The sequence below is a fragment of the Veillonella sp. genome (genome assembly GCF_041333735.1).
Lineage (GTDB): Bacteria > Bacillota > Negativicutes > Veillonellales > Veillonellaceae > Veillonella.
Genome location: NZ_JBGKFB010000001.1, coordinates 288358 through 403700, shown reverse-complemented (window position 1 = coordinate 403700; position 115343 = coordinate 288358). Strand labels below are relative to the sequence as shown.

Here is a 115343-nt window from a genome sequence, read left to right as displayed (position 1 = left end):
CCCTATGTGTCGATAGGGGCATTAGTCCGAAAGAGGAGGTGATTTTGTATGAACAAATACGAAGTCATGTTTATTGTGAAACCAGCTGAAGAGGAAGCAACTAACGCTGTTATTGAAAAAGTAGAAGCTTTAATTGCTCGTGTAGGCGGCACAGTAGAAAAGGTAGATCGTTGGGGCAAGCGTCGTCTTGCTTACGCTGTGAAGAAATTCACTGACGGTTTCTATGTATTGATCAACTTTGAAGCAGCTCCTGCTGAAATCAAAGAAATCGATCGTGTATTGAAAATCAACGATGAAGTCCTAAGACATCTAATTGTTAAACACGAAGCATAATTAAAGCCTGGAGGAAAACATGAACTCTGTACAAATTCTAGGTAATTTAGCTCGTGATCCTGAAGTACGCTATACCAAAACTGGTCGTGCGGTAGCAACTTTCACAGTAGCTGCCACAAACACCTATATTGATTCCACAACAAATGAGACGAAAGAACAAACTGCTTTCATCAACTGCGTTGCTTGGGGTAAACTTGGTGAAGCGGCAGGCAATCTTCGTAAAGGCAGTCGTTGCTTTGTAGAAGGTCGTTTGCAAACTCGTTCTTACGAGACTCAGGACGGTCAAAAACGGTACGTTACTGAAGTAGTAGCGAACTTTGTGGGCCAATCCCTTGATATGAATACTAATTCTTTCGAAGGTGGGTCCAATTTTGATAGTTTCAGTACAGGCGGCGATGACGAAAACATCCCGTTCTAGTGTCAGGGACTCCTACTAATTCGAAAAGGAGGATTCGCAATGAGAAGAGATAGAGGCAGAAAGCCAAGAAGAAAAGTATGCGTTTTCTGTGCAGACCATATCGATCAAATCGACTATAAAGACGTTGCTAAACTTCGTCGTTTTACGACTGAACGCGGCAAAATCTTACCTCGTCGTATTTCCGGTACTTGCGCAAAACATCAACGCAAATTGACTACATCTATCAAACGTGCACGTGCAATTGCTTTATTGCCATTCACTGCTGAATAATTGATGAATCAAGGCGGTACAACCATTTGGTTGTGCCGCCTTTTTGCTTTTATGAATAGAGACTATGCTTTAAACGCATAGTCTCTTTTTATATTCCTTTGATTCTCAGGGATTATCATATTTACTGAGTGTAACAAATATTCAATATAATAGATATAGAAATATATGATGAAAATTTATAATTATGCCTTTAAAAACGGATTCTATATGATTAATCTATATAGCTGAATTAATTAAATTTATGCATGTAATCAGAAAAGTTTATAGCTTTTATACTATAATGTGAGTATATGCTTAGTACTGTAAAGTTCAGTGAAAGGTGGTAAGTACATGGGATTTTTGAAAAAGGATATATCCCGTCGCCAGTTTATTGGTGGTGCTTTAGCGTTAGCAGCTGCGTCAGCTGTACCGTCATTTATACGCGGTGCCTATAAGCCAACACAGTCTGATTCATTGCAAGTATGGACTTGTGGAGGTTTGTCGGAAGCATTCCTTGATTTAAACCAAGTCTATACGATGCATACAGGGCACAATATTCAGTACACTGGTGCCTTTGCAGGTGCTATTGGTAAATCGTTGCTTGCCGAAAAAAGCCGCACCGAAGTCTTTGGGGCTCGCGGCTTAGAGTTAGCAAAGAACATGCGCAAAAAGGGCGTAAGCATTGCTTTTGAACCATTATGTTTTACGGATTATGTCATCGTTACACCTAAGGGAAATCCAGCAGGAATTCGTGATTTGAAGGATATGGCAGAGCCCGGTGTACGCGTTATGTTGCCATTAGGTGCATCACCTCCTGGTAGTGCCTCTGTAAAGGGAATTATGAAACTGTCAGGATTAACTGATGGCATTATGAAGAATATGATAGCCGAAAATGCTTGTGTAATCTCCATGATGTGTGACCTTGTAGAAGGTAAAGCAGATGTATCTATCATTGAAAAGCGACTTACTACACATGATCGATTCAAGGATCGTATTGAGTACTTCTCCATTCCTGCACAATTTGTGCCGCCTGCACCACTTACTTTCACCATTAATACAATGAAATATGTACAAGATCGTGCATTGGCTGCGGACTATATTGAATTTACACGCTCCCAAGAAGGGCAACAAATCTTAGAAAATCACGGATTTACATCCGTTCATAGTGCGAGAGGTCTCGATTTGATAGAAAGGTTTGGTGTGAAAGATGTGTAGTCATTGTCCGTCATCTACATCCTGTAGGTCCCAAGGCAGTTCTGGTATATCTGGTAAACAAGCCCCTAAGAATTTAACGCTTTGGCGTCGTATCGTACAGTTTATTTTCCTCTTTATTATGGGGAAATGGGTATATTATGGCATATTCCGATGCCCTTATATTGTGCCATTTGTAAACTGTGAAAGCTGTTCCATGATTACCTGCTGGGGCCGTATTACGACATATTTCTATGCTTGGTGGATTATTCTGCCCATTATGGTCGTATTCTTTGGTCGAGCATTTTGTAGTTGGTTCTGCCCAAGTGGGTGGGTTAACCAAATGCTAGGAAAAATATCTATGGGACCATTAAGAAATCGTAAACATTACATGCGATTCCTTCAACTCGGCATGGTAGTCACTATAATTTTAGGGCTCGTAGTATACTTCAAATTTGGTAATCCCCGCATTATGATTCCAATTCGGACGAGCGATGAATATTTTAATGCTGTCATTTTATCTATGCAGTTCTCCGAATGGTATTGGGCGGCTCGCACTATAACGGTCGTCTCCATTATTGCTGGTTCCCTTATCATCGCCAATGCTTGGTGTCGCTTTGTATGTCCATTTGGTGGGGTAATGGAATTATTACGGAAAATTTCCATTTTTAAAGTATATAAAACTAGTGATTGTGACGATTGTGATGCGTGTCTACGTGTTTGTGAAATGGGTACACGACCAAATGAAATGAATTGCACCAACTGTGGTGACTGTTTGCATGTATGCCATAAAGATGCTATTAGATTTGGTCGGAAAGGTTAATTATGAAAGAAGTTCAAGGACAAAGTTTCCTACAAAATCATCCATGTTACAACAAGGATGCTGCCGCTAATTGGGGACGTTTACATTTGCCAGTTGCACCGAATTGTAATATTCAATGTAATTATTGTAATCGCAAGTACGATTGCGCTAACGAAAATAGACCGGGCGTGACGCAACATGTTTATACGCCACAAGAGGCAGCAGCCTTTGTGCATAAGGTATTTGATGCACGTAAGGATATTTCTGTTGTGGGCATTGCAGGACCTGGAGATCCTATGTGTGATGCGGATAAGACACTTGAAACATTCCGTCTTGTAAAAAAAGATTTCCCTCACGTCATGCTCTGTTTATCTAGTAATGGCTTGGCAGTGCCTGATTATGTCGATGAAATCGCTGATTTAGGGATTACTCATGTAACGATTACGGCTAATGCTATTGATCCAGAGATTGCTAAACATGTGTATTCCATGGTTCGCTATGATGGGAACATCTATAAGGGGATTGATGGGGCCCGTATCTTATTAGAACGTCAGGCTGAAAGTATTCGTAAATTAAAGGAAAAGAACATCATCGTTAAGATTAATACTGTAGTAGTACCTGATGTAAATATGGACCATGTACCAGCTATCGCTAAACAAGCGGAAGCATGGGGCGTAGATTTGATGAACTGTATTGCTATGATTCCAGTTCATGATACAGCCTTTGAAAACCATCGAGGACCGACTGCAGAAGAAATCGACAATATGCGTCAATTTATTGGTCACTATGTGCCACAGATGACGCACTGTAAGCGCTGTAGAGCTGATGCTATCGGTCGTTTGTGTGAAGCGTAGAAGCATAAAAGGCTATATACCAGAGTATATAGCCTTAACGGTGATAATTATTATTTAGTATTTTTCAGGATTGTATGTAGTGCAGATAATGCCATATCTACATCTTCAAGTGTATTGGCATAGCCAAAGGAGAAGCGCACGGTTCCTTCTGGATAGGTACCTAGCGTTTGGTGTGCTCGTGGGGCACAGTGTAGTCCGACGCGTGTCATGATGTGATACTTTGACTCTAGTTCATATGCAATACTGGCAGCATCCATATCATCAATTGTGATAGATACGACGGCTGTTCTATCTTGGATATCTTGTTTGCCGATGATGTTAACTCCAGTTATTGAATGTAAACCTTCGAGGAAGGCTTTTGTCAAAGCTAGCTCGTGGTTGTGAATGTTCTCCATGCCTTGTGACTCAATATAGGAGAGCCCTTCATTGAGTCCGATGATGCCAGGTAGATTTAACGTGCCTGCTTCAAAGGCGTCGGGCATGTTAGTAGGCATCGTTTCTAGATGCGAGAAGCTACCTGTACCACCAGCGATAAGAGGTGTTAAGGTTTGAGCCATTTCTTTGGTCAATATAATACCACCAATACCTTGGGGGCCTAATAATCCTTTATGACCTGTAAAGCAGAGTGCATCTATATGACATGCTTTTACATCAATAGGAATAACACCTGCTGTTTGGGCTGCGTCTACAATGAAATGTAGATTATGAGCCTTGCAGATGGTACCTATTGATTCAATAGGCTGTATGGTGCCACATACATTGGATGCGTGATTAATAATTATAGCCACTGTATTGGGGCGAATGAGAGCTTCTATACTTTCAAGTTGGATGGAGCCAGTTTTGTCACAAGGAATAATATCAAAGGTAATGCCCTTATCCAGTAGTTGGGTAAGAGGTCTCATAACTGCGTTGTGCTCCATAGAGCTAACGAGTACATGATCACCGTCTTTCAACAGGCCCTTGATGACCATATTTAAGCTCATTGTCACATTCTGCGTAAAGGTTACGTGAGATGGATCATGACCATTGAATAAGGTATTTAGTCGTTGTCTCGTTGTATAGATAATATCCTCTACATCGTAGGCGAGAGCATAGGATCCACGGTTGATGTTTATGCCACGGTTCGTTATATAGTCGGACATAGCGGTGGCGACTGTTGGTGCTTTTGGAAATGAAGTGCTTGCATTGTCTAAATAGATATAGTCCATAGATAATCTCCATAAATAACAATGTATATTTATGGCTATTATATCATGAGTAGCATGTGGTATAGGATAGGAGCATGTACTCATAGAATTTTTGTGTTTGTAGTTTGAAAGGAGTTTACTATGAGTGGGTCTCATGAAAAACGGAATTTAATTATTGCAGGCCTCATTATTGGTGCTATCGCGGGCTTCCTCGTATTAGCTGGAAATCCAGGTAATATGGGCTTCTGTATTGCTTGCTTTGTTCGCGATACTGTCGGTGGGCTAGGTTTACATCGTGCTGCTCCGGTACAGTACATTCGCCCAGAAATTATTGGTCTTATTTTAGGTGCTTATTTATTATCCATGATTCGTGGTGAACACCAAAGCAAAGGTGGTTCTTCTCCAATTATTCGATTTATTCTCGGCTTCTTTGTTATGATTGGTGCTTTGATGTTCCTCGGTTGTCCGATTCGTATGATTTTAAGACTTGGCGGCGGTGACTTAAATGCGTTGTTCGGTATTGCTGGTTTTGCAGGTGGTATCGGCTTTGGTACGATATTCTTGAAAAAAGGTTATTCTTTACAGCGTACCTATACATTGAGTAAATTAGAATCCGCTATGATGCCTGCTATCCAAGTTGGTTTGCTAGTTTTAGTAGTAGCGGCTCCAGCCTTTATCTTCTTTAGTCAAAAAGGTCCTGGCGCTATGCATGCACCTTGGTTGATTTCATTGGCGGCAGGCCTCGTGGTAGGTGGCTTATCTCAAGTTAGCCGACTTTGCACCGTTGGTGGATTCCGCGATTTATTCTTGTTCAAAAAATCCATCCTTATCTTTGGTTATTTAGCTGTTCTCATTGGTGTATTTGTTGTAAATGTTAGCTTTGGCAATTTCCATCTTGGCTTTGAAAACCAACCGATTGCACATACAGATGGATTGTGGAACTTCCTAGGTATGGCGCTTGCTGGTTTCTGTAGCGTATTGCTTGGCGGTTGTCCGTTGCGCCAATTGATTATGACTGGTGAAGGTAATTCCGATTCCGCTGTTACTGTACTTGGCCTTGCCGCTGGTGCAGCATTTGCTCATAATTTTGGCTTAGCCGCTTCTGGTGCAGGCCCTACATTAAATGGTGAAATTGCTGTAGGTGTTGGTTTTGTGGTAGCACTTATTATTGCTGTAGTTAATACAAAACGTGCCAATGCTTGAGTTAGAAATGAGTGACTATGAAATATATTGCTACGTTTTACTCTCACTTTGGAGCCATTCGTTTTAAACGAGAGGCTCCTGAAGGGGTAACAAATATAGAACTTCGTCCGGTGCCACGCGATTTGAGTTCTTCCTGTGGTACAAGTGCATCTTTTGATGCCGGTGAAAGCTTTACGTTTACAGATGATCCTACAGAGGAGATTGAGCAAATCGTTGCTGTCACTGATGAGGGGTATAGAACTATATTTGAAAGTCCCAATAAATAGACCTTAGAGCCTCTTAGCGTTGCTAATCTAAGTGGTTTTATAATCATTATGTAATGTAAAAGAGGAGCTATCCGTTGAATAGCTCCTCTTTTGTTATACAGCTCTATATTTTTTAGGTGATTCACCTTTTTCAGCGGCTTCTTTATCAGCGCGCCATTTGCGTTCGAAATATTTATGATACTCTACAGGAACGTCATCAGGTGTTAAGCTTTCATAAAAACTAGTAGTTCCATTTGCCTGAGCTTGTTCATAAAACCATGTTTTAAATTCTAGCATGGACAAGCGTGCTTGTAGGCTTTCGATTTCTACTAATACGCGATCTCGTTGATTTTTGATAATAGATAATCTTTCATTAATGCGACTATCACCTTCGACGCAGTAGTCGATAAAATGTTTGATTTCTTTAATAGGCATACCGGTATGCTTCATGCATTCAATCAATTCTAACCAATCCATATCTGTGTCATGGAATACACGGATACCACCAGCAGAACGTTCTACGAAGGGTAATAGACCTTCTTTATCATAGTAACGCAATGTAGAAGGTGCTACATTTAGTTTTTTGGCAATTTCGCCAACAGTATATGTCATAGGACCTCCTTATAGGTTCATATTAAATTGTAAATGATTTAGTTTCAGGAGTAATGTATTGGGCATATAATATATGTATATTTTAAAAGGTTAAATTTAAATTTTACGGTCTCACTTGACTTAAACCTAACTTTAAGTTCTATACTTATTACATACTGGACATACAGTATAGCACGGTTAGTAATACAATACAAATTCTAGAGGTTGTATTGTTATATGACACCTAATGAAAGGAACACATATGAACTTAATTGATATAAAATCTCCAGCCGATTTAAAAGGCTTATCTATTTCTGAATTAACAGACTTAACAGCACAAGCTCGTCAAGCTCTTATGACAAAGGTTTCTGAGCATGGTGGTCATTTTGGCCCTCCTATGGGCGTAGCGGAAATGATTATGGCCTTGCACTATGTATTTAATTCTCCTGTAGATAAGATTGTTTATGACGTGTCTCATCAGTCTTATGTACATAAAATGGTCACAGGTCGTGCATTGGCGTTCTTAGATCACGATCATTATGATGATGTAACAGGTTATACAGATCCTACTGAAAGTGAGCATGATTTCTTTAATATTGGTCATACATCCACATCTATCTCCTTAGCATCTGGCCTAGCTACTGCTCGGAATTTAAAGGGAGACTCTGAAAATATTATCGCTATCATTGGTGATGGTTCTTTATCTGGTGGGGAAGCCTTTGAGGGTCTAGATTATGCGGCCACATTAGATAGCAATATGATTATTATCGTCAACGATAATGACCAATCCATTGCAGAAAACCATGGTGGTTTGTATCGTGGCCTTCGTGAATTGCGCGAGTCTAATGGTGAAAGCTCTAACAATATCTTTAAGGCTCTTGGTTTGGATTATCGTTTTGTAGCCGATGGCAATGATTTGGAAACATTAATCAATGTGTTTAAGGATGTAAAAGATATTAACCATCCTATAGTTTTACATATTGTTACTCAAAAAGGTAAGGGTTATGCTATTGCAGAGCAAAATAAAGAGGCCTTCCACTGGACAAGGCCATTTGATTTAGAAACAGGTAAACTCAAAAAGGAACATCATGGTCCGACCTATGCTGGTACAATTGCGGACTATTTGATGGAACAAATTAAAGTAGATCCAACAGTGGTAGCTATTAATGCAGGGACACCAGGTGGCTTTGGCTTTAACTCTGAATGGCGTAACGAAGCTGGTAAACAATATATCGACGTAGGCATTGCGGAAGAACATGCTATTGCAATGAGTTCTGGTATTGCAAAAAATGGCGGTAAGCCAGTGTTCAGTGTAGATAGTACCTTCTTACAACGCGCTTATGACCAATTGGTGCAAGATCTTTGTGTAAATAATAACAGTGCGGTTATTATCAATCATATGGCATCTGTATATGGCATGAACGATGTTACGCATTTAGGATTCTTTGATATTCCTATGCTTACAAGCATTCCTAACTTAGTATACTTAGCACCTACTAATAATGAAGAATTGTTGGCTATGACGGAATATGCAGTGCATCAACACGAGCATCCTGTGGCTATTCGTGTTCCTGTAGGTGAATTTACATCTACTGGTGTAGCCGATACGACTGATTACAGCATTTTAAATAAATCTGAAGTGACTCGTCATGGTGAACGCATTGCCTTATTAGGCCTTGGTAATTTCTATCATCTAGCTAATCAAGTGGCTGATGAATTGGCTAAAGACGGTATTCATGCAACTGTAGTTAACCCTAAATTTGCTTCTGGTATTGATGAAGCATTACTGGAAAAATTGGAAGCAAATCATTCTGTAGTATTTACATTGGAAGATGGCGTAGTTGAAGGCGGTTGGGGACAACGTGTAGCTAGCTTCTATGGACCATCTGATGTACGCGTAAAGAACTATGGTATTGCTAAAGAATTCCACGATCGTTATGATGCAACGGAATTGTTACGAGAAAATGGCGTTTCTCTAGATCAGATTGTGGCGGATGCAAAACAAATTTTATCCATTTAGTTTGATAAAATATTAAATGAATAATTTTATTTACAAATGCAGTAGAAATATGGTTTTGCCCTGTTTCTACTGCATTACTTTTTGTTTTATATTTTATAAAAATATAAAATTTGTTAAAAGATTATAGATTTTTTTCGAATAGGACTATAAAAATTAGATGAAGTATTATATAATATTATCTACAGTATGTATTACAGTAGAACAAGTTTGTTGTTAATGTACAAAAATATCACAGTATTATATAAGTAAGTATTAATGAAAAGGGAGATTGTAAGACGTTGAAAAAAGTATTAACCTTAACATTAGCCGTGGCCATCGTCGCCGGTGGCTATATGTCTGAGGCTAATGGGGCGGGAGAACAGCCTTCTAAGCAGGCACCGTCTATATCTGAGATAAACATATATACGCCTAAAGAACTCAATGCACGTCAAAAAGACTTGGTTGATATTGGTCGCTATACGGCATCCGGTGATCAAGGTGCATTGAAAAGTACAATCGCCTCTGCTATTGAGCGAGGTACGTTGACACCGCAAGAGGTGAGTATTGCGATTCGTCAACTTTACTCTGCTGCTGGTTTAAAGCAAATGAATGCAGCATTAGCTACATTTGATCAATTACGTGAGGAGCGTCCTGAGTTTGGCGCTGATTACGAAAAAATGGTTCCAAAGCAAACAGGACTTAGTGCTTTATTGGGGAATGGCACTAATGGGGCTGCTTTGGCTAAGGCTAAAAATGAGGATACAAAAGAAGCGGTTCAATACAATACGTTCCGTATGAAGAAACCAAAACCGCAAAATCGTAATCGCTCTCGCCTTGGTAAATTGGACCGTGAATTGGTCGCTGCCGCAGCTTTAGGTACGCGTGTAGGTAAAAATAATCTATTCGCTGCATCTGAAAAGAGTTTATCTGAGCTTGGCCTCAGCAAATATCAAATTGAAAATCTTGAATCTTTGATTTTCTAAGAATATAAAGACCTACTTCTTTGGAAGTAGGTCTTTTTTATGTGTATGAGAAGGGAAATGTAATTGACGTTTAACTCCCCCTTTTCTATAATTAATAAGATAGGTATATGACCTGTAATAATAGATATAATTAATAGTTAATATAGATGTAAGGAGAAAGTATGCGCCTTCGTAGAAAACCGTGGATTGATGAAGCTATCCACGAATATGACTCTCATATTATTTTGTCCGGCCAGGAACAGTACAAGGGCAAATGGCGTGAGTTATTTGCACATCCTGAACGACCATTATATATGGAACTTGGTACAGGTAAGGGTCGTTTTATTGCCGGTATGTCTGAAGCGTATCCAGATGCTAACTTTGTAGGTTTTGAAGTTCAAATTGGCGTAATTTATTATGCAGCACAAAAAATCTTTGAAGCAGAGCGTGATAATGCTAAGGTATCCCTTTTTGATATCGCTGGCATTGAAGAGGTTGTAGCGCCTGGTGAAGTAGATCGTTTCTACATCAACTTCTGTGATCCATGGCCTAAGGCAAAACATGCTAAGCGTCGCCTCACATACCATACATTCCTCGATCGTTATGCCCGTCTTTTAAAAGATGGTGGCGAGGTTCACTTTAAAACTGATAACGAAGGTTTATTTATGTTCTCTCTTGAAGAATTCAAAGAATGTGGATGGGAACTTAAGAATGTAACCTATGACTTACATAGCACAGATCTTCCAAATGTAAAAACTGAGTATGAAGAGAAGTTCAGTGCTAAAGGGCAACCTATTTTCCGCTTAGAAGCAATTAAGCCAAAAGTACAAAAGGAGGCTTAAGATGGAAACACCGAATAAGGGGGATAGTCGGTGGGGCTCACTCTTTAAAAATGATTTACAAGGTATGCTTTTACCTATATTGCTCATCACAATTATAGGTAGTGTAAATATCTTCAGTGCCACCTATATAAGCTCTATTTACGAAAATACAGGGCTCTTAGGCTACTTTACAAAACATATGGGCTTCCTATTGTTTTCGATGGCAATAGGTGTAGTGTTATATCGGTATGATTATAGACAACTACAAAAGCCACATATGTTGCAACGCATCATGATTGTAACACTCATAGGTATGGTGTTAGTCCTAGTGGCTGGCTCTGTCATTAATGGTGCTCGCCGGTGGATTGTTATCGGTCCCGTATCGATACAGCCATCGGAATTTGCCAAGTTAGCGGCCATAATATGGACATCGGCTAAGTTGAGTACTATGAGAAAATGGGGAAAAGCGAGATATAATAATCCACTAACGAATTTACAAGGTTATGTGGGAGAACGGGTAGGTTATATGTTGCCAATGTTAGTTTGGCCTATAATCTTTGCAGTTCTAACCATCTTGCAACCAGATATGGGGACTACTGTACTAATTTTTGGGTTCTCTTTCATACTCATTTATTTAGCAGGCTTTGATGGACGATTCTTTGGTGGTGCCTTCGCCGTAGCTGGTGTGATAGGCTTCATTGCAGCTCGTATGTCGCCGTATCGTTGGGAACGGATTCAGTCTTGGTTCGATCCTTGGCCTCATGCGCAAGATATGGGCTATCAAACTGTGCAAGGCCTTTTGGCTGTAGGCTCTGGTGGCATTCTTGGGGAAGGTTTTATGCAAGGTACATCTAAGTACTTTTACTTGCCAGAGGCTCATACAGATTTTGCATTTGCCGTGTGGGCTCAAGAAATGGGCTTTGTCGGTGCTGTCTTTGTCGTTCTCTTGGTAGCGGCCTTTACATACTTTGGTTTCCGCATTGCTAATAAATCTCGTGATGAATTTGGTAGATGGTTAGCTATGGGCATAACCTTGCTCATCAGTGGGCAAGCATTGTTTAATATTGCCATGGTTTGCGGTATTATGCCGGTAACAGGTGTGCCTTTGCCATTTATTAGTTATGGTGGTTCTTCATTGTTAATGAACTTTATGGCCATAGGCTTGTTAGCTAGTGTTGGTCGTCGTAATGTAGAAGGTGTAAAACAAGTTGGTACGGCTGAGGATTTACCATCCTTGCGTGAAGAGACACAAAGCCGCTTCAAACCTAAGGCTACTCAAGAAACAGACAAGACTGAAATGCCTGGTCCGTTTAGACCTAGAGAGCCTAGAAGGCCAACGCGTAGACGTCCGAGACCTAAAAATTGATGTGTAATTCTTATGTTTCATAAGAGTAACATATATGTGTAAAATCCAATGCTATATCATACCGGGTATAGCGTTGGAACCTAGTGTTGTTATTGTGGTGAGAGGAAAAAATGAAGGATTATATTGATATTCAAGAGCGCCCGTCTTGGGGGCGTATGTTGCCACTTAGTTTCCAACATTTATTTGCTATGTTTGGCTCTACTGTATTAGTACCATATTTATTAAAAGTAGATCCTGCAACAGCTTTATTTATGAATGGTATTGGCACATTGTTATACCTATTCGTATGTAAAGGTAAAATCCCTGCATACCTCGGTTCTAGCTTTGCTTTCATTGCTCCTGTAGCTGGTGTATTATCTGCCGGCCTCGGTTATGAGGCAGCTAAAGGTGCCTTCGTTGTATTTGGCTTATCCTTTGTGATTTTATCTGTTCTAGTTCGCTATATTGGTACTCGTTGGATCGATAAGTTATTCCCACCGGCTGCCATGGGTGCTATCGTTGCTATTATTGGTTTAGAATTGGCGCCAGTAGCGATGAGTATGTCTGGCCTTATTGGTAATCAAGACTTGGGCATGAGCCACAGTCAAGCTGTATTTATTTCTATGTTTTCCTTAGTTGTTACCTTGCTTGGTACTGTTGTGTTCCGTGGCTTCTTAGCTGTAATCCCTGTTTTGATTGGCGTTGTTTCCGGCTATATCTTGTCTGCCTTCATGGGCGTTGTTGATTTCTCTGGTGTAGAGGCTGCTCCTTGGTTCTCTTTACCACAGTTCTATGGCATGCCTGTATTTGATATCAATGCCATCATCATGATTATGCCAGCACTCTTTGTAGTATTTGCAGAACATGTAGGTCACTTGGTTGTAACTAGTAACATCGTATCCAAAGACTTGATGAAAGAACCAGGCTTACAACGTTCTTTGCTCGGTGATGGTCTTGCGAACATCCTTTCTGGTTTCTTTGGTGCTACACCAAATACGACATACGGTGAAAACATCGGTGTACTCGCTATCACTCGTTGCTTCAGTGTGTGGGTTATCGGTGGTGCTGCAGTTCTTGCTATGATTATCTCCTTTGTAGGTAAAGTAGCTGCTCTTATCCATGCTATCCCAGTACCAGTTATGGGTGGTGTATCCATTCTCTTATTTGGTATCATTGCAGCATCCGGTTTGCGCATGCTTGTAGAACGCAAGGTAGATTATACAAATCCTGTTAATATGATCTTAACATCCGTTATCCTTGTTGTAGGTCTTAGCGGTGCAGAGCTTGCTGTAGGTCCTGTTGTATTGAAAGGCATGGGTCTTGCTACTGTAGTAGGCATGGCTATGAGTATTATCTTATTAATTCTTCAAAAAACAGGCGTTGGTAATGACCAATTGAAAAAAACAGAAGTATAATTTTGTTCAAGCCTAATGTTGAAATAGAATCTTAAGAAGATACCTAACAACGTAATTTTTAAAAATAATATACTCTATACATAACGACTGCTGAATCAGGTATAACCTGTGAAAGTAGTCGTTTTTGTTTTTCTTTATAATTTATTCTTTATATTGTATAATGAGTATATAAGTTGTATAAAATTAATTATAGAGAGGAGGGCCTATGGAGTTTTTAATTTGGATGGCTATAGGGATTGCCCTAATGGCTGTAGAACTCGTTGTTCCAGGCGGTATTTTGGGCCTCATCGGTTATTGTATATTCCTTTGGGGTGTGTATGTAGCCCTTGGAGAAGGTACGGTGGCGCTATATGCTGTACTAGGATTAACAGCCTTATTAATTGTCCTTATCATCGTGTTCTTTAATCACTTTGAAAAGACTTGGATAGGCAAATTGTTTACCTTAGGGCAACGATCTACGACAAAAGCTGGCTATGTATCTAATGATGTATTAGATGACTTAGTCGGTAAAGAAGGCGTAGCTCATACTACACTACGCCCTGCAGGTATTGCTAAAATTGATGGTAATTTGGTGGATGTTGTGACCGAAGGGGACTTCATCGATGCCGGTTCACCTATTGTGGTGCTTCGTGTTGTGGGCGGCCGCAATATTGTTAGAAAGCGTGATTAAGCTTTCACCACATCGTCGTATATAATGGAGGTTATTATGGATGTAGGTATTTTAATCTTGATTCCCATTCTACTGATTGGGATTATGGTGTTCTTGTATGTTGTGCCATTAGGCCTTTGGGTATCTGCTCTTGCAGCAGGCGTTAATGTTGGAATCTTTACACTCGTAGGCATGCGCTTGCGTCGTGTAAATCCATCCCAAATCGTAATGCCTTTGATTAAAGCTAATAAAGCAGGTCTTGATGTTAATGTAAATCAGCTTGAAGCGCATTACCTTGCAGGTGGTGACGTTGACCGCGTTGTAGATGCTTTGATCGCCGCTGAACGTGCATCTATTCCTTTGACATTCGAACGTTCTGCAGCTATCGACCTTGCAGGTCGTGATGTTTTGGAAGCGGTTCAAATGTCCGTTAATCCTAAGGTTATTGAAACACCAATTATCTCTGCAGTAGCAAAAAATGGTATCGAACTCAAGGTTCGTGCTCGTGTAACTGTACGTGCTAATATTGATCGCCTCGTTGGTGGTGCTGGTGAAGCTACGATTATCGCCCGTGTTGGTGAAGGTATCGTAACAACTGTAGGTTCCTCTGAAGAGCATACAGATGTATTGGAAAATCCAGACCACATCTCCCGTACTGTATTGGGTAAAGGCCTTGATGCGGGTACTGCATTTGAAATCTTGTCCATCGATATTGCGGACGTAGACGTAGGACGTAACATCGGTGCTCAATTGCAAACTGACCAAGCGGAAGCGGATAAGAAAATCGCGCAAGCTCGCGCCGAAGAACGCCGTGCTATGGCTGTTGCAACTGAACAAGAAATGCGTGCTAAAACACAAGACATGCAAGCTAAGGTTGTGGAAGCGCAAGCTGAAGTACCTAAAGCATTGGCAGAAGCTTTCAGAAATGGTAATCTTGGCGTTATGGATTACTACAATATGAATAATATTATTGCAGACACTAAAATGCGTGAAAACTTAGCAGATAGTGAATAGGAGTAGCTATGGACTCTATTTTGTCTTCTGTGCTATCCATCTTTTCGCATAACCCTATATTTGTTCTAGGTATCATCGCGTATATTGCTTTTTCTATTATAAAAAGCAAAAATACAGAAGAGTCTGATGACTATGATAACTATGAAAGTTCGAGTTCTGGCCAGACTTGGGAGGATATGGAGCGTGAATATGGTATCTCCATAGAGAAAAAGCCTGTAGAACCTTCGCCTGAGGACTTGTTGTATGATGATGATTTCTATCGAGAAATATTTAAAAATAGACCGATTGAAAATCAGCATCCTGAGGCTCCCTTAAGACCGAAGGGGGGAAGACTGTTTCAATATGATGATTCGGAGACATCTGAAAAACATGTTGAAGAGCATCAAAATAATGATAAAGCTCAAACAGTTTTAGCTTCCGAGCATCATTACGATGAAGCGTCTACAACGCAACAAGGTACTCATGTTTCATCTAAGAAAACTTCAAGTAAATCAACTGGCTTTAATACGAGTACAACTCGTTTAAGTAGAGAGTCTGTTACAGGTCCAACCTTAAGTGAGCGATTGGCCGAATTCAAGCGAGATAAGGCTTCTAAAGAAGGAAAGGTACTCCTTGATACGAATGTGGTAACGACTTCGCCAATCACTTCCACGAGTGCTCATACATCAAGTCATAAACGTATATCAAATCATGCTCTAAAAGAAGGCATGAAATGGTCTATCATCTTGAGTAAGCCTAAGGCTCTTGAACGCAGATATCGCTAAGTTGGGTTAGCCAATACGTTTATTAGCCATTAGAAAATATGGCTATCAAATATTGGTCATAACGTCTACTGGATTATTGATGATCCATGACCATCGTTATTTGCGGATAGATGTTGTATAGCAATTATAACGGCACATATCCTATGTGGTGCATATAATTACATATGGAAAGAGGTTCCTATTGGTCACCTATGTGACTATTAGGAACCTCTTTTTTATTGTCTTTTTTTGATGGAACTTTCACAATAATAGGGAAAGGAGTTCGTCTACAAGGAAAGGTGATAGTATGTATCGTAATGTGCGCGTTATACCTAAACAGTTGCTGGAACAATTATATGTAGAGAAACAGTGGAGTGTTCGTGAGGTGGCAGAGTATTTCCAGTGTAGTGTAGATACTATTATGCGGCGTATGAAGGCATATGATATTGAGCGAAGACCGTTGAAGAAGGATATAAATATGGTTCATGTACAAGCTCTATATGAGTCAGGTAAGTGGTCATTACATTCTTTAGCGAAGCGTTATGATGTATCGATTACGACGATGGCAAGTCGGTTGAAAGAATACGGATTGGCATGTCAGCGTTCGACTAAGAATGTAGCTATTGATCCGGTACGTATCTGTAGGGCCTATAAAAGTGGAAATACGTCAGACTCTATTGCACGTATGTATGGCATATCCCGATGGAAAGTACATCATGTGTTGCGTCATATGGGAATGTGCACAACGCTTAAAGCAAAAGCATCTCGAAAGGTGGACGAGATGACTTACTTGTATATTCATCATCATATGAGTACAGATGATATAGGTTTAGCTTACGGTATACGAGGGTGCATGGTGGCTATGTATTTACGGGAGCAAGGTATAGAAATTCGTTCAAATATATTAGAATTAGACGAAAATAGAATAAAAAACTTACGTGCTCAAGGGTATGGTGTTGCTAAAATTGCACAGATGATGGGGTGCTCTGCTTCTGCCGTACGAAAGCGGCTAGCTACGAAAAAATATATCTCTCCTTGATGTAGTGAGGTAGATACTATATACTTAAATTTATACAATGATGGGAGGAATATTATGCTTGAAATTATATCTGCTTTAATACCGTTTTTCTTACTTGGCATAGCGGCCGCTGGTTTGTCCCGTGTATCTGGGGTAGCCTTGTCGATGATTATCGTACCAACGCTATTGATTTGGGGCGCTAACGCGATTGATGTTATTGCCTTTATGCTGCTATTTGTGGTGTACAACAACTTTACAATGGAAACACAAGATGTTCGTTTAGACTATAAAGATCTTGTATTATTCCCTAAATGGCGTCTATGTATTCCATTTATTTTGAGTTTAGTTGCTGCGTTCTTTGCGCCAGCTGCAGGGATTGCCATCTTTATGGCCTGCTTTGTTCTAGAATTGTTAGCTACTGTATACAAACGCATTCCTGAAAATAAGCGACCTCGCTTGCATCGCGTTATTGTTACATCCATTTTAAGTGCTGTTGTAACTGCTGTAGGTGCTTATGCGGGCCCTAAAATTCCTAGTGAATACTATTTCATCTGTGCTGGTTTAGCCATCTTAATTATTACAGGCTTTGCTTGGTACGTAGGCAATCATCGAGATGCCTTTAGAGGTGCATGGGAAACAATTTGGGCTGACTTCAACTTGTTCTTGGGTATGTTTGGTGTAGAAGCCTCTTATTATCCAGCAGCGCTTACACGTTCCATTCCTAATCCAATGGACCGTATGTTACCAATGATTACAGTAGTAGGTGGATACGCTGGTCTTATGGTGGTATTTGGTGTTTACAATATCTTCTCCATACCATCTTTAATTACCGCTATTGGTGCTGCTATTGGCATTCGTCTCTTTGGTATGTATGAGTTTCCACGTCATGGCAGCTTCTCCTACTTAGCGATTGGCTTTGCTGTAGCTGCTGTTGTATGCTTGTATCTCGTATCTCCTACACCAGTAGGCTTTGATCATATTAATACATTAGTATCTCAACCAATCGGTCAATAAGGACTAGTAGTTTACTTATTTCTTTATCGTTTTATTAATATTTTTAGTGTTTTACCTAGTATCTAATAGAATTTAGTTTTGTGATATAGTTCATATATTATGCTGAAAGTTGAGTTCATACTAGATTGTGAAAGGGGTTGATGCTCTGTGGCAGAAACAATTGAAACGAGACCATTTCCACCGTTCTTACCAAAGAATACGACGGTAATGATGATGGGGACATTCCCACCAACTTCCGAAAAGCGATCTATGGAATTTCATTATCCTAACTTTCAAAATGACATGTGGCGCGTATATGGCTTAGTATTCTTTGATGATAAGGAACACTTTAGAAAAGGGGAGGAAAAAGCCTTTGATGCGGATAAGATTAAAGCGTTCTTATCTGAAGCGGGGATTGCTTCTTGTCCTACTGTATTAAAAGCTATACGCGAAAAGGGGAATGCATCAGATGCATTTCTCAAGGTGGTTGAACCTGTACCATTGGCAGAAGTGTTGGAACAAATTCCAGACTGTAAACATATTGGTACCACAGGTGGTAAGGCGACGGAAATTTTGTTGAGTCTTTTACCAGAAAAGGTTAAATTACCTAAAACAGGGGAGACAATTCCCTTTGTGTTTAACGGTCGCGAATTGACGTTAACACGATTGCCATCTACATCTCGTGCGTATCCGTTGAGCCTTGCTAAAAAGGCTGAAGCCTATAAAAACTTCTTTAAGGCTTGTGGATTACAGACAAAGTAATCTGTATAGATATGTAGAGCATATAGATATACCTGCTATATAGAAAAGTCATTAACTAAATAGTTATAAATAACACCTTTGATGTTATATCGTATCTTCGGGGATACAATATAAACGATCAAAGGTGTTTTATTATCAAAAATTAATGTGAATTATTAGAATAGAAATATCTATATTATAATTGATTATATGTATCTTATTATAAATAAAAGTAATGAGATATATAACATTTTAATTCTTGATTTTTAGAGTGAGAGGTTTATAATTAAGCGTTGTTGCAAATGGTTGACAATAGTTTAAGAAAATGGAGTTGATATTATGGATAAGGCTAAAGAGGCCTTATGGACAAGATCCTTTGTCCTTGATACTTTGATTAATTTCTTAGTATTTTTGATTTATTACTTATTAATCGTTATTATTGCGGTAGTAGCAAAGGATAATCTTCATGCTACAGCAAGTCAAGCTGGCTTGGCCGTTGGTATTTATATTATTGGTACCGTTGTTGCTCGGTTGTTAGCAGGACGGTTTATCAGCATCTTAGGCTGTCGTAAGATGCTATACCTAGGTTTGTTGATTTACTTAATTTCAACAGCCATGTATTTCTATACACCTAATTTATTGATGCTTGATAGTGTTCGTTTCTTAAATGGTTTTGCGTACGGTATTACATCGACTGCTACAAGTACGATCGTAGCGGCTATTATTCCAATGTCACGCCGTGGTGAAGGGATTAACTACTATGGCTTATCTACATCTCTTGCTGCTGCAGTAGGCCCATTCTTGGGGATTTTAATGCTACATAGCCTTGGTTATGACTTTATCATCGCATTCTGTGTTGCTCTTATCATCCTTTGTGGTATTGGTTCTGTTCTTATGAAGTTTGAGGAACCTAAGCTCGATATTGAATCTGAAGAACGTAAGGGCATTAGAATTTCCGATTATATTGAACCACGTATGAACTCTATTAGTCTTGTTTCTGTACTAGTAGGCTTTGCATACTCTGGTGTTATCGGTTTTATGGCAGCCTATACAAAAGATTTAAATCTTATCTTAGCAGGCACATTCTTCTTCGTTGTGTATGCTGTAGTTATTACTATAACAAGACCATTACTTGGTATTGTGTTTGATATGAAAGGGGAAAACTTTGTTCTTTACCCTTGCTTCATATCTTTAGCGCTTGGTATTTTCTTATTATCCATCGCTCACTCTACATGGTTAATACTCTTATCCGCTGTGTTTGTTGGCCTTGGTTATGGTACATTTATGTCAAACGGTCAAGCCGTAACTGTTAAAATTGTGCCGGTTCACCGTATTGGTGTTGCCACATCCACATACTTTATTGCCTTAGATATGGGGTTAGGTTTTGGTCCATACATCTTAGGTGCCATTAAAGAGGTAGTGGGTTATACAAGCATGTTCCATGTTACTGTTGTAGTAGCACTTCTTGCCTTCGTTGCGTACTATTTCTTATATGGTCGTTATGTAGGTACTGAAAAAGATCTTTCTTTGAAAGCTCGTGCTGAAGAAGAACAAATTAGAAATCGTAAACGCAATGGTAAACTTGCGTAGAATATAATCTACTAGTGCTGATGAATAGAGTTAATCTAGTTCATAGATTTTATAACTTCATAGATTTCTCTAACTAAATAAAAGGACTATACGAATGATTTCGTATAGTCCTTTTTTATGGTTAAGGTGTTTAGTATTCCATGTTCTAGAATGCTAGTTTTGTAGTTAAATACCGTTCAAATACCATCTAATAGTATAGATGCATGAGTAGTTATATCATAAGCTATTATTTTTCAATATTAACAATGTTTACGATCACTTCTACGGCTTTTTTCATGTCGTCAATACATGCAAATTCATGACGACCATGTAGGTTTTCTACGCCTGTAAAAATATTAGGAGTAGGGATGCCCATGAAGGAAATTTTAGAACCGTCTGTACCGCCACGGATAGGGTCACAAATAGGCGTGATGCCCGCTTTTTCCATAGCAGCTTTGGCTACGTTAACGCATTCCATATTGTCTTTAATGATATCGTACATGTTGTAATATTGATCCTTTACAGATACTTCACATACTTCGCGACCGTAGATTTCATTTAATGTTTGGCCGGCTTGTAAGAAGAATGCTTTTTTCGCTTCGAACAATTCTTTATCATGGTCGCGGATGATATAGTTCATTTTACCAGTATCTACTTGTGTTTCCATGCTCATAAGCATAAAGAAGCCTTGACGACCACATGTGTGTTCAGGAACAGCAGCACCTGGTAATAGAGAATCGAATTGCATTGCTAATTTAGCACAGTTGATCATAATGCCTTTGGCAGTGCCTGTATGAACAGATACACCTTTGAGGGTCACTGTACCGCCTGCAGCATTGAATGTTTCGTATTCAAGTTGACCGAGGCTTTCACCATCAATTGTATAGGCAAAATCAACAGGGAATTCTTTGACATCAAAGTGATCGGCGCCAGTGCCAATTTCTTCGTCTGGACCGAAAGCACACATGATTTTACCGTGCTTGATTTCTGGATGAGCTACGAGGTACGCAAGGGCTTCCATAATTTCACAGATACCAGCCTTGTCGTCGCCGCCGAGGAGAGTAAGACCATCTGTGACAACTAAGGATTTACCAATGTAATTTTTTAGATTAGGGAAATCTGCACGACGTGTGAAGATTTGATGTTCTTCGTTAAGGCAAATATCGCCGCCATCGTAGTTTTCAACGATGCGAGGCTTAATATTTTCTGCGTTGTAGTCTGCTGTATCCATGTGAGCAATGAAGCCTATAGCAGGTGCTTTTTCATCTGTATTAGCATTTAATGTGCCGATGACAAAACCATTTTCACGGTTATAAATAACTTCATCTAAACCGATTGCTTTTAAATCAGGTACGAGCACATTAGTAGCAAAGTCTACTTGAGTTTGAGTACTAGGAATTGTAGTACTTTCCTCATTAGACCGTGTATTTATGCTTGTATAGCGTACAAAACGTTCGACCATTGATTCCATAATGAGCCTCCTCGTAAGTAAACATACGTGTTATACATACTGGTATACATACTGTATATAATAAAGATTCTTAATATACTTTCATTGTAGAACAGGGGCGGTGAAAATGCAAAATAAATATTTATGGATTGTGTGATATTTTATTCGCATAATGCATAGAAAAGCATTGAACCATATATAGTGCCGTGTTAGTATAAAGGTGAATAGTTATACGTTTGTACATTTTCTGTGAGGAGGTTTTACCATGTCGGACGAAACTCGTTCTATTCCGCCCGTAGAACCCGTATTGGATCCTAAGAAGGATTACGTAGAGATTAACTCATATGTAGTATTCTGGGGCCTATTCTATGCGGCAATTTTCACACTGGCTGTAGGTTATTTATGTTTGAAAATTGGTCAAACAGTAGATGCCTTTGCTCCAGTATCTGTACTTGCAATGGGTACAGCAGTTATTTTGAAACGGCAAAATGCTTTTGCTGAAACGGTTCACATTCAGGCTATCGCTAGTTCTAGTACGAACACATTAGCTGGTGCGATGTTCTTCTTGCCAGCTCTATACATTTGGAATGTTACAGATGTATCCTTTGTACAGATGGCGATTCCTATTATCCTTGGTGGCGTACTTGGTGTTCTATTATGCGTTATGTTCCGTCGCTACTTCGTTGAGGAAATGCACTATGTGTATCCGTTCCCAAGCGGTCGTGCTGCTGCTGAAGTACTAATGAGTAATGAAGGTAGCAAAGCGAAACTCATGCTTGGTTCTGGTCTTATCGCTCTTGTATATGACTTTATTCTTAACAGCCTTGGCTGGTGGGAAGAGGTTATCCGTACTACTGCATTTAAATGGGGTTCTGCTCTAGCAGATTCTACTAAGTTAAATGCTGCTGTAGATACAGATGCTGCGTTGCTTGGTCTTGGTTACTTTACAGGCTTACGGTATGCGGCTATTATCGCAGCTGGTTCCTTCTTCTCTTGGTTCGTATGTATTCCAATCGTATACTATTTAGCTCCGGAACATATCATGCAAATCAATGGTCATGCTGTTCCACTTGCAGAAGCTCCAATTCGTAAAGTATTCTTAGACTATGTTCGTCATATTGGTATCGGTATGCTTGCCATGGCAGGTATCATCGGCTTGCTCAATATGTCCAAAGTCGTAGCTAGTGTTGTTAAAAATGCAGTGCTTGATATTTTCAGTTCCAAAACTGTAGATGTTAACTTGCTTCGTACACAACGCGACGTACCTACATCTTGGATTGGTGCTGGCATCTTGTTATGTACAGTTCTATTCGCAGCATACTTCCACTTTATGTATGCTGAAAGCTTCGGTCAAACAATCGTAGCATTCTTAATTGTTCTTATCATGTCCTTCCTATTATCTGTAGTAGGTATTAGTTCCATCGCTTATACAGGTACAGAACCAGTATCTGGTATGACAATCTTTATGATTATCATCTCCGCTGTATGCTTAACAGCAGCAGGCATGACTGGTAAAGTAGGTATGATTGCAGTCCTCATGATGGCATCCTTCATTGGTACAACCATCGGTATGGCTGGTAACTTCATGTCTGAACTTAAAGTAGCGCATATGACAGGTGCTACACCTAAGAAAATGGAACAATGGCAAATCGTTGGTACTATTCTTTGTGCTGTACTTTCTGTAGGCGTTATGATCCTCTTGAACGATGCATATGGCTTTGTAGGGGACCATGCATTAAATGCGCCACAAGCGAACGCTATGGCTGCTATCATCGAACCTATGATGACTGGCGGTAGTGCTCAATGGCCTCTATACATGGCAGGTGCATTATTTGCAATCATCTTGTGGATGGTAAAAGTTCCACCATTGGCGTTTGCCCTTGGTACATACTTGCCAATGGAAATCAACACACCATTACTTATCGGTGGTTTGATTGCATACTTCGTACAAAATAGTACAAAAGATAAAGAATTGGCAGATCTTCGCTTCTCTAAAGGTAGCACAATTGCATCTGGTCTCGTAGCTGGTGGTGCTATTGGTTCTCTATTCAGTGCTGTACTTCGTATTGCAGGTGTTGATGTATTCGCACAAGACTGGGTTGAAACACCGGAAGCAACATACCTCAGTATCGTAATGTACTTGTTACTCTGTGTATTCTTGTACAAAGTGGCTATGTACGTAAAAGCTAAAAAAGCTAAATAATATGAGTATGATAGTTCTTCAATGAAGTAAAAATGCTATCTATTCTATAAACTGCTAGGAATTCTCCACTCTGGAGATGACCGCCTTTACCGAGTTTAGATTGCTTGGTAAAGGCGGTCTTTTTATTATTAATTCTAGTTTTATTGCTATATCTATTAATAATTTCTTCGGTATAACTAAAAACTATATTAATATAATACCTATTGATATAGTCGGATTAATTGACCCTAACTATATCGAATGTTATGATTATACTAGAATACCTTTATAGGTATTATTTTTATTATGCTCATAATGTAAGTATAGATATGTTCATTCGTATATAGAAAGAAAACTTTACATAGAACTGTAAGGTTAGAGTAAGGTCAATTATGAAATTTAAGAAAATAGCAGCTCTTTTAGGGGCTTTTACACTTGCTAGTAGCTTGTTTATAGCTGGTTGTGGTAATACAGGTAGCACTCAAAAAGCATGGCGCGTTGGTACAGATGCGACCTATGCACCATTTGGTTTTAAAGATAAAGACAGTGGAAAATTAGCAGGTTTTGATGTAGATATTATCAATGCCATTGCACAGGAAGAGGGCATTGAAGCAGATGTTCAAAACTTGAACTTTGATGCACTTTTACCAGCACTACAAAGCAATACAATCGATATTGCTATTTCGGATATGACTATTTCCGAAGATCGTGCCAAGTCTGTAGACTTTAGTAAACCATACTATATTGCAGGTAATGGCCTCGTTGTAAATATCGATAATACTAATATCAATAGTTTTAAGGACTTAGAAGGAAAGCGCATTGGTGTATCTATCGGATCTACTGGTGCAGAAATTGCTAGTAAGATCCCTAATGCCGATGTGCGCCAATTTAATCTCATCGTCGATGCATTCTTAGAATTGCAAAATAGAGGTGTAGATGTAGTTATTAACGATACACCGGTCAATGAATATTATGTTAATAGTAAGGGGAAAGGTATCGCAAAGGTTACTGGAGAGGACTATGATGCGGCACCGCTTGGTATTGCTGTGAAGAAGGGCAATACTGAGCTTCTTAATAAAGTTAACGATGGTTTGGCTAAGATTAAAGCCAATGGCAAATATGCAGAGATTTATAAAAAATGGTTTGGTAAAGAGCCACCAGCAGAGGATTTAAAATAGTTTGTAGATAGAACCTAAACGTATTATTTGTTATAATACGTTTAGTAAACCTCAAAAGGTATGAGGTAGTATAGAATGGGTGATATGATGGCTAAACGACGTGCATTTTTAGATATAATTAAAGAGAAGGGCGCCCTCGTTTTGGATGGTGGCTTAGGATCAGAGTTAGAGCGTTATGGCTGTAATCTTCAGCATAAATTATGGTCTGCTAAGATTCTTATGGACCAACCAGATATCATCAAAAAAATACATATCTCCTACTTGGCGGCTGGGGCAGATATCATTCAAAGTTCTGGATATCAAGCAACAGTAGCGGGCTTTAAAGGATTAGGTTATGGTACGGAAGAGGCCATAGAGCTCGTTAAATTATCCGTTCGTTTAGCTGTACAAGCTCGCAATGAGTTTTTAGAGGCTAAGGCGACTGGAGCACTTACATTGCGGGGGATTACACTTGGTGAAGAGACTCCAGATGGGGTTAGATATTTTTCTGAAGGTGCATTGCCTAAACCATTAGTGGCGGCTTCTGTAGGACCATATGGTGCATTTTTGGCGGATGGATCTGAGTACCGTGGATATCCTGATGTGCAAACTGAATATCTCGAAGTATTCCATATTCCTCGGTTAGCATTATTCTGTGAAGAAAACCCGGATATATTATCCTTTGAAACTATCCCGTCTTATGACGAAGCCATTGCCATTGCTCGCGCCATGTCTGACCCATACACATCGAGAGGAATTCCAGGATGGATTGCCTTTTCTTGTAAAGATGGACATCATGTTTCTAGTGGTGAAACCATCATTAAATGCGCGGAGATGATCGACAAGGTTAGACCTATAACTGGTATTGGTGTCAACTGTACTAAGCCGGAATACGTAGAGTCCTTGATTAAGGATATTCGGACTGTTACGGATAAACCGATTGCTGTATATCCTAATCTTGGTGAAAGCTATGATAGTGAAACTAAGACCTGGTATGGCGACCCTGCATCATTTGTAGATTATGTTGATGTATGGCGTAATGCTGGGGCAGATATCATAGGTGGTTGTTGTAGAACAACACCTGAAATTATTAGAGATATAGCTAGAAAAATTCATAAATAGTAATATAAACTAATGATATAAACATAAAAGGCTATCGATGTTAAGTCGATAGCCTTTTTCTATTAGCTGATGTTTTATTGGTTTTATATAATAAAAAAGCAGTGCATAAGCACTGCTTTTACTATGGCGGAGAGACAGGGATTTGAACCCTGGGTACGGGATAACCGCACACATGATTTCCAATCATGCTCCTTCAGCCGCTCGGACACCTCTCCATGTATTCTGTTGTGTAACAGGTACTTGTATAGTATATGAAAAAGTTAGATTTATGTCAAGCAAAAAATCGTGAAAATCTTAGACTTTCATAAGACTTTTAAACTCTATTAATTTAGCTTGGTTTCTACTGTTAGTAGTAATAATTAAATTGTAAAAATGTTACGCAACATATTGTTAAAACGTAAGATATGTATCCTTTGAAGTATAAGAAAAAAGACCGCCTAAACAGGCGGTCTTTAGTTTGTATATTATAATACTTCTTTAATTTCAGCTGCATCGATGGATGCTTTGATATCGTCTGCCATTTTTTCGATTTTTGGAAGATCTTCTGGTTTTAAAGAGGATTTGATATCAAGTGGTTCGGATATGATTTCAATGTCTTTGAAGTCGTTTTCAAAGTGAGCAACCATTGTTTTCATTGCAGCAGATGCCCAAGAGTGGTTACCAATGATGGATACCTTATGGTTTTGGAAGTTAAGTGCTTTTAATTCATGAATGAAGTTTTCCATAGTAAGGTATAGGTTCAAATTGTATGTAGGTGCAATTGTTACCAAGTTAGTGTATTTCCAAGCATCAGCGATAATGTAGGAAGCGTTAGTTTTGGAAACATCATAGATTTTAATATCTGTTACGCCACGTTTAGACAATTGTTTTGCCAATTGTTGTGCAATAGCACGAGTGTTACCGTACATAGAACCGAAGGCAATAACAACACCTTTTTTACAAGCTGTGTAGCTGGACCAGTGCAAGTATTTGCGCAAGATATAATCGATAGTTTCAGGTGTACGCCAGATAGGACCATGTAGTGGAGCAATGCGTTTGATGTCAAGACCAGAAACTTTACGAATCGCATTTTGTACTTGAGGACCGTATTTACCAACTATATTTGTGTAGTAACGACGAGCTTCATCTTCGTAGGTAGCAACGTAATCAGTTTGGTCTGCAAAGATGTTACCGTTAACTGTACCGAATGTACCGAAAGCATCTGCAGAGAATAATGTACCAGTAGATTTTTCATATGTACAAGTTACTTCTGGCCAGTGAACCATAGGCATAGTGTAGGAAACAAGTGTATGTTTACCAAGGCAAATTTCGTCGCCTTCTTTTACAGTGTAGTATTGGTCAGGTTTTGGAGAATTGTAGAATTGCTCGAACATGCGGAATGTTGTAGCATTACCAACCATTTTACAGTTTGGATAGCGTTCCAATGTTTCCAATAATGTTTGGCAATGGTCTGGTTCCATATGATTTACGATGATGTAATCAAGGTCGCGACCATTTAATAGATGAGTCAAGTTATCAAAGTATTCTTCGCGAATTTCCGCATCTACAGAGTCAACAACACAAGTTTTTTCATCATCGATGAAATAGCTGTTATAGCTAACACCATTTGGAATAGGGAATAAGTTTTCAAAACGTTCTGTAGTCCAGTCATTACTACCAATCCAGTAGATATTATGGGTCATTTTCTGAGCACAATGCATAATAAAATCCTTTCTTAACTCACATTTGTTATGTATAGGTTTACACGAATTCTCATGTTCGTAAATATATCATCAACTTATAATACTAATATTTTCGAAAAAAATCAATATTGAAAAGCCTACCCAAAGGAGTAGGCTTTCACAGGAAAGAATAATCATTAATTATTTAAAGTATTTTACACCAGATGTAAAGATTGGCATTTCTAATAAGCCAGGAATATTTTTACTGATACCAGCACCACAACGTTCGGAGTGAGCCATCTTACCGAATACGCGACCATCTGGACTATAAATGCCTTCGATAGCAGCTACAGATTGATTTGGATTGAAGCGGCTATCCATGGAGGCAATGCCATCAAAGTCTACATATTGTGTAGCAATTTGACCAGTTTTGTTGAATTCCAATACTTGTTGAGGGGAAGCGATGAAGCGACCTTCGCCGTGAGAAATTGGCACGGTGTAGATTTCACCTGCTTTAGCATCACTCATCCAAGGAGATTTAGTAGAAATAACTTTAGTGTTAACCATACGAGACAAGTGACGACCGATTGTGTTGTACGTCAATGTAGGATGATCGGCGGTTAACGTTTCGATATGACCACCTGGCAACAAACCTAATTTGATAAGGGCTTGGAAACCATTACAAATACCAAGTATTAGACCATCTTGTTTGTACAAGAGGTTTTCTAAACCTTCTGCAAGGTATGGATTGCGGAAGAGGGTAGCCATAAATTTGCCAGAACCATCTGGTTCATCGCCAGCACTGAAGCCACCAGGGAACATAAGAATTTGAGATTCAGCTAATTTAGCTTTGATTACGTCGATAGATTCTTTTAATTGTTCTGGTGTTTGGTTACGAATGACTACAATATCTGTTTCGGCCCCAGCACGTTCGAAGGCACGAGCAGAGTCAAATTCGCAGTTTGTACCAGGGAATACAGGGATGAGCACTTTAGGTTTTGCCCCTAAGGCTGCACTGCGAGGTTTAGCATGTTGGTCGTGGATGTACGCTACCGCTTCACCAACACCATTTGGCGCATGCATAGGAAAGATATCGTTTAATGGAGCTTCATAAGCTGCTTGAATTTCTTTAAGAGATACAGATTGGTCGGCCCATTCAATAACAGGATTTGCTTGTGTTACACCTATTACTTTAAGACCTGGTAATTCTAAGAGATAGTTAACAGCTTTAATATCTACTTCTACGATAAATGCACCAAGAGCTGGTTGGAAGATAGCGCGTTCCGCATATTTATCGAATTTAACACCAATGTTGTTGCCAAGAGCCATTTTGGTAACTGCTTCAGGGATGCCACCTTGGTCAACAACATAAGCGGAGTAAACGCGACCTTTTTCAATTTGTTCTTGTAAAACTTCACAGTTTTCCTTGAATCGATCCCAATCTGGAGTGTCATCGTATGTACGAGGTACATCAAAGAATACTAGGCGATGATCTACACCTTTAAGGTCTTGGCTTACAATATTATCTACATGGGCTGTGCCAACTGCAAAGGATACGAGGGTAGGAGGTACTGTAAGGTCCATAAAGGTGCCGCTCATAGAATCTTTGCCACCAATAGCACCGATTTCAAGTTCTTTTTGAGCTTTATAGGCCCCGAGAAGGGCTGCTATAGGTTTGCCCCAAGATTCTTTAGAATTAAGGCGTTCAAAGTATTCTTGCAATGTTAAGTATGCATCTTCACGACGACCACCAAGAGCTACTAATTTAGCTACAGATAAAAGTACTGCATATTGTGCGCCATGGTATGGACTCCAAGCAGATAATTCTGGTACGAAGCCATGTGTCATGATGCTTGCAGTTGTAGTTTCACCGTTTAATACAGGTAATTTTGCGACCATGCCTTGGGTAGGCGTCTTTTGGAACTTGCCACCGAATGGCATGAGTACTGTATTAGCACCAACAGTACTATCGAAGCGTTCTGCTAAACCTTGTTGGGACGCAGTATTTAAATCGGATACTGCGGCAAGCCATTTTTCTTTGAAGTTATCTGCGCTTGAAGAACCGCGTAAGAAGTAAGAGCGATCTGCTGGCGCTGTTACAATAGCTTCTTGTTGTTGGCTAGCGCCATTTGTATTCAAGAAGTCGCGGCTGATATCTACGATTGTTTCGCCATTCCAGTTCATGATGAGGCGATTAGTATCAGTTACATCTGCCACAACTGTACATTCTAAATTCTCTTCGTCGCAATAGGATTTGAATGTCTCTACATCGGAAGCGGCGATGACGCAGGCCATACGTTCTTGAGATTCAGAAATCGCTAATTCTGTACCATCAAGGCCAGCGTATTTTTTAGGAACTAAATCAAGATTGATTGTTACACCATCTGTTAATTCACCGATAGCAACAGATACACCGCCTGCACCAAAGTCATTACAACGTTTAATAAGAGTTGTTACTTCACCGCGACGGAAGAGGCGTTGAATTTTACGTTCTGTAAGGGCATTGCCTTTTTGAACCTCTGCACCACATGTGGAAAGGGATTCTACGGTATGTTCTTTAGAGGAACCCGTAGCGCCACCACAGCCATCGCGGCCAGTTTTACCGCCCAGCAATACTATTACATCGCCTGCAACAGGTACTTCACGACGTACTTGGTTGCGAGGTGCAGCACCGATAACAGCACCGATTTCCATGCGTTTAGCCACATAGCCAGGATGGTAATATTCTTTTACTTCACCTGTAGCAAGGCCGATTTGGTTGCCGTAAGAGGAGTAGCCACGAGCAGCTTCTTGGGTAATTTTCTTTTGAGGCAATTTGCCTTCTAATGTATATTCAAGACTAGTATGAGGGTCGCCAGCGCCTGTAACGCGCATAGCTTGGTATACATAAGCACGACCGCTCAATGGATCGCGGATACAACCACCTAAGCACGTTGCAGCACCACCAAATGGTTCAATTTCAGTAGGGTGGTTATGCGTTTCGTTTTTGAATAATAACAACCATTCTTCAGTTTTGCCGTTTACATCAACAGGAACGATGATTGTACATGCATTGATTTCATCGGATTCATCAAGATTTGTTAAACCGCCTGCATGACGCAACTCTTTGACTGCCAATGTTGCCATGTCCATGAGGGAGCGAGCCTTTTTCTTCGTTGTATATAGCTCTGCGCGGCCTTCCATGTATTCTTCAAGAGCTTCTTTTACAGCACCTGTGAAACGGCTATCCTCAATGGTAATATCCGTTAATTCCGTCATAAATGTAGTGTGACGGCAGTGGTCGGACCAATAGGTATCGAAGAGGCGAATTTCTGTAATGGTAGGATTGCGGTGTTCTACCTCTGCATATTGTTGCTTGATTAATTTGAGGTCTGCCAATGTCATAGCAAGGCCATAGCTATCGATGAGGGTTTCTAAATCAGCATCGCTCATGTCTGTAAAGCCATCGATTGTTGCCACTGGTTTAGGATCTTCTAATTCAAGGGCTAATGTAGTTGGCAATTCAAGACTCGCTTCGCGGGAATCTACTGGGTTAATATAGTATGCTTTGATGGCCTCTTCTTGTTCTTTTGTGAAAGTGCCTTCGATGGCGAATACACGAGCACATCGAACGATGTGGCCAGATGTAAGGGTGAGCATGGAAATACATTGCTCAGCACTGTCAGCACGTTGATCGTATTGACCTGGCACATATTCAACAGCAAAAACGAAACCTTGTACAGTTGGGATTTCTTCTAATACTGTATCTACAGGAGGCTCGGAGAAGATAAGGTTTTTTGCAGCCTCTAAATCTTTTGAATCTACATGTTCGATATCATAACGCTCGTAGATGGTTACCCCTGTAGCAGGCATAGATAATTCCTGTTGTAAGGTTTGTAACATGCGTTGTGCTTCTTGGTTGAAAGATTCTCGTTTTGTTACGAATAATCGTTGTATAGCCATTATAGCCTCCTGTAATGTATATAATTCCCTGTGGGATATTGACAAATTAAGTATAGTCGGTCTAGACTTATAAGTAAAGATAATCTTACTTATGAAAAGATTAGAAATACTAATAAATATGAAAGCTTCATGAAGGTCATAAGACCTAACTTTCATGAAGATTTCTACATATTCATTATATATTGAGAGTCCATACTTATAATATAGTAAATGATATGTATATTTAAAAGTAAGACACTACTATTAGTATATAACAGAGGTGAATAAAATGGCAGTATCTGCAGATTTATATAGAACCTTTTTAGGGGTAGGCTTATATTTATCCTTTTCCCGTGCAGCCAAAGAGTTAGGCGTTTCTCAATCCGCCATCAGCCAAAGTATTAAGCAATTAGAAGGTGAACTGAATATGCCTCTTTTTGTGCGCACTACAAAATCTGTAGGGTTCACGCCAGAAGGCAAAGAATTATTTGATACAGTAGCTAAAGCCTTTTCCATTCTTGATAATGGGGTAACTCAATTGCAAGAACGGGTGAGCCAAGCTTATGAAAGTTTAAATCTTGCTGCTACAGATACATTATGTCGCCATTTCCTATTGCCTTATTTCCATAAATGGCAGCTTCAAGAAAGCGAAATTGGACTACATATCATTAATCGTCCATCCCCTGATTGCGTAGAATTAGTACTCAATAAAGAAGCGCAGTTGGCGGTGGTTAATGACTATGAAGGCTTACGCGATAATCCTCAACTAGAGGTAACTACATTGGCTACAATTCAAGATGTATTTGTTGGTGGTCCTGACTATAAAGGGGCAGGCTTCTTTGATCAAGGCCGTCTTCTTAATGAGCCTATTTTGCTCTTGCATAAAGGCTCTGCGAGCCGTACATTCTTTGATGAAGTAACTCATGGCGCATGCCGTAAACCACGCTTTGAATTAGGTAGCGTCGATGTGCTGCTTGATCTTGTAGAAATTAACATGGGGATTTCCATGTTGCCTAACCATGTAGTGCAACAAAAGATGCAAGAAGGTACAGTGGTACGTATAGATACAGATATTCCGGTGCCAACACGCGATATTGTACTTGTCCGTTCTCGTTTGGTACCTCAATCTGAAGGGGCTGCACGCTTCACTTCATTGCTTGTTAATCGTGAAAGCACACGTGATAAGGTTTTATAATAATGAGACACACTTTATGAGAATTTTCAGAAAGTGTGTCTTTTTATATTTTAGAGTACTGTTATCTGTGCTATATTATATTGTTATAAACCTACTGAATTTTATAATTTAGTGTGGAAAGTTTTTAAGTCTTAAAGAACGCTGTTTTCTAGCTGTATTGTTAAGTCTTTTACTTGATATAGGTTGACCCTAAGGGGTTATTTACGTTAAAATTTAAAGATAGTTATGCTGCGGAGGTAAGAGCACATGGAATTATTAAAACAACGCATTCGTGAAGAGGGGATTGTCCTCAATAATCGCGTGCTAAAAGTCGATGGTTTCTTGAATCATCAAATCGATCCACAATTGTTTAAAGCAATCGGTAAAGAAATCGCCGATCGTTACCGTGATGCAGGTGTACAACGTATTGTTACTATTGAAGCATCTGGCATTGCATTGGCATTGATGGCTGCTCTTGAACTTGATGTGCCATTAGTATTTGCGCGTAAGAAAAAATCCATTCTTATGGTAGATGATGTATATCATAGTGTTGTGTACTCTTATACAAAAGAGGAAAACTATGATATTACTATTTCTAAAAAATTCTTGCCAGCCGGTGAAAAAGTGTTGATTATCGATGACTTCTTGGCATCTGGTGAGGCTGCTATGGGCCTTGCTAAATTGGTAGAAGACGCTGGTGATGAAGTGGTTGGTATGGCGATCGCTATCGAAAAATCCTTCCAACCTGGTCGTGAACGCCTTGAAAATGCAGGGTATCGTGTTGAGTCTTTAGTTCGTATTAAAGAATTTAAAGACAATGGTTGTGTATTTATCGAAGACTAATAGTCTGATTATTTGTAGAGGGAATTATGAATCAAAAAGCAGAAAAATTTGACTTACTCGTTGCTGACCTAAATAAAGGTGGCAACTCTTGGTTTACAAAGGAAGAAATGACAGATGACCTTCATACAGTCGTTTACCACGGCCGTTTGGATGTTCATGAGCATAGCTTGCCTGTATTCATCGTTGTGGATGATTCTGCATTCTCCTATGCACGTATTGCTATCACAACAACATCTATTGATGAAAAAGTGATTCCTGCTGTGTTGAAAGAACTTAACACATTGAATCAAGATTATAAAGTATCTAAATACTATGTGAGCAATGAAGACAATAATATCTACATGGATGTATCAGTTCCTGGTTTGACAGAGCAATTTGATCCTACCGTAGTAGTCAATTTATTGCTTGAAGTCGTTCAACCACATTTAGATGCTGTACATAGAGGCATTCTTAAAGTAGCTGGTTTAGCTTAATAGAGGTTGTTATGAATCCTAAAGCATTATTATTTGATAAGTTTTTAAAAGACGAAGAAATCATATCCTTTGAACGTAAGGATTTTGAGGATGAAGACGGTACGGTTGTATACCGCTCTTATATTAAATCCCCGTTGTGGGATATGCCGCTATTTGTCATCCTTGATAACAGTATTTACAGTGTTATTCGTTTGGTGTTAGGACCTGAAAAGGTAACAGCACAAAATATGAATGCCTTGAATGCGTTGATCAACCGTGACAATGCGACATACAAAAACTATAAACTATATATTGATGAACAAGATTCCAGTCTATATTTAGACTGTGTATACATGTGTGGTGATGATGCATTTGAACCGGCATTAATGTATGCATTGATGTCTTCTATCGTAGACTATGTCCCTGAAGCTGTAGGCGAGTTGAAAGCTGCTTTTGAAAGTAGCACACACTAATTAATAACAAATATAGATTAAGGGCCGTAATGTTCGGAAATTAATTGGAAGAGGGTATCCTATCTCTAAAGGTGGGATGTCCTCTTTTTGTTTTTGGTAAAATATACATTAATACTTTGAAAGACCTGAGTTTAATAGTATATATAGTTTTGTAAAAATGAGTATATATTTTTAATCATACATTTTGAATAACGTCGATATAATTAAATTTAATTCTTTCTAAAAGTTCGGAATATAACGAATAATAAAAATAATTAATTAAAAAATATTCGAAAATAGTGTTGATTTTGTAAAAGTTAGGTGTTACAATTTGTGTACAAGAAGGAGGTAGCACCGTGAACTATGCAAATCAACAAACTCAAAGCAAGTCTACGGAGGCTATTTGTGCGCATTTGACCCAGTCTGTTTCGGCTGGGCTTTTTTATTAGGAGGATCTATGAAGGTCGGTATTATTATGGGCAGCAAGTCTGACCTAGACACAATGAAAAAGGCATCTGCCATACTTGATGAATTCAACATTCCTTATGAAATGGTAATCGCTTCAGCTCACCGTACACCTGAAGCTGTAAAAGAATTTGTTACAAGACTTGAAGATGAAGGGGCTATCGCATTTATCGCTGGTGCTGGTGCAGCAGCTCATCTACCTGGCGTAGTAGCTAGCTTTACTACATTACCTGTTATCGGTATTCCTCTTAATGCAACGGCCTTAAAAGGTATCGATTCCTTACTTGCTATTGTTCAAATGCCATCTGGTATGCCCGTAGCGACAATGGCTGTTGACGGCGCTAAAAACGGAGCACTCTTTGCCGTACAAATTGGGGCAGCTTTCAACAAAGAATTGAAAGAACAATATGTACAGTATCGTAAAGATATGGCCGAAAAAGTTCTAGCAGATAATGCAGAGCTACAAGGCGCTATTAAACTATAATCATATAATTTGTTACAGATTACATTGCTAGTAAAGTAAGAGTAATTCTTTTATTACATATCCATATATAGTTTGTATCATTCATTATGATAAAGGAGACACATCATGGCTAACATCGACTTGGAAAAATTAACATTATTGTACGAAGGTAAAGCAAAACAAGTATACCAAACAGATAACAAAGATGAGTATATCGTTCATTACAAAGATGATGCTACTGCATTCAACGGTGAAAAACATGATACTATCCTTGGCAAAGGCGTATTGAACAATAAAATTTCTTCCTTCTTCTTTGAATTGTTGAAAAAAGAAGGTGTACCTACTCACTTTGTTCGTCGCGAAGATGATCGCAATCAAACAGTACTTACTTTGGATATCGTTCCTTTAGAAGTTATTGTTCGCAACATTGCAGCTGGCTCCATGGCTAAACGCTTTGGTATTGAAGAAGGTACTCCTCTTAAACATCCAATCCTTGAATTCTGCTACAAAAATGATGAATTAGGCGATCCATTTGCCAACGAATCCCAAATCACAGCACTTGGCTGGGCTACGCAAGAACAACTTGATGTAATTTCTACAATCACTTTAAAAGTAAATGATATTTTGAAAAAATTCTTGGCTACAAAAAATGTAACCCTTGTTGACTTTAAATTAGAATTTGGTACTCACAATGGTGAAGTATTATTAGGCGACGAAATCTCTCCTGATACATGCCGTTTCTGGGATGCTACAACAGGTGAAAAGCTCGACAAAGACCGCTTCCGTCGAGATCTTGGCAATATTGAAGAAGCGTACAAGGAAATGTTATTCCGTCTTACTGGCGAACGCGCCTAAGGGGGCACAATGAACTACGATCCTGTTTTTGATAAATGGCATGAAGAGTGTGGTGTATTTGGTGTCTATGATAGAACCGTTGATGTAGCACGCTATGTATATTGGGGGCTCTTTGCACTCCAACACCGTGGCCAAGAAAGCGCGGGCATTGCCGTTACAGATGGTCATGATGTAGAACTAAAAAAAGGTATGGGCTTGTTGACTGAGGCCATTAAAGAACTACCATCCTTACCAAGCCATATGGGGACTGGTCATGTGCGGTACTCTACAACAGGTTCCAATAATCCGCGTAATATCCAACCATTGGTAATTCACTATCAAGGTGGTCAAATTGCGGTAGCTCATAATGGTAATTTAACGAATGCCTTATCCATTCGTAAACGTCTTGAAGCGGATGGTTCCATTTTCCAAACGACCATGGATTCCGAGGTTATCGTAAACCTCATTGCGCGTTCTAAAGCTGAGACACAAGAGGAACGCATTGCTGATGCGGCGCGTCAAATTGAAGGAGCTTTTTCTCTAGTTATTACCACAAATGACTCCTTAGTAGGTGTGCGTGATCCACAAGGTTTTAGACCGCTCTGCTTGGGTAAAACTGAAAATGGCTATGTTCTCTCTAGTGAAAGCTGTGCATTAGATGCCATAAAAGCCGAGTTTATTCGATACATCGATCCAGGCGAAATGGTAATCATCGATGATTCAGGCGTGCGTAGCACTATTTATGCAGAACCAGAAAAAATTGATAAAAAGCTTTGTGTTTTTGAATACATCTATTTTGCGCGTGGCGATAGTCATATTGATGGTCAATCGGTTTATCAATCCCGCCTCAATATGGGACGTGAGTTATATAACGAAACGAAATATGATGCAGATATTGTCATGTCTATTCCTGACTCGGGTACTACAGCAGCACTAGGCTATGCTCGTGCATCGGGTATACCATTTGCAGAAGGGTTAGTGAAAAATCGCTATAGCGGTCGTACCTTTATCAAGCCAAATCAAGAGGAACGGGAATTAGCTGTTCGCATGAAACTAAACCCACTTCCTCATGTGGTAAGTGGTAAACGGATTGTACTCATTGATGACTCTATTGTACGTGGTACTACGAGTGGCATCATTGTTAAGATGCTAAAAGAAGCGGGTGCCAAAGAGGTGTACATGTGCGTTAGCTCTCCATCCATTGAGTACTCCTGTCACTATGGCATTGATACATCAGTGCGTAAAGAACTCATTGCTGCCACACATACAGTAGATGAAATCAAAGACTATATTCATGCTGATAAATTGCATTATTTATCTCGTGAAGGCTTATGTCGCGCTGTTTCTGATATAGCGCCTAATGACTTATGTTTTGCTTGCTTTAATGGTGATTACAGTGTAGAGGTTCCTGCGGAACAAGAGGAAGGGGTCAAATATGTGCTCGAATAAAACTAGTTTAACCTATCGCGATGCAGGCGTTGATATCGATGCAGGTAATCGCGCTGTAGAATTGATGAAAGAATCCGTGAAACGCACCTATACACCAGGTGTTGTTGGTGATTTAGGTGGTTTTGGGGGCCTCTATTCCTTAGCTGGTCACTCCATGTCTGATCCTTTGCTCGTATCTGGTACAGATGGAGTGGGCACAAAATTGCGTCTCGCTATCATGATGGATAAACATGATACGATTGGCCAAGACTGCGTAGCTATGAGTGTTAACGATATTCTCGTACAAGGTGCTACACCTCTATTCTTCCTCGACTACATTGCAGTAGGTAAACTTGATCCTCTAAAAGTAGCAGATATCGTACGCGGTGTGGCAGAGGCTTGTGAAGAGTCTGGCTGTGCTTTACTGGGTGGCGAAACTGCTGAAATGGCAGGCTTTTATGATAATGATGACTACGATGTGGCTGGTTTTGCCGTTGGTATCGTTGATCGTCCTAAATTGATTACTGGTGAAAGTATCAAAGCTGGCGATGTCATTTTAGGTTTGCCATCTTCTGGTGTCCATTCCAACGGTTTTTCCTTGGTTCGTAAAATCGTATTCGACCATAAACAATTGTCTATCGATACAGACATCCCAGAGTTTGGTAAGACCTTAGGCGAAGAATTATTGACACCTACACGTTTATATCCAAAAGCTGTATTGCCGTTGATTGAACAAGAACTTGTAAAAGGTATGGTTCATATTACAGGCGGTGGTTTCTATGATAATATTCCTCGCGTATTGCCAAAGGGTGTGACTGCAGAGGTAGATGTCACTACATGGCCACGACTTCCTGTATTTACGAAACTACAAGAATGGGGCAATGTAGCATGGCCTGAAATGTACCGCACTTTCAACATGGGTATTGGTATGATCCTCATCGTTGACCAAAACGATGTTGAAAAGGTTAAAGAAAATCTTGGCAATCGTGGTGAAGCGGTTTATGAAATTGGCCGTATCGTAAGTGGTGATGGTCCTGTTGTCCTTAAAGGGGCTGAGTTCGATGCGTAATTCTAAAAAGCGATTAGCCCTCTTTGCTAGCGGCCGTGGTTCCAATGGGGAAGCACTGTATAAGGCCATGCAAGAAGGCTATATTAATGGTGAATTTGTTGTCATTATTACAGATCATGGTGATGCAGGAATTGTAGAACGTTCCAAATCTTGGAATGTTCCACTCATTGTCATCGACCGTAGTGATTATGATTCTAAAGCGAGTTTTGAACAGGCTCAATTAGATGCTTTAGAGCCATATAAGGTGGACGGTATCGTATTGGCAGGCTATATGCGTATAGTTGGGACTAAGCTCATTGAACGGTATGAGCATAAGATTTTAAATATCCATCCTGCATTATTGCCATCCTTCCCAGGTCTTCATGGTCATCAACAAGCCATTGACGGAGGCGTAAAAATTACGGGCTGTACGGTACACTTTGTTGATGCGGGAATGGATACGGGCCCAATCATTATGCAGGATACGGTGCCTGTATTACCCGATGATACAGAGGATACTTTGAGTGATAGATTATTACCTATCGAACATAAAACGTATAAAGAGGCGTTGCGACTATTTTGTGAGGATAAGCTCACTATAAAAGGTCGTGTTGTATATATTGAAGATTGATGTGTAAGCAAAGGAAGACGTTACATGATTAAAAATGCATTACTTAGTGTTTCTGATAAAACAGGTATTGTAGACTTTGCAAAGGGATTAGTTGAATTAGGTGTAACCATTTATTCCACAGGTGGTACCCTTAAGGCTATTACCGATGCGGGCATTACAGCAAAAGCTGTAGAATCTTTGACTGGTTTTCCTGAAATGATGGACGGCCGTGTAAAGACATTACATCCAAAGGTTCATGGTGGTATTTTGGCAATCCGCGATAATACGGAACATCAAAAAGCTATGGCCGATCATGGTATTGAACCAATTGACCTTGTGGTTGTCAATCTCTATCCATTCCGTGAAACCATTGCAAAACCCAATGTATCCTTAGAGGAAGCTATTGAAAATATCGATATCGGCGGTCCTACCATGGTGCGCTCTGCTGCAAAGAACCATGCGTATGTGGGCATTGTAGTAAACCCAAATCATTATGACGAAATCTTAACAATGCTTAAAGAACATGGGGAATTGACTAAGGAATATCGCTTTGGTCTAGCGAAAGAGGCCTTTGCTCATACTGCAGCTTATGACGTAGCTATTGCTAACTACATGAGCGGTATCTTAAATGAAGGTCCTACACCTCCAGAATATTTAAGTGCTTATGAAAAGCTAACAGACCTTCGCTATGGGGAAAATCCGCATCAAAAAGCGGCATTCTACAAAGAAATCGGTACAGCTCATGGTATGGGGGCCTTGAAACAACTCCATGGCAAAGAGCTTTCCTATAATAACATCGTAGATATGGAAGCAGCTTGGAATATGGTATGGGAGTTTACAGATCCTGCAGCATGTATCATTAAGCATACAAACCCATGTGGTGCTGCAACAGCAGCTACATTGCATGATGCTTATGTAAATGCTTACGAAGCAGACTCCGTATCTGCCTTTGGTGGTATCGTGGCTTTAAACCGTGAAGTCGATGCTGCTACTGCCGGAGAAATGAGCAAAATTTTCTTAGAAGTTATTATGGCACCCGCTTTCACAAAAGAAGCATTACACATCCTTGAAGCTAAGAAAAATATTCGCCTCATCGAGCTATCTAAACCTGAGTCTGGCCAAGTAACGGTGAAAAAGGTTTCTGGTGGATTATTGGTACAAACAGAGGATGATATTCTAGAAGACCGCGCTCACTATAAAGTCGTTACAAAGGTACAGCCAACAGAGGAACAATGGAAAGCCCTTGAATTTGCTTGGAAGCTTGTAAAACACGTAAAATCAAACGCCATTTTGATCTCTAACGAAAAGCGTACCCTCGGCGTTGGGGCTGGTCAAATGAACCGCGTTGGTTCTGCAAAAATTGCCCTTGAACAAGCTGGTGAAGCTGCAAAAGGGGCCGTATTAGCATCTGATGCATTCTTCCCATTCGGCGATACTGTAGAAACAGCGGCGAAACATGGCATTGCAGCTATTATTCAACCTGGCGGATCCATTCGCGATGAAGAATCCATCAAAGCTGCTGACGAAGCAGGTATTGCCATGGTATTTACAAGCATTCGCCACTTTAAACATTAATCGGTTGAGACATTTAGCTTATAGTTAAGCACAATTACTAATTATTTCTTCTACTATGAACTTGATGGCGTTTAGGCGCCGATGGAGGACTTATGAAAGTATGTGTAATCGGTAACGGCGGCCGCGAGCATGCATTGGCATGGCGATTGTCCATCAGCCCTAGCGTAACAAAGGTATATGCCATTCCTGGCAGTGCGGCCATGTCAGATTGTGCAGAGCTAGTCGGCATTGATTGGCAGCAAAGTGATCATTTAATTCGTTTTTTGAAAGATAATCACGTTGATTTAGTCGTTGTTGGTCCAGAGGCTCCCCTTGTAGCAGGACTAGCAGATGAACTTAATAAGGCGGGCATTCCTGTGTTTGGTCCATCTAAAGCGGCGGCTCAATTAGAAGGGTCTAAGGTATTTGCTAAAGACCTTATGAAAAAATATAACATACCGACTGCTGCGTATGGTGTATTCCACAAGGTAGACGAAGCAAAAGAATTTATCGCTCAAACAGGTGCTCCTATCGTGGTGAAAGCTGACGGCTTGGCAGCCGGTAAGGGCGTTGTAGTAGCAATGACCGTGGAAGAAGCGAATGCAGCTGTAGAAGACATGCTTAGCGGTAATCGCTTTGGTGAGGCCGGTAGCACCGTTGTTATTGAAGAATTCATGGAAGGTGAAGAGGCTAGCTTACTTGCCTTTGTAGACGGCAAGACTGTAGTGCCTATGATTGCTTCTCAAGATCATAAACGCATCTTTGACGGCGATAAAGGCCCTAATACAGGGGGCATGGGCACCTATGCACCGGCGCCAGTGCTCACTGATGCATTGCGGGATGAAGCGATGAAAACGATCTTAGAGCCCATGGTAGCTGCCATGGAGAAAGAGGGAATGCCTTATGTGGGCTGTCTTTATGCAGGTCTTATGATTACACCTCAGGGCCCTAAGGTTGTAGAATTTAATGCTCGCTTTGGCGATCCAGAAACACAAGTTGTATTGCCATTACTTGATAGTGATTTAGGTCAAATCATGATGGCTTGTGCCACAGGTACATTAACAGCTGATATGGTGAAATGGAAAGACTCCTCGGCGGCTTGTGTCATTCTTGCTTCTAAAGGATATCCTGAAACATCCTCCAAGGGTGATGTGATTCATGGTGATATTAAACAACATGATACAACCATCGTATTCCACTCTGGTACAAAACTTATGGGAGACGAATATGTCACAAATGGCGGCCGAGTTCTTGGTGTAGTAGGTCTTGGTAAAGACCTTAGAACAGCACTCGATAGAGCTTATGGCCGTATAGAACATATCGATTTTGAGGGCATGCAATATCGTACAGATATTGGGGCGAAAGCTTTCAAATAAACTAAAGGTCTTTTACATCATGTAACATGTATTTAAATAGTACAATAGCATTTCAAACATATAAAAACCTCTACATTTATGCATAGCGCATGTGGTGTAGAGGTTTTTATTTTCTACCTTTTAATAGTTACCTATGTTATAATAATGTAGATATAAAGAGGGCCCATCGACGTGTGATGGCGTTAGGCTCATCTCAACATTTTGAAACCTATTGATGGCGCCTAATATGTAGAAGTACATCTTCTACATATTAGGTGTTTTTACTATAGTCTATTTTTCGTATAGCGACATACAACTATGAAATATAACAAAGAACCGTTACAACTGAATAGTCCGGTATCATTTTGGATGAATTTCCCCAATGAAGAACGCGTGTTTTGGGTGGATCGCCAAAGTGACCGCATCGTTGTGGGCGCTAAACGTCTAGCGACGGTTAAAGATGATGACGATCGCCATAATTATGCTTATGTATTTTATGGGGATACTTTTTTTGATACTGTAAAAGACCCTAAATGGTCTAATATGGGTCATGAAATGATTGCTTTTACCCATTATTACATTGTAGAAAATGGAGAGTCCTTCTATCTACATGCTGGTGAAAGTGTACCCATTAAGAATTATGAGGTACCTCGAGTTCGTCATAACTTCAAGGAAACTAGCGATGATAAGGCGGATTGGAACCGTTTGATGAATGCTATTGCCAATGGTATTAACAGCGGTGAGATGACTAAGGTCGTCTCCTCTCGCGAGGTGGAATTCACTAGCGAAACACTATATAATGTGGCAAGTATCTTGGCTAATTTGGTAGATAATAATCCGAATTGCTTTATCTTTGGCTATGAAAAGGATGGGCGTACCTTTGTAGGGGCATCGCCAGAAATTTTAGTCCGCCATCGTGGCAGTGAAATATTAAGCTATGCCTTAGCGGGCACTGCTCCAAAGGATGGTCCTAATGCGTGGACTAAGGAACAATTACTAACTAATAAGAAAAATCTTGTAGAACATAATATCGTTCGCAATCGCATCGTGAATACGATGAGACAAATTACTCCAGATATTACGGTGGGGGAAACCGGCATTATGGAGTTGTCGCACCTCTATCATTTGCGTACCATAATTACCGCAAAGGATAGTACAAAATCTCTTGTGGAATGGGCCAAATTATTACACCCTACACCAGCCCTTGGTGGTGAACCTCGAGAAAAGGCGCTAGCCTTATTACAAAAGTATGAATCCCATGAGCGTGGTATGTACGCAGCACCTTTTGGCTTTATGAAAGATATGGGGGATGGCATCGTTGTAGTTGCTATTAGATCTGCTCTTATCATGGATAATGTATTATATGCCTATGCAGGATGTGGCGTTGTAGCCGATTCTAATGCGGATGAAGAATATGCTGAAACTAATAATAAAATGCGCACCATCTTGGATGCTTTATAATTGTTTCCGTACCTCTAGGGGTGTTTGAAAGGGAATGTAATGAATGAATATATTGCTGCCTTGGTAGACGAGTTCTACCAACTTGGCGTCCGTCATGCGGTGTTTAGCCCTGGCTCTCGTTCTACGACGATGGCCATGCTGTTCAAGGAGCATGAAGGATTTGAAACCTATATGAATATAGATGAGCGTTCTGCTAGTTTTATGGCTCTAGGCATTGCAAAGGCTCATAAGGAACCAACTGTACTCGTATGTACCTCAGGTTCTGCTGTGGCCCATTATTTGCCAGCTGTTTTGGAAGCTCAATATACTGGGGTTCCACTCATTGTACTGTCTGCCGATAGACCTCATACACTATTGCATGTAGGGGCTCCTCAGACTGTAGATCAGCACAAAATCTTTGGTACTGCGGTCAATTATTTTGAAGAATTAGCTGTGCCTCAAGAATCTCATTACTATACATATCCTCGCCAAGTGGCTCGTAAGGCCTATATGAAAGCGATGGATACTAAAAAGGGACCTGCCCATATCAATGTGCCTCTCTTTGAACCATTGGTGCCAGAATTGAGTCGTAACCATTTTGAGGCTGGTCGCAGTTCCTTTAAAGTGGTTAAGCCAAACTATGGTAGTGTATTTGACTGTCGCCATGAAAATGATTTGACTCATATTAATAATGCAGTTGATATTGCTCATGGAAATGATGGTACATACGAGATTAATGATTTACTTGAAAGCTATGAGCGTATCCTTATCCTAGCCGGCCCACAGATCGATATAGATGAAGCTAATACGATTCGTTCCTTCGGGGAGGCTTTACAAGCTCCTATTTTGGCGGATCCTCTATCGAATGTACGAGGATGCGGTGCATCTGATGTTGTAATTTCTACCTATGATGCACTATTGGCAGGGCAAGCTCTTTGGCATGAGTTAAAACCAGATTGTGTAATTCAGTTTGGTCAAATCGTTGTGTCAAAACGAGTACAACAGATGATTGCTAGCTGGACTGATGTGGAATACATCGAGGTTAACCCTACAATGGACTCTATGAATCCTACAGGTAAAACTACGATGCATGTGCAAGCTAGCATTGATGTATTTACCCATTTATATGGCAAAAACAATAGCTCTGATACGTACTTAAACATATGGCAACGGTTAGAACAAGAGGGCAAGAAGCAACTAAGTTCAGCTATCAATGAGCCTCATTGCTTTGAAGGTCGGACCATACGCGAACTACAGCAATATATCCCTGAAAATGGACAAATTTTTGTTGCCAATAGCATGACCATTCGAGACTTTGATTACTTCTGGTTTAGTGGGGGATCTAGAGCGGTTCTTTACGGTAATCGAGGTGTCAATGGTATTGATGGCACTATTTCAACGGCTTTAGGACTGGCAACAAATGGTAAACCTACATATCTAGTAACAGGGGATTTATCCTTGTTCCACGATTTGAATGGCTTGGCGGTAGCGAAAACCCATAATTTAAACTTAACTATTATTTTGCATAATAATGATGGCGGCGGTATTTTTGAATACTTACCTCAAAAGGGGACAAAGCATTTTGACTACTTGTTCTCTACATCACAAGGTTTAGATTACAGTGGGGCTGCAAAACTCTATGGTTGTGGCTATACTAAAATCTCCAGCCCCGATGAGTTGAGTTCTGTATTGGCTAATGTTAGTCAAGAAATAGGCGTTCATATCATTGAAATTCCTACAAATAGGGAATATAGCAGAGAATTGCATAAGAAATATACGAAGGTTTCAGTTGATATGGAGGCATTACTATGAGTCAGTATTTTTGCAGTATTGTAGATAATGCTTTATGCAATCCAGCTCAGCGCATGTACTTTGACTTAGGGGAATACCGCTACGGTTTGACTGTAGTTGGCGATGGGGAACCTATCGTGTGTCTCCACGGTTTCTCCGAATCGAGCTACACTTGGGACGCTATTAATCTGCCTGGATATCGATTGGTCCGTATCGATTTGATAGGTCATGGTGATTCTGATATTCCTGAAGAGGATGAGGCCTATACAATCCCTAAAATGATAGAGGACTTACATACCGTTATCTATCATATGGTAGGTGATAGATATTATCTTATGGGCTACTCCATGGGGGCCCGTATTGCGCTTTCCTATGCTTTGGAATATGAAAGTGAAATCAAAGGGCTTATCCTTGAAAGTGGCTCTGTAGGGATTGCTTCGGAGGCTGAACGAGCAGAACGACGCAAGGCCGATGAAGAATTAGCTCACCAAATCGAACATAACGATGGTTCTTGGTTTGCTTCCCGTTGGGCGGAGGCTCCTATTTTTGAAAGTCAAAAGCAGCTTTTACCAGCGGTGACTGAATTAATTTATTTACGTCGTTCTCATAATAGCCCGTACGCATTAGCATGTACCCTTCGTGGGTCCGGCCAAGGTGTCATGACATATATAGGTGATCAGTTAGATAAATTATCATGTAAAGGCCTATATGTGAGTGGCGCATTAGATACAAAATATACTACAATAGGAAGAGATGTATTTGGCAAGTTGCCAAACTTTAAACATGTCGTCGTCGAAGGGGCGGGACATAATGTACATATAGAAAAACCGCAAATGTTTGAACAAGCGGTATTAGATTTTTTACACAAGAAAGGTTAAGTCCATGAGCAAATTTGATTGGAAAGTATTGGATCGTAATTATGAAGATGTAATTTACGAAACATATAATGGCATTGCAAAGATTACTATTAATCGCCCACAGGTACGTAACGCGTTCCGTCCTAAAACTGTTATGGAATTAATCGATGCTTTCACAGTAGCTCGTGAAGATAACGAAGTAGGCGTAATCGTATTGACTGGTGCAAACCACGGTCAAGGTGAAGACAAAGAAGCATTCTGCTCCGGTGGTGACCAAAGCGTACGCGGTCATGGTGGTTATGTAGGCGAAGATAATGTTCCTCGTTTGAACGTTCTTGATTTACAACGTTTGATTCGCGTTATCCCAAAACCTGTAATCGCTATGGTTAATGGCTTTGCTATTGGTGGCGGCCATGTGTTGCACATCGTATGTGACCTTACCATCGCTTCTGAAAATGCTAAATTTGGTCAAACAGGTCCTCGCGTAGGTTCCTTCGATGCTGGTTACGGTGCAGGTTACTTGGCTCGCATGATCGGTCATAAACGCGCTCGTGAAGTATGGTTCCTTTGCCGTCAATACACAGCTGCTCAAGCTTATGAAATGGGCATGGTTAACTGTGTTGTACCATTCGACAAATTGGAAGAGGAAACAGTTCAATGGTGTAACGAAATTCTTGAATTGTCCCCAATGGCATTGCGCATGTTGAAAGGTGCCTTCAACGCTGACACAGACGGTCTTGCAGGCTTACAACAATTCGCAGGCGACGCTACATTGATGTACTACACAATCGATGAAGCAAAAGAAGGTCGTGATGCATTTAAAGAAAAACGTAAACCGAACTTCAAACAATTCCCTAAATTCCCTTAATCGGAATAGATGTACTAGTCTAGTACTAGGGATGGAATGTATTGTAAAAACGTAAAGTGCGCCTCTATATGAGGCGCCTTTCTTATAATATCTTTTGTTATTAATTATTAATCATAAGGCATTATCTTTAGATACGAGGTGAGACGATGGAATGGTTACGGTATGGTGCACAGCACTATCCTAATCGCATATGTATAAATGAATATACCTATAACGATATATATGGCGGTGTGCTCCATGTGGCTAGTGAATTGATACATCTTGAAAGCTCCCGTGTAGCTATTTTATCGGACAACTCTGTTACTATGGCAATTTATGTACTGGCAGCTATGCTAGCCCATAAAGAGGTATTGTTACTGAATGTACATCTTAAGCCCAACGAGATCGGAAACCAATTGAAACAATTAGGTATTACTACCGTATTACATAGTAAAGAACGGTATAATCAACTGCCTAGTTTACTACGTACCATTGAGTTTGAACCGCTAGAATCCATTCTGTCTAATCTGAATTTAGAGGACACTTTTGATTGGAACTTTGATGATGCAGACATTGCGGCCATTATGAACACTAGCGCTACAACAGGTCAGTTTAAATCAGTACCACTACGATGGGGGCAAATTAGGGCTCATGTACAAGCGTCTCAAGAGGTGCTTGGTAAAACTGACCAAGATAATTGGCTCATGGTATTACCGCTATTTCATGTCAGTGGATTATCTATCTTGATGCGCTCTCTTTATAATGGAACGGCTATCACTATATTGCCTAAATACGATGAGGCAAAGGTTTTGGAACTCATTGAAACCGAGAAAATCAATATGATGTCTCTTGTGCCTACTATTTTGACTCAATTAGAACCGAAGATTACGCATCATACATTACGAGTGATTCTGCTTGGCGGTGAGTTCATTCCTATGGCGCTTATTGATGCTTGTGAAAAGAAATCCTTACCTATTTACAAGACCTATGGCATGACGGAAACCTTTAGTCAAAGCGTGACCTTCTCCGTATTAGATTATCCACATAAACGAGATTCTGTAGGTAAACCATTACCTGGTATGCAGATTCGCATTGATAATCCTGATGCGGACGGAGTGGGGGAAATCCATTTGACCGGCCCTATAGTTATGACTGGGTATATCGACAAGGAACCTATCAACGGTGATCTTAATACAGATGATATTGGCTATATTGATGAAGATGGCTTTGTATATATTCTGAATCGCCGCAAAGACCTTATTATCTCTGGTGGTGAAAATATTTACCCTAAGGAATTAGAGGACCTAGTCTATACATTGCCAGCGGTGAAGGAATGTGCCGTTGTACCTGTATCTGATCCTAAATGGGGGCAGGTACCAGCTCTATTTATAGCCTTTCATGATGGTGAAAGTATGACAGCCGATGAGATTCTATCCTTTATGACTTCTTCCTTAGCAAAGTACAAAATCCCTAAGTATGTAAGAATTTTACCTGCATTGCCTCGTAATGGGACCGGTAAAATTGTGCGTAATGAACTTCATTTAGAAGATTGAGGCGTCTATGAATGATATTTTAAATTTTAAAAGCATAACTACATATCGCCTTAAACTACCGATGAAGTTTAATTTTAAGACTGCTAAGGGCGAGGTGAAAGAACGGGAGACCATTGTTATCCGCATCGAGGACCAACAAGGTTATGTTGGCTATGGGGAGTGTGTAGCTTTCACAGATCCATTCTATACCGCAGAAACCGTAGATACATGTTGGAAGAAATTAGTGGATGATTATATTTTTAATCTTCGTTTGATGCGGCCTAAACCTCTTATGACTTATGTACGCCAGCTGCAATTCTGGCTGAATAGAGATCATATGCCGATGACCATTGCTGCTGTAGAAAATGCCCTTATTAATCTTCACTGTGAGAGACTGGGTGTGAATTCCGTTTCTTATATTATGGGGCAGCCATTACAAGACACCATTGAAAGTGGCGTTGTTATCGGTGATGTACCAATAGAACAATTATTAGATACAGTAGAAACTCATGTGGAAAATGGGTGTAAGCGCATTAAATTAAAGGTAAATCCCATAGATGGCTATGAACGAGTATCTCTCGTCCGTAAGCAGTATCCAAACTTAGTCTTAGCTGCTGATGCGAACCAAAGCTATTCCTATGATGACATCAATAAGGTTCGGCAATTTAATGATTTGAAGCTAGCTTGTATAGAAGAGCCTTTTGCCTTGACGACACTCCAATCCTATAAGGAATGGAAGTGGGAACGTCTTAACAATGATGATTGGAATATTGAAACACCTATCTGTTTAGATGAATCTATATTAGGCTATGATGATTTATCCTATGCTATTGAATATGGCCTAATTGACGTACTTAATATAAAAGTAGGGCGTATGGGCGGTCTTGTGCCAACAAAGGCAGCTATTAATCTTTGTAGAGAAAGTCATATTCCGTATTGGATTGGCAGCATGGTAGAGTCTGGCGTTTCTAAAATGCTCCATGCTCAACTAGCTGCACTAGGTGATTCCTATATGGCAGGAGACCTATCGGATTCTAATAGATACTTTGAACGTGACCTCATCTATCCTGACTTAACATTTAAAGATGGCGTAATGCACGTGCCTGATGGTGATGGGCTAGGTGTAACCGTTTTTGATGATAGATTAGAAGCGTATTGTGTGGAGAAACGAACACTATGAATTTGATTGAATCTTTACAAATTGAAAAGCCTCATATGACAAGTGATACTACATGTGTGGCCAAAATGAACTTAGGCGACTTTCACAAGCAACCGCAAGGTTACCTGAATGGAGGGGCGACTTTAGCCTTTGCAGAAATTGCAGCGGGAATGATGAGTAACGAACTCATTGGGGCTGATAAATTTGGTGTAGGTCAATCTATTACAGCTAATCACTTGCGTCCCGCACGATGTGACGGCGCTTTAACAGCCCATGGTACACTATTGGTGAAAGGGAAAACCTCACATGTGTGGCGATTTGATATGAAGGACGATGCAGAACGACTTATCTCACAAGTGACCGTAACATTAGCCATTGTGGACTTTGATCGGTAATCGCTAATAAGTAATAGATAAAAATAAGTAATAGGTAATAGATAACGATAAAAGGACAGTAAATACTATGTTAGTATGTACTGTCCTTTTTTAGGTGCTGTATAAGTTAATAATTACTTATTGTTTATTACGTTTTACTTGCTATTTACGAGTCACTGTATACAAATCTTCCATGTCTGGAATATCATAAATAACCCATGTGCCATCGCCTAAATGACGCATCAAAACTCGTATATCTTTTGTCATATTCTTTTTATTATTTTGGATTGTTACTGTTACGGTAGCTGTATCTCCATCGTCTTCAGACTTGATGTTTTTAACCTCTACATCATGCTCTTTGAAGAGGCGGCCGTCTACAAGGCGATCGACCATGGACATGTTGTCATCACTTTGAGCAGTGTTGTTAGTGTCTGTTGTAGCTGACTGTGACTTAAAGCTATCTGGATCTTCTATATATTTTCTCATCACATCTTCGATTAAAGATGGACCAAATGTCTTAGCTGCTGCAATAGTAGCTTTACCAAATGGATTGGAGGTATCTATATATTTGTTGCCTTCTCGCTCTAAGATATTTTTTACAATAGATTTTGTATCTATATGGCGTAAAGCTTCATCGGCATCTTTATCTTGTACAGCTTGATGAATAATTTTTAGCGTATAGGCTGGTGTGTGGGGAATGTACCACATGAAATACCATGCTGCTGCTAAAGCACCTACAATAGCAATAATTAAGATAGTTATAAGTGATTTTGATTTCATTGTATTGCTCCAAAGTATTTTATATTACATTCTTATTATTTATATAATATATATTTATTTTATCATAGTCAAAGACGATTCACTATAATTATTGATTAGTAATACTTAAAACAGTCGAACTTTCAAATATATGTACTAATAAACTATAGAGAATATATATGCTATAAAGTGGATAGTATATATTATTGCTTTAGCTGACTAAAGAATATATAATAAAAGTATCTTTGATGAAAATTTCATATAAAGAGGGGGAGACTATGGTTAGTAAAAAGGTTATTATCAAATCTTTAGTATGTACAGCATTGACATGTAGTTTTGCTACATGCGCATTAGCAGCAGATAAAGATACTGGGGAAAATGTTCAATCAAACTGGATGGATCTTACTGATATTGGTATTGGTTTTAAAGGAAGCCAGGAAGATTCCTATCATGATTATGCAATGCCTAATAAGCAAATGACTGATAATAATCTAAGCTATGATACACGATTTCATTACCGGAATCATAACTCTAAGCAGAAAATGAACACAAAGTATTTTATAGAAACATTGCAACCTATAAAGAAATATGATAAATCTATGGTTTTTGTACAGGGGCGCTTAGATGGTAATGGTGGCGAAAAAGTTTCCACTACTACATATTGGAATGGTTCGGATTCAAATTTTGGACGGATTGACGGTCAAGGTACCTATATTGATAAAGGTGAAGTAGTAGAACATGATACGCTTGGTGTTGTCGGTACTGCTGGTGTTGGCTATCGTCGCCTTAGTACACATGAGCATGCCTACGTCGGCGCCAATGTATTCTATGACTATGCATTTAAGGATAAATTTTCTCGTGTTAGTGCAGGATTAGAATATGTAGCTGGTCTAAATACGATTAGTGTCAATGTATATCGTGGATTATCAGAAAATAAGGTGGGGCCTTATGACATTAACACACCTTTGCGTCAAGTACCACGGGCAATAGATTTTCATGATAGCTTAAGTTCACCACCTGATGGTATTCATAGAACACCCCGATATTCTTATGAACATGTATTGGATGGCTTTGATATACGGTATACACGAGATTATAAGAATGCTCGTTGGCTATCTAGTTATGTGGAAGGATATCATTGGAAAACAAAAGCGCCAGGAGAACATCCAGAAGAGATGTACTATATTGACCAACATAAGTGGCAATCCATACATGGATTAAAGGTAGGTGCTAAAATGAATGTGACGCCTCATATTTCTGTAGATCTAGGAATTGGTAAAAGTAATATTAGCTCTATAGAACCGTATGTATCTGTTATGTATACTTTAGGTAAGTCTAGATATGCGTACTTTGGTGGTAAACATAGCGAAAATGTGATGACTTCGGCACGTTCTAAGATGTTTGATAAAGTTAAACGCAGTGATATGAAGGTTGAGTATTATTGGGAACAAGACTTGCGTGACGGTCCTTGGGATCATTTATAATTTGTATCATACTTGTAAAAATATCATAATAAATAATTTTATATAATTATGTTGAAATTGGTACCTAGTTTTCGTTAAAGAAATTTAGGTGCCAATTTTATTATTATCCTTAAGCTGGTTTTTTAGATAGTCACAAATCAGAAATAGTATCCGCTTTACAGGCATTTTGATTTCTGTAATTATAGGTATAATTTCTAGTATATTCAAGCATACTAAATATAAATGGCTAATATTTGAGATTTTTAATAGATAATTCCTAATTTCATATATTTTGGAAAAATTCATCAAAAAATTAGAAAAAAGTACTTGCATTAGTAGGTTGCCTCATGTTAATATATACGAGTAGTCAACGAGAGTTGATACGCGGCCCCGTGGTGTAGCGGTTAACATGTCGCCCTGTCACGGCGAAGATCGTCAGTTCAAATCTGATCGGGGTCGCCATTTTTTTTTACAAAAAACGTGCCTCGGTAGCTCAGTTGGTAGAGCAACGGACTGAAAATCCGTGTGTCGACAGTTCGATTCTGTCCTGAGGCACCATTTGTATTCCATGCGGTTGTGGTGGAATGGCAGACACGCCATCTTGAGGGGGTGGTGAGCGTACGCTCGTGAGGGTTCAAGTCCCTCCAACCGCACCAAAATATATAAGGACCTACAGATTACTGTAGGTCCTTTTTTCTATATCAGTATTGGCAGAATTTCATATTATATGTACAATCATAGTAATTAATAATATATTGTTTTCAGCATGAGAGTGTTTTATGAAATTTAAGTACGGCGATACATTACGGATCCGAAGTGATTTATATACAATTTTAGGCAAAATTTGCTACATTGATACTCATGGGGCGATTGGGTATAAGTATAAGCTAGTCAAACATAAGAATAACGCAGAATTTTGGGTCCGCTGGAACAAAAAACGTGGTGCATATCAGTTTACAAAGGTATGCGGTAAGGTGATGCCATCCGATATGAACGTAGTGCATCGTGGTTATCAGATGGTTATAGGTACAAGAGGTGATATAGATATAGATATTGCGGATGTAACTCGTTATGAAGAATATGAAGATGCTAATGGCACTCATACATTTACCATTGAAAAATGGACCCATAGGACAGAGTATGCAAAAGGTGTTTATGTTGATAAGGAATATGTGTCTCTTGAAAACGATGCAGAGATACCTAAGCCCATTCTAGATAAAATGGATACTATTAAGAAGATGAGGTTTATAGGACCAATTATTTGGTTTCTGGCGAACTTATTAAATAATAAAAGGTAGTAACAAATTCTTGTTACTACCTTTTTATTCGCTCTAGAATTTAGTTGTTAGCTGTTAGCTTCAGCGGTTTGAAGTTGTTCAAGTTCTGCTTCTTTAGCATCTAATTCTTTTGCACCAAAGTGGGCAAGTACACAGAATGTAATGCAAAGAATACATGCTGCCATTAGGAGATAGAAACCTGCATTCCAACCGAATTTATCTGCTAAAACACCAAATAGTGTTGTACCAAGGTTGGCACCTACGATGTAACTCATAAAGCCACGAAGACCAACAGCAGAGCCTACAGCGAATGGAGGTACGATATCCATAGTTTGTACAGAGGCTAAGAATTGAGGAATGTAGATTAGGCAACCTACAACAGCAGCAAAGAATGTAACCCATAAGAGGGATTCACTTTGCCAATAGCCAAAGATGCAGAAGAAGATAATACTTACTGCAATGATTGCTGGAGGCATACGATAACCTTTAAAGAATTTATCGGAAATATAACCAGCAAAAATTGTAGAAGGAATTGCTGCCCATTCGAAGAATAAGAAGGCGATGGACATTTCCGCTTTAGAGAATCCTTTTACTTGTAATAAGTAAATAGGCAACCATGTAAGCATACCGAAACGAATCATATAAACGAATGTATCAACTAGAGACACATACCAAGCATTTTTATTTTTTAATACATATTGTACAAAGATTTGTCTTGTGCTTAGGTGAGGTGCTTCTGCACTTCTATGTGTTTTATGAGATGTATCGGCAATGATTTCGCTAGTTGGTGGTAAACCTTCTCGTTCAGGACTTTCTTTGATCAAGAAGCAAATAATAACTGCTACTATAATTGCAATAATTGCAGGAATACCATAGCTGCCTAATTGCCAGTGATCGGTAGTAGTGAAGTATAACGCAGCAGCTACGATTGGTGCTACGATACCACCACCAAGATTATGGGAGATATTCCAAATTGCCCCAAAGCGACCACGTTCCTGTTTTGGATACCATTTGGCAAGTGTGATGAAGGATGGACCTACACCAAAGCCTTGGAAGAAACCATTAAGAACTACTAATACTAAGAAGAAGGCGAGGCTGTCGGCAAAGCTCATGAAAATATTGATAATTGCACAACAAATAAGACCGAAAGCCATAAATTTTGCAGGGCTTGCTTTGTCAGCAAGACTACTCATGAAGCCTTTACTTAGACCGTAGGCGATAAGCATACCACTAGATAGCAAACCGATTTCCGTTTTGCTCATGTGTAGGATATCTGATAAAAAATGAGTTGATAAGGCAAAGTTGTTACGAACGATATAGTACGCTGCGTAACCAATAAATACACCGGCTAGAGATTGAAATCTATATTTGTAATATAGATTCATAATCATATTCTGTGGAACCGATGGTTTTGCCTCTTTTGGTTGTAGAAATGAAAACATAGTTATTACCTTTCTTTCATAATAACCAAATTCTAGTGCACTGCTAATAATACCACTTGTAGATGATTTATGTAAATGATTTATGGTACGAAAATAAGCATTAAATGTATAAAATTTATTTATATTACAATTTGTATAAATCTTTTGCAAGTATTTATTGGTAAAATAAAAAAATAAAATTTTTCTAAAATATTGACAAAGTTATTTTATAATTGTATATTAAAGGTGACATACTGGCGTGTCGTTAAAGGGACTTAGAGAGAGTTAGCCAGACTGACATACGATATAGTTCGAGAGTAACTATATACATAAAAAGGCATGCCGCTGAGAGACGAGAGAAGGGTGGTGTGCCTTTTTTGTTTGTCTAATATGAATAATGAAATATACAATATTCTGCACCCATAAAACGTTTTCCTTCTCTGATTTTTAAAATATAAAATTTTATTAAAATAGTGTTATTGGTGATTTTAAGGAATGGACTAAGACCCTCCATATGTAATACAATGTATTACATATGGAGGTGCTTTATATGGCAAATATTTCAGTCCGTTTGAATGAACAAGAAGAAGAGTTATTTAAAACATATGCTGAGTTTATGGATGAAACACTTTCTACACTTTTTAAGAAGGCTTTATTGGAAAAGATTGAAGATGAATTTGATTTTAAGGTAGGTCAAAAAGCATTAGCAGAATATAAGCAAGATCCAGTTACTTATTCTGTGGCGGAAATGCGTGCAAAATATGGCTTATAAACTTGAGTTTTCTAAACGGTTTGACAAGCAATTTTCTAAATTAGATAAATCAACGCAACGTTATCTTTTTAATTGGCTTATAAAGAACGTAGATAATGTAGAAAACCCTAGGTACTCAGGAAAATCATTGACAGGTAATAAGACAGGCCTTTGGCGTTATCGCATTGGTAATTATAGAGTGATTGCTGATATTAATGATGACAGATGTATTATATTAGCGTTAGAAGTTGGTCATAAGAAAGATATTTATAAATAAAGGATACATTATGAAATACTTACGTCGTGAACTTAATCAAGTAGAAAAAGAATACTTAAAACAATTTGGACAAGGCTCTTTAAACCGTGTCGTTCTACACGATCCAAATACAAAGGATAAACAAGAGGTACAAGATACGATTGATATTCTAAAAGACGCTATGGCAAAGAATAAACCTTTAGAACAAGTTCCAGAAGACATGTGGAAGCTTATTGAGTTTTAAGGTGTGGCCGTTAATCCAGAACAAACTAGAGTGATTTATTTCCTCTATACAGCACAATAAAAATAAAAAAGCACATTGTTTTATGCGCAGACCATCTATGAATGAATTATTTAAGATGGCAGTTAAAACAATGTGCCTTTATTATGTATTTGGGGTTATAGGTTATAGAGTTCAGGTTTGCGATCTCTAAAGATATTAATTTTGTTGCGGATATCTTCGACTACAGCGAGGTCGATGTCCACAGAAGCAATGTCTTCATTAGTGTCCATTTCGAGTAGGTTGGTACCCCATGGATCATATACAGCAGAGTGCCCTGTACTTTGAACGCGGCCTACTGTGCCACAGCCGTTTACAGCGCAGACGAAGAGTTGGTTTTCTATGGCCCGCACTTCATTGAGTACTTGCCAGTGACGTAGACGCATCGTAGGCCATTGAGCAGGCACAAACAATAATTCTGTGCCTGGTAATGCAGCCATTCTTACTAGCTCAGGGAAACGGATATCATAACAGATGACAGTACTGCAAGGTATTCCATCTAGTTCGAAATGTGTGGTATGGGTGCCGCTTGCAAAGTATTTGTCTTCTTTGGCAGGGCTAAAGCCGTGCATCTTAGAATATTCTCCTACAAGTTCACCACTTCGGTTGTAAACATAGGATGTATTAAATACGAGATTGTCTTTTGCAACTGCTACAGATCCGCCTACAATATTTACATTATGTTCTTTAGAAAATGTACTTAATAAGGCTTTAGTACGGTCCCCATTTGTGTCGGAAATATTGATTAAATCTGTAGATGGATAAAAGCCAGTGTTCCAAGTTTCAGGTAATACGATAATATCTGGACTTTCAGATAGAGATTGAGTTAATAATTCTTGAACGCGATTGTAGTTATACTCTACGTCGTTTACGTGGACATCCATTTGTATGAGAGTAAGACGTTTTTTCATGGTAAATCCTCTGTGTATTAAAATAGTATAGTTTACGCTGTATAGTATATAATTAGAATATTAAAGCATTATTGAGAGTATTACAACATAACAATATATAATTTGGCTAACATTAGATAGTTTGGTGAAAGTATGGAATTAACAGAGGTTATACATGCACGAACTAGCGTGCGCAAGTATAAAGTATCCCCTTCACTGGGAGATGATATAATTCAAAAATTAGTAGACCTTGGAATGCGAGCTCCTTCTCCTAAAAATCGGCAACCTTGGCAGGTTATTCATGTGACTGGCGTGGAGAAGGAACATTTTGTAAATCTCGGCTTTCAAGTGCTAGATCAATATAAAGAACGTAAAGAGCATTTTGGCAGCTTGGAGATTAGTCTTAAGGCGATGAATACAGCTAGTGATTTGCTCTTTGTCTTTAATCCTTATGACCATTTGCCAGATTATACTTGCGTGTGGGAGAAAAGTGATTTACAAGCCATAGGTGCTTTTGTGGAACATATTTTGTTGGGCGCAAAAGCGATTGGATTAGGTACACTTTGGATGAATGATGTGTATTTTATGCAGAGTGAAAGCAAAGCCTTTTTGAATACTTCTCATGATGTACAGGCTATCATTGCCATAGGTGTTCCAGATGAAGCTATGTATCCTAGACCTAGAAAATCGATTGATGAGGTGCTAATGAAGCGTTAGTTTTTTACTAATCTTCATAGAAATGTTATAATATTCTGTATATAATTGTGTTCTAATAGAGGAGGGACCTATGAAACGGATTCCATTGGTAACGCTATTAGTTGTCGTATTGGCTGTGGTTTTAGCAGGATGTGGATTACTTTCACAAAAAACGGAACCACCTAGTCCAACGGCGCCTGTAAAAGAAGTCAAAATGGTACATCCAACGGGCATCCCTGTTCTTATGTATCATAAAATTGGCGATGATAAGGATAACGATGCAGTTATTCGTGAGGATCTATTCAGAGAACAAATGAAGTTCCTCAAAGATAATGGTTATAATCCATTAACGATGGATCAACTATATGATTATGTCGTAAATGGTGCAGCAGTGCCTGAAAAACCTGTTGTATTAACCTTTGATGACGGTTATGCAGATACGTATTCTATCGTATATCCAATTATGAAGGAATATGGTTTTGCAGCCACTGTGTTTATCAATCCTGGAGATGTAGGTACACGGTTAACTTGGGATCAAATTCGTGAAATGCATAAAAATGGTATTACCATTTCCAATCATGGATTCCAACATATCGAAATGGGCCAATTGTCTGAAGCTAAACAAATAGAAAATATTACAAAGGCTCAAGAAGCCCTTGCAAAAGAAGTGGGTATCAAGGATAATCCTTGGTTCTGCTATCCTTATGGAGATAAAAATGAATTCACCGATGCTGCCACTAAAAAAGCGGGCATCAAAATAAGTATGGCTATGAAATCTGGCTGGGCTCATACAGGTGATAATCCATATAACATTTTGCGTGTTTGGGTTGGTAATGCTGTTGATATCAAACATTTTGAAGAACGCATTAGTACCGAACATTTCACTGATTTATAAGGAGAAATACATTGTTCAAAAAGAATTGGGTAAAGTTCATCATCATGGTGTTCCTATTTACCGTTGTAACCTCACCATTCGTGGTGCTCTTTGGACCATTTAATAATGTAAAGCGCGCCGTTATTGGTGCCATATTGCAATCTCGTCATCCTCATTACATTACATGGCTATTCAGTGAAGATGAATTGCAATCTATTTTGGGCACAGTTGGCGTTGTTAAAAGCCAAGATTTGTTCAAGTTTAATGCTCGTGAAGATAAGAGCTTAAACCTTGAAAAAATTCAGTCTGCTCGTTATGTAGGCTATATTCTTGAAATTCCAGACCCTCGTCGTATTGAAGTCGGTACAGCTGCTAATATTCAAGAAAAAGGCGATACTACAAGTAATATTGCGAAGATGAATAATGCGGTAGCTGCTATTAATGGCGGTGGTTTCCACGATCCAAATGGTACTGGCACAGGCCGTTTGCCTTATGGCTTCATCTTGCATGATGGTGAATATGTCATCGGTAAAGATGTAGGACCTGAAGAAGCGGTAGACTTCGTAGGATTCTCTAAATCTGGTAACCTTATTGCAGGTAACTACGATAAAACACAACTTAGTGATATGAAAGCTATGGAAGGTATTACCTTTGGCCCACCTCTTATAGTAGATGGTAAGAAGATGATTACCGAAGGCGATGGTGGCTGGGGCGTAGGTCCACGTACTGCTATCGGTCAAAAGAAAGATGGTACAGTACTATTCCTCGTAATTGATGGTCGTCAACCAGGTTATTCTCTTGGCGCTACATTACGTGATGTACAAGATATTCTCTATGAAAAAGGTTGCTACATTGCAGCGAATTTAGATGGTGGTTCTAGTTCTACACTATACCTCAATGGTAAAGTAGTAAACAAACCAGCCGATTTGTTAGGGGAACGCATGATCCCAACGGCGTTTATCGTGAAATAGGAGGACAGATGAAACCTTTTACGCGTGTACTGAGCGCCTTTGCGGTAGGTATTCTTCTGCAAGGTGGGGTGTACCTATACCTTGATCAATATATGTTTGCACCGACTACGGATTTTAATGTAGCCGGCGCTTCTAAGGATGATACTAAAAACTTCCCTGATATTAAGGAAGGTACTAAATATGTATCTTATGACCGTCAGTTCATGGCGGTTGTTACTGAAAGCTCTTTGAAAATTTATAAGGCCAATGAAAGTAAGCCTACAACGATTGATTTGAAGGGCCGTTCTATTAGTTACTTTAGTTGGATGCCTGACCGTAACTATGCCATCATGGGGCTATATGACTCTAGAGAGGTTGTTATGGCTCGTCTCAATGCGGATGATCCAGAACATGAAGTAGATACAAAACTTGAAGATTTACCTCGTAATAGTAAAATCGTAGATGCCGCCTATTCTGAAGCGACGAATGTTGTTTACATGAAGGTAAAAGTTCAAGAAAACGCATATCGCATTTATCGTACCGATGCTAACTATGATACGCGTCGTGTGTATATGCAAGCTACAGATATTGGTCATATTGGCGTATTCTATGATGAAGATAGATTCTTCTATGATAATGTCAAGACTGGTGATATCTTCATGTTTAATGGTATTGAAGGCGGTTGGCGTGTTATTAATCCACCAGGTCGTTTCCGCTTGATCGGTGTTGATATGGATAAAACTATCTATATTGCTCGTGTTGATGAGGATAACAATGCCTTAACTGTTTACACTGGTAAACTCGGTGTAGGCTTCAAACCTGTTTATAATTACAATCATCCAACAACATTCAATGAATTAACATTGTCTGATGTAAAAACTATCATTAAGGATGGTAGTGACGAAACTACGAAGGTAACAGAAGATGACACATCTTCTAAATCTTCTAGTGATAGTAAAAAGAAATCTTAAGAAAAAGCCTTTATAATGATTCATTATAAAGGCTTTATTCCTATAATATATGTACTAAAAGGATATATATGAATATATTATTTGTACGACTCAGTTACATAGGTGATATCCTACATGCCACACCGGCTGCGCGCTGGATCAAAGAGCATTACCCAGAGGCAAAGCTACATTGGATTGTAACCCCTAGTATGGTAGAACTTTTACAGGGAAATCCCTATGTAGATGAAATCATTCCTTGGGAACGGGATGAATACGAAGCACATTCTAAAAAACTACATATTCCAACGATGTGGCGCATGTGGTGGGAACTTAGAGATAAGTTAAAACCATACAAATTTGATGTGGCTGTCGATGTACAAGGGCGACTAATCACAGGGCTCGTTTTATTGGCATCAGGTGCACCCATTCGCCTTGGCCTTGGTGGTACAAAAGAGCTGAATTGGATGTTTACTAACTACAAGGCAAAGCCGAGTACAGATCATGTCATAAAGCGTTATATAGAGGTTGCTAAATTACTGAATACAGCCGTTGCAGAGCATAGTGGATTAACTACATCTGTTGCTGTTATTACTGATGATGAAAAACCTTGCATAGTCAACGGTTCTAGTGGTAAACGTTTATACCATATGGATTTTTTTGTGCCCTCTAATTTGCATACTTGGGCAGAAGAACAGTGGGCATCAATTAATTATGACACATCCTTAAATCGCGGAGAGGTAGATAAGCCGCTGCGCATAGGTCTTGTCTTAGGTACATCTTGGGCGACGAAAGAGTGGCCTCAAGAAAAATGGTATTCTCTCATTAAATCTCTTCAGTATAGAGCCAATTTTGTGTGCTTAGGTGGTCCGAAAGAGGCGACTCAATACAAACCGTTGATGGACTCCATAACGGCTGATGGCCTTGATAAAATTATGCTGAATATGTTGGGGAAAACTACACTTCAAGAGGTAGGGGCCTTAATTGAAAGTTGCGATGTAGTAGTAACTGCTGATACGGGTTCATTGCATATTGCACTAGCTTTAAATAAACCTGTTGTTGCACTTTTTGGACCTACAGATCCTAAGCTGTGGGGACCGTTGACGGGGAACTTTAAGGTTCTTGTTAATGATGAGTTAGATTGCTTAGGATGTCGTAAACGACGTTGTCCTAAGCCTGATCAATATTGTATGTCTGGTATTGAATCGGTACGTGTGAAAAAGGCAGTTTTCGAATTAATAGGAGATAAATATGGCAAAGTTTAAAATTCAAAAAGGCTTATCCGATGCGGATATGATGAAAAACTTTAAAGATACTGAAAATTTTGAAGAAACAATGCTTGATAGAGAGCGTTCTGCTAAGAAACCTGTCGTATATCAAAGTCCAAAACAAAAGGAAGATGCATTCTATCGTGAATTCCTTACAGAGAAGGTAGAAACGTTAATTGGTAAAATGTTGCTCGATATTAAGATGGAATACTTCAAAGAAGGTGAGGGCGCATTCTCTATCCAAGTTAAACGGGATGGTAAAAATATCGTTCTTGAAACGGCACCAAAAAAAGTAAAACCTGAAAAATAATATAATAATAATTGCTTACTAAAAGAACCTACCTATAAAAGGTAGGTTCTTTTGTATATTTATAAATTACAATAATACAGGTATGTTATCAATAAAATTGATGAGCTTATAAGCGTACCGATGATTATCGAAGCACTAGATTTATAAATACCGATATACTTTGAAAGCTAGTCAATAATAACTAAAAATTATTGCGATATAAATTTTGGTTTCTCATTAAAAAGAGAAATTATAAAGAAATATAATTGATTAAAAATACATGTTAAATCCTAGCTTTTTAGCACTTTATTGTGATTTCCATCACGAAAAAATCATAATTGAATACATGAAATTATGAGTAAATAGCATAATGTGGTTGTTGACAAAGAATTCTATAAGTAGTCTAATATAAGTATGTCTTAACGATTGCTTGAGTATTTGCTTGTGTGAGCAAGTGCTATAAAAATCGTAAAAAAATAGGTATGAGATAGTTATGTAGTGGATGTATAAAATTACATACATAAACTATTTCGATTTGGAGGATTAACATGGCTAAAAAATTAAGAATCTGCGAAACCGTTCTTCGCGACGGTCATCAATCTATTTTGGCAACACGCATGCGTTACGAACAAATGGAACCAGTGCTTGGCCTTTTAGATGAAATTGGTTATGAAGCTCTTGAATGTTGGGGCGGCGCTACTTATGACAGCTGTCTTCGTTTCTTGAATGAAGATCCATGGGAACGCCTTCGTAAATTGAAATCCAATTTGAAAAACACTCCACTACAAATGTTACTTCGTGGCCAAAACTTGTTGGGCTACAAACACTACTCTGATGATGTAGTAGAAGCATTCTGTAATGCAGCTGTAAAAAATGGTATTGATCGTATCCGTATCTTCGACGCATTGAATGACCCTCGCAACATGGAAGCTGCTATTAAGTACTCCAAAAAAGCAGGCGCACACGTTCAATCCGCTATGGTATACACAATCTCCCCAGTTCATACAACTGAAAGCTTCTTGAAAGTAGCTGAAACATTGGTAGAAATGGGTACAGATTCCTTATGTATCAAAGATATGTCCGGTTTGTTAGGACCTGCTGATGCATATGATTTGGTTTCCACATTCAAAAAACGTTTTGGCGAATTGCCAATCGACTTGCACAGCCATTTCACTTGCGGTCTTGCAAGCACTACATACTGGGAAGCTGCTAAAGCTGGCGTAGATATCATCGATACTGCTATCTCTCCATTCGCTCATGCAACTAGCCAACCAGCTACTGAAACTATGATCGAAATGTTCAAAGGTACTGAATGGGATCTTGGTCTTGACCTTGATAAATACATTCCATTAGTTGACCACTTCCGTAAAGTAAAACAACAAATCGCTGAAGAATTCAACTTGAAACCAGCTAGTGATGTAATCCCAGCTGTTCGTCGTTACCAAATTCCTGGCGGTATGTTGTCCAATACTCAAAACCAATTGAACGAAATGGGTATGGGCGATCGCTTCTTCGACGTTATGGATGAAATGCCACGCGTTCGTGAAGACTTGGGTTACCCTCCATTGGTAACTCCAACATCCCAAATCGTTGGTACAATGGCTATGATGAACGTTATGATGGGCGACCGTTATAAAATGGTTCCTAACGAAGTTAAAGACCTTGTACGCGGTAAATACGGTGCATTGCCTGGTAAAATTTCTGACGAAATCCGTCACACTATCATCGGTGATGAAGAACCTATCACTTGCCGTCCAGCAGATCTTATCGAACCTGAATTGGAAGGTTACCGTCAAGATTTAGCTTCCAAAGGCTACAATGGTATCACTGACGAAGACGTATTGACTTACGCTATGTTCCCAGAAGTTGCTATTAACTTCTTCGATGCAAATCGTCGTTAATCCAAATAAAAAAAGAGGATTCCTTAGGAATCCTTTTTTTTTATTTATAATAAGGCAATTGAATTATATATGAGTAGGGGAACTGTTTTGATGTTAATAATATAAGGTATAAGAATTTATTTTTTACAGATATAGCATTTTTATATTTAGAGATTTTATAAAAAATATAGAGACTATTGAATAGAGCGTTATAAAACTTTATGTTTAATGTCCTAAAAATTACTTATAGTATGTTGGTATAAGTCACCCGGATGCGTGTAATTTATATTAAAAAACTTAAGAATAGTAGATAATAAAAGGTATACTGACTATATGTAATAACTGCCAATTATAAACAAACAATGAAGAAAATATGAAAGTTAAATCACTTTTTTGAGCTTTTCACTTGCTTTAAGTATTAAAAATAGCGTAAACTATAAGAAGTATCTAATGTTTATGATATTGAGGTAACCCTGTGAATTTACAAATACGGATTTGGATATCCAATGTTGTGCTCTTTGTAGTGCCTATTTTGATAGCAATTATCTTATTTTTGCTATACTTTACAGGTCTGCGCATATTGGCTAATGCCGGTTACTATTTGCGTATTGAGCAGGAACAACAGTTTAAAAGTGTCAGTCGAATCACTGAAACAATTACCTTTTATGGTTTAGAAAACAACTTAATAGATAGCTTAGTAAAGCCTAGCTATAGCCTACTCGATCCGAAGGAAGTATATGTTGAAGTACTAGATCAAGGTAATATGGTGTACACCTATGGTAATCCTCAAATCTATAGTGCCTCTGCTATTGTTGGTCTTATTGATGTAAACCCTGAATTACAAGGTATCGTATATCAATCCAATAATACTTTCGTATATGAAATGAGGAAATACGATGGGCGTCATGCTTACGTATATCATATTGCAATAAAGCGAGCTACTCATGGTAGTGATAGCTTAATGGAATCAGTTTCCTTCTATATTATTGTAGTGGCTATATTACTCTTTATTGTTACCTTCTTTGCTATTAACCGATTTGTTACACGATTCATCATGATTCATGTTAAGAATATGACAAAATCGTTAGAAATGGCCAATCGTCAGATTGAAATGGAACAGGAGCAACAAAAAGAGTTGTTAGCTGGGATTTCCCATGATATTCGGACGCCGTTAACAGCTATTAAAGCCTATGCAGAAGGTGTTCGTGATGGTATTGCACCAACAGAAGAGCAACAAAAACGTTATATGGGAATCATTTTGAAGCGGGCTAATGATTTAGATTCTATGTTAGAGGAATTATTCCTTATTACAACATTGAATTATAAGAAAGAGTCGCGGCCATCTGAACAAATTGAACTTGGTCAATATGTACGTGATTTTGTTGAAGATCATTTGGCTCCTTATCAAACAAGAGGACTTGAAATCAAATCCCGCATAGCAACTGAAAATGCTTTTATTAATGCAAATCCACAATTGTTACAACGTGTTTTGCAAAATGTGTTGAATAACAGTGCTAAGTATAAAATGGCCGATATTGGTCATTGTGTGATTGATGTAACTAGTGATGATGATTATGTATACTGTGTTATCAGTGATGATGGCCCAGGGGTACCGCCGGAATCTCTAGAGCGTCTAATGCGTCCGTTTTACCGTGTAGATTCGTCTCGTACGAACCCACAAGAAGGTAGTGGTCTTGGATTATCGATTATTCGTCGAATTATGGAAATCTTTGAAGGCCGAGTTGTGATTGAAAATGTAAGACCACATGGTCTACGTGTTATATTAGAATTTCCTAAACAAGGAGAAGAATCATGAGTGAACATATCTTAATTATTGAAGACGATTTGGATATCGCCAATATTGAGCGTGATTATTTAATGGTGGCAGGTTATGATGTTACGATTATGACTAATGGTACTGATGGTATTGAGGCTGCTTTAAATACTCCTGTAGACCTTATCATCCTTGATGTTATGTTGCCAGAAATGGATGGTTTTGAAGTTTGTCGCCAAATTCGTGACAAGGTTCGCGTACCAATTGTAATGGTAACGGCTCGTCTTGATGATATTGATAAAATCCGTGGCCTAGGTGTAGGCGCTGATGACTACATTGAAAAACCATTCTCTCCATCTGTATTGATTGCAAAAATCAAAGCTATGTTGGCACAATATAAACGCTTAACAGAGCGTGATGCTATGGAAACTAATGCTATTCAATCCGGTGAAATTCGTCTTGATCCTAAGATGATGAAAGTTTGGGTAAACGAAAAAGAAGTTCACCTTAAAAAGAAAGAGTTCCAATTATTAGAATTTTTAATGCGTAATCGTGATATCGTATTTAGTAAAGAAGAATTGTACTCTCGTGTATGGGGTCTTGACTCTTATGGTGATTATGCAACTGTAGCGGTTCATATCAATCGTTTACGTGAAGAAATTGAAGATAATCCATCAGACAGTAAACATATTATTACCGTATGGGGTGTGGGTTATAAATTTGTTTGATAACTGAAAGAGATATTCATATTATATTCACGTTATTCGTGGATGTTGATTAAATATGAATTTACAGAAGGTTATTATATAGATATAATCAAAGTTTTAACAATATTTTATAATGTTACTTTGATAATTTAGATATACAATGTATACTAATTCTAGTAAGGCTGAAGTTTGATTCTAGAAAAGTACAAACTAAACTTCTCTCTCTTAATAAGTTCTCTCTCAAACTTTTCTGGGTCATATATACTCTCTCTCAACAGTCCTTACACTCTCAAACTATATGCATAAAGGGCATTCCTGGCGACGGCTAGTGAATGCCCTTTATGTTTTATATGAGAAAATACTCTCTTGCATTGTAAAGTATGGCGTACTATAATAGGTTCATCAAAAATCAATTTTATAAAATTGATTTTTATTAAATCATTAAGAAATGATATAAGGAGATACTCATGAATTTTTCAAAATATAAAAAATCAATTATTGCCTGTGTGCTAGCTCTTGGTATTGGTGTAGGTGGTGGATACTATTTCTTTGGTAGTCCTGTGACACATCAAACAACTGTGCGAGAGCAAACAAAACAAACTAAGCCTATTACAGATGCACGTAATACATATGTAGTTCAAGCTGCTAAGGAATCTGGTCCTGCTGTAGTGGGTATTACTACACAAGTTTTCCAAAAGGATATTTTTAACCGCACCATTTATGCTGGAGAAGGTGTAGGCTCTGGTGTATTAATCGATAATGATGGCCATATTGTAACAAATAACCACGTTGTAGCAGGTGCTAAAAATGGACAAGTTACAGTATCTTTGTCTAATGGTTCTACCGTAACAGGTACCGTTATCGGTACAGATGCTCAAACAGACTTAGCTGTTGTTAAAATTGATCCACCAAAGGATATTCAACCTATAAAAATTGGGGACTCTGATTCCTTACAAGTAGGGGAACCGGCTATCGCCATTGGCAATCCTTTAGGCCTAGAGTTTAAAGGCTCTGTTACATTTGGTGTAATCAGTGCGTTAGCACGTACTATCGATGATCAAGGTCAACGCTTCCCATTGATCCAAACAGATGCAGCTATTAACCCAGGTAACTCTGGCGGTGCTCTCATCAATGCAGATGGTGAATTGATTGGTATTAATAGCTCTAAGATTTCTAAAGAAGGCGTTGAAGGTATGGGCTTTGCCATTCCAATCAACTCCGCTATGACAGTTGTAGACTCTATTATTAAGAATGGTAAGGTTGTGCGTCCTTATATTGGTGTATGGGCTGTGGATCGTCAAACAGCAGCGCGTAACAATGTAAGTTATGAAGGCGAAGGTCTTCTCATCGTTCAACTTGATGCGAATGGTCCTGCTGCACAGGCTGGTTTAGTAGAAGGGGATACTATAGCTCAAATTGATGGTAAGGATATTAGTACATTGTTAGAATTAAAAGAGCAAATCGATGCTAAGAGCCCTGGTGATACAGTTTTGGTATCTTATACTCATAACGGTAAAATGAAGAGCACACAGCTTAAATTAGGACAAGCATCTTCCAATTAAATACAGGCTATTTAAGATACGTGAAGTCTCTTTATCCTGAATAGAAAATCCTCATCCTTTGGATGAGGATTTTCTTGTGTGAGATGATATTTGGGATGCATTTCAATATAAATAACTTAAAATTAGTATAATTTTGAAAATATTTTTATCTCTATAAACCTAGAGTTTATCTATCTTTATTAGGTATGAAAATAACAAAAATTAGTTTTGTAAAATATATTTTTAACAAGGTACCTTGCAATACGATGTACCTTGTGTTATTATGTATTTGTCAGTACATGATAGTGACCGTAAGAGAGCTTTCGCATTGGCAGGCAAGCACGGCCTAAAAGGGAGGAACTATGCAAGTTCAATTAAAAAAAGGTGTTATGGATATGCTAGTGCTAGCATTACTAACACAAACTGATCGTTACGGGTATGAAATTGTAAGCACTATTTCAGAATATATTGAAATTTCTGAAGGAACAATTTACCCATTATTTAACAGATTGAAAAAAGAAAAGTATGTTGAAACATATTTAAAAGAGTCCTCTACAGGACCGTCTCGAAAATATTACCACATCACTGATGATGGACGTGCCGCATATAATAAGATGCGCCAAGAATGGGATGAATTTTCTGGTGTAATCAACATCCTGTTGAAAGGAGTCGACTATAATGAACAAAAATAGCTTTTTAGAGGCATTGCGCAATATATTCAAGAAGGCCCGTGTTGCCGATGTAGAAAGTATTATAGAAGTTTATGAAGAGCATTTTGCTGTAGGTTATGAAAGAGGACTTACGGATAGCGAAATTATTAAATCTTTGGGGACCCCAGAGGAAATCTATGCATCCTATGTAGAGGCAGGCATTATTACAGATACAACTAGCCAAGATGGTGGTGAAAGTAAATCTGTTAATATGCAAGCAATCTATGCAAGATTTGATGATTATAAAGAACGCTTATTACCACAATTACCAGGTATGGCTAAAAAAGCATCCAAAACATTGTTATCTATTGGAAGTGCTTTGTCATATATCGTAGGAGTTTTAATATTTATTATTACGCCAGCTATCCTATATTTACTTGGAAGCTCATGGCAACCGTTTGAGAATGTAACGGCATTTCCTGCATTATCATTAGTAACTTTAGTTGCACTTGGTGGTATAGGTCTCTTTGGGGGCCTTACATGTATCTTTGTTGGTGTTGAACTTCGTGGTGTACGCGAACGTTATTTCAGCAATGTGGATTAAGGAGGACCTATGAGACGAATTATAATTGCAGCAATTCTAACAGTAATCTGTGCTGTTGGGGCCGGTACATCGTTTGCGGTAAATGATTTACCTAATTTCGGTGAGTGGATGAAAACGAATGAACAACAGTTTAGAAAACCACATAGACATGATGGTCCTAATCAGTATATGGATAAACATATGATGGATGGAAATAATCATATGATGCCTCAAGATGGTATGGGGCCAAATAATGGCCAACATATGCATCAAAATGGTCAAAATCAAATGATGCCTCAAGATGGTATGGGACCAAATAATGGCCAGCATATGAACTCAAATGGTCAAATGCCTCCGCAAGGTCAAATGCCTATGCAAGGCCAACCACCTCAACAACCTAATGGTAATGCACCACAACAACAAGCTGATCAAGGTGCACCACAAACTACACAAAACTAAAGATACTTTACGAATCCATTTCTCTCATACAATTATAGAGAGCGTGGTCATGAAAGTGCATTCATGGCCACCGTAGAGCCACACACTCTATGTGATACATTCGTATCAGAATCTCTCTCTTACACACAATAACTACACACAAACAAAAAGAGCTCCTCATTGAAGGAGCTCTTTTTGTATCTGTTTATAAATGTTCATTGTATTTGATAGGTTAAGGATATTTTTATTAACTTAGATATGTAAAAGAAAAGACCTATGCATAGGCATAGGTCTTTAGTAATTTATTTGATGTGTTTAGAACCACGTTCTGTCATAGCTACGCCGTCTTTACAAAGAGGGCATTCTTCAGGTTGATATGTAGGAACTTCAAGGTTAAGCAATGCTTGTACTTTTTCGTGAGGTACGCCAAATTCTGCTTTGCCACCAGAACGGTTAACAAGAAGGCCTACACCTACGATTTCACCACCAGATTGGTTTACAACGTTTACTACTTCTTGTACAGAACCACCAGTAGTTACGATGTCTTCAACGATAAGCACGCGTGTGCCTGGTTCGATTTTGAAACCACGGCGCAATGTCATAACACCTTTTTCACGTTCTGTGAAGATAGCGCGTGTACCAAGAGCTTTACCTACTTCGTGAGCTAGTAAGATACCACCAGTCATAGGTCCGATAACGAGTTCTACATTTTGATCGCGAAAGCGTTCAGCTAATTCTTTACAAAGAGTTTCAGTGTATTTTGGATGTTGCAATACATTGAATTTTTCAACGTACATTGGGCTGTGGAGTCCAGATGTCAAAAGGAAGTGACCTTCTAAAATAGCTTGAGTGTCGATAAGTAATTGTTTTACTTCTTGTTCTGTCATCATTTGGATACATTCTCCATTTCTTCAATAATTAAACGAACTGCTTCACGAGGATTTTCAGCCTGTGTAATAGGACGGCCAATAACGAGGCGAGATGCGCCATCTTGTAATGCACCAGCAGGTGTAGCAATACGTTTTTGGTCGTTTGTTGCTGCAAAGGATGGGCGAATACCAGGTGTTACGATGAGGAAGTCATCACCACATGCTTCGCGGATCATCTTAGCTTCTAATGCAGAACATACAACGCCATCCATGCCGCATTCTTTAGCTAGTTTTGCTAAACGAATAACTTGGTCGGAAATAGGCAATTGACCACCAGTTGCAGTCCAAGCTTCATCATCAAAGCTTGTTAATACAGTGATTGCCAATAATTTAGTGCGTTCCACACCCAATTGTTCAGCTGTTTCACGGGCAGCCTGTACAGCGGCTTTCATCATAACTGGACCACCTTGACCATGCATAGTGATTAAGTTAGCCCCTAAACGTGTTAGGGAAGACACGCCATGTGCCACTGTATTAGGAATATCATGCAATTTCAAATCAAGGAATACTTGTTTGTTTTGCTCTTGTAAATAGCGAACTGTTTGCTCTCCTTCGGCGTAGAATAGCTCCATGCCGACCTTGTAAAAGCTAACCGCATCACCAAGGGATGTTACGATTTCTTTCATCGCATCCATAGTGGACACATCAAGGGCAACGATTAATCTGTCATCTGCCATCTTGCAACCTCCATACTACATATATATCTAAATAATTTTCACATACAGAGGGCATATCTGTCAATTAAATTTGATGTGAAAGAGGTGACTAATAGTCACCGTTGAATAGTAGATTATAGATTGTTTCATGCTATAATAAATGAAGAAAATGAATACAATTCTTATATATAAATTTTGAAACATATAGATTTGAAAGGAGTCCTATGTTAGATTTTGTTGCATTAGACTTTGAAACAGCTAATAAATTTAAAAATAGTGCGTGCTCCTTAGCGGTTATTACCGTAAAGGATGGACAGATTACTAAAAAGGCGTACAGCCTTATCAAACCACCGTTCATGAGTTTTGATGATGAATGCATTGAAATTCATGGCATTCAACCAAAGGATGTTATCCATGAGAAAACCTTTGATCAATTGTGGAACGCTATCTACGAAAATCATTTAAAAGGCAATATCATGGTAGCTCACAACGCAAAATTCGATATGAATGTATTGCGTGCTACACTGGATTATTATAAAATTCCTTGGCCAGAGCTAGATTATGCATGTACTGTGAAACTTTCACGTGCTGTATGGCCAGATTTAGTAAACCATAAGCTAAATACGATGGCTGCATACATTGGCGTCGAATTTAAACATCACTATGCATTAGATGATGCGGAAACATGTGCTAAGGTTGTACTAGAGGCTGCTAAGGCTAAGGGCGTTAATAGCTTGCCAGATTTGTTGAAGGCTACAGGTGTACCACTAGAACCATTTATTGATGACAAAAATCGCGCTGCTCAAGAGGCTTTACATAAGGAACCTGAGCCAGAGCAAATGTCATTCTTTTAGTAAGGAGAGACACTATGTTAGGTAAAGAATTATTATCTTATGTGGATCATACACTATTGCGTCCTACAGCTACATGGGAGGATATTAAAGAAATTTGTGATGCCGGCGTAGCCTATAAAACAGCATCTGTTTGCATTCCACCAGATTTTGTGGCTTCTGCTCATGAAGCGTATCCAGACCTCAATATTTGCACTGTTATTGGGTTCCCTTTAGGCTATGAAACGACTGAAGTTAAGGTGGCTGAAACAAAACAAGCCCTCGGAGAAGGGGCCTCTGAAATTGATATGGTCATCAATCTAGGCAATGTAAAACAAGGGGATTTTGATGCGGTTACCGGTGAAATTAAAGCGCTTAAAGCAGCTTGTGGAGATAAAATCTTAAAGGTTATTATTGAAACTTGTTACCTTACTGATTCTGAAAAGATAGCTCTCTGTAAATGCATTACGGATGGTGGTGCTGACTATATCAAAACATCTACAGGTTTTGGTAGCAGTGGGGCTAGTATTGAAGATATTCAACTCTTTAAGAAACACATCGGCCCTAATGTAAAAATTAAGGCTGCTGGCGGCATTCGTTCTATCTCTGATATGAAAGCCTATATTGCAGAAGGTTGCAGCCGTATTGGCGCCAGTGCGGCAGTAGAACTACTTAAAGATTATTTAGACGAAGAAGTGTAATAGAAAACCACCTAGGCAGTGCTTAGGTGGTTTCTTAGAATGGCGGTATAACCATGCGCATGTATGATATTATTCTAAAAAAACGTTCTAATTTACCATTAACAGATGAGGAAATCCGCTTTGTCATTTCTGGCTATGTAAATGGCGAAATTCCAGACTATCAAGTGAGTGCCTTATTGATGACCATTGTATTTAATGGGATGAATGCTCGTGAACTAGGTACATTGACATTGGCGATGGCCCAGTCGGGGCATATGGTAGATTTATCCGATATTGATGGGATAACAGTAGATAAGCATAGTACCGGTGGTGTAGGGGACAAGACAACCCTTATCATAGGGCCTTTGGTGGCTGCTTGTGGCGGCAAGGTGGCGAAAATGTCGGGCCGTGGCCTAGGTCATACGGGAGGCACTATCGATAAGATGGAATCCATACCAAATCTAAAGGTATCCTTGGACCAAGAAGCCTTTATTAATCAAGTTAATACAATAGGCTTAGCTGTAATCGGACAATCTGAAGGTTTGGCACCAGCAGATAAAAAACTCTATGCCTTGCGAGACGTAACGGGTACCGTAGATAGTATTCCTCTCATAGCATCTTCTGTAATGAGTAAAAAATTAGCTTCTGGGGCACAAGCGATCTTACTAGATGTAAAGGTTGGCAGTGGCGCTTTTATGAAAACCTTAGACGATGCTCGTGCATTGGCTAAAGCAATGGTAGATATTGGTAAGGAAAATGGCCGCTCTGTTAAGGCTGTTTTAACCGATATGGATAGACCACTAGGTCATGCCATTGGCAATGCTTTGGAAATTCGAGAGGTTATTGATACATTGAAAGGGCATGGCCCACAGGATTTAACACATGAATGTCTTATCATGGCTGCCCACATGCTCGTATTGAGTCATATATGTGACTATGAAACCGCTCTCAGTCGCGTGCAAGAGGCCCTTAATTTGGGATCAGCTCTTGAACGATTGCGCATGATGATTGATGCTCAAGGTGGAGACAGCCGAGTTCTTGATGATGAAAGCTTATTAGCCATTGGCAAATTCACTTATGATGTGACAGCGCCTCAAGATGGTTACATTACACACATGAATACAGAACAATGTGGGATTGCATCTGTTATGCTTGGAGCTGGTCGCACTGTTAAGGATGGACCTATTGATTATAGTGCAGGTATTATTATGCACAAAAAAACTGGTGATGCCATTACTGAAGGTGAAAGTATAGCGACCTTGTATGCCTCTGATGAAAGCTTACTTGCTAATGCTGGTAAAACATATTTAGAGGCCATAACCTTTGGCAAAACTGCACCAATTGTAGTGGATACGATTCTTGATATGGTGGAATGAGGAAATCCATATGATAGAAAAGGAAACTTATATGATGGAACAGGAAATTCAAAAGCTTATTGACCGTGCTATAGTAGCTCGAGAGAAATCCTATAGTCCGTACTCCCATTTTGGTGTAGGTGCAGCCCTTGTATGTGAGGATGGGAGTATCTATGAAGGCTGTAATATTGAAAATGCTTCCTATGGCTTAACGAATTGTGCAGAACGAACTGCTATATTTAAAGCTGTGTCAGAAGGGTATACAAAATTTAAGGCCCTTGCCGTAGTTGCTGATACGGAAGGACCTTGTGCACCCTGTGGCGCTTGTCGCCAGGTGATTTCTGAATTTGAAATACCACAGATTATCTTGGCTAATCTAAAAGGCAATTATAGAGTCGTTGATCTTGATGAATTATTGCCATTTAGATTTGGCGCTGATAGTTTATAGTAAAAAAAGAGACCACATATGTGGTCTCTTTTACTTTATACCTTAGAATGCAGGAACAACTGCACCTTTGTATTTTTCTTCAATGAATTTTTTGATTTCAGGGCTATGAAGTGCGTCCATTAATTTTTTGATGCGAGGATCGCTTTCGTTACCTTTAAGTACAGTAACGATGTTTACGTAAGGGGAATCTTTGGATTCGATTGCCAATGCATCTTTACCAGGGTTAAGACCTGCATTCAATGCAAAGTTAGTGTTGATAGCTGCTAAAGCAACATCATCAAGAGAACGAGGTACTTGAGCTGCTTCTAATTCAACGAATTGGTAACCATTAGGGTTGGAAGCGATATCTTGAACTGTAGATAAGATATTGCTGGAGTCTTTCAATGTGATAAGACCTTCTTTTTGCAATAACAATAATGCACGACCGCCGTTTGTAGGGTCATTAGGGATAGCGATTTTAGCGCCTTTAGGAAGATCTTTCAAATCTTTGATTTGACGGGAATATAAGCCCATTGGTTCAAGATGAACACCACCAGCAGATACTAATGGAAGGTTATGAGCTTTTGCGAATTCATCCATGTAAGGTACATGTTGGAAGAAGTTTGCATCGATTTCTTTATCACCCAAAGCAAGGTTTGGTGTGTTGTAATCAGTGAATTCAGTGATTTGTAAATCAATACCATCTTTTGCCAAGATAGGTTTAACTTGTTCCAAGATTTCTGCGTGAGGTACTGCTGTAGCACCGATTTTTAATACTTGCTTGCCATTGCTAGCAGCTTGTTTGCTGTTGTCGTTACCGCAACCTGCGATTAGTAAAGCACCGCCAAGGATTACAGTAGCCGCTAATGCTAAAAATTTTCTCATTAGACACACTCCTTTTACAATTAGTTCATATAAAATATTACATTAATAGTACTAAATTATTTCCTATCTATCAAGAAGGAATTATTGTGAGTTCTCCATAGCTTAAAGTTATAGCAAAAAGAGATTTTCAAACTAACATCTATAAAACATTGTTAAAGTTTGAAAATCTCTCTTTATTTTATGTAATTGTATGTCGTGTGTGTACGTATTGGTAAATACTTATTTGCCAATAATTAAACCTATGGACCACATGATTTGGTAAATCATAGCTGCCCCTGCAGTTGTGCCCATAGCCTTGTCTAGTAGGAATTCATCTGTTTTAGTACTTAAGGTGTGTACAGTTTTGAAAGCTAGTGGTGCTGCGAAGAAGGCTAATAGGGAGAACCATGTCATGTGACCTACGATGATCCATGCAAGGATCCAAATGAAGTTGAATAGGTAGGTTATGCTCATTAAACTGAGAGCGCGTTCTCGGCCCAAAACGATTGGTAATGTACGACGACCGTGACTTTCATCATTTCTAATATCACGAATGTTATTAGTGAGCATAATGGAGCCAACAAGTAATGTAGATGGAATAGCAGGTATCAATAAGGCTGAGGATAAGTCACGTGTCCATGCGTATCCTGTAATGAGTACGATAGCAAACCCCATAGCGATGCCAGAGGAAATTTCCCCAAATGGTGTACGGGAAATTGGTTTTGGACCACCAGAATAGAGGAAGCTAATTAGAATGCAAAGAAAACCCGCTGGAATATAGTACCAAGTGATGGTGGCCGATAGGTAAAGACCGATGATAATAGGTACCACCATGAGTACCTTGATCATGGTAACGATGAGCTCTGGTGTAATGGCACCGCGCGTAATAGAACCCGCATTACCAACCTTTTGGCCCGCATCGAGACCAGATTTGAAATCTTTATATTCATTCCATAAATTAGCTACAATTTGAGCTATTACAACGGCTAAAAATATTAAAACCGTATGGAAAATGGCAAGACCTGTGCCGTGAGTAGCACCAAATGCATAATAGCTAAAGGCTGCCCCTAAAATGGTAGGCCCTAAAGCCGCAGCTAATGTACGAGGCCTAGTGAGTGGAATTATTTCTTGTATCATAATAAAAGCACACCAAGTGTGCACTCCTTTCTATTTCTCATACCCTATGTTTACATATCTATTTAAGTATTGTATAGCAGAACTGAAAGGTTGTAAATTAGACTATACAGTTATACATCTCCATATAGTATAATAATTAGTATATGCAGTATAGATTATCTTTTTGAAATCTTTATGGATGCAATATGGATTATGAATATAATCTGTATACGAATGTATTGTTAAATCGTGAGGTGTCTTATGAGAGCTCTCAACAAAAAAATGATGACATTGGCTTGTGCCACATGCTTGACTATTGGCATGGGCGCAGTGGCATGTGCGGATACAGTAGATTTAGGCTATGGTTTATATGGCAGTACGTCTCCTACGGTGAAGGCTGTAGAGGTCATGCGTGTTCCTACGGATGCACAGCTACGGAATAATGAGCAAAGCCAAATAATTTCAGTGGCAAATAAAGCGGCTGTTGATGCTGTTAATGCTAGTTTGAAATTGCAAGTACCGGTACAGGTTGAACCTATGAAGGGTGATGTGTTAGATGGATTTTCCGTCTATCAATTGCAAGGAACCGATAAACAAGGTCACCATGTAGGTCAGTTAGTCGTTGTAGACTATTCTAAAAACGCGATAGATCAAGTAATTGGCATGAATAAAACCATCTTAGAAAAGGTTCCAGATGCAGAAAAAGCTGCAATAAAAAGCTCTATCTCTAAATATGTAGATTCCTATTCTAAAGAGAAGGCTCAACAACAATTACAAGGCCTGAAAAGCAATACTATTGAAGGTGCTAAATTAGCTAAAGCTCTAAAAACGATAAATGATAAGTTGCCTTCTCAAATTATGGGTGCCTTTGATAAAATGCTTGCTACAGAAAAGAATTTATCTCCTAAAAGTAAAGAAGAGCTCCGTTCCTATGTAGACTTTATGGCAAAACAAGTGAGCCTAGATGCAACTCATGTAGGATATAAATCTGTTCAAACACGTTATGGTACGGCTGTGACAGGCGATTTACGTGGTAGTCTAAAATATGATGGCTTTAGAAATAGTGATTCCTTAATTGGTTATGCTGTTCCTACAGATAAAGGTATATCTTTACAACTTTTAATGTCTGATGACTCTAGCTATGATTATTGGGCTAAAGAGTTGAATCATATGTATCAAACACAATCTCTCAAGGGAGGTAAATAATATGAAATCTTTGAAAGTCTTGGCTTGTGCAGCTTGCCTAGTGGGTACTGTATCTGGCGTAGGTTTCGCTAAGGATGTACAAACCATTGCAGGGTCCATGGTAGTGCCTAACAATGTAACTGTTGTTTCTGCATCCAAAACAAATACACGTGATTTTGTAGAAAAACAATTAAATGAGGAATCTTCAAAATCTTCGATGGCGAATATGATGGCAAAGGAGTTTTTCCAAAACTTTGGCACTACTTTTGATGTATACCAATTACAAGGGGCCGATAAAACAGGTCAAAAGGATGCATTTGTAGTAGCGGTAGATGTTAAACAAATTGCGCAAAAAGTAGCTAAAGATAAGGCTAATGACCCTATGTTTGTAGCTGCAATGGCAGCTCTTGATAAAGGTCAAATTGACCCTGTTACAGAGCAACTCATGCTAGGTGCCATTAATAAGCAAATTCCCACAACTACAACTGTAGTTCCTTTAAATGATCCGAAACGCTATGCTAATCTTAAGACTCGGTCAGGTGAATTACTTATAAAACCTAGAACGCTAACTGTAGAAAATGCAGAACAAGTACATCCTGTGGCAGGCACTAAATATCAAACTTATGCAGCAAGCTCTCGCTTATTATATGCGGATGGAGATGTTCAAACTCCGCTCTATGCAAATGCTGCATTTGTGTTGAAGCCAGGTAAACCGGTACTATACGTAGGTGTAACTACTGATGTACAACGGGATTATTTCAAAACGATATTTGACAATGCCTTCAAATCTATTAAATAATTTGTTATAGATATACTTTCACAGAGTATGTCATATACAAGGTAATTACTAATGTGAGTATGGCGGCATTAGCATAATCTATATTATTTTTAATTATATTTTTAAAGGAGAATTATCATGAAAACAATTTTCACAGACAAAGCACCAGCAGCAGTAGGTCCTTATTCTCAAGCTAAAGTAGTAAACGGTTTATTATTTGCTTCTGGTCAAATTCCACTCGATCCTGCAACTGGTTCCATTGTTGCAGGTGGTATCGTAGAGCAAACTGAACAAGTATGCAAAAACATTGATGCTGTATTGGCTGAAGCAGGTTCTGACTTCTCCGAAGTTATTAAAACAACTTGTTTCTTGGCTGATATCGCTGACTTCAAAGCATTCAACGAAGTGTATGCTAAATATTTCACTTCTAAACCAGCTCGCTCTTGCGTAGCAGTAAAAGATCTTCCATTGGGTGCTTTGGTAGAAGTGGAAATTATTGCGGAAGTATAAGATGGATTATATTTCCTTATTACAATCAGAGATGCGTCCTGCCTTCGGGTGCACTGAGCCAATTGCATTGGCTTATGCGGCTGCGAAGGCAGTCTCTGTTTTAGATGAGTTTCCTAACCATATTCACGCACGATGCAGCGCGAATATCATAAAAAATGTAAAATCCGTAGTTATTCCTAACTCTGGTGGTCGAAAAGGCCTTCAAGCGGCTACTACCCTTGGTGCCATCGTCGGTCACCCTGAGCGTGAGCTAGAGGTATTAGAATCTGCTACAGATGAAGATCGTAAATGGCTTGGCACATTGCTAGATGCTAACTTCTGTACAGTATCACTTGCGGAAGGCGTAGATAATCTTTATATCGAAATCACTGCAGAAACAGATGAACATACAGCGGTGGTTCGCATTGAAAACGACCATACAAATGTAACCTATGTAGCTGTAGATGGTGAGGTTGTGTCTGAAACGATCAATGAAATCAAGAAGGCTGCAAAGACAGAATATGCTATGACCTTTGATAGCATTTACGAATTTGCAAAGTCTGCAGATATTTCTGGTATCATTCCTCAAATCAAACAGCAAGTAGAATACAATACAGCTATTTCCCGAGAAGGTTTGTCTAATGATTATGGCTCCAATATTGGACAGCTCTTATTGTTGGATGAAGAAAATCCGTCTCTTGAAACGAAATGTAAGGCTCGTGCAGCGGCTGGATCCGATGCACGTATGAGTGGGTGCCCATTGCCTGTAGTTATCTGCTCTGGCTCTGGTAACCAAGGCTTAACCGTGTCCGTACCTATCATTACAACTGCTGAGGAACTTGGTAAAAGTGATGATGAATTGTACCGTGCCCTTGTTTTCGCTAACTTGTTAACGCTTTACGTTAAATCTGGTATTGGTAAACTATCCGCCTACTGCGGCGTTGTATCTGCTGGTGTAGTTAGTGTAGCAGGCATTGCCTTCTTGAAAGGCGATAGCAAAGATATTATCGAGAATACTCTTGTGAATGGTCTTGCTAGCATATCTGGTATTGTATGCGATGGCGCGAAACCATCCTGCGCAGGTAAAATTGCTATCTCCCTTGATGGCGCGTTCATGGGCTATAAACAAGCCCGTCTTAACAAGAACTACCAAAAAGGCGATGGCCTTGTAGCATACTCCGTTGATGATACCATTCGTAGTATCGGTACTGTGGCTCAAGGTATGAAAGAAACGGATATAGTAATCTTGAATGAAATGCTTAAACATTAAAATATACAGTGTGTAGCTGAAAATAAAAGAACCCTTCATCTGAAGGGTTCTTTTTGTTTATTGTAATTTTTTAGGATCTTTTAATAGCAATGATGCCCCAAGTCCCCCTATTAGGAATGGTACGAGTGTCATCATAGCAACCGGTAGGGAGTAGGTATCTGCTAGGTTACCCACAACAGGTGCGATAACACCACCGATGGTTTGGCTTACGCCAAGGGTAATGCCTGATGCAAAGCCTATACTTTTAGCAAGATAGGTTTGGCCTAGTACGATAACTGGGCTGTAGCTAATTGCTTTGGCAGCACCAATCATGAGTAGTAGGAGATAGCCTACAGGTAGCATGATAAGTGGCGAGAAATTAGGAACTTCTGTTAATAGGAACATAGCCGGTAACCAAACTAACAGGGATAGTCTAATGATCTTAATAGGACCAAATTTATCACCTAATAGACCACCGATGTATGTCATGAAGATACCGATACTAAAGAATACGGTTAACGCAAAGCTGCCTTGTTCTGGGCTGGTACCGAGTTCGCGAGTCCAGAAGATAGGAATGAACGCATTGATAACGCGGAAGTTTACTGACTGGCTTAGGATGATAATGAACAAGATACCAAAGTATTTCCAATAGTTTTTGAGTGGTTTTGCCGCTACAGCCGGATTTTCTGTAGCTACTGCTTGATCGATGGTACGCGCATGCGCTACGATGTGAGGCATGAGGGCGAATAGGCCGGTAAATATAATAATGCCTGCTACTGTAAAAGCAGCTAGTCCATGTGGACCTACTGTGTAGGCGATGGCCCCTGCAAAGAGTGGACCAAAGGCAAAGCCAGAACTGCCACCAATGGCAAAGGTACCCATGGCTTTACCTTTCTTGCCACCACCGAGGCGGTTCATAATTTTAGCGCCTTCTGGATGGAAGATAGAGGAACCTACACCAGCTAAGGTGGCGCAAACAAGGAGGCTTTCATAAGAGGTAACAAAGCCCATCATACCTGTACTACAGGCGGATAATAAAACACCAAAGGCAATGAGCCGCGGCTGATTGATCTTGTCTGAAATATAGCCTAATAATGGCTGTAATAATGAAGATAATGCTGTATTAGCTAAGATGAGAAAACCTGCCTGCTCCAAGCTCAGCCCATAGGTATAAATGAACAGTGGTAAGAGGGCAGGCAACACACTTTGACAAGAGTCATTAATCATATGACTCAATGTGATGAGATAAGGGTAATATTTTTTCATAGTAGTAGCCTCTTTACAAAAAAAGCGCTAACCATGGTTAGCGCTTTATATAGTTTAGTTGGCAGAGGAGGAGGGATTTGAACCCCCGCGCCGGTTGCCCGACCTACCGCATTTCGAGTGCGGACCCTTCAGCCTCTTGGGTACTCCTCCGTGCTTTACGGCGCTCCTTAAAGAAGTCTTTCATGATTTGGCTACATTCATCACCAAGCACACCAGATGCTAGTTCAGGTTCATGATTTAAACCTGGGTGAGAGAGCACATTGAATAGCGATTCTACGGCGCCTCCTTTGTAATCACTTGCACCATATACAACGCGATCAATACGACTGTTGATAATGGCTCCAGCGCACATCGGACACGGCTCTATCGTAACATACAGGGTACAACCAGTCAACCGCCAGCGCTTGAGGACATCGCATGCTTCGCGGATTACGAGGACCTCTGCATGAGCCGTTGCATCATGGTCGAGTTCACGACGATTGTGATGGCGTGAAACGATGGTATTGTCTTTTACGAGAATGGCACCGATAGGGATTTCTCCAAGGTCATAAGCCTTGCGCGCTTCTTCCATAGCAATAGCCATAAAATATTCGTCGCGAGAGCGTTCATCCATATTTTCAATGTCTACAGTAATGTCTTTTGTCATTGGCATACCTCTTCATGTATAATATCTTACATAAAGTCTATCACAGTGTACGCAGTTATGCGAATAGATTATATGGGGGAATTATGGATATTATATGGTATATGTTTGATATGATTGGTACTATTGCCTTTGCTGTATCCGGTGCGCTTGTTGGGGTAGCTCGGAAGATGGATATCTTTGGTATGGCCGTATTGGCGTTGGCTACGGCTATCGGCGGCGGTATTGTACGGGATGTATTACTCGGTTATTTCCCGCCGAACTCACTGCGAAATGTAGTGTACGTAACGGTTGTCTTAGCTGTAACAGTTATCGTGTTCTTGATTTATAATAGCCGATACCGCAAGCATGCGATGGGGCCTCGTAGTCGTGCTAGTTATTTATTAGCCGATGCATTAGGGTTAGCATCATTTACCGTAACAGGCGCTTCTGCAGGCTTTAAACTCTATCCTGAGTTACCTATCTTTATTGTGCTTTTAGGTACGATAACCGCAGTAGGTGGCGGTATTATCCGAGATATGCTAGCACAGCGCATTCCATCTGTTTTAAAAGAGGATGTATATGCATTGCCTAGTATTATTGGCGGCATTGTTTACTATCTAATGGTTACATCTAGTTGGGAGAGTGCCGCTGTTTATGGTGCTTTCACAGTGGTACTCATTATTCGTCTGTTAGCCATCAAGTACAATTGGAGTCTACCTAAGGTAGGGAAAACCAAGCCAGTTGCGAAATAATAGTCAAATGATATAATTATACTATTGAGCATATGAACATTTCATAAAAGTGTCAGAAAAAGAGAGTATTATAAAACAGTTCATTTCGCGAGTAGGGAGTACTCGCTACACAGAAGGAGATTTGATTTATGACGAATAAATGGTTGAAAGTAGCACTTATGGCAGCAGCCATCGCTACTGGTACATCTATTAAAATTGATGCGGAAACCGTGTTGTACGTACCTCAAGATGATCGCCCTGTAAGCTTACAATATACTGTAGATACAGCTCGCGAAGCAGGTATGACTATATTGACACCACCTCAAAATTTGATTTCTGGTAAGAACTACCAAGGTCAAGCGGATCAAATCATGGCTTGGGTTGAACAAAATGCAGGTCGTGCTGATGTGATGGTATTGAGTACAGATACGCTTATTTATGGTGGTCTCGTAGACTCTCGTAAACACAATATTCCACTTTCTACGTTGGAAAGCCGTTTAAAACGTATTGAATCCTTAAAAGCTCGTAATAAAAACGTGCGCATCTATGGCTTCGGTACTGTAATGCGCTCCCCACGTGCTAGTGGTGGCGGCACTGAACCAGCATACTATGCGGAATATGGTCCTACTATCTTCCAAATTGCCGCATTGCAAGATAAATTAGATTCTGGTTCCTTAACACAAGAGGAAACTCAAAAATTGATGAGCCTTCAAGCCTCTGTTCCTATAGAATACCTACAAGACTGGTTTGACCGTCGCCAAAAGAACATGAAAATCAATAAAGAGTTGATTGATGAAACTCGTAGTGGCGTATTCGATTACTTCGCATTGGGCCATGACGATACATCTCAATTGTCCCAATCTGCATTGGAAAGTCGTTACTTAAGTAAATACTCCAAGGACATTCCTGTTGAAAAATATGGTAGCTTCCCTGGTGCTGACCAACTTGGTTTATTGTTGATGGCTCGTTCTCGTACTGATGAAAGTACAGAAAAACCAACATTCTCCGTAATCTATCCACTCGGTGGTGGCGGCAAAACTTTGCCAGGTTACGAAGACCAAACTATTGATAAAACAATTGCGCAACACGTTGAAGCCGTAGGTGGCACAATGGTGACACAAGGCAAACCAACTGTGTTATTAGCAGTAAATACACCACTTACTACAAGTACTGGCGAATCTGAAAGCTTCGAGAACTTCCCGATGATTTCTAATTCTACAAATGCTTTCGTAGATCGCATTCAACAAGCTGTTGATTCTGGCGTAAACGTAAGCGTTGCTGACATTGCTTATAACAATGGTGCGGACAATACATTAGTATCTGCTTTGTATAAACGCGATATGTTATATAAAATCGGTGCGTACAATGGTTGGAATACAGCAAGTAATACGGTAGGCTATGCCATTGCTCAAGGTGTATTGCTCAAAACTATGAGCCCAGAAGGTCATCGCAAGATGTTGACTCAACAATACTTAGATAACTGGGCGTACCAAGCAAATATTCGTAAAGATATTTACCGCATGCAAGATTCTATTCGCACAGATAATGTACGTTATTCTGGCGAGTTAAATGAACGTCTTGAAAGCTACTTAGGCGAACGTATCCAAGACTTCGCTGAAAAATACCTAAAAGTCGACCCTCGTACAGTAAAAGCTACATTCCCTTGGGGCCGTCTATTCGAAACAGATATCACTATTTATGATAAACCAGTGGTACCTCTCGAAAAAGAATTGCGCTTGAAACGTGAAGCAGAGGCAAAAGCAAAAGCTGAAGCAGAAGCTAAGGCTAAAGCAGAAGCAGCCGCTCAAGCAAATGGTCAAGCTGCGCCAGCACAACCTGCTCAACCAGCAAAGACCGGAGCTGCTCAAACTACAGCATCTGTAATTCCAGTAGTAAAACAACCGGCTACAACATCTCAAGGTCCACGCCTTGTGCCAACACCAGCAGTTGTACCTGGTCAATAATGAATAGGGAATAGCTATGAAAAAAGCATTTTTACCGGAAATTACTTATATGCGTGGCCTTTGTATGCTCGGTGTAATCGGCATTCACGTAGGTTCTTACGCACTACAAAATCCTTTTGTAAATTTAGAACTCATTAGCGTTTTAGAAATTCTATCGCGCTTTGGGGTACCAGCATTTTTCTTCCTCTCTGCATTTGGACTGTTTTATCATACATCTGTAGAGGGACCATTCTCATATAAGGAATTTATGCACCGCCGTATTCAGGTGGTGCTATTTCCATATATTACGTGGTCCATATTTTATCTGCTCTACACAGGACTGACGGCGCATAACCTCGGTAATTTACATCCGGGACCATTGGCGGTAAATCTATTGTTTGGTACATCTATGTATCATCTGTACTTTATGGTTATCCTTCTATGGTTTTACGTGATGATGCCACTATGGCGGGCCATGGTGAAAGTCATTTTAAAACGCCCTGTATTTTGGATGGTCTTACTATTTATCATCCAAGTTGGTATCGATTATGTTTCGTCTTACATGCTGGGCCGTTGGGTAACAGAATACCTTAGCAATAATCCTGTCTTGAAATATCTCTTTGATATGAGACTCAACTATTGGGTTATCCATTATGTGTGGATATTCTTGTTAGGGGCTGTATGTGCTGAGCGATATGAAACGGTATGCGAATACATGTGGCGTTATCGCTACTTGTTAGGTGTTAGCGCCGTAGGTTCTATTTTGTTGATGCTCGGATCCTATTACTATGTCATGGACGTATGGCATTATACAGTGCTAGAAGCAATTTATACGGTTCATCAAATGAGTCCAATGGGTGTCCTTTATACGGGATTGGGAACACTCTTTAGCTTGTTCTTGTTCCAAACCTTACCAATGAATGCGACTATGGAAGCTACTTGGTCAGAAATAGGGGATAAGTCTTACGGTATATATTTAGCACATCCATTCTGGTTGTTAATCATCTCTGGGGTGATGGCTAAATACAATCTTTTGTATACCGTAGTCAATGTGCTTGCTATGTATGCGATGGCGCTAGGATTGTCCTACTTGACTACAGTAGTACTCAATTATGTGCCTAAACCATTACGTAAATTTATATTAGGGCATTAAAATTAATCCGCTAGGATATAGTTTTTAACTATGGTATCCTAGCGGATTTTTGTATATCTAAGTTATATCTTTCACAAAGTAAAGTGTGAAAATTTGAAAGTAATTGTGATATAATAAGTCCATGATGATTACTACTTGATAGAGTAACGATATAGAAAAAGAGGTGCTCCTATGCAAGAATTAACATATTTTAATGGTGAATTCGTTGAACCAGGTGCTAAGGTTATCAGCATTGATGACCGTGGCTATTTGTTTGGTGACTCCGTATACGAAGTGGTGCGTGTCGTAAAAGGCCGTTGCTTCGCGTTGTCTTACCATCAAGATCGCTTGTATCGCTCTATGCGTGAAATGGATATTCCAGTAAAAATGACCCCAGATGATTTGACAGAATTGCACGAAATTTTGATCGAGCAAAGTGAAATCCAAGAGGGCTATATTTATTTGCAAATCTCCCGTGGTGTAGCACCACGTCATCATGCATATGATCGTTCTAAACTAGAACCACAAATGCTCATGTCCATTCGTAATTTAGATATGGATGCAGTGAATAAATTGGGTGAAGGTGTAAAAGCGATCGCATTGCCTGATGAACGTTGGGACCATGTAGATGTTAAGACTACTAACTTGATTCCAAATATTTTGGCTCAAACTAAAGCAGAAAAGAAATTTGCTTATACAGCTATGTTATTCCGCGATGGCATCTGTACAGAAGGTGCTACATCTAATGTATTTGCTGTCAAAGATGGTATCTTGTATACGCACCCAGCAGATAATCATATCTTAAAAGGTATTACGCGCCAAATGATTTTGACTCGCGTAGCACCGTCTCTAGGTATTACCGTTATTGAAAAAGAATTCGACCGCGCCTTTGTAGATGATGCGGATGAATTATTCTTTACCGATACAATTGGTGGTGTCATCCCAATTACTAAGCTAGACAGAAATCCAGTATCTGGTGGCAAACCAGGTGCTATTACACTTCGTCTACGCGAAGCATTAGAAAAATTGATGGAAGAAGGTTTGCCTTAATAGGTTATCTACTTTCATAACATGGTAAACTTTTACCTTAAGAAAGGACATTATTTTGATTCAATTACAACACATTAGTAAAGTCTATGAAGGCGCTAATCGTGTGGAAGCCTTAAAAGATATTAGCCTTGAAGTTAAAGAAGGCGAAATCTTTGGCATTATCGGTCAATCTGGGGCCGGTAAATCCACATTGATTCGATGCATCAATATGCTCGAAGCTCCTACATCTGGCTCTGTTATCGTTAATGGTACAGATTTAACAACACTTAGCAAATCCGATTTGCGTAAAGCGCGCAAAGATATCGGCATGATTTTCCAACATTTTAACCTATTGTCCTCTCGTACCGTATATGACAATGTGGCATTCCCATTGGAACTACAAGGGATGAGCAAATCTGAAATCAAGGAACGCATTACGCCAATTCTTGATATCGTAGGCCTTACCGACCGTATGAACAACTATCCATCTCAATTGTCTGGTGGTCAAAAACAACGTGTTGGTATTGCTCGTGCTTTAGCTTCTAATCCAAAGGTTCTTCTTTGTGACGAAGCTACATCTGCCCTTGACCCACAAACAACAGAATCCATTTTGAAATTGTTGAAAGACATCAATGAAAAAATGGGCCTTACTATTGTACTCATCACACATGAGATGCATGTTATCCGTGAAATCTGTGATCGCGTAGCGGTTATTGAAGGCGGTGTCATTCTCGAAGAAGGTTCCACTGTTGAAGTATTTACACATCCACGAGAAAATACTACAAAAGAATTTATTAGTTCTGTAGTCAGTGATAACTTACCGCCAGAAGCGTTAGAACATTTGGAATTACATGATCAATGGATTGCAGGTACAGCTCCATTAGTACGTCTTAAATTCACAGGCCAATCTACAGATGAACCTGTAGTGGCAGGTCTCGTACGACGCTTTAACCTCGATGTAAGTATCCTCTTTGGTGGCATCGACTATATCCAAAATACATGCGTTGGTCGCCTTATCGTTATCTTGAATGGTGACCCAGAAAATGCGCAAGAGGGCTTAGACTACATCAAAACATTACCAATTGAAAGCGAGGTGATCGGTTATGTCAGAGCAAATCATTAATCTTCTCATAACTGGTACCCTTGATACATTGCAAATGACCATTATTTCTACGGTCATGGCTATGTTACTTGGTATTCCTCTCGGTGTTATTTTGGTAGTAACCTCTAAGGGTCATATCTTAGAAAATGTAGCGCTTAATAAGGTGCTAGGTGCTATCGTCAATGCAACGCGTTCCGTACCATTTATCATTTTGATGGTAGCTATCATTCCATTCACTCGTATGGTGGCAGGTACATCTATTGGTACCACTGCAGCTTGTGTGCCTTTAACAATCGCTGCAATTCCATTCTTAGCACGTCTTGTAGAAACATCTATTAAAGATATTAACTTTGGCGTAATTGAAGCGGCCCAATCCATGGGTGCAAGTCCACTCCAAATCATTTGGAAAGTATTATTACCTGAAGCATTGCCTACGATTATCGATAACGTAACGGTTCTTATCGTTAACCTCATCAGTTACTCTGCAATGGCTGGTGCTATCGGTGGCGGTGGCCTTGGTGATATTGCTATCCGCTATGGTTACCAACGTTTCCAAGCTGATATTATGATTGCTACCATTATCATCTTGGTTATTTTGGTACAATTAGTCCAAATGATTGGCGATGCTTGGTCTAAAGCGATGAATAAGAAGTAGGAGGATCCTATGAGTATCAATGAGAAGTTGAGAAGTGAACAAAACGATGAGCTATTCACCGCTATATTAACGCTTGAAAATACTGAGGAGTGCTATGCATTCTTTGAAGATATCTGTACGATTAATGAATTGAAAGCTTTGTCTCAACGCTTACAAGTAGCAAAAATGCTACGTGCCGGTGATAGCTACGAAAAAATTGTAGAAGAAACAGGTGCGAGTACGGCTACTATTAGTCGTGTCAAACGATGCTTAGTCTATGGTGCTGATGGATACACATTAGCTTTAGATCGTCTAGGTGCAAAATAAAATAAACTAGCATGACAACGGTGGCCTTTTGGCGACCGTTGATGTGCTATCTGTAGGAGGTTTATATGGAGTGGCTTATTGAGGTAACGGGGTTACCCTTTGATATCCTAATTCTCGTTTTGCTCGCTGTAGCAGGTGCCTTTGCAGGCTTTGTAGACTCCATTGTGGGCGGTGGGGGCCTAATTTCTGTTCCTGCTATGCTATTGACGAATCTTCCACCTAGTATGGCATTAGGTAGTAATAAATTATCTAGTATCTTTGGTGCTGGTAGTGCGTCAATTACATTCTTACGAAATCACATGGTTGATTTTTCTCTAGTTCGTAAATTACTACCTTTTACATTTATAGGATCCATGCTTGGTACCTTAGCAGTTGTATCATTGCCACCCTTGTATGTAAAGCCTATTATTATCGTCCTACTCGTGTGTGTCACACTTTTTGTGGTATTTAAAAAGGATTGGGGCGAAATAAACCGTACCTCAGCAGTAGCAGGAAAAGCATTGTATATTTGCATGGCTTTTGCTCTTGGCATTGGTGTTTATGATGGCTTTATTGGCCCTGGTACAGGTACATTTTTGATTATGGGCTTTATCTTTACTGGCTTTGATTTTCTGCATGCTTCTGCGAATGCAAAAATATTGAATTTTACTAGTAATTTAGCATCCTTACTTGTGTTCTTATATTTAGGGCACGTTAATATTAAATACGGCCTTGCTACAGGGGCCGGTCAAATTATAGGTGCTTATTTAGGATCTCATTTAGCCATTGCTAAGGGCTCCTCATTAGTACGTGTTGTGTTCTTGTCGGTAACGACAGTGATGTTGTTGAAATTAGTGTATGACTATATTTCGACATTGTAGGAGGGCAAGGTATGCCTCATAAAAGTGATGTACAAGTGGCATTGATTAGTGGTGGCACATCGGGAATCGGATTTGCTACGGCAAAATTGCTTCTTAAAGAAGGTTGGTGCGTTGTCATCAATGGTCGTGATGAAAAGTCAGGACAAAAGGCTAAGATGAAATTGCGCCGCTATTCTTCAAGGGTGCAGTACGTTCAAGGTGATGTATCCAAGATTGAAGATTGTCAGCGTATTGTAAAAGAAACAGTCAAATTATTTGGTGGCGTATCTGCTCTCGTAACAGCAGCAGGCTACTATGAAGAAGAATTGCTATCTGATGTAACAGAGGCTGCCTTTGATGAAATGTTTGGCACCAATGTAAAGGGGACGGTCTTCTTGTGCCAAGCCGCATTACCGTATTTGCGCTCTACAAAGGGCAGTATTGTAACAGTAGCCAGTGATGCGGGCTTGCAAGGTAATGTAGCTTGTTCTGTATACGGCGCTTCAAAAGGGGCGGTGGTGAGCTTTACAAAATCTCTATCCCTAGAAATGGCACCGCATAATGTGCGTGTTAACTGTGTATGTCCAGGTGATGTAGATACATCTTTAGTAGATAAACAAATTGCCAATGCCCAACAAGATGCAGAGGCTGCTAAGGCTGAAATGGGCCAACATTATCCCTTGGGACGCATTGGTCAACCTCATGAAATTGGAGAGGTTATTGTATTTTTATTGAGCAATAAAGCTTCCTTTGTAACGGGGGCAGCATGGACTATCGATGGTGGTCTCACTAGTTGGTAAGATAGAAAATATTGGAAGTTATTTTATTTTTTAAATCCATAGATAATTAGAAAAATTCATTTCACTTCTAGCAATAGAATGGTATAATAATACTAATAATATGACCTATAGTTGGTTCACAACAAAGGAGAATACTTATGGCAGAATATAATGGCGTAACACTTGAGCCACTTATGGATGGTTCTCAAGACCGTGACTATCAAGTTGAACAATTTATTTTCTGGGGTGCAGGTCGTGCGGCGGCATTGGCATTATCCCCTAAATTCAGCAGTGTTGCTTTGTGCGCCAATGCAACGTATATGGTAACTCGCATTGCACATCTTTACGAAGTAGAATTACAATCTGGTGCCGTAGTGGGGCTAGTTGGTGGTCTTAGCACAGCTGTAGGTACAGCGGCTATTTCTCTTCTTGTTCCTCTAAAAGCAGTTCGCGTTCCTGTAGCAGTTGGTTTAACATATGCTATCGGTAAAATTGCTCACATTTGGATCCAAGATGGTATGCCTTCTGATATCGAACGTTATAAACCAATGGTTGCTGAATTCCTTGAAAGCGGTAAAGCTATAGCAGGTGACATCATCCGTGATGCAAGCGCTAGCATTCCTTTCACACAAGGTCAACGCGACGTTTGGGCTGGTATTGCTAATGAAACAGGTCTTGCTAAAGAAACTTTGAAACAAGTTTACGAAGAAAAAGTAACACCTGCTATCGATAAATGGAATACAGAAACAAAATATCAACTTCATGACAATGCAGCAGAAGTTGTGGCAAAGGTATCTGATGCAGCAAAAGATAAAATCGATGCTGCTAAAGAAAATATCGACGTAGCTAAAGAATTAGCTAAAGGCGGCGTAGAAGTTGCTAAAGCTTCTGCACAAGCTGCAGTAGAAACTGCAAAAACTAAAGCTAATGATGCTGTAGAAACAGCAAAAGATGTTGCTGTAAACACTGTTAATACAGCAAAAGATAAAATTGGTGGTTTGCGCAAATAGGCGCTAAAGGATTATTACGATGAATCCATTAAAGATTATTACATATGGTAAGTATTTTAACGAATCTAAGTTTGTCGCTTTTTTAGGGCGATATGGTAAAAAGCTTGCCTTTGTACAACGAGCAGTGACCTTGTTCCTCTGCATGCGTGACAAGGACACTCCAAAATATGTAAAAGCAGTCATTGCTGGTGCCTTAGGGTATCTCGTGTTACCTATTGATATCGTACCGGATACAATTCCTGTATTAGGTTGGGTAGATGATGTAGCAGTGCTTGGCCTTGCCTTCAAGGTTGCTAATCGTTACATCAAAACTAGTCATCAAGAAGAGGCAAAAAAATACTTCCCATTTGGTGGCAGTAACTAGCTTTTAACCATAAAGGCAGTTTGATCCGTTGCGGTTGAACTGCCTTTATTTATTTGACACGCTAAAGTAATAGATATACAATGAAGATTGTATTCTATGAAAAGAGAAGGAAAAATGTATGCATATTGCTTCAGTAAATGTACGCTTTTACGAAACCGATATGATGGGTATTGCGCACCATAGTAACCATTTTAGATGGTTTGAACTGGCGCGCATTGAATTCCTTCGTAACATCGGTGTAACCCTGTGGGATATGATGAATGAGGATATTGTATTTCCTATTATGAATGTATCCTGCAATTATAAAGAACCAGCAAATTTCGATGATGAGCTTCACATCGAAACATACTTGGTTAAAATGACACGTGCTCAAATGGTATTTCGATATCGTATGCGCCGTGCCAGTGATGGTGCTCTCCTAGCTACGGGAGAGACTAAGAATGCATTTATGTCAAAATCAACAGGTAAAATTGTGCGATTAGACGACACTTTTTATCAGCCTATGTTAGCAGCTGTTGAGGAGATGCCTAATGAGTAATGTACAACAATTGCCTATCGGTGTATTTGACTCCGGTGTAGGCGGGCTATCTGTTTTAAAGGTCTTACAAGAACAATTTCCTAACGAAGACTTCATCTATATTGGCGACAATGCGAATAATCCTGTAGGAAATCGCAGTGATGATGAAATTACATATTTAGCTTGTCGTATTGCAGAGGCTCTTGAAAAACAGCCTGTTAAATTGATGGTTATTGCTTGTAATACGTTTACTGTTGTAGCCCTTGATGCAGTGCGCGAACGCGTATCTGTACCAGTTATTGGTGTGTCACAAGGTGTGAAAACAGCGATTAGTCAAAGCAAAAGCAAGACGATTGGCATCATGGCGACGGTAGCGACTGTGAATAGTCATATTCATAAACATGTAGCACTTGAAGTTGATCATGAAATGCTCGTTTGGGAACAACCTTGTCCTGAACTAGCAGGCCTCATCGAGCAAGGTCATTTAGATGACTTCTTTGTACGTGATGTATGTACTGATTATTTAGAGCCTTTATTGTCTCAAGAAATTGAGGTCGTAGTGTTAGGCTGTACTCATTTCCCATTTGTACAACCTTTGCTAGAGGAGCTAACGTCAGGGCGGATTCAATTTATCGACCCTGCTTTTGAAACGAGTGAATTAGTTCGTCGTAGATTAGAGGGTAAGGATTTGTTTAATCCTCAAAAATCTGCAGGAACTGTGACATTGTATTTTACAAAGGATATAGAGCTTGGTGATACATTGAGCGCCTCTTTCCTCGATACAAATCGTCGTACCATTGAACATATTACATTGTAAAGGAGATGCCCTATGTGGTTTTATAACATCCTAAGTGTAGTAATAGGTATTATTGTAGCTATTGCCGCTTTGTATTTATTATTCCGTTTGTTCGTATTGAAACAAGGTAATGAAAAGGTTATCTTGTTGCCAAAACGTGCGACAAACTTCCAAGTATCTGATCGTAATTTTGAATCCATTACCTTGTTCTGTGACATTCCATTTGTGAACAAAGGTCGTCAACTTGGTACAATTATGGATTTATTCCCACGTCCATTGTTACCAGAGGAACATTTTGATGCTGTGAAAGTAGATGCATGGGCTATGGATATTAATCGTCCTCGTCATGATGGCTATTTTGAAGCAGTTATCATCAAACCTCGCAAAGGTGGTACGATTCGTGTATTCGTTACATTGACAGGTAAAAATGGCAATATTCGTGAAGATATTAAGGGCTTCCCTTATATGGACATCGATATTTACTACCAAATCGTAGGCCGTACAGATTATCATATCGATAAACAACGTATTCGTTTGACTGCTGAAGAAGTTCAAGCAGCAATGGTTCAATAAGGAGGCATAACAATGGCAGAATTAGAGTTAGTATGTGTGCCAACACGTATTCTTACAGATAATGATGACATCGTGGATGCTATCGTTGAATTTGGCGGTCATAACATTGGACCTGAAGATATCGTATGTGTAGCTGAATCTGTAGTAGCTATTACACAAGGTCGTTTTACACGTCCTGAAGAGCTAGATGTATGCTGGCAAGCTCGTTTAATTAATCGTTTTATCCATCCAGATGGTTCTATGGCATCCATTTACGGCATGCAATCCGCTATGAACTTAGATGGTAAATGGAAAGTATTAGGTGCCTTTATTTTAGGGGCTATTGCTAAAATTTTCCGCAAACCAGGTGTATTCTATGCAATTGCTCGTGCGGCATCCTTAACGGATGACGTAACTGGCACAATGCCTCCATTTGATAAGCACATTGTATTTGGTCCAAAGGATCCAGATAAAGTAGCTGAGAAAATCGTATCTCGCACAGGCTGTTATGGCGCCGTTGTAGCTGACGTTAACGACTTAAAACGTTCCGCTGTATTAGGTACAAGCCGTGGCATTGACGGTAACAAAATTGCACAATTATTGATTGATAATCCATTTGGTAATGATAGCCAAATGACTCCGATTGTTATCATTAAAAATTACGCATCTGTATCTGGTAAATAACAGAAGGCTGTACTCATCACATAGAGATGGGTACAGCCTTTTTATATATTGTGAAAGTTAAAGGAGGTCATATGTTACTAGGTTTAGACGTAGGTGGTACTTTCACAGATGCAGTCATCATCGACGGTCATCGTGTAGTAGCATCCGCTAAAAGACGAACTACGAAGGATAATTTAATGCAAGGCATAGGTGAGGCATTAGATGCAGTTTTGGCAGGCTGTAATACATCAAATATTGAACAAGTTACTCTATCCACTACAGTGGTAACAAATACCATCGTAGAAGAGAAGGAACAAGTAGTAGATCTCTATGTAGTAACTGGGCCTGGTCGTAACGTAGACGATATATTCCCTGTGAGTCCTATATATCTTCAAGGCTATACAGATCATAGAGGGATTGTGGTAGAAAGCACACCTCTAAATGCAGTGCGAGATATTGCTAAAATGGTTCAATCTCGTAGTGGCACTGATTTAGCCGCTGTATCTGCTAAATTTGGAGTGCGTAATCCTCAAGAGGAACTATCTATAGCAGAAGAACTGAAAGATAAGTATAATACAATTTCTAATGGTAGTTTATTAAGTGGATCATTAAATTTCCCTCGCCGTACCATCAGCGCCTATTTTAATAGTGCTGTAACACCTGTATTTACTATTTTTAAGCGTAATGTTGAAGAGGCCCTTAGCATTCGTAATATTAAGGCTCCACTCCATATTTTGAAAGCTGATGGCGGTTCCTTGCCTATGGAGCATATGGTGAGTCGACCTGTGGAGACTGCTTTTACGGGACCTGCAGCCACTGTGCTAGGCTTATCTGCCCTTGGTGCAATTGGTGAAGAGCATACAGTTGCTTTAGATATTGGGGGCACTACAACGGATATTTCTCTATGGAAACATGGCAAACCATTGATGACCAAAAATGGTGTATCTATTCGTGAGTACCCAAGTGCGGTACGATCCTTTGCAGTTACCTCCGTTGGTATTGGCGGTGAATCAGTGGTTCGCATAGTAGCAGGTAAGATTACAGTCGGACCTGAACGAGTGGGGCCATCAGTGGCTCTAGGTGGCACAGAACCTACATTAGGAGATGCACTCATTGTGCTGGGCTATGCTAACTATGGTGATGTTGAATTAGCTGTGCAATCTATGGAGGCATTGGCTAATAGCTTACCTGCGTCATTATATGATAGCTCAACATCTGACTCTACTAATGAACCACATCAATTAGCAGATTCTATTACGGCTTCTGATGTGGCGCGATTAATAGTTAATAAGGCATTGGAAACAATTCAGCATGGCATAGATGAGGTAGTAACGGCAGAGAATAAACGACCTATCTATGTAGTGGCGGATATTGTAAATCCCGATGTATTTGTACCTGCCCAAATCGTTGTAGTAGGTGGTACGGCGCCTAGTTTAGGCCCAAGTATTGGAGAGTATTTGAATCTGCCTGTTACAATTCCAGAGAATGCAGCGGTGGCTAATGCTATCGGTGCAGCCCTAGCGTTATCGACTATCGAACTTACGGTTCATGTCGATACAAAACGGCGCTTACTGGTCATTCCTGAATTAGGGATTAAGCAACAAACGTGTACCTTACAGCGCGTAGAACAAGTTGTGGAACGTGCTAAAGAGGCTCTTAGTGAAGAAGCATTGCGGTTAGGCCTTGGTAAGGACCAAGATATAGAGGTGATTAGTATCGAAGACTTCCCTGTAGTAGAGGGCTGGCAATCGATGGAACGGTTAATCACCGTGAAAGTACAACTAGCAGCGGGGGTGAAACAGTATGTGGAATAAAGGACTATCCTATCGGGAACGTCAAGGAATTGGACAGGCCGGTATGAATAAGGATACCAATTCAAATGTAGGTGACGCATTAAATGCTGATACGAATAAAAGTTATGCGGTAAATACTGATGAAAATGCACCAAAACATAGTTTAGGTCTAGTGTTTTTCCCTGCCTTTGATTGGAAGATTTCTGAAACTCATCCAGAACGACAAGAGAGATTGCTATATACGCGAGATCAAATCGTAGAGGAAGGCTTATTAGATATACCTAATATTAAAGAATATAATCCTATCGTTGCCGATTGGGATACCATAGAGCGTGTCCATGTGGGCGCCCCAGATTTAGAATCTTGGGTAACGGAAGCACATCGTGTGTCAGCGGGCGGCGCTATTGCAGCAGCTGATGCGGTTATGCGGGGCGAAGTAGATCGTGCCTTTGCCCTCGTTAGACCTCCAGGGCATCATGCGATGGCCATGGTTCATGGTATCCGTGGATTCTGTACCATAAACATTGAAGCCGTTATGATTCAGCATATGCACCAAACCTATGGTATTAAACGGGTGGCTGTAGTAGATACAGATGTACACCATGGCGATGGATCTCAAGATGTGTTCTACCATGATCCAGATACACTATATATTAGTTTCCACCAAGATGGACGGACCCTATATCCTGGTACAGGCTTTATGGATGAATTCGGTGGACCCCAAGCCATCGGTGGCAATATAGATATCCCATTACCGCCAGGCACAGGTGACGAAGGCTTGATGAAGGTTATGCGTGAACTCGTGTTACCTATCTTAGAAGAATTTAATCCAGATATTGTTATCAACTCTGCAGGACAAGATAATCACTTTAGTGATCCTTTGGCAAATATGCAGGTTACGGCAAAGGGCTATGCGGAGTTGGTGGATTTATTACAAGCAGATATAGCGGTATTAGAAGGTGGGTACTCCGTACAAGAGGCGTTGCCATATGTAAATACAGGTATTATCTTATCTATGGCAGGCCTTGATTACAGTAAGGTCGTAGAACCGGCCTTTGACCCTGTTAAATATAAGCAAAGCCAAAGTGTAACAGCCTATATTGATGACCTTATTGCTAAGTGGAAGGTGCAATGGGCTAATCGTCATAAGATAGCTGAAGAGGAATGTACCGGTGTAGGTGATATATGGTCAAATCGTTACAATGTGTACTATGATGAAACGGGTGTACAAGAGGAACGCCTTGAAAAGGTGCGCATGTACGAGGATAAAGTAGGATGGCATAGCATACTTTCACGAGGTCAATATGGACCTTATGGGCCACAAAGTGTATATGCTATGTTCATTCCTTGGCAAGCCGATGACGCAACTCGCCAAGATGGTATAACAGAGGCTAAACGGGCTAAAGCAGAAGGCGGTGCTAGCCGCTATGTTGTGGTAGATCCACTTGGCGAAGGCCAGTATGAATTATGATTGTAGTTTTTATAACATGGTAGAGATTCTTATAATATGGTAATGATTTTTTATAGGAATGCACCATATTGTGTTTGTAACGGATGTTACAATCTGATTCATGGTAATAAAAAATAGTTAACATGTGATATAATAAGAAGAAATAACGCCCCTTTGTGTAAGGGGCGTTCTAATGTTTAGATTTAGAATAGTGAGGTTCCTATGCGCAGCGATAATAGAACAGCAGGTCAATTGCGACCTATTAAAATAACACGGAATTTTACAGAGTATGCAGAAGGTTCTGTACTCATTGAGTGCGGCAAGACTAAGGTTATCTGTACAGCTACTGTGGAGGATTCTGTGCCGCGCTGGCTCAAAGGTTCCGGCCGAGGTTGGGTAACAGCAGAATACTCCTTGTTGCCACGTTCTACGCAAACTCGCGTAAGCCGTGAAGCTGCAAAGGGTAAACAAACGGGCCGCACTGTAGAAATTCAACGCCTTATCGGTCGTGCTTTGCGCGCCGTTGTAGACCTTGAAGCACTTGGTGAACGTTCTATTACTATCGATTGTGACGTTATTCAAGCAGATGGAGGTACGCGTACAGCATCTATTACAGGTGCCTTTGTAGCCCTCGTTGATGCGGTGGACTTCACCTTTGGTGGAGCAGGCAAATTCCCGATTACTGACTTCTGTGCAGCTATTTCCGTAGGTATTGGTCCAGAGGGGCCTATTACGGACCTTTGTTACGAAGAGGATAGTGCAGCTATCGTTGACATGAACGTGGTGCGCACCGGCTCTGGTGATATGGTTGAGGTACAAGGTACTGGTGAACATGGTACCTTTAACCGTGATGAGCTCAATGCATTACTTGATTTAGCAGAGGCTGCTACGGATGAGCTCATGGCAAAACAACGGGAAGTACTTGGCACAACAGCAGATAAAGTAGGTAAGGTATATCCTACAGCTCCGGAGGTGTAAGGTGGAACAAATCGTATTAGCTACAGGCAATAAAGGAAAAATTCGTGAATTTTCTGAGGCTTTTTCTCATTTATCTATCGATTGTGTACCGGTGAAAGATGTCATTTCCATCGAAGAACCGGAGGAAACTGGTACAACCTTTATGGAAAATGCTCTTTTAAAAGCTCGCTATTATGCAAAGGCTACGAATCGTCCATGCCTTGCTGACGATTCTGGCATCACTGTAGATGCTCTTAATGGGGCTCCAGGTGTGTATTCTGCGCGTTATGCAGGTCATCATGGTGATGATCAAGCTAATAATGAAAAATTGATTCGTGAGCTTCAAGGTAAAAGCGACCGCACAGGTCATTATGTGTGTGCTTTGGCTCTCGTATACCCTGATGGTCGTGAAGTGACAGCGGAAGGCTATTGCGATGGCCTCGTACAAGACGAGCCAAAAGGGGATAATGGCTTTGGCTATGATCCGTATTTCTATGTGCCTGAGTTCAAGAAAACAATGGCTGAACTTAGCATCGAAGAAAAGGAAAAGATTAGCCATCGTGGCCGTGCATTACGCGAATTAATTAACAAGCTTTGATATTTTTGAACTATATGGTATAGTTCATATAAATATGTAATATAATAGTATTAGAGAACTTATAAAATGAAACGAATTGGTATTTTAAGTGATACCCATGGGTATCTAAAGGATATTGACCTCGTCTTGGAGGCTACAGCAGATCAAGACATCGATATGTGGCTTCACGCCGGTGACTTTGGTGATGATGCTCGTTATATGCAGGAGCATACGGATATTCCTGTGTATGCAGTGCGTGGTAATAACGACCGTGTACAACCTCTTGAGCCGCGAGAACAGTTGATCCCGCTAGAGGATACCTATATTTACATGACTCATGGTCATGAGGTATCATATTATAATCGCATACAAAAACTGATTGAGTTAGGCACTGATATGGGGGCGCGACTCATCGTGTCCGGTCATAGCCATCATCATGGTGAGGTTCGTGTTCGTGATGCGGTATTTGTGAATCCCGGCAGTATATCGTTGGCTCGCGACCGCTCTGGCGGTACATTTGCCATCGTTACCTACGATAATGGACAGTTTGATGTAGAGTTTGTGTATAAACAAGAAATTGTTTAGTTATATGGTGAAAGCTTATTCTGATACAGTTTGAAAAGCTTTCAGAAAAATAGTAAGTCTATGCATGGAAAGGGTTATGACATATCATGGATACACCAGTTAAAGCAAAGCCTAAAATGAAATTATATGGTTTTAATAATCTCACAAAGACATTGAGTTTTAATATTTATGATATTTGTTATACTCGTACAGAAGAAGAGAAAAAACAATACATTCAGTACATTGATGAAGTATACAATGCAGATCGTTTAACAGCGATCTTAACAGAGGTTAGCCATATTATTGGTGCCAACATCCTTAACGTAGCGAAACAAGACTATGATCCACAAGGTGCATCTGTAACGATTTTGATTTCTGAAGAGGAAATTGAAAAAGAAGATGTCGTAATGCATCTTGATAAATCTCACCTTACTGTACATACCTATCCTGAAAGCCATCCACATAAAGGGATTAGTACATTCCGTGCAGATATTGAAGTGTCCACATGTGGTCAAATCTCTCCACTTAAAGCACTTAACTATTTAATTCAAAGCTTTGACTCCGATATCCTTACATTGGACTACCATGTACGTGGCTTTACGCGTGATGTATCTGGTAAGAAAATCTATATCGATCATCGTATCAACTCTATCCAAAACTACATCAATGCAAAAACTCGCAACATGTACAACATGATTGATGTGAACGTGTACCAAGAAAATATTTTCCATACAAAAATGATGCTAAAAGAGTTTGATTTAGATAATTACCTATTTGGTATTACTGAAGCTGAATTGAGCGAACGAGAAATCAAACAAATTAAACATCAATTAAAGCAAGAAATGATGGAAATTTTCTATGGCCGTAACTTACCATCCGTAAAAGCATAAATAAAAATGTATATTTTGTATGCTCGTTGTCCTATTAGATAATTCGTATACAGTACCAAAGTAGATAAGCCGTATATGGTTTATCTACTTTTGTTTAGTTATCATTTTTATTACTAGTATAAATTAATAGAATTTAATTCTAAAATATTCGAAAAACTATATCGAAAAAACTTGAATTGTTATATATCATTTTGTATAATACAATTAGTTAAAGGTATTAAATACCGACTCAAAAGAGTCCGAGTTTATCCACAAAGGAGAATTATTATGGACGTACGTGAATTAGCTGTACAAAAAAAACGTGAATTAAAAGGTTTCCTTACTGTAGGAACTAAATATGAATTAAAAGACGCTCATGATTTATCTGTAGCTTACACACCAGGTGTAGCAGAACCATGCTTGCGTATTAAAGATAATGAAGCAGAATCCTTCGAATTAACTTGCCGTTCTAACATGGTTGCCGTTGTATCCGACGGTACTCGTGTACTTGGCCTTGGCGATATCGGCGCTGCAGCAGCATTGCCTGTAATGGAAGGTAAATCCTTATTGTTCAAAAAATTCGGCGATGTAGACTGCATTCCATTGGTTGTAGATACAAAAGATGCTGATACTTTGATCAACACTGTAAAATTATTGCAAAAAAACTTTGCTGGCATTAACTTGGAAGATATTTCTTCTCCTAAATGCTATGAAATCGAAAACCGTTTGAAAGAAGAGTTGGAAATCCCTGTATTCCATGATGACCAACACGGTACAGCTATCGCTTGTTTAGCTGGTGTTAAAGGTGCTCTTCGCCTTGTTAAAAAAGACTTAGCAACAGCTAAAATCGTTGTAAACGGTGCTGGTGCTGCTGGTGCAAACATCGCTCGTTTGTTATACCTTGCAGGCGCTCGTGATATTACATTGTTAGTATCCTCTGGCGTATTGCACAAAGACTACAAACGTCTTGATTCCTTGCAATCCGAATTGATCGACTTGCTTAAACTTGAAGAAAAACATGGCAACTTGGCTGAAAACGCTAAAGGCGCTGACATTCTTCTTGGCGTATCTGCAGCAGGTGTATTCACAAAAGAAATTTTGGAAAACTTGGCTGACGATGCTATCGTATTCGCAATGGCTAACCCTAACCCAGAAGCAACATATGCTGACATGAAAGCAGCTGGCGTTCGTATCGCTGGTACTGGTCGTTCCGATGCTCCTAACCAAATCAACAACGTAGCAGTATTCCCTGGCGTCTTCCGCGGTGCTATCGATGTTCGTGCAACTAAAATCACTGATGAAATGAAATTGGCTGCAGCTGACGCATTGGCTCACTTGATTCCAGATAGCGAATTGAACGAAGAAAACATCATGCCATCCGTATTCGATCCTCGTGTAGCTCCAGCTGTTGCAAAAGCAGTTGCTGATGTTGCTGTAAAACAAGGCATCGCTAAAAAACCTCAAGTAGTTGAAGACGGAAGCTACGAAGGTTAATAAATAGGTAATAGTCTTACTTTAATGGCTTAATAGCTATTTAAGAACTCGGTAAGATAATATAAACTATAATGACATGCATCTCGAAAGAGGTGCATGTTTTTTCATATAAACTAATAAAATTTAAAAAATTAATGAAGTTGTAAAAAAGTACTTGTCACTATTTTGTATCGATGATATAATAATTTTCGTTGCAGAGCGATACTCAAAAGAGTAAAAAACTCAGCAAGAGTAGTGGTTGACATCAACTACCAGGTTTGCTATAATTAGCAAGTAATTAATGACGGGGCATAGCGCAGTTTGGTAGCGCACCTGGCTTGGGACCAGGGGGTCGCAGGTTCGAATCCTGCTGCTCCGACCATTTTTTTTTGCGGGTGTAGCTCAATGGTAGAGCCCCAGCCTTCCAAGCTGGTCGCGAGGGTTCGATTCCCTTCACCCGCTCCATTTTTTTTTGCCTTTTTTAGGGTAAAACGTAATATTGACGATATATAGTACATAATTTATACTATAATAGATAATTACATATATAGGTAATCCACATGGTTCAGTAGCTCAGTTGGATAGAGCAACGGCCTTCTAAGCCGTGGGTCGGGGGTTCGAATCCCTCCTGGATCACCAAAGAAATAAGCGGATAGCTCGTAATGAGCTATCCGCTTTTTTATGCATAAAGTAGTCCCAAAAAGACAGTAAGTTTTATATATGATATAATGTTGAAAATGAAGAAATGATGAAGTGTGTAAAGGGTGATTGGTATGAAAAATATCGAGAGTATTTTTAACTTAATAAAACTTAAAGAACATAAACAAGATGAGAAGTGTTATTTTGATCCCATTAGATATTTTTTAGTCCAGAAAAAACCGGAAGAAGAGGTTCGGCAAAAAACAATTATATTTTTACAAAAGAGACTAGGAGTACCTATTGAACGAATTCGTGTAGAAGAACCTATGTGCCATGTGAAAAAAGGTTTAAGGGGAAGAGCTGATATCGTAGTTTATCGTGATGATAAACAAGAAGAAGTTTTATTGGTAATAGAGTGTAAAGCCCCTTATATTGATGTTGAATGTAATATGGTATTAGATCAAGCAATAAGATATCGGGATATATTAGATGCTGAATATATCATGCTTGTTAATGGTATCAATGCTGTGGTTTATCAATTTAAGAATGGTAGGTATAAAGAAGTTAATAAAATTCCGACTTATCAAGAGTTTTTAAAATCTAAAGTGAGGTTTATTAAGGAAAACAAAGATAAACCATATACATTTGAGGATATTAAGTCAAAAAGATTGCAAAATAAATTTTTGAATATGGGATATATCGGAGAGGATAGTCCTGAAGAAAACTATGAGTTTTACCTTAATTTTTTAAATTTATTATTATTAAAAAAGATTTCATCTCCGAATATTTTAGAAAAAATAGGTGTAATGTAAGATTGCTTTAGAGGGTTTACTTTTTTTGGAAACAGAGGAGGTGGGTCTTATCAAAACTGGACACGTTTATTTATAGCCCGGGATTATGAAGGGAAAGATCAGGTTTTGGGGATTAGTATATGTGCTACCGCACATACTGAAAATGACCCACATTGGGGTAATAGCATTGGTAGAACTCAGTTGAATGTATCTATAACAAATAAAGAAACTAGACATCATTCATTACAGTTGAATTTGGATAAATTTTGTAAGTTTGATATCAATACCAATATGATTGAAATTACACACAATGGTGCCATAACAAGAGGTCGAGATGGAGCGTTACCTAAAAAGGAATTACTTTCTTATGTTCAAAAAAGAGCTCCTGAATTAGTAAAAGATAATAAAATATACTTAGGTTGTCTTGATAACTCCCGTTTGTTAGAGTGGCGGAATCCTAATGTACAATCCTTTATAAGAAATTTATTACGCTATGCAGTGCTTCGTGATGGATTTAGATCAGAATATAAAAAATCAAAGTAATATTGTTAATAAAAAGACCATTCATCGAATGGTCTTTTGTTTTTTATATAAAAAATTCAAAAGTTCAAAATTATTTACCCACCATAAACCCAGTATTTATCTGTATTCTTGGTGCATAAATCATATTAGTCAAAATAAAAGTCAAAAAAAGTCAAAAATTTTTAATTTGACCTATTGACTTTTTGACTTAATCAGATTATTATAATGTCATAAGGTTGAAGAAACCTAGAAATAAAGCAAGAAATTAAACAGACTTAAAAAGTCAAACAGATATACTTGTAGTAAAAAAGTGAGGTAATTTATATGAACAACAATTTCAATAACTTTGGTAGCGATTTCGGTAGCATGAATGATTTATTCAATCAATTGATGGGTAACATGGGTGGTTATTCCACAGAAAACCGTCGTTATAAAATTAATGGTCGTGAAGTGACTCCAGAAGAGTTTGCTTTCTATCGTCAAACTGGTCGTTTACCTTCTAATGAAGAAATGCAAGCTGCTCAAGCTGCACAACAAGGTAAAATGAAACAAGATGGTATCCTTGCCAAGTTGGGTACAAACTTAACTCAACAAGCTCGTGATGGTAAACTCGATCCTGTTATTGGCCGTAATAAAGAAATCCAAGAAACAGCAGAAATCTTAGCACGTCGTACTAAAAACAATCCTGTACTCGTAGGTGATGCTGGTGTTGGTAAAACAGCTGTAGTAGAAGGCTTGGCACAAGCAATTGTTAATGGCGATGTTCCTGCAGCTATTAAAAATAAAGAAATCATTTCCATTGATATTTCCGGTTTGGAAGCTGGTACTCAATATCGTGGTTCCTTCGAAGAAAATATCCAAAACCTTATCAAAGAGGTTAAGGCTGCTGGTAACATTATCTTGTTCTTCGATGAAATCCACCAAATCTTGGGCGCTGGTTCTACAGGCGATGGTCAAGGTTCTAAAGGTTTAGCAGATATCTTGAAACCTGCTTTGTCCCGTGGTGAAATGACTGTTATCGGTGCTACAACACAAGATGAATACCGTAACACAATCATGAAAAACGCAGCTCTTGCTCGTCGTTTCAATGAAGTTAAGGTAAATGCACCATCTCCAGAAGATACTTTCAAAATTTTACAAGGCATTCGTCCATTGTATGAAGCGCATCATAATATCGAATTGCCAGATGCTGTGTTGAAAGCAGCTGTAGATTATTCTGTACAATACATCCCTCAACGTAGCTTACCAGATAAAGCCATCGACTTGATCGATGTAACAGCAGCTCACTTGGCTTCCCAACATCCTGTAACTGATATTAAAACATTAGAAGCAGATATTGCAGAAGCTAAAGCAAAACAAGAAGAGTTTGCTCAAAAAGAAGATTACGAATCCGCTATTAATGAAAAGATGCGTATTCAAAAATTGCAAGAAGAAATCGATAATCACACTGAAAACCAAAAGGTAGTGGCTAAGGTTAATGATGTAGCGGAAGCCGTTGAAAGAATGACTGGTATCCCTGTATCTCAAATGGGTGCATCCGATATTGAACGCTTGAAAGACATGAAATCTCGTCTACAAGCTCATGTCATCGGTCAAGATAAAGCAGTAGAAGCTGTATCTAAAGCAATCCGTCGTAACCGTGCAGGCTTTGACGAAGGTAACCGTCCAATCGGTAGCTTCTTATTCGTAGGTCCTACTGGTGTTGGTAAAACAGAATTGGCTAAACAATTAGCACTTGATATGTTTGGTAACAAAGATGCTATCATCCGCTTGGATATGTCCGAATACAGTGATCGCACAGCAGTTTCCAAATTGATTGGTGCTACAGCTGGTTACGTTGGTTACGAAGATAACTCCAACACATTGACTGAACGCGTTCGTCGTAATCCATATTCCATCGTATTATTCGACGAAATCGAAAAAGCAGACCCTCAAGTTATTACATTACTTCTTCAAGTATTGGACGATGGTCGCTTAACAGATGGTCAAGGTAACACAGTAAACTTCAAAAATACTGTTATCATTGCTACATCTAATGCAGGTTTCGGTTATGGCAGTGACAATAACGATGAAAACAAAGTCGATGTAATGGACCGCATTGCTCCATTCTTCCGTCCTGAATTCTTGAATCGTTTCAATGCAGTTATCGAATTCAATCAATTGAGCAAAGAAGATTTGAAGAAAATCGTTGATTTGATGCTCGACCAAGTTAACAAAACTTTGGCTAAAAAACAAATTACCTTAGATGTAACTGATGCAGCTAAAGATTTGTTGATGGAACAAGGTTATGACAAAACAATGGGCGCTCGTCCATTACGTCGTGTTATTGAATCTGAAATTCGTGACAATGTAACTGATTACTACTTGGATCACATCGATGCAAAACACTTGCTTGCTGATGTTGTAGATGGTCACATTGTAATCAGCGACAAGGATGCTGCTAACACATCCGATGCTAAATCTGATGATGATAAATCTGCAGACCACAGCAAACAAGCTGATGATGCTGCATCCAAGGACAATAAATAATCGGTAGGCTATTGACCCTTTCATTGAATCCCTTACAACTCTCTTCATATACACACATATAACAATAGGCCTATTGATTGTGAAAGCACTCGACATTACGTCGAGTGCTTTTTTGCGTTATTATATGAATTTTGTATACATGACAAAAATCATTGATAAGCTATCAATATTTTTTGTATAATCATGTTACTATATTCTATAGAATTTAAAGAAAAGATGAAGAATATAAGGGAAATTAGAATATAAGAAAAACCAAGCATATAAGAAAAATGAAGAACGAGAGGAGCATAGTGATGTCACATTATATAGATCTAAATAGCGATTTAGGTGAAAGCTTTGGCAATTATACATTGGGCATGGATAGTGAGGTGTTAAATCACGTCACTAGTGCCAATGTGGCTTGTGGTTGGCATGCCGGTGATCCTCTCATCATGGAGGCCACTGTTAAGATGTGCAAGGAGAAGGGTGTAGCCGTAGGGGCTCATCCGGGATATCCTGATTTAATGGGCTTTGGACGCCGCAAGATGGCGGTTAGCCCTGATGAGGCACGAGCCTATATGGTATACCAACTCGGTGCGTTGCAAGGATTTTGCAATCAGTACGATGTAGAGTTGCAGCACATGAAATTGCATGGTGCCTTTTACAATATGGCGTGTGTAACGCCGGACCTAGCCGATGCAGTGTTAGATGGATTGGAAGCGGTGAATCCCAAGGTTCGTGCCATGGTGCTCAGCGGTAGTTATATCGCCAAAGAGGCAGAGCGACGAGGTATCCCTGTCATCCAAGAGGTTTTTGCAGACCGAGGTTATACAGAGGAAGGTACCTTGGTGCCCCGTACGGAAGAGGGGGCTTTCATAAAAGACCCGCAAGAGGCATTAGAACGGGTGCTCATGATGGTGCAAGAAGGCAAGGTCGTAACGAATACGGGTAAAATAATCGATATTGTGGCCGATTCCGTATGCGTCCATGGCGATAATCCAAAAGCAATAGCTTTCACAAAGTATATTCGTGAAGGCCTCACTAAGGCAGGTGTCGTGGTAGCGAATTTTCAGAATCGATAGATTACAATCGATTGTACAAGAGTAGATAGAATCAGAATAGATAAAAGGAGTCAGTATGAAACCGATTACAGGTAAAGCGAGTTTATCTGTCCTCTTAGGGGCAGCATTTTTGATGGCCACGTCGTCCATTGGGCCAGGATTTATGTTACAAACGGCGGCGTTTACAGGCCAGTTACAGGCGGATTTTGCGTTCGCCATCGTGGTGTCCGTTATTTTCTCCATCATTGCACAGCTCAATGTATGGACCATCATCGGCGTATCCCAAATGCGGGGCCAAGACATTGCGAATAAGGTATTGCCAGGGCTTGGTTACTTCGTAGCGTTCTTGATTTCTCTTGGAGGCCTTGCGTTTAATATCGGCAATATTGGCGGTGCGTCCATGGGCCTTAATATCGTATTCGGTATCGATACGACGACGGCAGCGGCCATCAGTGGTATTTTGGGGATTTTATTATTTGCATCCCCTAAAATGGGAGGCGTTCTCGATAATACGGCGAAAGTGTTGGGCACAGTGATGCTCGTACTCATCGGTTATGTAGCGTTTTCTACTAATCCTCCTATAGCAGAGGCCGCAACCCATGCCATTGTGCCAACCAATTACCCTTGGCTAGCTACGATTACCCTTATCGGCGGTACCGTAGGTGGGTACATTACATTCTCCGGCGGCCATCGCTTGATTGATGCGGGCATTACTGGCCGTGAACATTTAAAAGATGTGCGTCGCGCTGCCTTCATGGGCATGTCTGTAGACGCCATTGTTCGTATATTGTTATTCTTAGCCGTACTCGGCGTAGTATCCATGGGCTTTGCGTTAGATCCAAAGGACCCAGCAGGTTCTGCGTTCTTACTTGGTGCTGGTGAAATCGGCCATAAACTATTCGGTATCGTATTCTTCTGTGCGGCGTTGACCTCCGTTGTAGGCGCTGCCTATACATCGGTTTCCTTCCTTAAAACCTTGTTCAAGGTGGTGGAACGGTATGAAAAATTGACCATCATGGCATTCATCTTCGTGTCCACATGCATTCTTATCTTTATCGGCAAACCGGCTACACTATTAATCGTGGCGGGCTCTGTGAATGGTTTGATCTTGCCTGTTACCTTAGCCGTTATGTTATTGGCAACGCGTAAGACGAATATCGTAGGGGATTATAAGCACAATCCGGTTTTATTCTACACTGGCTGGATTGTCGTGCTTGTGACTGCTTATATCGGCGTTACATCCTTGCAAGGTATTGCGAAATTATTAGGTTAGGGGGACATCATGAATCCCACAATTTCACCTGTTGGGGATAGTGCTATCTCCATCGAATTTGGTCAAGTTATTGACCCTAAGATTAATCAGCGTATCCGTCAGACTGTGGCGGGTATTGAAAGCCTCCATTTAGAGGGGATTATTGAGATGGTGCCTACCTATTGTGCGCTTCTCATTCAGTATGATGCGCTGCGCTACACCTATGCTGAACTGTGCCACATTCTTGAACCTATCTGTACGCAGCCTATGAGTGCTGATGAAAGTGAACTCGTGACGGTCGTAGAGATACCGACCGTCTATGGTGGTGAATTTGGTCCAGACCTTGGATTTGTAGCATCTCATAATCACCTTACAGAGGCCGATGTGGTGAGCATTCATAGCGGCACGGATTATCTCGTGTATATGATGGGCTTTATTCCGGGCTTTACGTATCTAGGTGGCATGGATCCACGCATCGCTACACCTCGCTTGTCCTCGCCACGCACGCATATTCCGGCAGGATCTGTAGGTATCGCGGGTGAGCAGACCGGCACCTATCCGTCGGATTCCCCTGGTGGCTGGCAAATTATAGGATGCACGCCTTTGTCCATGTACGATGCATCCCGTGAAGAGGCGGCCCTTCTTAAGGCGGGCGATTATGTGCGCTATGTTCCTATTGATGAAAGTGCGTTCCACTGTATTAAGAAATTGGGCTCTTCTTTTAAGCCCGTTGTACATCATGTAAAGGTAGGTGACCTTCGTGGCGGTAAGTGAATATAAGAATGCGTCATTTGAGGTGGTTGCGCCTGGTATGATGACCACCGTGCAAGACGGAGGGCGCGTAGGCTTTCAACAATATGGTATGCCCGTGGCTGGCCCCATGGATGGTGAAAGCTATTCTATCGGCCAAGCCCTTGTAGGGAATACGACACCCGTAGGTGCTTTGGAGTGTACCGTCCTCAGCCCTACGCTGAAGGTGAAAGGTACGTGTATTGTTGCTTTCACAGGTGCCGATATGCAGCCTACCATTAATAATGTGGAGGTGCCGCGGTACATTCCTTTTGTCTGTCATGACGGCGATGTCATCTCTGGCAGCTTTAGCCAATGTGGGGTGCGCATGTATATTTCCTTCGCCGGAGGTGTCGACGTGCCTGAAATCAACGGCAGCGTAGCGACGCACACGAAAGCGAATATTGGCGGATTTGAGGGACGTCCCTTAGCGGCGGGCGACGAAGTGCGTTTAAAGGACTGTACGCGTGATACTATCATCTGCGACTATACTAGTGAATCAAATCATTTATTTAATACGGTTCTATTTAATCGGGGCGGCCGTGAATGCCATGAACCGCTGCGCGTTGTACTGGGCTCGCAAGCTAAGTACTTTACAGAAACGGGTATTCGCAATTTTAGCAGTGAACTCTATACATTAACCATTCAATGCGACCGCATGGGATTTAGGTTAGATGGAGCCCCTGTTGAACACATCGACGGCGCCGATATCATCTCCGATGGCGCTGTGTTTGGATCCATTCAAGTCCCATCTGATGGCAATCCCATTATACTCATGGCTGATCGGCAAACGACGGGGGGCTATACGAAAATCGGTACCGTTATTACCGCTGATTTGCCTAGATTGAGCCAATTGCCTATTGGGGATGGAATTACCTTTGATATTGTATCTGTGGAAGAGGCACAAGAGATGTATAGGGCATATATGCAAAATTTGCATAGCAAAATTAACTTAGCTTCTGTACAAAGTACATTTGTATTTTCTCTGAAAACAACAATATAATACGTAAAAAACGACTGATTTATAAGTTTACGCATAATTTTGTATGTATATGTATTTTATGAAAGCCACTCCTTGTAGTAAGGAGTGGCTTTTTTGTGCATGAAGTATAAATCAATATTAAATAATTTATCTGATTACTTAAAAATATATCGATATATTTTCTTAAACAAAAATCTTCTATAAAAAATGAGGATAAAATGAACCAATTTGGTATAGCTTAAGTTGTGTAAAATCAATAACGGATTAATAATGAGAATGACAGAAATACTACATATAATGAAAATACATACGATATGAATTAAAATACATGAAGAATTTATATAGAGCATAGTAAATACAAGCAAAAAAATAGAAATAGACAAAATTCGAAATAGGAATTAAATATTCTTAATCCGTATAATTTACAATTGAGAAATATGAGGAGAGTATGATAGAATAATGAAATCAAATTCATAGTTTTTTAGAAGTTAATGGATTTTATTACTCTACAAAGAGCTAAACTTCATTATGTTTTTGAAAATATATTTCATGTAGTTGAGAGGTTAGTTAGCAAAAAGGAAGCGAAAATGAATAAAATCTTTAAAGTTATTTGGTCTAAGTCGAAACAATGCTATGTTGTAGTATCTGAATTGGCAAAGAATACAACAGGGAAAAAGAAAATTGTTGTGGCTAGTATTTTGGCGGCATTGATGGCTGGGCAGGCCATGCAAGTTGAGGCTGGTGGTTCTTGGGGCCCTAGTACTACAAAAGGGATTGCTATTTCTGCCGGTGGCGGTATTACTGCTAGCGCATGGGGCAATAATGCAATAGCTATTGGTGGTGCCACTGCTAACGAAAATGGTGCTATAGCTATTGGTAGTGATACTAGTAGTCAGCAAAATGCTGTATCTATAGGTTGGGGATCAACTGGTTCAGGCTATGGTGCGCTTGTTTTGGGGACGACTGCTGAACAATATAAAACGGGAGATGCTGATAGAGTAGCGTCCGCGTCAGGAACATATGCTGTTTCTGTTGGTGCCGGTGCACAAGCGGGGCAAAACTATTCAATGGCATTTGGTACTAATACAACTGCTAATGGGGAATCAGCAGTTGCTATGGGCTACAAATCGAAAGCAAGTTCCCAAAATGCTGTTTCCATTGGTAGTGAATCTGAAGCGAGTGAATTAAATGCCCTTGCGATTGGTACTAATGCGAATGTAACAAAGCAAAATGCGACAGCCGTAGGTTCTGGTGCATCTGTTACAGGTCATAATGCTACTGCTGTAGGTAATGATACAAAAGCAAAAAAACAATATGATAATGCTTTTGGTTATACAAGTACTGCTAGTGGTGGTGCTGCTACGGCCGTAGGTTACTATGCAACTGCGTCTGGAAATCAGACTGTTGCATTAGGCTCAACTATTAATTCGACTGCTCAATATGCTACAGGTATTGGTTATAGTGTGAATTCTGAAGGTGAAGGTTCTGTTGCTATTGGTGCAGGAACTGATGCATTTGGTGTTATTCCTGCAAAACAAGTTAAGGCAACGGCCAAAAATGCTATTGCTATTGGTCGTGCCACACAAGCAACCTCACAAGATGCAACAGCAATTGGTACAGATGCAACTGCGTCTAATACCGATGCTATTGCAATAGGTAGAAAATCTAATGCTTCTGGTTCTACATCTATTGGTTTTGGTTATAATACGAAAGCGACTCAAACTAATACTGTAGCAATTGGTACTGACGTGTCTGCCACTGCTGAAAGTGCCATTGCTCTCGGCCGTAAAACAACCGCTAGCGGTTTAAGTTCGACTGCTGTTGGTCCATTAGCGAATGCCTCTGGAAAGTATTCTTCCGCATTTGGTATGAACACATCAGCTGCGAATGAGGGATCATTGGCTCTTGGTAATGGTGCAAGTGCTACTGTTGACAACGGAGTAGCCTTAGGTTCCGGTTCAAAAGCTAATGTAGGTAGTGGCACTGCAGGCTTTGATCCTCATGCAAGTCGTAATGATCCATATACAAATTTATCTGGTAATACATTAACTAGTACTTGGGGGGCCGTAGCAGTTGGTGATGGCACAAATACACGTCAAATTACAGGTGTAGCAGCCGGTACAAACGATACAGATGCAGTTAATGTAGCACAATTAAAAGCATTAAATTTAGCTTTTACTACAGATGGTAATGCTGGGGATGTTAATTTAACTAATACGTTAAGTGTAAATGGTGATACTGATTATATTGCTACTTCAGGTAGTACTGGTAAATTAACTATTTCTGGTAAAATAAAAGATATTAGCGTTGATACTAATGGTACTGCTAGTGCATCTAAAGGATTGGCTAATGCTGCTAATGTAGCTACGGCTATTAATGATGCTAATGCAGCTCAAACCATTAAATATAAAGCTAATGGTGCAGGTAATAATTCAGTTAAACTATCTGATGGTTTAAACTTTACAAATGGTACAACTACTACGGCAACAGTAGGGGCGAATGGTCAAGTATCCTTTGATCTTAATACGGCAACAAAGCAATCGATTACTGATTCTGCTACTGCTGTATCTCGTACGATTTCTCTTGGTGGTGATACAGGTACTACAACGGCTAAATCATTGAGCTCAGGTAATGTTAACTTTGGTGTTAAGAGTGGTAATTCTACATATCTTACAACTAAAGCAACTGGTAATGATGTAACATTGACCATCAATGAACAAGCAATTAAGGATGCGGCTAAGGATGCGTCATCATTCAAGGTGAAAGCTAATGCTACTGCTGCACAAGATGTTAAAGGTGGCGATACAGTTGCTTTCAACAATGGTGATAATATCGCAATTACCCAAAATGGTAAGACATTTACAATTGGTACATCTAAAAATGTAACATTTGATACAGCAACTATCGGTGGAAATACAACTATCGGATCTACAGGAGTTACAACTAATAAGGTGACTGTAGGCACTATTTCTATTGATGGAACTAATGGCATTAACGCAGGTAATAAGGCTATTACTAATGTAGGCACAGGTATCGTGGCTAATAGCAATGCAGATAATAGCAATGTAGCTAACATTGGTGATGTTAAGACTATCGCTAATGATGCTGTAGCTAATTTGTCCACAAACCTTGGTGTTACAGATGGCACGAATAATGGTACTGTTAACTTAAAGACTGAAAAATTAAAAGTTGTTGGCACAGGTGCTGCCAAAGCAACTGTGAATGGCCAAACCATTACAGTTGATGTAGCAAAAGGTACATTAGTAGCTAATGCGGCAACTGGGGCCTTAACAGGTACTGCTGGTGTGGTTGATGCTAATGATATGGCAACTGCTGTTAATACAGCGATTACTAAAGCAGTGGATAATGCTACAGGCAACCAAGCTCTTAAAATTGGTGGTGACACTGCAGCTACTGGTTCTGTTAACCTTAAGAGTGATACATTATCCGTAAAAGGTGATAATAAATTTATTAAAACCGCAGCATCTGGTAATGACATTACTTTATCGGTTGATGAACAAGCAATCAAAACAGCAGCAAAAGATGCGGCTTCCTTCAAAGTAAAAGCTAATAGTGGAGCTGAACAAGAAGTAAAAGGTGGAGAAACTGTTACCTTTAATAATGGCGACAATATCGAGATTACCCAAACTGGTAAGACCTTTACAATTGCTACAGCTAAAAATGTAACATTTGATACTGCAACAATCGGTGTAAATACAACTATTGGATCCACTGGTATTACAACTAATAAAGTAACAGTAGGTGGTGTCTCTATTGATGGCACTAATGGCATCAATGCAGGTGGTAAACAAATCACTAACGTAGCAAGTGGTGGCACAACAGCTACGAATGCAGCGAATATTGGTGATATCAATGCGGCTATTTCTAGTTTGACTACTAATCTAGGTAAGAATACGACCATTGCTTATAAAGCAAATAATGCAGGCGGTCAAACAGTATCCTTAGCAGATGGATTTAATTTCACTAATGGTACATTAACAACTGCAGAAGTAGCAGCTAATGGTGTTGTGAAGTTTAATGT

General features: G+C 39.6%; 111 protein-coding genes and 8 tRNA genes (1 of these 119 running past the window's edge). 103 read left to right on the top strand and 16 right to left on the bottom strand.

The window, feature by feature from the left end; translation table 11 throughout:
• Positions 1–48: 48 nt before the first annotated feature.
• The 6 genes from rpsF to nifB all read left to right on the top strand — a co-directional run bounded on the left by rpsF (position 49) and on the right by nifB (position 3847).
• Positions 49–333 (top strand): 30S ribosomal protein S6, encoded by a 285-nt coding sequence (rpsF, locus tag ACDF53_RS01820; protein ID WP_004693799.1) that lies wholly within the window; start codon positions 49–51, stop codon positions 331–333.
• A gap of 19 nt (positions 334–352) precedes the next feature.
• On the top strand, positions 353–751 hold the full coding sequence (locus ACDF53_RS01815) for a single-stranded DNA-binding protein (RefSeq protein ID WP_004693797.1): 399 nt from the start codon (positions 353–355) through the stop codon (positions 749–751).
• A 39-nt stretch (positions 752–790) separates the two neighbouring features.
• Positions 791–1021 (top strand): 30S ribosomal protein S18, encoded by a 231-nt coding sequence (gene rpsR / locus ACDF53_RS01810; protein WP_004693795.1) that lies wholly within the window; start codon positions 791–793, stop codon positions 1019–1021.
• Positions 1022–1351: 330 nt separating this feature from the next.
• Complete coding sequence (locus tag ACDF53_RS01805; RefSeq protein WP_105085241.1) at positions 1352–2215, top strand: substrate-binding domain-containing protein; 864 nt, start codon at positions 1352–1354, stop codon at positions 2213–2215.
• Entirely contained in the window at positions 2208–3014 is an 807-nt protein-coding gene (locus ACDF53_RS01800) for a 4Fe-4S binding protein (protein ID WP_295792345.1), read from the top strand. The genes ACDF53_RS01805 and ACDF53_RS01800 overlap by 8 nt, the downstream gene beginning before the upstream one ends.
• 2 nt (positions 3015–3016) lie before the next feature.
• On the top strand, positions 3017–3847 hold the full coding sequence (gene nifB / locus ACDF53_RS01795) for a nitrogenase cofactor biosynthesis protein NifB (RefSeq protein ID WP_227721377.1): 831 nt from the start codon (positions 3017–3019) through the stop codon (positions 3845–3847).
• Between the two features lie 50 nt (positions 3848–3897).
• Here the strand turns inward: nifB and ACDF53_RS01790 are convergent, their stop codons facing one another.
• Positions 3898–5055, bottom strand: coding sequence for an aminotransferase class V-fold PLP-dependent enzyme (locus ACDF53_RS01790; protein ID WP_370815304.1), 1158 nt, complete (start codon positions 5053–5055; stop codon positions 3898–3900).
• A 120-nt stretch (positions 5056–5175) separates the two neighbouring features.
• Between ACDF53_RS01790 and yedE the strand changes: the two genes are divergently transcribed.
• Positions 5176–6237, top strand: coding sequence for a YedE family putative selenium transporter (gene yedE / locus ACDF53_RS01785; RefSeq protein WP_370815303.1), 1062 nt, complete (start codon positions 5176–5178; stop codon positions 6235–6237).
• A gap of 17 nt (positions 6238–6254) precedes the next feature.
• Positions 6255–6503 carry a DUF3343 domain-containing protein gene (locus ACDF53_RS01780; protein WP_370815302.1) on the top strand — a complete coding sequence of 83 codons (249 nt, stop codon included), beginning with the start codon at positions 6255–6257 and terminating at the stop codon, positions 6501–6503.
• Between the two features lie 93 nt (positions 6504–6596).
• Here ACDF53_RS01780 and ACDF53_RS01775 read toward each other — a convergent pair whose 3' ends face one another.
• On the bottom strand, positions 6597–7094 hold the full coding sequence (locus ACDF53_RS01775) for a MerR family transcriptional regulator (protein WP_370815301.1): 498 nt from the start codon (positions 7092–7094) through the stop codon (positions 6597–6599).
• A 241-nt stretch (positions 7095–7335) separates the two neighbouring features.
• Between ACDF53_RS01775 and ACDF53_RS01770 the strand changes: the two genes are divergently transcribed.
• The 12 genes from ACDF53_RS01770 (at position 7336) to ACDF53_RS01715 (ending at position 20363) form a co-directional block, all read left to right on the top strand.
• Positions 7336–9093, top strand: a complete 1758-nt coding sequence (locus ACDF53_RS01770; RefSeq protein ID WP_370815300.1) for a 1-deoxy-D-xylulose-5-phosphate synthase — start codon at positions 7336–7338, stop codon at positions 9091–9093.
• 278 nt (positions 9094–9371) lie between these two features.
• Complete coding sequence (locus tag ACDF53_RS01765) at positions 9372–10055, top strand: carboxymuconolactone decarboxylase family protein (protein WP_005387811.1); 684 nt, start codon at positions 9372–9374, stop codon at positions 10053–10055.
• A gap of 161 nt (positions 10056–10216) precedes the next feature.
• The gene (trmB, locus tag ACDF53_RS01760; protein WP_105090170.1) at positions 10217–10876 is read left to right on the top strand and encodes a tRNA (guanosine(46)-N7)-methyltransferase TrmB; all 660 of its coding nucleotides are present in this window, start codon (positions 10217–10219) and stop codon (positions 10874–10876) included.
• 1 nt (position 10877) lies between these two features.
• Positions 10878–12221: an FtsW/RodA/SpoVE family cell cycle protein gene (locus ACDF53_RS01755; RefSeq protein ID WP_303883445.1), complete on the top strand. Its 1344-nt coding sequence runs from the start codon at positions 10878–10880 to the stop codon at positions 12219–12221.
• 110 nt (positions 12222–12331) lie between these two features.
• Positions 12332–13615 carry a uracil permease gene (uraA, locus tag ACDF53_RS01750; protein WP_370815299.1) on the top strand — a complete coding sequence of 428 codons (1284 nt, stop codon included), beginning with the start codon at positions 12332–12334 and terminating at the stop codon, positions 13613–13615.
• Between the two features lie 205 nt (positions 13616–13820).
• Entirely contained in the window at positions 13821–14285 is a 465-nt protein-coding gene (locus tag ACDF53_RS01745) for an NfeD family protein (RefSeq protein ID WP_370815298.1), read from the top strand.
• A 36-nt stretch (positions 14286–14321) separates the two neighbouring features.
• On the top strand, positions 14322–15278 hold the full coding sequence (gene floA / locus ACDF53_RS01740) for a flotillin-like protein FloA (protein WP_059361546.1): 957 nt from the start codon (positions 14322–14324) through the stop codon (positions 15276–15278).
• Positions 15279–15286: 8 nt separating this feature from the next.
• Complete coding sequence (locus tag ACDF53_RS01735) at positions 15287–16042, top strand: hypothetical protein (RefSeq protein WP_370815297.1); 756 nt, start codon at positions 15287–15289, stop codon at positions 16040–16042.
• Positions 16043–16328: 286 nt separating this feature from the next.
• Positions 16329–17060, top strand: coding sequence for a sortase (locus tag ACDF53_RS01730; RefSeq protein ID WP_370815296.1), 732 nt, complete (start codon positions 16329–16331; stop codon positions 17058–17060).
• A 54-nt stretch (positions 17061–17114) separates the two neighbouring features.
• On the top strand, positions 17115–18053 hold the full coding sequence (locus ACDF53_RS01725) for a hypothetical protein (protein WP_370815295.1): 939 nt from the start codon (positions 17115–17117) through the stop codon (positions 18051–18053).
• 147 nt (positions 18054–18200) lie between these two features.
• A complete protein-coding gene (locus tag ACDF53_RS01720) occupies positions 18201–18794 on the top strand; it encodes a DNA glycosylase (protein WP_295783498.1) in 594 nt (197 codons plus the stop codon).
• Between the two features lie 318 nt (positions 18795–19112).
• On the top strand, positions 19113–20363 hold the full coding sequence (locus ACDF53_RS01715; protein WP_370815294.1) for an MFS transporter: 1251 nt from the start codon (positions 19113–19115) through the stop codon (positions 20361–20363).
• Between the two features lie 226 nt (positions 20364–20589).
• Here ACDF53_RS01715 and pepT read toward each other — a convergent pair whose 3' ends face one another.
• Positions 20590–21813, bottom strand: a complete 1224-nt coding sequence (pepT, locus tag ACDF53_RS01710; protein ID WP_325192114.1) for a peptidase T — start codon at positions 21811–21813, stop codon at positions 20590–20592.
• Between the two features lie 244 nt (positions 21814–22057).
• Between pepT and ACDF53_RS01705 the strand changes: the two genes are divergently transcribed.
• The 3 genes from ACDF53_RS01705 to mmuM all read left to right on the top strand — a co-directional run bounded on the left by ACDF53_RS01705 (position 22058) and on the right by mmuM (position 26253).
• A complete protein-coding gene (locus ACDF53_RS01705) occupies positions 22058–23995 on the top strand; it encodes an OPT family oligopeptide transporter (RefSeq protein WP_257847022.1) in 1938 nt (645 codons plus the stop codon).
• Positions 23996–24366: 371 nt separating this feature from the next.
• Positions 24367–25152 (top strand): basic amino acid ABC transporter substrate-binding protein, encoded by a 786-nt coding sequence (locus tag ACDF53_RS01700; protein WP_370815293.1) that lies wholly within the window; start codon positions 24367–24369, stop codon positions 25150–25152.
• Positions 25153–25227: 75 nt separating this feature from the next.
• Positions 25228–26253, top strand: coding sequence for a homocysteine S-methyltransferase (gene mmuM / locus ACDF53_RS01695; protein WP_295233483.1), 1026 nt, complete (start codon positions 25228–25230; stop codon positions 26251–26253).
• A gap of 124 nt (positions 26254–26377) precedes the next feature.
• Here mmuM and ACDF53_RS01690 read toward each other — a convergent pair.
• The 3 genes from ACDF53_RS01690 to ACDF53_RS01680 form a co-directional block, all read right to left on the bottom strand.
• A tRNA-Ser gene (locus ACDF53_RS01690) sits at positions 26378–26468 on the bottom strand.
• A gap of 249 nt (positions 26469–26717) precedes the next feature.
• The gene (locus ACDF53_RS01685; RefSeq protein ID WP_227283589.1) at positions 26718–27953 is read right to left on the bottom strand and encodes an FprA family A-type flavoprotein; all 1236 of its coding nucleotides are present in this window, start codon (positions 27951–27953) and stop codon (positions 26718–26720) included.
• Positions 27954–28115: 162 nt separating this feature from the next.
• Positions 28116–31856: a phosphoribosylformylglycinamidine synthase gene (locus tag ACDF53_RS01680; protein ID WP_370815292.1), complete on the bottom strand. Its 3741-nt coding sequence runs from the start codon at positions 31854–31856 to the stop codon at positions 28116–28118.
• 268 nt (positions 31857–32124) lie between these two features.
• Between ACDF53_RS01680 and ACDF53_RS01675 the strand changes: the two genes are divergently transcribed.
• From ACDF53_RS01675 to ACDF53_RS01590, 18 genes are all read left to right on the top strand, one after another.
• Complete coding sequence (locus ACDF53_RS01675; RefSeq protein ID WP_005387848.1) at positions 32125–33030, top strand: LysR family transcriptional regulator; 906 nt, start codon at positions 32125–32127, stop codon at positions 33028–33030.
• A gap of 246 nt (positions 33031–33276) precedes the next feature.
• On the top strand, positions 33277–33852 hold the full coding sequence (locus tag ACDF53_RS01670) for a xanthine phosphoribosyltransferase (protein ID WP_005387850.1): 576 nt from the start codon (positions 33277–33279) through the stop codon (positions 33850–33852).
• Between the two features lie 26 nt (positions 33853–33878).
• Complete coding sequence (locus ACDF53_RS01665) at positions 33879–34325, top strand: hypothetical protein (protein ID WP_296008451.1); 447 nt, start codon at positions 33879–33881, stop codon at positions 34323–34325.
• An 11-nt stretch (positions 34326–34336) separates the two neighbouring features.
• Complete coding sequence (locus ACDF53_RS01660) at positions 34337–34777, top strand: hypothetical protein (protein ID WP_295783520.1); 441 nt, start codon at positions 34337–34339, stop codon at positions 34775–34777.
• Between the two features lie 436 nt (positions 34778–35213).
• Positions 35214–35705, top strand: coding sequence for a 5-(carboxyamino)imidazole ribonucleotide mutase (gene purE / locus ACDF53_RS01655; protein ID WP_370815291.1), 492 nt, complete (start codon positions 35214–35216; stop codon positions 35703–35705).
• Positions 35706–35810: 105 nt separating this feature from the next.
• On the top strand, positions 35811–36539 hold the full coding sequence (gene purC, locus ACDF53_RS01650; protein ID WP_119206619.1) for a phosphoribosylaminoimidazolesuccinocarboxamide synthase: 729 nt from the start codon (positions 35811–35813) through the stop codon (positions 36537–36539).
• Between the two features lie 9 nt (positions 36540–36548).
• The gene (gene purF, locus ACDF53_RS01645; protein ID WP_370815290.1) at positions 36549–37967 is read left to right on the top strand and encodes an amidophosphoribosyltransferase; all 1419 of its coding nucleotides are present in this window, start codon (positions 36549–36551) and stop codon (positions 37965–37967) included.
• Positions 37954–39015 carry a phosphoribosylformylglycinamidine cyclo-ligase gene (purM, locus tag ACDF53_RS01640; RefSeq protein WP_370815289.1) on the top strand — a complete coding sequence of 354 codons (1062 nt, stop codon included), beginning with the start codon at positions 37954–37956 and terminating at the stop codon, positions 39013–39015. Before purF ends, purM begins: the two co-directional genes overlap by 14 nt.
• Entirely contained in the window at positions 39008–39625 is a 618-nt protein-coding gene (gene purN, locus ACDF53_RS01635) for a phosphoribosylglycinamide formyltransferase (RefSeq protein ID WP_370815288.1), read from the top strand. Before purM ends, purN begins: the two co-directional genes overlap by 8 nt.
• Positions 39626–39649: 24 nt before the next feature.
• Positions 39650–41179: a bifunctional phosphoribosylaminoimidazolecarboxamide formyltransferase/IMP cyclohydrolase gene (purH, locus tag ACDF53_RS01630; RefSeq protein ID WP_370815287.1), complete on the top strand. Its 1530-nt coding sequence runs from the start codon at positions 39650–39652 to the stop codon at positions 41177–41179.
• 92 nt (positions 41180–41271) lie between these two features.
• Positions 41272–42534 carry a phosphoribosylamine--glycine ligase gene (purD, locus tag ACDF53_RS01625; RefSeq protein ID WP_370815286.1) on the top strand — a complete coding sequence of 421 codons (1263 nt, stop codon included), beginning with the start codon at positions 41272–41274 and terminating at the stop codon, positions 42532–42534.
• Between the two features lie 297 nt (positions 42535–42831).
• The gene (locus tag ACDF53_RS01620) at positions 42832–43974 is read left to right on the top strand and encodes an isochorismate synthase (protein WP_370815285.1); all 1143 of its coding nucleotides are present in this window, start codon (positions 42832–42834) and stop codon (positions 43972–43974) included.
• Positions 43975–44013: 39 nt separating this feature from the next.
• On the top strand, positions 44014–45765 hold the full coding sequence (gene menD, locus ACDF53_RS01615; RefSeq protein ID WP_370815284.1) for a 2-succinyl-5-enolpyruvyl-6-hydroxy-3-cyclohexene-1-carboxylic-acid synthase: 1752 nt from the start codon (positions 44014–44016) through the stop codon (positions 45763–45765).
• Positions 45762–46622 carry a 2-succinyl-6-hydroxy-2,4-cyclohexadiene-1-carboxylate synthase gene (gene menH / locus ACDF53_RS01610; RefSeq protein WP_370815283.1) on the top strand — a complete coding sequence of 287 codons (861 nt, stop codon included), beginning with the start codon at positions 45762–45764 and terminating at the stop codon, positions 46620–46622. Before menD ends, menH begins: the two co-directional genes overlap by 4 nt.
• 4 nt (positions 46623–46626) lie before the next feature.
• On the top strand, positions 46627–47469 hold the full coding sequence (gene menB, locus ACDF53_RS01605) for a 1,4-dihydroxy-2-naphthoyl-CoA synthase (protein ID WP_005387880.1): 843 nt from the start codon (positions 46627–46629) through the stop codon (positions 47467–47469).
• Positions 47470–47615: 146 nt separating this feature from the next.
• Positions 47616–49001, top strand: coding sequence for an o-succinylbenzoate--CoA ligase (menE, locus tag ACDF53_RS01600; RefSeq protein ID WP_370815282.1), 1386 nt, complete (start codon positions 47616–47618; stop codon positions 48999–49001).
• A gap of 7 nt (positions 49002–49008) precedes the next feature.
• On the top strand, positions 49009–50160 hold the full coding sequence (menC, locus tag ACDF53_RS01595) for an o-succinylbenzoate synthase (protein ID WP_370815281.1): 1152 nt from the start codon (positions 49009–49011) through the stop codon (positions 50158–50160).
• Positions 50157–50534 carry a PaaI family thioesterase gene (locus ACDF53_RS01590; RefSeq protein ID WP_370815280.1) on the top strand — a complete coding sequence of 126 codons (378 nt, stop codon included), beginning with the start codon at positions 50157–50159 and terminating at the stop codon, positions 50532–50534. The genes menC and ACDF53_RS01590 overlap by 4 nt, the downstream gene beginning before the upstream one ends.
• A gap of 141 nt (positions 50535–50675) precedes the next feature.
• Here ACDF53_RS01590 and ACDF53_RS01585 read toward each other — a convergent pair whose 3' ends face one another.
• On the bottom strand, positions 50676–51293 hold the full coding sequence (locus tag ACDF53_RS01585) for a hypothetical protein (protein ID WP_295793626.1): 618 nt from the start codon (positions 51291–51293) through the stop codon (positions 50676–50678).
• 257 nt (positions 51294–51550) lie between these two features.
• Between ACDF53_RS01585 and ACDF53_RS01580 the strand changes: the two genes are divergently transcribed.
• The 5 genes from ACDF53_RS01580 to ACDF53_RS01560 all read left to right on the top strand — a co-directional run bounded on the left by ACDF53_RS01580 (position 51551) and on the right by ACDF53_RS01560 (position 54033).
• Positions 51551–52756, top strand: coding sequence for an inverse autotransporter beta domain-containing protein (locus tag ACDF53_RS01580; protein ID WP_370815279.1), 1206 nt, complete (start codon positions 51551–51553; stop codon positions 52754–52756).
• A 365-nt stretch (positions 52757–53121) separates the two neighbouring features.
• Positions 53122–53197, top strand: a tRNA-Asp gene (locus ACDF53_RS01575).
• 20 nt (positions 53198–53217) lie between these two features.
• Positions 53218–53293 (top strand) — tRNA-Phe (locus ACDF53_RS01570).
• A 12-nt stretch (positions 53294–53305) separates the two neighbouring features.
• Positions 53306–53391 (top strand) — tRNA-Leu (locus ACDF53_RS01565).
• A gap of 123 nt (positions 53392–53514) precedes the next feature.
• Positions 53515–54033, top strand: a complete 519-nt coding sequence (locus ACDF53_RS01560; protein ID WP_370815278.1) for a hypothetical protein — start codon at positions 53515–53517, stop codon at positions 54031–54033.
• A gap of 47 nt (positions 54034–54080) precedes the next feature.
• On the opposite strand, the gene ACDF53_RS01555 is transcribed toward ACDF53_RS01560, so the two are convergent.
• Positions 54081–55454, bottom strand: coding sequence for an MFS transporter (locus ACDF53_RS01555; protein WP_370815277.1), 1374 nt, complete (start codon positions 55452–55454; stop codon positions 54081–54083).
• Between the two features lie 529 nt (positions 55455–55983).
• Between ACDF53_RS01555 and relB the strand changes: the two genes are divergently transcribed.
• Genes relB through ACDF53_RS01540 form a run of 3 tightly spaced genes read left to right on the top strand, consistent with a single transcriptional unit; the run spans position 55984 to position 56684 of the window.
• Positions 55984–56205 (top strand): type II toxin-antitoxin system RelB family antitoxin, encoded by a 222-nt coding sequence (gene relB / locus ACDF53_RS01550; RefSeq protein WP_370815276.1) that lies wholly within the window; start codon positions 55984–55986, stop codon positions 56203–56205.
• Positions 56195–56461 (top strand): type II toxin-antitoxin system RelE/ParE family toxin, encoded by a 267-nt coding sequence (locus tag ACDF53_RS01545; protein ID WP_370815275.1) that lies wholly within the window; start codon positions 56195–56197, stop codon positions 56459–56461. Before relB ends, ACDF53_RS01545 begins: the two co-directional genes overlap by 11 nt.
• A gap of 10 nt (positions 56462–56471) precedes the next feature.
• Complete coding sequence (locus ACDF53_RS01540) at positions 56472–56684, top strand: hypothetical protein (RefSeq protein ID WP_370815274.1); 213 nt, start codon at positions 56472–56474, stop codon at positions 56682–56684.
• A 155-nt stretch (positions 56685–56839) separates the two neighbouring features.
• Here the strand turns inward: ACDF53_RS01540 and ACDF53_RS01535 are convergent, their stop codons facing one another.
• Entirely contained in the window at positions 56840–57631 is a 792-nt protein-coding gene (locus tag ACDF53_RS01535) for a carbon-nitrogen family hydrolase (RefSeq protein ID WP_370815273.1), read from the bottom strand.
• 132 nt (positions 57632–57763) lie between these two features.
• Between ACDF53_RS01535 and ACDF53_RS01530 the strand changes: the two genes are divergently transcribed.
• The 13 genes from ACDF53_RS01530 (at position 57764) to ACDF53_RS01470 (ending at position 70228) form a co-directional block, all read left to right on the top strand.
• On the top strand, positions 57764–58327 hold the full coding sequence (locus ACDF53_RS01530; protein ID WP_370815272.1) for a nitroreductase family protein: 564 nt from the start codon (positions 57764–57766) through the stop codon (positions 58325–58327).
• A gap of 70 nt (positions 58328–58397) precedes the next feature.
• Positions 58398–59201 carry a polysaccharide deacetylase family protein gene (locus ACDF53_RS01525; protein WP_370815271.1) on the top strand — a complete coding sequence of 268 codons (804 nt, stop codon included), beginning with the start codon at positions 58398–58400 and terminating at the stop codon, positions 59199–59201.
• Positions 59202–59212: 11 nt separating this feature from the next.
• Positions 59213–60151 carry a phosphodiester glycosidase family protein gene (locus tag ACDF53_RS01520; protein WP_119206479.1) on the top strand — a complete coding sequence of 313 codons (939 nt, stop codon included), beginning with the start codon at positions 59213–59215 and terminating at the stop codon, positions 60149–60151.
• An 8-nt stretch (positions 60152–60159) separates the two neighbouring features.
• Positions 60160–61101: a hypothetical protein gene (locus ACDF53_RS01515; protein ID WP_370815270.1), complete on the top strand. Its 942-nt coding sequence runs from the start codon at positions 60160–60162 to the stop codon at positions 61099–61101.
• Between the two features lie 68 nt (positions 61102–61169).
• On the top strand, positions 61170–62342 hold the full coding sequence (locus tag ACDF53_RS01510; RefSeq protein ID WP_370815269.1) for a glycosyltransferase family 9 protein: 1173 nt from the start codon (positions 61170–61172) through the stop codon (positions 62340–62342).
• Entirely contained in the window at positions 62329–62655 is a 327-nt protein-coding gene (locus ACDF53_RS01505) for a hypothetical protein (protein WP_227721368.1), read from the top strand. The genes ACDF53_RS01510 and ACDF53_RS01505 overlap by 14 nt, the downstream gene beginning before the upstream one ends.
• 527 nt (positions 62656–63182) lie before the next feature.
• A complete protein-coding gene (locus tag ACDF53_RS01500; protein WP_119206482.1) occupies positions 63183–64535 on the top strand; it encodes a pyruvate carboxylase subunit B in 1353 nt (450 codons plus the stop codon).
• 454 nt (positions 64536–64989) lie between these two features.
• Positions 64990–66330, top strand: coding sequence for a sensor histidine kinase (locus ACDF53_RS01495; RefSeq protein ID WP_370815268.1), 1341 nt, complete (start codon positions 64990–64992; stop codon positions 66328–66330).
• Entirely contained in the window at positions 66327–67016 is a 690-nt protein-coding gene (locus tag ACDF53_RS01490; protein WP_004693664.1) for a response regulator transcription factor, read from the top strand. The genes ACDF53_RS01495 and ACDF53_RS01490 overlap by 4 nt, the downstream gene beginning before the upstream one ends.
• Positions 67017–67462: 446 nt before the next feature.
• The gene (locus tag ACDF53_RS01485) at positions 67463–68557 is read left to right on the top strand and encodes a S1C family serine protease (protein WP_370815267.1); all 1095 of its coding nucleotides are present in this window, start codon (positions 67463–67465) and stop codon (positions 68555–68557) included.
• A 341-nt stretch (positions 68558–68898) separates the two neighbouring features.
• Positions 68899–69228: a PadR family transcriptional regulator gene (locus ACDF53_RS01480; protein ID WP_295275948.1), complete on the top strand. Its 330-nt coding sequence runs from the start codon at positions 68899–68901 to the stop codon at positions 69226–69228.
• Entirely contained in the window at positions 69215–69790 is a 576-nt protein-coding gene (locus ACDF53_RS01475) for a DUF1700 domain-containing protein (protein WP_370815266.1), read from the top strand. Before ACDF53_RS01480 ends, ACDF53_RS01475 begins: the two co-directional genes overlap by 14 nt.
• Before the next feature lie 9 nt (positions 69791–69799).
• Positions 69800–70228 (top strand): transcriptional regulator, encoded by a 429-nt coding sequence (locus ACDF53_RS01470; protein WP_370815265.1) that lies wholly within the window; start codon positions 69800–69802, stop codon positions 70226–70228.
• A gap of 281 nt (positions 70229–70509) precedes the next feature.
• Here ACDF53_RS01470 and pyrE read toward each other — a convergent pair whose 3' ends face one another.
• Together pyrE and pyrF are read right to left on the bottom strand one after the other, a co-directional pair.
• Positions 70510–71097 (bottom strand): orotate phosphoribosyltransferase, encoded by a 588-nt coding sequence (gene pyrE / locus ACDF53_RS01465; RefSeq protein ID WP_370815264.1) that lies wholly within the window; start codon positions 71095–71097, stop codon positions 70510–70512.
• The gene (gene pyrF / locus ACDF53_RS01460) at positions 71094–71813 is read right to left on the bottom strand and encodes an orotidine-5'-phosphate decarboxylase (protein WP_370815263.1); all 720 of its coding nucleotides are present in this window, start codon (positions 71811–71813) and stop codon (positions 71094–71096) included. Before pyrF ends, pyrE begins: the two co-directional genes overlap by 4 nt.
• A gap of 203 nt (positions 71814–72016) precedes the next feature.
• Here pyrF and ACDF53_RS01455 point away from each other — a divergent pair, with 203 nt between their 5' ends.
• Genes ACDF53_RS01455 through ACDF53_RS01440 form a run of 4 tightly spaced genes read left to right on the top strand, consistent with a single transcriptional unit; the run spans position 72017 to position 75105 of the window.
• Positions 72017–72646: a 3'-5' exonuclease gene (locus ACDF53_RS01455; RefSeq protein WP_119206488.1), complete on the top strand. Its 630-nt coding sequence runs from the start codon at positions 72017–72019 to the stop codon at positions 72644–72646.
• 14 nt (positions 72647–72660) lie between these two features.
• A complete protein-coding gene (deoC, locus tag ACDF53_RS01450; RefSeq protein ID WP_370815262.1) occupies positions 72661–73323 on the top strand; it encodes a deoxyribose-phosphate aldolase in 663 nt (220 codons plus the stop codon).
• A 53-nt stretch (positions 73324–73376) separates the two neighbouring features.
• Entirely contained in the window at positions 73377–74678 is a 1302-nt protein-coding gene (locus ACDF53_RS01445; protein WP_370815261.1) for a pyrimidine-nucleoside phosphorylase, read from the top strand.
• A 10-nt stretch (positions 74679–74688) separates the two neighbouring features.
• A complete protein-coding gene (locus ACDF53_RS01440) occupies positions 74689–75105 on the top strand; it encodes a cytidine deaminase (RefSeq protein WP_370815260.1) in 417 nt (138 codons plus the stop codon).
• Positions 75106–75147: 42 nt separating this feature from the next.
• Here ACDF53_RS01440 and ACDF53_RS01435 read toward each other — a convergent pair whose 3' ends face one another.
• A complete protein-coding gene (locus tag ACDF53_RS01435; RefSeq protein ID WP_296006086.1) occupies positions 75148–75969 on the bottom strand; it encodes a MetQ/NlpA family ABC transporter substrate-binding protein in 822 nt (273 codons plus the stop codon).
• 219 nt (positions 75970–76188) lie between these two features.
• Complete coding sequence (gene menA / locus ACDF53_RS01430; protein ID WP_316061907.1) at positions 76189–77085, bottom strand: 1,4-dihydroxy-2-naphthoate octaprenyltransferase; 897 nt, start codon at positions 77083–77085, stop codon at positions 76189–76191.
• A 240-nt stretch (positions 77086–77325) separates the two neighbouring features.
• Here menA and ACDF53_RS01425 point away from each other — a divergent pair, with 240 nt between their 5' ends.
• The 4 genes from ACDF53_RS01425 to ACDF53_RS01410 all read left to right on the top strand — a co-directional run bounded on the left by ACDF53_RS01425 (position 77326) and on the right by ACDF53_RS01410 (position 80786).
• Entirely contained in the window at positions 77326–78270 is a 945-nt protein-coding gene (locus tag ACDF53_RS01425) for a hypothetical protein (RefSeq protein ID WP_370815259.1), read from the top strand.
• Between the two features lies 1 nt (position 78271).
• Positions 78272–79048, top strand: a complete 777-nt coding sequence (locus ACDF53_RS01420) for a hypothetical protein (protein ID WP_370815258.1) — start codon at positions 78272–78274, stop codon at positions 79046–79048.
• A gap of 117 nt (positions 79049–79165) precedes the next feature.
• Positions 79166–79537 (top strand): RidA family protein, encoded by a 372-nt coding sequence (locus ACDF53_RS01415; RefSeq protein ID WP_227721546.1) that lies wholly within the window; start codon positions 79166–79168, stop codon positions 79535–79537.
• Between the two features lies 1 nt (position 79538).
• Positions 79539–80786: a serine dehydratase subunit alpha family protein gene (locus ACDF53_RS01410; RefSeq protein ID WP_370815257.1), complete on the top strand. Its 1248-nt coding sequence runs from the start codon at positions 79539–79541 to the stop codon at positions 80784–80786.
• Between the two features lie 57 nt (positions 80787–80843).
• On the opposite strand, the gene ACDF53_RS01405 is transcribed toward ACDF53_RS01410, so the two are convergent.
• The 3 genes from ACDF53_RS01405 to tadA form a co-directional block, all read right to left on the bottom strand.
• The gene (locus ACDF53_RS01405) at positions 80844–82031 is read right to left on the bottom strand and encodes an MFS transporter (RefSeq protein ID WP_370815256.1); all 1188 of its coding nucleotides are present in this window, start codon (positions 82029–82031) and stop codon (positions 80844–80846) included.
• A 59-nt stretch (positions 82032–82090) separates the two neighbouring features.
• Positions 82091–82181, bottom strand: a tRNA-Ser gene (locus tag ACDF53_RS01400).
• Positions 82135–82677: a tRNA adenosine(34) deaminase TadA gene (gene tadA / locus ACDF53_RS01395; RefSeq protein WP_370816182.1), complete on the bottom strand. Its 543-nt coding sequence runs from the start codon at positions 82675–82677 to the stop codon at positions 82135–82137. Before tadA ends, ACDF53_RS01400 begins: the two co-directional genes overlap by 47 nt.
• Before the next feature lie 83 nt (positions 82678–82760).
• On the opposite strand from tadA, the gene ACDF53_RS01390 reads away from it, so the two are divergent.
• The 33 genes from ACDF53_RS01390 to ACDF53_RS01230 form a co-directional block, all read left to right on the top strand.
• Entirely contained in the window at positions 82761–83408 is a 648-nt protein-coding gene (locus ACDF53_RS01390; RefSeq protein WP_296006107.1) for a trimeric intracellular cation channel family protein, read from the top strand.
• Positions 83409–83536: 128 nt separating this feature from the next.
• A complete protein-coding gene (locus ACDF53_RS01385; RefSeq protein ID WP_370815255.1) occupies positions 83537–85351 on the top strand; it encodes a DUF4127 family protein in 1815 nt (604 codons plus the stop codon).
• 16 nt (positions 85352–85367) lie between these two features.
• Complete coding sequence (locus ACDF53_RS01380) at positions 85368–86483, top strand: acyltransferase (RefSeq protein WP_370815254.1); 1116 nt, start codon at positions 85368–85370, stop codon at positions 86481–86483.
• A gap of 171 nt (positions 86484–86654) precedes the next feature.
• Positions 86655–87512, top strand: coding sequence for an aminotransferase class IV (locus tag ACDF53_RS01375; protein WP_296006116.1), 858 nt, complete (start codon positions 86655–86657; stop codon positions 87510–87512).
• Between the two features lie 55 nt (positions 87513–87567).
• Positions 87568–88614 (top strand): methionine ABC transporter ATP-binding protein, encoded by a 1047-nt coding sequence (locus tag ACDF53_RS01370; protein WP_370815253.1) that lies wholly within the window; start codon positions 87568–87570, stop codon positions 88612–88614.
• Positions 88595–89248, top strand: a complete 654-nt coding sequence (locus ACDF53_RS01365; protein ID WP_005387966.1) for a methionine ABC transporter permease — start codon at positions 88595–88597, stop codon at positions 89246–89248. Before ACDF53_RS01370 ends, ACDF53_RS01365 begins: the two co-directional genes overlap by 20 nt.
• A 9-nt stretch (positions 89249–89257) precedes the next feature.
• Complete coding sequence (locus ACDF53_RS01360; RefSeq protein WP_005387967.1) at positions 89258–89554, top strand: YerC/YecD family TrpR-related protein; 297 nt, start codon at positions 89258–89260, stop codon at positions 89552–89554.
• Between the two features lie 65 nt (positions 89555–89619).
• Entirely contained in the window at positions 89620–90414 is a 795-nt protein-coding gene (locus ACDF53_RS01355; RefSeq protein ID WP_105090233.1) for a TSUP family transporter, read from the top strand.
• An 11-nt stretch (positions 90415–90425) separates the two neighbouring features.
• Positions 90426–91193, top strand: a complete 768-nt coding sequence (locus tag ACDF53_RS01350) for an SDR family NAD(P)-dependent oxidoreductase (RefSeq protein WP_105090234.1) — start codon at positions 90426–90428, stop codon at positions 91191–91193.
• Between the two features lie 137 nt (positions 91194–91330).
• Positions 91331–92182, top strand: a complete 852-nt coding sequence (locus ACDF53_RS01345) for a hypothetical protein (protein ID WP_370815252.1) — start codon at positions 91331–91333, stop codon at positions 92180–92182.
• Between the two features lie 19 nt (positions 92183–92201).
• On the top strand, positions 92202–92546 hold the full coding sequence (locus ACDF53_RS01340) for a YkvA family protein (protein WP_105090236.1): 345 nt from the start codon (positions 92202–92204) through the stop codon (positions 92544–92546).
• A 118-nt stretch (positions 92547–92664) separates the two neighbouring features.
• Positions 92665–93084, top strand: a complete 420-nt coding sequence (locus tag ACDF53_RS01335) for a thioesterase family protein (RefSeq protein ID WP_295794039.1) — start codon at positions 92665–92667, stop codon at positions 93082–93084.
• The gene (gene murI, locus ACDF53_RS01330) at positions 93077–93880 is read left to right on the top strand and encodes a glutamate racemase (protein WP_370815251.1); all 804 of its coding nucleotides are present in this window, start codon (positions 93077–93079) and stop codon (positions 93878–93880) included. Before ACDF53_RS01335 ends, murI begins: the two co-directional genes overlap by 8 nt.
• A gap of 12 nt (positions 93881–93892) precedes the next feature.
• The gene (locus ACDF53_RS01325; protein WP_346660987.1) at positions 93893–94432 is read left to right on the top strand and encodes a hypothetical protein; all 540 of its coding nucleotides are present in this window, start codon (positions 93893–93895) and stop codon (positions 94430–94432) included.
• A gap of 12 nt (positions 94433–94444) precedes the next feature.
• Entirely contained in the window at positions 94445–95095 is a 651-nt protein-coding gene (locus tag ACDF53_RS01320; RefSeq protein ID WP_295206244.1) for a coenzyme F420-0:L-glutamate ligase, read from the top strand.
• Positions 95096–95166: 71 nt separating this feature from the next.
• Complete coding sequence (locus ACDF53_RS01315) at positions 95167–96888, top strand: hydantoinase/oxoprolinase family protein (RefSeq protein ID WP_370815250.1); 1722 nt, start codon at positions 95167–95169, stop codon at positions 96886–96888.
• Positions 96878–98338, top strand: a complete 1461-nt coding sequence (locus ACDF53_RS01310) for a histone deacetylase (RefSeq protein WP_370815249.1) — start codon at positions 96878–96880, stop codon at positions 98336–98338. The genes ACDF53_RS01315 and ACDF53_RS01310 overlap by 11 nt, the downstream gene beginning before the upstream one ends.
• 201 nt (positions 98339–98539) lie before the next feature.
• Complete coding sequence (gene rph / locus ACDF53_RS01305) at positions 98540–99295, top strand: ribonuclease PH (RefSeq protein ID WP_316120361.1); 756 nt, start codon at positions 98540–98542, stop codon at positions 99293–99295.
• 1 nt (position 99296) lies between these two features.
• Positions 99297–99872, top strand: a complete 576-nt coding sequence (locus tag ACDF53_RS01300) for an XTP/dITP diphosphatase (protein ID WP_370815248.1) — start codon at positions 99297–99299, stop codon at positions 99870–99872.
• A 66-nt stretch (positions 99873–99938) separates the two neighbouring features.
• Positions 99939–100436 carry a metallophosphoesterase gene (locus tag ACDF53_RS01295; RefSeq protein WP_370815247.1) on the top strand — a complete coding sequence of 166 codons (498 nt, stop codon included), beginning with the start codon at positions 99939–99941 and terminating at the stop codon, positions 100434–100436.
• 86 nt (positions 100437–100522) lie between these two features.
• The gene (gene speD, locus ACDF53_RS01290) at positions 100523–101305 is read left to right on the top strand and encodes an adenosylmethionine decarboxylase (protein ID WP_105090243.1); all 783 of its coding nucleotides are present in this window, start codon (positions 100523–100525) and stop codon (positions 101303–101305) included.
• A 267-nt stretch (positions 101306–101572) separates the two neighbouring features.
• Positions 101573–102778: an NADP-dependent malic enzyme gene (locus ACDF53_RS01285; RefSeq protein WP_295869066.1), complete on the top strand. Its 1206-nt coding sequence runs from the start codon at positions 101573–101575 to the stop codon at positions 102776–102778.
• 284 nt (positions 102779–103062) lie between these two features.
• Positions 103063–103139 (top strand) — tRNA-Pro (locus tag ACDF53_RS01280).
• Positions 103140–103148: 9 nt separating this feature from the next.
• Positions 103149–103222, top strand: a tRNA-Gly gene (locus ACDF53_RS01275).
• Between the two features lie 97 nt (positions 103223–103319).
• Positions 103320–103396: transfer RNA gene (locus ACDF53_RS01270), tRNA-Arg, on the top strand.
• A gap of 134 nt (positions 103397–103530) precedes the next feature.
• Positions 103531–104208, top strand: coding sequence for a type I restriction enzyme HsdR N-terminal domain-containing protein (locus tag ACDF53_RS01265; RefSeq protein ID WP_370815246.1), 678 nt, complete (start codon positions 103531–103533; stop codon positions 104206–104208).
• Positions 104209–104313: 105 nt separating this feature from the next.
• Complete coding sequence (locus ACDF53_RS01260; protein WP_370815245.1) at positions 104314–104730, top strand: hypothetical protein; 417 nt, start codon at positions 104314–104316, stop codon at positions 104728–104730.
• A gap of 303 nt (positions 104731–105033) precedes the next feature.
• Positions 105034–107238 (top strand): ATP-dependent Clp protease ATP-binding subunit, encoded by a 2205-nt coding sequence (locus ACDF53_RS01255; protein ID WP_370815244.1) that lies wholly within the window; start codon positions 105034–105036, stop codon positions 107236–107238.
• Between the two features lie 293 nt (positions 107239–107531).
• Entirely contained in the window at positions 107532–108299 is a 768-nt protein-coding gene (locus tag ACDF53_RS01250; RefSeq protein ID WP_370815243.1) for a LamB/YcsF family protein, read from the top strand.
• 55 nt (positions 108300–108354) lie between these two features.
• Positions 108355–109551 carry an NRAMP family divalent metal transporter gene (locus ACDF53_RS01245; RefSeq protein WP_370815242.1) on the top strand — a complete coding sequence of 399 codons (1197 nt, stop codon included), beginning with the start codon at positions 108355–108357 and terminating at the stop codon, positions 109549–109551.
• Positions 109552–109560: 9 nt separating this feature from the next.
• Positions 109561–110304, top strand: a complete 744-nt coding sequence (pxpB, locus tag ACDF53_RS01240; protein ID WP_316589677.1) for a 5-oxoprolinase subunit PxpB — start codon at positions 109561–109563, stop codon at positions 110302–110304.
• Positions 110291–111322, top strand: coding sequence for a biotin-dependent carboxyltransferase family protein (locus ACDF53_RS01235; protein ID WP_370815241.1), 1032 nt, complete (start codon positions 110291–110293; stop codon positions 111320–111322). Before pxpB ends, ACDF53_RS01235 begins: the two co-directional genes overlap by 14 nt.
• 566 nt (positions 111323–111888) lie before the next feature.
• Positions 111889–115343: the start of an ESPR-type extended signal peptide-containing protein gene (locus ACDF53_RS01230; RefSeq protein WP_370815240.1), read on the top strand. The gene runs 6472 nt beyond the window's last position; 3455 of the gene's 9927 nt are visible here — the first part of the coding sequence; it begins with the start codon at positions 111889–111891; the stop codon falls past the right edge of the window.

Excerpts from the sequence above, each read along its gene's own strand:
- ACDF53_RS01790 (WP_370815304.1), bottom strand. The coding sequence starts at position 5,055 with ATGGACTATATCTATTTAGACAATGCAAGCACTTCATTTCCAAAAGCA.
- ACDF53_RS01715 (WP_370815294.1), top strand. The coding sequence starts at position 19,113 with ATGGATAAGGCTAAAGAGGCCTTATGGACAAGATCCTTTGTCCTTGAT.
- ACDF53_RS01490 (WP_004693664.1), top strand. The coding sequence starts at position 66,327 with ATGAGTGAACATATCTTAATTATTGAAGACGATTTGGATATCGCCAAT.
- ACDF53_RS01365 (WP_005387966.1), top strand. The coding sequence starts at position 88,595 with ATGTCAGAGCAAATCATTAATCTTCTCATAACTGGTACCCTTGATACA.
- menA (WP_316061907.1), bottom strand. The coding sequence starts at position 77,085 with ATGATACAAGAAATAATTCCACTCACTAGGCCTCGTACATTAGCTGCG.
- purC (WP_119206619.1), top strand. The coding sequence starts at position 35,811 with ATGGCTAACATCGACTTGGAAAAATTAACATTATTGTACGAAGGTAAA.
- ACDF53_RS01560 (WP_370815278.1), top strand. The coding sequence starts at position 53,515 with ATGAAATTTAAGTACGGCGATACATTACGGATCCGAAGTGATTTATAT.
- ACDF53_RS01705 (WP_257847022.1), top strand. The coding sequence starts at position 22,058 with ATGTCGGACGAAACTCGTTCTATTCCGCCCGTAGAACCCGTATTGGAT.
- rph (WP_316120361.1), top strand. The coding sequence starts at position 98,540 with ATGCGCAGCGATAATAGAACAGCAGGTCAATTGCGACCTATTAAAATA.
- ACDF53_RS01515 (WP_370815270.1), top strand. The coding sequence starts at position 60,160 with ATGAAACCTTTTACGCGTGTACTGAGCGCCTTTGCGGTAGGTATTCTT.
- ACDF53_RS01665 (WP_296008451.1), top strand. The coding sequence starts at position 33,879 with ATGAATCAAAAAGCAGAAAAATTTGACTTACTCGTTGCTGACCTAAAT.
- ACDF53_RS01770 (WP_370815300.1), top strand. The coding sequence starts at position 7,336 with ATGAACTTAATTGATATAAAATCTCCAGCCGATTTAAAAGGCTTATCT.
- ACDF53_RS01700 (WP_370815293.1), top strand. The coding sequence starts at position 24,367 with ATGAAATTTAAGAAAATAGCAGCTCTTTTAGGGGCTTTTACACTTGCT.
- ACDF53_RS01265 (WP_370815246.1), top strand. The coding sequence starts at position 103,531 with ATGAAAAATATCGAGAGTATTTTTAACTTAATAAAACTTAAAGAACAT.
- ACDF53_RS01535 (WP_370815273.1), bottom strand. The coding sequence starts at position 57,631 with ATGAAAAAACGTCTTACTCTCATACAAATGGATGTCCACGTAAACGAC.
- ACDF53_RS01345 (WP_370815252.1), top strand. The coding sequence starts at position 91,331 with ATGGCAGAATATAATGGCGTAACACTTGAGCCACTTATGGATGGTTCT.
- ACDF53_RS01405 (WP_370815256.1), bottom strand. The coding sequence starts at position 82,031 with ATGAAAAAATATTACCCTTATCTCATCACATTGAGTCATATGATTAAT.
- ACDF53_RS01580 (WP_370815279.1), top strand. The coding sequence starts at position 51,551 with ATGGTTAGTAAAAAGGTTATTATCAAATCTTTAGTATGTACAGCATTG.
- ACDF53_RS01620 (WP_370815285.1), top strand. The coding sequence starts at position 42,832 with ATGAAATATAACAAAGAACCGTTACAACTGAATAGTCCGGTATCATTT.
- purE (WP_370815291.1), top strand. The coding sequence starts at position 35,214 with ATGAAGGTCGGTATTATTATGGGCAGCAAGTCTGACCTAGACACAATG.
- ACDF53_RS01755 (WP_303883445.1), top strand. The coding sequence starts at position 10,878 with ATGGAAACACCGAATAAGGGGGATAGTCGGTGGGGCTCACTCTTTAAA.
- ACDF53_RS01590 (WP_370815280.1), top strand. The coding sequence starts at position 50,157 with ATGAATTTGATTGAATCTTTACAAATTGAAAAGCCTCATATGACAAGT.
- ACDF53_RS01470 (WP_370815265.1), top strand. The coding sequence starts at position 69,800 with ATGAGACGAATTATAATTGCAGCAATTCTAACAGTAATCTGTGCTGTT.
- ACDF53_RS01455 (WP_119206488.1), top strand. The coding sequence starts at position 72,017 with ATGTTAGATTTTGTTGCATTAGACTTTGAAACAGCTAATAAATTTAAA.
- purF (WP_370815290.1), top strand. The coding sequence starts at position 36,549 with ATGAACTACGATCCTGTTTTTGATAAATGGCATGAAGAGTGTGGTGTA.
- mmuM (WP_295233483.1), top strand. The coding sequence starts at position 25,228 with ATGGGTGATATGATGGCTAAACGACGTGCATTTTTAGATATAATTAAA.
- rpsF (WP_004693799.1), top strand. The coding sequence starts at position 49 with ATGAACAAATACGAAGTCATGTTTATTGTGAAACCAGCTGAAGAGGAA.
- purD (WP_370815286.1), top strand. The coding sequence starts at position 41,272 with ATGAAAGTATGTGTAATCGGTAACGGCGGCCGCGAGCATGCATTGGCA.
- purN (WP_370815288.1), top strand. The coding sequence starts at position 39,008 with ATGCGTAATTCTAAAAAGCGATTAGCCCTCTTTGCTAGCGGCCGTGGT.
- speD (WP_105090243.1), top strand. The coding sequence starts at position 100,523 with ATGGATACACCAGTTAAAGCAAAGCCTAAAATGAAATTATATGGTTTT.
- menE (WP_370815282.1), top strand. The coding sequence starts at position 47,616 with ATGGAATGGTTACGGTATGGTGCACAGCACTATCCTAATCGCATATGT.
- ACDF53_RS01375 (WP_296006116.1), top strand. The coding sequence starts at position 86,655 with ATGCAAGAATTAACATATTTTAATGGTGAATTCGTTGAACCAGGTGCT.
- ACDF53_RS01285 (WP_295869066.1), top strand. The coding sequence starts at position 101,573 with ATGGACGTACGTGAATTAGCTGTACAAAAAAAACGTGAATTAAAAGGT.
- ACDF53_RS01310 (WP_370815249.1), top strand. The coding sequence starts at position 96,878 with ATGTGGAATAAAGGACTATCCTATCGGGAACGTCAAGGAATTGGACAG.
- rpsR (WP_004693795.1), top strand. The coding sequence starts at position 791 with ATGAGAAGAGATAGAGGCAGAAAGCCAAGAAGAAAAGTATGCGTTTTC.
- ACDF53_RS01730 (WP_370815296.1), top strand. The coding sequence starts at position 16,329 with ATGTATCGTAATGTGCGCGTTATACCTAAACAGTTGCTGGAACAATTA.
- ACDF53_RS01340 (WP_105090236.1), top strand. The coding sequence starts at position 92,202 with ATGAATCCATTAAAGATTATTACATATGGTAAGTATTTTAACGAATCT.
- menB (WP_005387880.1), top strand. The coding sequence starts at position 46,627 with ATGAGCAAATTTGATTGGAAAGTATTGGATCGTAATTATGAAGATGTA.
- murI (WP_370815251.1), top strand. The coding sequence starts at position 93,077 with ATGAGTAATGTACAACAATTGCCTATCGGTGTATTTGACTCCGGTGTA.
- ACDF53_RS01670 (WP_005387850.1), top strand. The coding sequence starts at position 33,277 with ATGGAATTATTAAAACAACGCATTCGTGAAGAGGGGATTGTCCTCAAT.
- ACDF53_RS01250 (WP_370815243.1), top strand. The coding sequence starts at position 107,532 with ATGTCACATTATATAGATCTAAATAGCGATTTAGGTGAAAGCTTTGGC.
- ACDF53_RS01475 (WP_370815266.1), top strand. The coding sequence starts at position 69,215 with ATGAACAAAAATAGCTTTTTAGAGGCATTGCGCAATATATTCAAGAAG.
- ACDF53_RS01360 (WP_005387967.1), top strand. The coding sequence starts at position 89,258 with ATGAGTATCAATGAGAAGTTGAGAAGTGAACAAAACGATGAGCTATTC.
- ACDF53_RS01505 (WP_227721368.1), top strand. The coding sequence starts at position 62,329 with ATGGCAAAGTTTAAAATTCAAAAAGGCTTATCCGATGCGGATATGATG.
- ACDF53_RS01380 (WP_370815254.1), top strand. The coding sequence starts at position 85,368 with ATGAAAAAAGCATTTTTACCGGAAATTACTTATATGCGTGGCCTTTGT.
- ACDF53_RS01480 (WP_295275948.1), top strand. The coding sequence starts at position 68,899 with ATGCAAGTTCAATTAAAAAAAGGTGTTATGGATATGCTAGTGCTAGCA.
- ACDF53_RS01815 (WP_004693797.1), top strand. The coding sequence starts at position 353 with ATGAACTCTGTACAAATTCTAGGTAATTTAGCTCGTGATCCTGAAGTA.
- ACDF53_RS01510 (WP_370815269.1), top strand. The coding sequence starts at position 61,170 with ATGAATATATTATTTGTACGACTCAGTTACATAGGTGATATCCTACAT.
- ACDF53_RS01780 (WP_370815302.1), top strand. The coding sequence starts at position 6,255 with ATGAAATATATTGCTACGTTTTACTCTCACTTTGGAGCCATTCGTTTT.
- ACDF53_RS01725 (WP_370815295.1), top strand. The coding sequence starts at position 17,115 with ATGCTTGAAATTATATCTGCTTTAATACCGTTTTTCTTACTTGGCATA.
- tadA (WP_370816182.1), bottom strand. The coding sequence starts at position 82,677 with ATGACAAAAGACATTACTGTAGACATTGAAAATATGGATGAACGCTCT.
- ACDF53_RS01735 (WP_370815297.1), top strand. The coding sequence starts at position 15,287 with ATGGACTCTATTTTGTCTTCTGTGCTATCCATCTTTTCGCATAACCCT.
- ACDF53_RS01425 (WP_370815259.1), top strand. The coding sequence starts at position 77,326 with ATGAGAGCTCTCAACAAAAAAATGATGACATTGGCTTGTGCCACATGC.
- ACDF53_RS01540 (WP_370815274.1), top strand. The coding sequence starts at position 56,472 with ATGAAATACTTACGTCGTGAACTTAATCAAGTAGAAAAAGAATACTTA.
- ACDF53_RS01775 (WP_370815301.1), bottom strand. The coding sequence starts at position 7,094 with ATGACATATACTGTTGGCGAAATTGCCAAAAAACTAAATGTAGCACCT.
- ACDF53_RS01525 (WP_370815271.1), top strand. The coding sequence starts at position 58,398 with ATGAAACGGATTCCATTGGTAACGCTATTAGTTGTCGTATTGGCTGTG.
- ACDF53_RS01685 (WP_227283589.1), bottom strand. The coding sequence starts at position 27,953 with ATGCATTGTGCTCAGAAAATGACCCATAATATCTACTGGATTGGTAGT.
- ACDF53_RS01245 (WP_370815242.1), top strand. The coding sequence starts at position 108,355 with ATGAAACCGATTACAGGTAAAGCGAGTTTATCTGTCCTCTTAGGGGCA.
- relB (WP_370815276.1), top strand. The coding sequence starts at position 55,984 with ATGGCAAATATTTCAGTCCGTTTGAATGAACAAGAAGAAGAGTTATTT.
- ACDF53_RS01485 (WP_370815267.1), top strand. The coding sequence starts at position 67,463 with ATGAATTTTTCAAAATATAAAAAATCAATTATTGCCTGTGTGCTAGCT.
- ACDF53_RS01585 (WP_295793626.1), bottom strand. The coding sequence starts at position 51,293 with ATGAAATCAAAATCACTTATAACTATCTTAATTATTGCTATTGTAGGT.
- ACDF53_RS01315 (WP_370815250.1), top strand. The coding sequence starts at position 95,167 with ATGTTACTAGGTTTAGACGTAGGTGGTACTTTCACAGATGCAGTCATC.
- uraA (WP_370815299.1), top strand. The coding sequence starts at position 12,332 with ATGAAGGATTATATTGATATTCAAGAGCGCCCGTCTTGGGGGCGTATG.
- ACDF53_RS01500 (WP_119206482.1), top strand. The coding sequence starts at position 63,183 with ATGGCTAAAAAATTAAGAATCTGCGAAACCGTTCTTCGCGACGGTCAT.
- pxpB (WP_316589677.1), top strand. The coding sequence starts at position 109,561 with ATGAATCCCACAATTTCACCTGTTGGGGATAGTGCTATCTCCATCGAA.
- ACDF53_RS01410 (WP_370815257.1), top strand. The coding sequence starts at position 79,539 with ATGGATTATATTTCCTTATTACAATCAGAGATGCGTCCTGCCTTCGGG.
- nifB (WP_227721377.1), top strand. The coding sequence starts at position 3,017 with ATGAAAGAAGTTCAAGGACAAAGTTTCCTACAAAATCATCCATGTTAC.
- pyrF (WP_370815263.1), bottom strand. The coding sequence starts at position 71,813 with ATGGCAGATGACAGATTAATCGTTGCCCTTGATGTGTCCACTATGGAT.
- trmB (WP_105090170.1), top strand. The coding sequence starts at position 10,217 with ATGCGCCTTCGTAGAAAACCGTGGATTGATGAAGCTATCCACGAATAT.
- ACDF53_RS01675 (WP_005387848.1), top strand. The coding sequence starts at position 32,125 with ATGGCAGTATCTGCAGATTTATATAGAACCTTTTTAGGGGTAGGCTTA.
- ACDF53_RS01440 (WP_370815260.1), top strand. The coding sequence starts at position 74,689 with ATGATAGAAAAGGAAACTTATATGATGGAACAGGAAATTCAAAAGCTT.
- yedE (WP_370815303.1), top strand. The coding sequence starts at position 5,176 with ATGAGTGGGTCTCATGAAAAACGGAATTTAATTATTGCAGGCCTCATT.
- ACDF53_RS01660 (WP_295783520.1), top strand. The coding sequence starts at position 34,337 with ATGAATCCTAAAGCATTATTATTTGATAAGTTTTTAAAAGACGAAGAA.
- pyrE (WP_370815264.1), bottom strand. The coding sequence starts at position 71,097 with ATGATGACAGAACAAGAAGTAAAACAATTACTTATCGACACTCAAGCT.
- purH (WP_370815287.1), top strand. The coding sequence starts at position 39,650 with ATGATTAAAAATGCATTACTTAGTGTTTCTGATAAAACAGGTATTGTA.
- ACDF53_RS01390 (WP_296006107.1), top strand. The coding sequence starts at position 82,761 with ATGGATATTATATGGTATATGTTTGATATGATTGGTACTATTGCCTTT.
- ACDF53_RS01415 (WP_227721546.1), top strand. The coding sequence starts at position 79,166 with ATGAAAACAATTTTCACAGACAAAGCACCAGCAGCAGTAGGTCCTTAT.
- menC (WP_370815281.1), top strand. The coding sequence starts at position 49,009 with ATGAATGATATTTTAAATTTTAAAAGCATAACTACATATCGCCTTAAA.
- ACDF53_RS01320 (WP_295206244.1), top strand. The coding sequence starts at position 94,445 with ATGGCAGAATTAGAGTTAGTATGTGTGCCAACACGTATTCTTACAGAT.
- ACDF53_RS01385 (WP_370815255.1), top strand. The coding sequence starts at position 83,537 with ATGACGAATAAATGGTTGAAAGTAGCACTTATGGCAGCAGCCATCGCT.
- menH (WP_370815283.1), top strand. The coding sequence starts at position 45,762 with ATGAGTCAGTATTTTTGCAGTATTGTAGATAATGCTTTATGCAATCCA.
- ACDF53_RS01745 (WP_370815298.1), top strand. The coding sequence starts at position 13,821 with ATGGAGTTTTTAATTTGGATGGCTATAGGGATTGCCCTAATGGCTGTA.
- pepT (WP_325192114.1), bottom strand. The coding sequence starts at position 21,813 with ATGGAATCAATGGTCGAACGTTTTGTACGCTATACAAGCATAAATACA.
- ACDF53_RS01350 (WP_105090234.1), top strand. The coding sequence starts at position 90,426 with ATGCCTCATAAAAGTGATGTACAAGTGGCATTGATTAGTGGTGGCACA.
- menD (WP_370815284.1), top strand. The coding sequence starts at position 44,014 with ATGAATGAATATATTGCTGCCTTGGTAGACGAGTTCTACCAACTTGGC.
- ACDF53_RS01545 (WP_370815275.1), top strand. The coding sequence starts at position 56,195 with ATGGCTTATAAACTTGAGTTTTCTAAACGGTTTGACAAGCAATTTTCT.
- floA (WP_059361546.1), top strand. The coding sequence starts at position 14,322 with ATGGATGTAGGTATTTTAATCTTGATTCCCATTCTACTGATTGGGATT.
- ACDF53_RS01420 (WP_370815258.1), top strand. The coding sequence starts at position 78,272 with ATGAAATCTTTGAAAGTCTTGGCTTGTGCAGCTTGCCTAGTGGGTACT.
- ACDF53_RS01435 (WP_296006086.1), bottom strand. The coding sequence starts at position 75,969 with ATGAGAAAATTTTTAGCATTAGCGGCTACTGTAATCCTTGGCGGTGCT.
- purM (WP_370815289.1), top strand. The coding sequence starts at position 37,954 with ATGTGCTCGAATAAAACTAGTTTAACCTATCGCGATGCAGGCGTTGAT.
- ACDF53_RS01325 (WP_346660987.1), top strand. The coding sequence starts at position 93,893 with ATGTGGTTTTATAACATCCTAAGTGTAGTAATAGGTATTATTGTAGCT.
- ACDF53_RS01530 (WP_370815272.1), top strand. The coding sequence starts at position 57,764 with ATGGAATTAACAGAGGTTATACATGCACGAACTAGCGTGCGCAAGTAT.
- ACDF53_RS01255 (WP_370815244.1), top strand. The coding sequence starts at position 105,034 with ATGAACAACAATTTCAATAACTTTGGTAGCGATTTCGGTAGCATGAAT.
- ACDF53_RS01800 (WP_295792345.1), top strand. The coding sequence starts at position 2,208 with ATGTGTAGTCATTGTCCGTCATCTACATCCTGTAGGTCCCAAGGCAGT.
- ACDF53_RS01805 (WP_105085241.1), top strand. The coding sequence starts at position 1,352 with ATGGGATTTTTGAAAAAGGATATATCCCGTCGCCAGTTTATTGGTGGT.
- ACDF53_RS01335 (WP_295794039.1), top strand. The coding sequence starts at position 92,665 with ATGCATATTGCTTCAGTAAATGTACGCTTTTACGAAACCGATATGATG.
- deoC (WP_370815262.1), top strand. The coding sequence starts at position 72,661 with ATGTTAGGTAAAGAATTATTATCTTATGTGGATCATACACTATTGCGT.
- ACDF53_RS01295 (WP_370815247.1), top strand. The coding sequence starts at position 99,939 with ATGAAACGAATTGGTATTTTAAGTGATACCCATGGGTATCTAAAGGAT.
- ACDF53_RS01555 (WP_370815277.1), bottom strand. The coding sequence starts at position 55,454 with ATGTTTTCATTTCTACAACCAAAAGAGGCAAAACCATCGGTTCCACAG.
- ACDF53_RS01445 (WP_370815261.1), top strand. The coding sequence starts at position 73,377 with ATGCGCATGTATGATATTATTCTAAAAAAACGTTCTAATTTACCATTA.
- ACDF53_RS01355 (WP_105090233.1), top strand. The coding sequence starts at position 89,620 with ATGGAGTGGCTTATTGAGGTAACGGGGTTACCCTTTGATATCCTAATT.
- ACDF53_RS01680 (WP_370815292.1), bottom strand. The coding sequence starts at position 31,856 with ATGGCTATACAACGATTATTCGTAACAAAACGAGAATCTTTCAACCAA.